Source organism: Caballeronia sordidicola (assembly GCF_001544455.2).
Classification (GTDB): domain Bacteria; phylum Pseudomonadota; class Gammaproteobacteria; order Burkholderiales; family Burkholderiaceae; genus Caballeronia; species Caballeronia sordidicola.
This window is the reverse complement of the sequence record NZ_FCOC02000026.1, coordinates 1-84,868: the sequence shown is the minus strand read 5'-3', so window position 1 is coordinate 84,868 and position 84,868 is coordinate 1. Positions and strand designations below refer to the sequence as shown.

General features: G+C 60.1%; 82 protein-coding genes, 1 tRNA gene and 1 pseudogene. 31 read left to right on the top strand and 53 right to left on the bottom strand.

Annotation, left to right across the window (positions count from 1 at the left end; all coding sequences use genetic code 11):
• The 5 genes from AWB64_RS32075 to AWB64_RS27345 form a co-directional block, all read left to right on the top strand.
• The coding region (locus AWB64_RS32075) for a hypothetical protein (RefSeq protein ID WP_208603324.1) at window positions 1-331 on the top strand (331 nt) is incomplete at its 5' end.
• Between the two features lie 78 nt (window positions 332-409).
• Window positions 410-1,624: a DUF2863 family protein gene (locus tag AWB64_RS27360; RefSeq protein ID WP_060858541.1), complete on the top strand. Its 1,215-nt coding sequence runs from the start codon at window positions 410-412 to the stop codon at window positions 1,622-1,624.
• 613 nt (window positions 1,625-2,237) lie between these two features.
• The gene (locus AWB64_RS27355; RefSeq protein WP_244164221.1) at window positions 2,238-2,909 is read left to right on the top strand and encodes a response regulator transcription factor; all 672 of its coding nucleotides are present in this window, start codon (window positions 2,238-2,240) and stop codon (window positions 2,907-2,909) included.
• 115 nt (window positions 2,910-3,024) lie between these two features.
• The gene (locus AWB64_RS27350) at window positions 3,025-3,699 is read left to right on the top strand and encodes an energy-coupling factor ABC transporter permease (RefSeq protein WP_060858539.1); all 675 of its coding nucleotides are present in this window, start codon (window positions 3,025-3,027) and stop codon (window positions 3,697-3,699) included.
• Window positions 3,700-3,803: 104 nt separating this feature from the next.
• A complete protein-coding gene (locus tag AWB64_RS27345) occupies window positions 3,804-4,412 on the top strand; it encodes a BspC domain-containing protein (RefSeq protein WP_060858538.1) in 609 nt (202 codons plus the stop codon).
• Between the two features lie 81 nt (window positions 4,413-4,493).
• Here the strand turns inward: AWB64_RS27345 and AWB64_RS27340 are convergent, their stop codons facing one another.
• Window positions 4,494-5,681 carry a M14 family metallopeptidase gene (locus AWB64_RS27340; RefSeq protein WP_060858537.1) on the bottom strand — a complete coding sequence of 396 codons (1,188 nt, stop codon included), beginning with the start codon at window positions 5,679-5,681 and terminating at the stop codon, window positions 4,494-4,496.
• 42 nt (window positions 5,682-5,723) lie between these two features.
• Window positions 5,724-6,503, bottom strand: a complete 780-nt coding sequence (yaaA, locus tag AWB64_RS27335) for a peroxide stress protein YaaA (RefSeq protein ID WP_060858536.1) — start codon at window positions 6,501-6,503, stop codon at window positions 5,724-5,726.
• A gap of 56 nt (window positions 6,504-6,559) precedes the next feature.
• Here yaaA and AWB64_RS27330 point away from each other — a divergent pair, with 56 nt between their 5' ends.
• Window positions 6,560-7,051 carry a putative toxin-antitoxin system toxin component, PIN family gene (locus AWB64_RS27330; RefSeq protein WP_060858535.1) on the top strand — a complete coding sequence of 164 codons (492 nt, stop codon included), beginning with the start codon at window positions 6,560-6,562 and terminating at the stop codon, window positions 7,049-7,051.
• Between the two features lie 53 nt (window positions 7,052-7,104).
• Window positions 7,105-8,286: a pyridoxal phosphate-dependent aminotransferase gene (locus AWB64_RS27325; RefSeq protein WP_060858534.1), complete on the top strand. Its 1,182-nt coding sequence runs from the start codon at window positions 7,105-7,107 to the stop codon at window positions 8,284-8,286.
• Window positions 8,287-8,294: 8 nt separating this feature from the next.
• Here AWB64_RS27325 and AWB64_RS27320 read toward each other — a convergent pair whose 3' ends face one another.
• Complete coding sequence (locus AWB64_RS27320; RefSeq protein WP_060858533.1) at window positions 8,295-8,954, bottom strand: glutathione S-transferase family protein; 660 nt, start codon at window positions 8,952-8,954, stop codon at window positions 8,295-8,297.
• Between the two features lie 118 nt (window positions 8,955-9,072).
• Between AWB64_RS27320 and AWB64_RS27315 the strand changes: the two genes are divergently transcribed.
• The 6 genes from AWB64_RS27315 (at window position 9,073) to AWB64_RS27290 (ending at window position 15,283) form a co-directional block, all read left to right on the top strand.
• Window positions 9,073-10,614 (top strand): 3-hydroxyacyl-CoA dehydrogenase, encoded by a 1,542-nt coding sequence (locus tag AWB64_RS27315; protein ID WP_060858532.1) that lies wholly within the window; start codon window positions 9,073-9,075, stop codon window positions 10,612-10,614.
• On the top strand, window positions 10,611-11,399 hold the full coding sequence (locus AWB64_RS27310) for an oxepin-CoA hydrolase, alternative type (RefSeq protein ID WP_060858531.1): 789 nt from the start codon (window positions 10,611-10,613) through the stop codon (window positions 11,397-11,399). The genes AWB64_RS27315 and AWB64_RS27310 overlap by 4 nt, the downstream gene beginning before the upstream one ends.
• A complete protein-coding gene (locus tag AWB64_RS27305; protein ID WP_060858530.1) occupies window positions 11,396-12,124 on the top strand; it encodes a histidine phosphatase family protein in 729 nt (242 codons plus the stop codon). Before AWB64_RS27310 ends, AWB64_RS27305 begins: the two co-directional genes overlap by 4 nt.
• Window positions 12,125-12,206: 82 nt before the next feature.
• Window positions 12,207-13,307 carry a phosphotransferase gene (locus tag AWB64_RS27300; protein WP_060858529.1) on the top strand — a complete coding sequence of 367 codons (1,101 nt, stop codon included), beginning with the start codon at window positions 12,207-12,209 and terminating at the stop codon, window positions 13,305-13,307.
• Window positions 13,308-13,332: 25 nt separating this feature from the next.
• On the top strand, window positions 13,333-14,547 hold the full coding sequence (locus AWB64_RS27295) for an acyl-CoA dehydrogenase family protein (RefSeq protein WP_060858528.1): 1,215 nt from the start codon (window positions 13,333-13,335) through the stop codon (window positions 14,545-14,547).
• Window positions 14,548-14,590: 43 nt separating this feature from the next.
• Window positions 14,591-15,283, top strand: coding sequence for a glutathione binding-like protein (locus AWB64_RS27290; RefSeq protein ID WP_060858527.1), 693 nt, complete (start codon window positions 14,591-14,593; stop codon window positions 15,281-15,283).
• A 17-nt stretch (window positions 15,284-15,300) separates the two neighbouring features.
• Here the strand turns inward: AWB64_RS27290 and AWB64_RS27285 are convergent, their stop codons facing one another.
• From AWB64_RS27285 to AWB64_RS27150, 28 genes are all read right to left on the bottom strand, one after another.
• Window positions 15,301-15,753, bottom strand: a complete 453-nt coding sequence (locus AWB64_RS27285; RefSeq protein WP_060858526.1) for a MaoC family dehydratase — start codon at window positions 15,751-15,753, stop codon at window positions 15,301-15,303.
• Window positions 15,750-16,208, bottom strand: coding sequence for a MaoC family dehydratase (locus AWB64_RS27280; protein WP_060858525.1), 459 nt, complete (start codon window positions 16,206-16,208; stop codon window positions 15,750-15,752). Before AWB64_RS27280 ends, AWB64_RS27285 begins: the two co-directional genes overlap by 4 nt.
• A gap of 31 nt (window positions 16,209-16,239) precedes the next feature.
• Window positions 16,240-17,361, bottom strand: a complete 1,122-nt coding sequence (locus AWB64_RS27275; RefSeq protein ID WP_060858524.1) for an acyl-CoA dehydrogenase family protein — start codon at window positions 17,359-17,361, stop codon at window positions 16,240-16,242.
• A gap of 10 nt (window positions 17,362-17,371) precedes the next feature.
• Entirely contained in the window at window positions 17,372-18,568 is a 1,197-nt protein-coding gene (locus tag AWB64_RS27270; RefSeq protein ID WP_060858523.1) for an acyl-CoA dehydrogenase family protein, read from the bottom strand.
• 69 nt (window positions 18,569-18,637) lie between these two features.
• The gene (locus AWB64_RS27265) at window positions 18,638-19,117 is read right to left on the bottom strand and encodes a DUF1178 family protein (RefSeq protein WP_060858522.1); all 480 of its coding nucleotides are present in this window, start codon (window positions 19,115-19,117) and stop codon (window positions 18,638-18,640) included.
• A 211-nt stretch (window positions 19,118-19,328) separates the two neighbouring features.
• Window positions 19,329-19,967: an NUDIX domain-containing protein gene (locus AWB64_RS27260; protein WP_060858521.1), complete on the bottom strand. Its 639-nt coding sequence runs from the start codon at window positions 19,965-19,967 to the stop codon at window positions 19,329-19,331.
• A gap of 72 nt (window positions 19,968-20,039) precedes the next feature.
• Window positions 20,040-20,336: a DUF2818 family protein gene (locus tag AWB64_RS27255; protein WP_060858520.1), complete on the bottom strand. Its 297-nt coding sequence runs from the start codon at window positions 20,334-20,336 to the stop codon at window positions 20,040-20,042.
• Entirely contained in the window at window positions 20,336-21,814 is a 1,479-nt protein-coding gene (gene nuoN / locus AWB64_RS27250) for an NADH-quinone oxidoreductase subunit NuoN (protein ID WP_060858519.1), read from the bottom strand. The genes AWB64_RS27255 and nuoN overlap by 1 nt, the downstream gene beginning before the upstream one ends.
• 24 nt (window positions 21,815-21,838) lie before the next feature.
• Complete coding sequence (locus AWB64_RS27245; RefSeq protein WP_060858518.1) at window positions 21,839-23,329, bottom strand: NADH-quinone oxidoreductase subunit M; 1,491 nt, start codon at window positions 23,327-23,329, stop codon at window positions 21,839-21,841.
• Between the two features lie 17 nt (window positions 23,330-23,346).
• On the bottom strand, window positions 23,347-25,425 hold the full coding sequence (nuoL, locus tag AWB64_RS27240) for an NADH-quinone oxidoreductase subunit L (protein WP_060858517.1): 2,079 nt from the start codon (window positions 25,423-25,425) through the stop codon (window positions 23,347-23,349).
• Window positions 25,426-25,442: 17 nt separating this feature from the next.
• Window positions 25,443-25,748, bottom strand: coding sequence for an NADH-quinone oxidoreductase subunit NuoK (gene nuoK / locus AWB64_RS27235; RefSeq protein ID WP_031360677.1), 306 nt, complete (start codon window positions 25,746-25,748; stop codon window positions 25,443-25,445).
• A gap of 14 nt (window positions 25,749-25,762) precedes the next feature.
• The gene (locus AWB64_RS27230; RefSeq protein WP_060858516.1) at window positions 25,763-26,464 is read right to left on the bottom strand and encodes an NADH-quinone oxidoreductase subunit J; all 702 of its coding nucleotides are present in this window, start codon (window positions 26,462-26,464) and stop codon (window positions 25,763-25,765) included.
• A gap of 161 nt (window positions 26,465-26,625) precedes the next feature.
• Window positions 26,626-27,114, bottom strand: a complete 489-nt coding sequence (gene nuoI / locus AWB64_RS27225) for an NADH-quinone oxidoreductase subunit NuoI (protein WP_050381450.1) — start codon at window positions 27,112-27,114, stop codon at window positions 26,626-26,628.
• A gap of 18 nt (window positions 27,115-27,132) precedes the next feature.
• On the bottom strand, window positions 27,133-28,197 hold the full coding sequence (nuoH, locus tag AWB64_RS27220; protein WP_060858515.1) for an NADH-quinone oxidoreductase subunit NuoH: 1,065 nt from the start codon (window positions 28,195-28,197) through the stop codon (window positions 27,133-27,135).
• The gene (gene nuoG / locus AWB64_RS27215; protein WP_060858514.1) at window positions 28,198-30,534 is read right to left on the bottom strand and encodes an NADH-quinone oxidoreductase subunit NuoG; all 2,337 of its coding nucleotides are present in this window, start codon (window positions 30,532-30,534) and stop codon (window positions 28,198-28,200) included.
• A 31-nt stretch (window positions 30,535-30,565) separates the two neighbouring features.
• Window positions 30,566-31,891, bottom strand: coding sequence for an NADH-quinone oxidoreductase subunit NuoF (gene nuoF, locus AWB64_RS27210; RefSeq protein ID WP_060858513.1), 1,326 nt, complete (start codon window positions 31,889-31,891; stop codon window positions 30,566-30,568).
• Window positions 31,888-32,373 (bottom strand): NADH-quinone oxidoreductase subunit NuoE, encoded by a 486-nt coding sequence (gene nuoE, locus AWB64_RS27205; protein ID WP_060858512.1) that lies wholly within the window; start codon window positions 32,371-32,373, stop codon window positions 31,888-31,890. The genes nuoF and nuoE overlap by 4 nt, the downstream gene beginning before the upstream one ends.
• A 155-nt stretch (window positions 32,374-32,528) precedes the next feature.
• The gene (locus AWB64_RS27200) at window positions 32,529-33,782 is read right to left on the bottom strand and encodes an NADH-quinone oxidoreductase subunit D (RefSeq protein WP_060858511.1); all 1,254 of its coding nucleotides are present in this window, start codon (window positions 33,780-33,782) and stop codon (window positions 32,529-32,531) included.
• A 9-nt stretch (window positions 33,783-33,791) separates the two neighbouring features.
• Entirely contained in the window at window positions 33,792-34,394 is a 603-nt protein-coding gene (locus AWB64_RS27195; protein ID WP_060858510.1) for an NADH-quinone oxidoreductase subunit C, read from the bottom strand.
• A 115-nt stretch (window positions 34,395-34,509) separates the two neighbouring features.
• Window positions 34,510-34,989, bottom strand: coding sequence for a NuoB/complex I 20 kDa subunit family protein (locus AWB64_RS27190; RefSeq protein ID WP_027819582.1), 480 nt, complete (start codon window positions 34,987-34,989; stop codon window positions 34,510-34,512).
• A gap of 78 nt (window positions 34,990-35,067) precedes the next feature.
• Window positions 35,068-35,427: an NADH-quinone oxidoreductase subunit A gene (locus AWB64_RS27185; RefSeq protein ID WP_060858547.1), complete on the bottom strand. Its 360-nt coding sequence runs from the start codon at window positions 35,425-35,427 to the stop codon at window positions 35,068-35,070.
• A gap of 160 nt (window positions 35,428-35,587) precedes the next feature.
• Window positions 35,588-35,672, bottom strand: a tRNA-Leu gene (locus AWB64_RS27180).
• A 114-nt stretch (window positions 35,673-35,786) separates the two neighbouring features.
• Window positions 35,787-36,164 (bottom strand): preprotein translocase subunit SecG, encoded by a 378-nt coding sequence (gene secG / locus AWB64_RS27175; protein ID WP_060858509.1) that lies wholly within the window; start codon window positions 36,162-36,164, stop codon window positions 35,787-35,789.
• A gap of 87 nt (window positions 36,165-36,251) precedes the next feature.
• Window positions 36,252-37,034, bottom strand: coding sequence for a triose-phosphate isomerase (gene tpiA / locus AWB64_RS27170; protein ID WP_082850646.1), 783 nt, complete (start codon window positions 37,032-37,034; stop codon window positions 36,252-36,254).
• Between the two features lie 173 nt (window positions 37,035-37,207).
• Window positions 37,208-38,224: an NAD(P)H-quinone oxidoreductase gene (locus tag AWB64_RS27165; protein WP_060858507.1), complete on the bottom strand. Its 1,017-nt coding sequence runs from the start codon at window positions 38,222-38,224 to the stop codon at window positions 37,208-37,210.
• A gap of 163 nt (window positions 38,225-38,387) precedes the next feature.
• Window positions 38,388-40,538: a polyribonucleotide nucleotidyltransferase gene (pnp, locus tag AWB64_RS27160; RefSeq protein WP_208603323.1), complete on the bottom strand. Its 2,151-nt coding sequence runs from the start codon at window positions 40,536-40,538 to the stop codon at window positions 38,388-38,390.
• Window positions 40,539-40,915: 377 nt separating this feature from the next.
• The gene (rpsO, locus tag AWB64_RS27155) at window positions 40,916-41,191 is read right to left on the bottom strand and encodes a 30S ribosomal protein S15 (RefSeq protein ID WP_060858505.1); all 276 of its coding nucleotides are present in this window, start codon (window positions 41,189-41,191) and stop codon (window positions 40,916-40,918) included.
• 247 nt (window positions 41,192-41,438) lie between these two features.
• Window positions 41,439-42,746 carry a branched-chain amino acid ABC transporter substrate-binding protein gene (locus AWB64_RS27150; protein ID WP_082850645.1) on the bottom strand — a complete coding sequence of 436 codons (1,308 nt, stop codon included), beginning with the start codon at window positions 42,744-42,746 and terminating at the stop codon, window positions 41,439-41,441.
• A 262-nt stretch (window positions 42,747-43,008) separates the two neighbouring features.
• On the opposite strand from AWB64_RS27150, the gene AWB64_RS27145 reads away from it, so the two are divergent.
• Complete coding sequence (locus tag AWB64_RS27145) at window positions 43,009-43,515, top strand: hypothetical protein (RefSeq protein ID WP_060858504.1); 507 nt, start codon at window positions 43,009-43,011, stop codon at window positions 43,513-43,515.
• Between the two features lie 186 nt (window positions 43,516-43,701).
• On the opposite strand, the gene AWB64_RS27140 is transcribed toward AWB64_RS27145, so the two are convergent.
• From AWB64_RS27140 to AWB64_RS27115, 6 genes are all read right to left on the bottom strand, one after another.
• Window positions 43,702-45,246: a 2-isopropylmalate synthase gene (locus tag AWB64_RS27140; protein ID WP_060858503.1), complete on the bottom strand. Its 1,545-nt coding sequence runs from the start codon at window positions 45,244-45,246 to the stop codon at window positions 43,702-43,704.
• A gap of 334 nt (window positions 45,247-45,580) precedes the next feature.
• Complete coding sequence (gene pssA, locus AWB64_RS27135) at window positions 45,581-46,447, bottom strand: CDP-diacylglycerol--serine O-phosphatidyltransferase (RefSeq protein ID WP_060858502.1); 867 nt, start codon at window positions 46,445-46,447, stop codon at window positions 45,581-45,583.
• A 78-nt stretch (window positions 46,448-46,525) separates the two neighbouring features.
• Window positions 46,526-47,170 carry a phosphatidylserine decarboxylase gene (locus AWB64_RS27130; protein ID WP_060858501.1) on the bottom strand — a complete coding sequence of 215 codons (645 nt, stop codon included), beginning with the start codon at window positions 47,168-47,170 and terminating at the stop codon, window positions 46,526-46,528.
• A 132-nt stretch (window positions 47,171-47,302) separates the two neighbouring features.
• Window positions 47,303-48,319: a ketol-acid reductoisomerase gene (gene ilvC, locus AWB64_RS27125; protein ID WP_060858500.1), complete on the bottom strand. Its 1,017-nt coding sequence runs from the start codon at window positions 48,317-48,319 to the stop codon at window positions 47,303-47,305.
• Between the two features lie 86 nt (window positions 48,320-48,405).
• Window positions 48,406-48,897, bottom strand: coding sequence for an acetolactate synthase small subunit (gene ilvN, locus AWB64_RS27120; protein ID WP_047844600.1), 492 nt, complete (start codon window positions 48,895-48,897; stop codon window positions 48,406-48,408).
• Between the two features lie 114 nt (window positions 48,898-49,011).
• Complete coding sequence (locus tag AWB64_RS27115) at window positions 49,012-50,775, bottom strand: acetolactate synthase 3 catalytic subunit (protein ID WP_060858499.1); 1,764 nt, start codon at window positions 50,773-50,775, stop codon at window positions 49,012-49,014.
• Between the two features lie 386 nt (window positions 50,776-51,161).
• On the opposite strand from AWB64_RS27115, the gene AWB64_RS27110 reads away from it, so the two are divergent.
• From AWB64_RS27110 to AWB64_RS27095, 4 genes are read left to right on the top strand one after another with little or no spacing between them, the layout of a single operon-like run.
• Window positions 51,162-51,725: an RNA polymerase sigma factor gene (locus AWB64_RS27110; protein ID WP_056354030.1), complete on the top strand. Its 564-nt coding sequence runs from the start codon at window positions 51,162-51,164 to the stop codon at window positions 51,723-51,725.
• Window positions 51,722-52,162, top strand: coding sequence for a DUF3619 family protein (locus AWB64_RS27105; RefSeq protein WP_060858498.1), 441 nt, complete (start codon window positions 51,722-51,724; stop codon window positions 52,160-52,162). The genes AWB64_RS27110 and AWB64_RS27105 overlap by 4 nt, the downstream gene beginning before the upstream one ends.
• Before the next feature lie 18 nt (window positions 52,163-52,180).
• Window positions 52,181-52,912, top strand: a complete 732-nt coding sequence (locus AWB64_RS27100; protein WP_060858497.1) for a DUF3106 domain-containing protein — start codon at window positions 52,181-52,183, stop codon at window positions 52,910-52,912.
• A gap of 3 nt (window positions 52,913-52,915) precedes the next feature.
• The gene (locus AWB64_RS27095) at window positions 52,916-53,440 is read left to right on the top strand and encodes an RDD family protein (RefSeq protein ID WP_060858496.1); all 525 of its coding nucleotides are present in this window, start codon (window positions 52,916-52,918) and stop codon (window positions 53,438-53,440) included.
• Between the two features lie 23 nt (window positions 53,441-53,463).
• On the opposite strand, the gene AWB64_RS27090 is transcribed toward AWB64_RS27095, so the two are convergent.
• Window positions 53,464-54,213 (bottom strand): class I SAM-dependent methyltransferase, encoded by a 750-nt coding sequence (locus AWB64_RS27090; protein ID WP_060858495.1) that lies wholly within the window; start codon window positions 54,211-54,213, stop codon window positions 53,464-53,466.
• A gap of 373 nt (window positions 54,214-54,586) precedes the next feature.
• Here AWB64_RS27090 and AWB64_RS27085 point away from each other — a divergent pair.
• The 6 genes and pseudogenes from AWB64_RS27085 to AWB64_RS27060 all read left to right on the top strand — a co-directional run.
• Window positions 54,587-55,378, top strand: a pseudogene (locus tag AWB64_RS27085) (UDP-2,3-diacylglucosamine diphosphatase); the annotation flags it as partial.
• 26 nt (window positions 55,379-55,404) lie between these two features.
• Window positions 55,405-56,436 carry a glycosyltransferase family 4 protein gene (locus tag AWB64_RS27080; protein WP_060858493.1) on the top strand — a complete coding sequence of 344 codons (1,032 nt, stop codon included), beginning with the start codon at window positions 55,405-55,407 and terminating at the stop codon, window positions 56,434-56,436.
• Window positions 56,437-56,559: 123 nt separating this feature from the next.
• Window positions 56,560-57,069: a diacylglycerol kinase gene (locus AWB64_RS27075; RefSeq protein WP_374728652.1), complete on the top strand. Its 510-nt coding sequence runs from the start codon at window positions 56,560-56,562 to the stop codon at window positions 57,067-57,069.
• Between the two features lie 129 nt (window positions 57,070-57,198).
• The gene (locus AWB64_RS27070; RefSeq protein WP_060858491.1) at window positions 57,199-57,915 is read left to right on the top strand and encodes a TetR/AcrR family transcriptional regulator; all 717 of its coding nucleotides are present in this window, start codon (window positions 57,199-57,201) and stop codon (window positions 57,913-57,915) included.
• Window positions 57,915-58,499 carry an LOG family protein gene (locus tag AWB64_RS27065; protein WP_060858490.1) on the top strand — a complete coding sequence of 195 codons (585 nt, stop codon included), beginning with the start codon at window positions 57,915-57,917 and terminating at the stop codon, window positions 58,497-58,499. The genes AWB64_RS27070 and AWB64_RS27065 overlap by 1 nt, the downstream gene beginning before the upstream one ends.
• Window positions 58,500-58,515: 16 nt before the next feature.
• On the top strand, window positions 58,516-59,262 hold the full coding sequence (locus AWB64_RS27060; protein WP_060858489.1) for an SDR family oxidoreductase: 747 nt from the start codon (window positions 58,516-58,518) through the stop codon (window positions 59,260-59,262).
• A gap of 11 nt (window positions 59,263-59,273) precedes the next feature.
• On the opposite strand, the gene AWB64_RS27055 is transcribed toward AWB64_RS27060, so the two are convergent.
• The 4 genes from AWB64_RS27055 to sugE form a co-directional block, all read right to left on the bottom strand.
• On the bottom strand, window positions 59,274-59,684 hold the full coding sequence (locus AWB64_RS27055) for a group II truncated hemoglobin (protein ID WP_060858488.1): 411 nt from the start codon (window positions 59,682-59,684) through the stop codon (window positions 59,274-59,276).
• Window positions 59,685-59,705: 21 nt separating this feature from the next.
• The gene (locus AWB64_RS27050) at window positions 59,706-62,246 is read right to left on the bottom strand and encodes an ABC transporter permease (protein ID WP_082850650.1); all 2,541 of its coding nucleotides are present in this window, start codon (window positions 62,244-62,246) and stop codon (window positions 59,706-59,708) included.
• Between the two features lie 119 nt (window positions 62,247-62,365).
• On the bottom strand, window positions 62,366-63,013 hold the full coding sequence (locus AWB64_RS27045; RefSeq protein ID WP_060858487.1) for a DUF4126 domain-containing protein: 648 nt from the start codon (window positions 63,011-63,013) through the stop codon (window positions 62,366-62,368).
• A gap of 358 nt (window positions 63,014-63,371) precedes the next feature.
• Entirely contained in the window at window positions 63,372-63,692 is a 321-nt protein-coding gene (gene sugE / locus AWB64_RS27040; RefSeq protein ID WP_060858544.1) for a quaternary ammonium compound efflux SMR transporter SugE, read from the bottom strand.
• Between the two features lie 352 nt (window positions 63,693-64,044).
• On the opposite strand from sugE, the gene AWB64_RS27035 reads away from it, so the two are divergent.
• The gene (locus AWB64_RS27035; protein ID WP_060858486.1) at window positions 64,045-65,508 is read left to right on the top strand and encodes a cytochrome ubiquinol oxidase subunit I; all 1,464 of its coding nucleotides are present in this window, start codon (window positions 64,045-64,047) and stop codon (window positions 65,506-65,508) included.
• Window positions 65,505-66,509 carry a cytochrome d ubiquinol oxidase subunit II gene (cydB, locus tag AWB64_RS27030; RefSeq protein WP_208603322.1) on the top strand — a complete coding sequence of 335 codons (1,005 nt, stop codon included), beginning with the start codon at window positions 65,505-65,507 and terminating at the stop codon, window positions 66,507-66,509. The genes AWB64_RS27035 and cydB overlap by 4 nt, the downstream gene beginning before the upstream one ends.
• A gap of 44 nt (window positions 66,510-66,553) precedes the next feature.
• Here the strand turns inward: cydB and AWB64_RS27025 are convergent, their stop codons facing one another.
• The 3 genes from AWB64_RS27025 to AWB64_RS27015 form a co-directional block, all read right to left on the bottom strand.
• Complete coding sequence (locus AWB64_RS27025; protein WP_060858484.1) at window positions 66,554-67,024, bottom strand: hypothetical protein; 471 nt, start codon at window positions 67,022-67,024, stop codon at window positions 66,554-66,556.
• Between the two features lie 26 nt (window positions 67,025-67,050).
• Window positions 67,051-67,614, bottom strand: a complete 564-nt coding sequence (locus AWB64_RS27020) for a peroxiredoxin (RefSeq protein WP_060858483.1) — start codon at window positions 67,612-67,614, stop codon at window positions 67,051-67,053.
• A gap of 79 nt (window positions 67,615-67,693) precedes the next feature.
• Window positions 67,694-69,022 carry an EAL and HDOD domain-containing protein gene (locus AWB64_RS27015; RefSeq protein ID WP_082850649.1) on the bottom strand — a complete coding sequence of 443 codons (1,329 nt, stop codon included), beginning with the start codon at window positions 69,020-69,022 and terminating at the stop codon, window positions 67,694-67,696.
• A 553-nt stretch (window positions 69,023-69,575) separates the two neighbouring features.
• Between AWB64_RS27015 and AWB64_RS27010 the strand changes: the two genes are divergently transcribed.
• Window positions 69,576-71,534 carry a putative bifunctional diguanylate cyclase/phosphodiesterase gene (locus AWB64_RS27010; protein WP_082850643.1) on the top strand — a complete coding sequence of 653 codons (1,959 nt, stop codon included), beginning with the start codon at window positions 69,576-69,578 and terminating at the stop codon, window positions 71,532-71,534.
• 244 nt (window positions 71,535-71,778) lie between these two features.
• Window positions 71,779-73,254 carry an HDOD domain-containing protein gene (locus AWB64_RS27005; protein ID WP_060858482.1) on the top strand — a complete coding sequence of 492 codons (1,476 nt, stop codon included), beginning with the start codon at window positions 71,779-71,781 and terminating at the stop codon, window positions 73,252-73,254.
• A 59-nt stretch (window positions 73,255-73,313) separates the two neighbouring features.
• Here AWB64_RS27005 and AWB64_RS27000 read toward each other — a convergent pair whose 3' ends face one another.
• From AWB64_RS27000 to AWB64_RS32415, 3 genes are all read right to left on the bottom strand, one after another.
• Window positions 73,314-73,646, bottom strand: a complete 333-nt coding sequence (locus AWB64_RS27000; RefSeq protein WP_244164220.1) for a hypothetical protein — start codon at window positions 73,644-73,646, stop codon at window positions 73,314-73,316.
• Window positions 73,647-73,953: 307 nt separating this feature from the next.
• Complete coding sequence (locus AWB64_RS26995; protein WP_060858480.1) at window positions 73,954-75,573, bottom strand: methyl-accepting chemotaxis protein; 1,620 nt, start codon at window positions 75,571-75,573, stop codon at window positions 73,954-73,956.
• Between the two features lie 68 nt (window positions 75,574-75,641).
• Complete coding sequence (locus AWB64_RS32415) at window positions 75,642-76,019, bottom strand: hypothetical protein (protein ID WP_244164224.1); 378 nt, start codon at window positions 76,017-76,019, stop codon at window positions 75,642-75,644.
• On the opposite strand from AWB64_RS32415, the gene AWB64_RS26990 reads away from it, so the two are divergent.
• From AWB64_RS26990 to AWB64_RS26985, 3 genes are all read left to right on the top strand, one after another.
• Window positions 76,018-77,136, top strand: coding sequence for an MFS transporter (locus AWB64_RS26990; RefSeq protein WP_374728651.1), 1,119 nt, complete (start codon window positions 76,018-76,020; stop codon window positions 77,134-77,136). The genes AWB64_RS32415 and AWB64_RS26990 overlap by 2 nt on opposite strands.
• 137 nt (window positions 77,137-77,273) lie before the next feature.
• On the top strand, window positions 77,274-77,579 hold the full coding sequence (locus tag AWB64_RS31180) for a hypothetical protein (RefSeq protein ID WP_075643364.1): 306 nt from the start codon (window positions 77,274-77,276) through the stop codon (window positions 77,577-77,579).
• Window positions 77,558-78,082: a helix-turn-helix transcriptional regulator gene (locus tag AWB64_RS26985; protein WP_060858478.1), complete on the top strand. Its 525-nt coding sequence runs from the start codon at window positions 77,558-77,560 to the stop codon at window positions 78,080-78,082. Before AWB64_RS31180 ends, AWB64_RS26985 begins: the two co-directional genes overlap by 22 nt.
• 87 nt (window positions 78,083-78,169) lie before the next feature.
• On the opposite strand, the gene AWB64_RS26980 is transcribed toward AWB64_RS26985, so the two are convergent.
• The 5 genes from AWB64_RS26980 to AWB64_RS26960 form a co-directional block, all read right to left on the bottom strand.
• Complete coding sequence (locus AWB64_RS26980; protein WP_060858477.1) at window positions 78,170-80,062, bottom strand: propionate--CoA ligase; 1,893 nt, start codon at window positions 80,060-80,062, stop codon at window positions 78,170-78,172.
• Between the two features lie 134 nt (window positions 80,063-80,196).
• Entirely contained in the window at window positions 80,197-80,727 is a 531-nt protein-coding gene (locus AWB64_RS26975) for a hypothetical protein (RefSeq protein WP_244164219.1), read from the bottom strand.
• Entirely contained in the window at window positions 80,724-80,975 is a 252-nt protein-coding gene (locus AWB64_RS26970) for a hypothetical protein (protein WP_060858476.1), read from the bottom strand. Before AWB64_RS26970 ends, AWB64_RS26975 begins: the two co-directional genes overlap by 4 nt.
• 174 nt (window positions 80,976-81,149) lie before the next feature.
• Entirely contained in the window at window positions 81,150-81,914 is a 765-nt protein-coding gene (locus AWB64_RS26965) for a 5'-methylthioadenosine/adenosylhomocysteine nucleosidase (RefSeq protein ID WP_060858475.1), read from the bottom strand.
• A complete protein-coding gene (locus AWB64_RS26960) occupies window positions 81,911-84,280 on the bottom strand; it encodes a UvrD-helicase domain-containing protein (RefSeq protein ID WP_060858474.1) in 2,370 nt (789 codons plus the stop codon). Before AWB64_RS26960 ends, AWB64_RS26965 begins: the two co-directional genes overlap by 4 nt.
• Window positions 84,281-84,868: the final 588 nt, after the last annotated feature.

Here is an 84,868-nt window from a genome sequence, read left to right as displayed (position 1 = left end):
AACACCAGCATTCCAACCCTCGGAACACCGCCGCTTTCGCGTCGCTGCGTTTGCAGCACAGAAACGAGATTATGTAGAACTCTTCGCTTTACGTCAACAGGTTTCTTACTCAACCCCTGACTTCCGATTTTGCTGCAACGCCCGTCCTGCTTGGCTCTGCGGCATCCTCTGTTACGCTGCGGCTCCTGCACTTTCTCGCTTCCCTTCGCCTCGTCGTGAAGCGAAGGAACGGAATTCTAGTGCCCGTTTCAACTCAGCGCAAGTCCTTCAGCAAAAGAATTTTAACGATGCCTGCATCCGTGCTCGCTACGCCGGTGACTCGGCCGGATAAAGCGCTGGGCGCATTACGGCTCAAGTCGACACATAGCGACTACAATCAAAGGTTCTTTGCACCTGATGAATGCCTCCTATGCGCTCGCGAATCGCCAAACGACTCCCCCCTGACGCCGAAAAGCTTGTCGGCCTCTCGCTCTCGCTGTTTGCGTCGGGCAGCCGTATTGAAGACCGGTTTTGGGAAGCACGCCTCGATACGCTTCTCGCAAAAATTGTCCGCAATGGAAACCAGACCGCGCTCGACGCGGCGCTTGACCACCTGCAACTAAAATTTCCCGATGCCTACGGCGCGCTTGCCGACATGGCCGAAACGCAGAGCGAATCGTTCGCCATCGAGATTGACGGCGTTGCCCATGACGCGCTCCTCATCGCAGCGCCAGTACTCGCGTGGACGCGATATTCCATCCCGTCTGGCCCTTTGAAGACCGATGTGGCGGATGCGTTGCGCACCCAGTTGCAGGCCCACGTACTGGCAGATGGCGCCAAGGTTGCGGTGTCGCCGTACCTTTACAGTATCGATCAGTTGCCCCGTCATCATGTGGAAACGTCCCGCGTTGCGCAGCAACTGATCCAGAGCGTGCTCGGCCAGGCACCCGCTCGGGGGAACCTGGCCGATCTGCCGGAGACGTCGCCGATCCTGGCCGACCCGCGCTTTTTGCTTGCAATGGCAATCGTACCTGCCGGCTCGGCGCTCTTCCGCTGGCAAGAGGAGACGAACGGCGTTCGGGTCGAACGCGGCCAATGCCTCGAACATTGGACAACCCAGGGCGGAGCAACTTTCGCGGCCATCTTGCCGGGCTGCGAATTCGAGTGCCTGTTGCCCGACGCTTACTATTCGGCATGCCGCGACGCCGATGAACAGGTTCGTCCACACTCCGTGCGCACCGCCGTTCGCTATCTCTTCGATACGCTCGGGACTGCACCGGACGAGTTGCGCGCGGTCATCGCCGGTTTTGGCGAGCAGCGCATCGACGAATATCGAGTTGGATTTACCCGGCGCGGCAGCAATGACGTGATTTATGGCGTCGTATGGCCGCTCTATGGCCGGGAGAATGGCGAAACCGGACCGGCAGAAGACGCGGCGGAACTCGAAGGCGCGGACGGACCCGTTGAAGCAATTGTTGCGCTGCTGAAACGGTCGGGCGTGACGGATGTCCGGCGACACTCCGGCCGCTTTGAACCTGAATATTGCGAGGACTGCGGCGTACCGTTGTATGCCGATCCACTAGGTGAAATCGTCCATGCAGAAATGCCGGAAGACGCGGAGCCGGCCCAGCCGCATTTTCACTGATTTTGCCCAACGAGACAAAAAATGACGAATCGCTGTCTGTATTAGGGGAAACCGGATAGCTGAAACCAAATCGCTCTCCGGCAAATCGGCAAAATGCCGCTCCAATCAATGTTGGAGCGGCATTTTTTTGTGTGCATTCACCGAATTACGCATAACTGTGCCGAACTGGAATCCGTAAGCCAAAAAATACACATGCCCTTCTGTGACCCGCCGAGTCGCGCAGTTAATCGGATTTATCTCATCCAGTCTTGCTCCATTAGCCTCATTTTAAGAAAAATGCGGTATCACCAGACGATCTTCAGATAAATACGGGACACGTCCGTGTCATTTGCGATTTTATGAGATATGCCTATGCCATTCGATCAGGGCGCATTTTTCGCTGCAATTAGTCATGATGGGTTTTAGCCGCATATCGTCCGTTTATTAATAAAACGGGCATCGCGCCGGATCCATATCATTAGAGGCAGACATGAAATTCACCATAGTTAATTCGGAAGCTGAACGTCGCGAGGGATTGAAGGCGCTGTTGCGACATATAGACCGGCGGGCTCGCTTCAACGAGGCAAAAGACTGGCGGCAAGCTGCCAGTGCGGTCTTGCGACTCGAGCCGGACATGATCGTGATCGACTGGCATAAAGCCATGCGCATGGCAGACCTGCGGATGCTGCTGGAGGCTTTTCCGAAAATTCCATCGGCCATTGTTGTGGATGAAGCATCGACAACTCAGGTCCGCTTGTTTCTCGCCGCTGGAGTGCGAGGCGTAGTGCCACGCAAGCTTGATCCGACGCTGATCGTGCGTGCGCTGGAAATGGTCCTGCTCGGTGGTTACTACGTGCCTGCGAACGCGCTGGATCCCGAACTGGAATCCGTTTCGGATACACGCCGCGAGTCTGAGCCAAAAGAATTCCGAAAGGGATTGAAGCGGTTCAATACGCTGTCTTTGCGCCAGCAACAAATCATGCGGTGCGTCCATATGGGAAGCACGAACAAGATCATCGCAAAGACTTTGGGAATCAGCGAGGGCACGGTGAAAATCCACCTTGGCAGCATCTTCCAGCAACTCGGCGCACCCAATCGCGCGGCTGCTGTAGCAATTTACAACGGCTGGCAGAACCGTCATCTCGAGGTGCTGAAGCGGGAAGCTGACGCTTCGCCGCGGCCGTCGCTTGGCGATGCGGGGGTTATACCGTTGCGAGCGCCAGCATCGACTTATTCACCGCTTCCGCAGATGGAGGAGCATTTGATGCCAATGGCCGCTCAACCGTTACCACCTTTTGGCGACTGAATAATCACAAAGTGAGGCGTGGGCGCAACGCGCAAGTCGGCGCGTTGCGCCCGTGAAACCACGCTGGCACAGTCAATGCACACGTTTTCGGGCGCAAACGAGTAATATGAGATTTATGGGTTTCTTCTACACACCTCTTCCGCTGTGGCTTGCTATAGGTGGCTGGATAGTCACTGCGGGTGTGCTCGCGCTTGGCATTTGGAAGAATCCCTTTCGCCGGTTGCAGGACGGAACGCTTCAGCATGTCTGGCTCGGCATAGTCGTGGCGGTTACGGTGCTATGGGCTTGCAATACATGGTTCGAAGACGGGCCCGCCATTCATCTCCTTGGCGCGACCCTCATGGTCACGCTATTCGACTGGCAGCTCGCCATGGCTGGTATGGCTGTAGCAACGGGGTTGGCGGCCGTCGTGCTCGACGCTGCGTGGCCGGGCATACCGGTGACATTCCTTTTGTTCGGCGCATTGCCGGTCGCCGTGTCCTCGTTGATGCAAAAAGCCATTCAGGCGTGGATTCCCCGAAGCTTGTTTGTCTTTATCCTTGGCCATGGTTTTCTGACATCGGCCGTTGCGGTCGCAGCAGCGTGCGCCTCCGGCTTGCTGCTTCAAATCATTCTCGCCGACGGACGGCTGTTCATACCAGCGGGCTTTACGCTTGCCGCAACCCTGCTCGTTGCCGGCGAGGCGCTCTTCACCGGCCTCTTCACCATTCTCATCACCGTGTATCGGCCCGCCTGGATAACGACTTTCGATGTGCGGCGCTATCGGCTGGATCGTGGGCCACGAGTCTAATGCTGTCTGGTCTAGGCGGTCAGCTAAAGAATTTAATATAAGATGGAACTCCTGTTCACTGTCAGGCCTCTTACGTGCCTGATGTCTCTTTAGTGCCCAACCCGATGGATAGTATTCAAGTACCGCGTCGACTGCTTCGGTTGGTCGGCCGAGTGGTAGCGATTGCATCCGTGGCGACAATTGCGTCAGCCCTCTGCAGCGCCGCCGCGTTTGCCGATACGCTCGACGAACGCAATGAGCTCGTCAATCACTTCGTGACCGATTTCAACGCCAATCCCCTGATGGCGGACTGCGCCGCGCACGGCAGCTTTGTCGCGAGCACGTCGACGGCATTTGACCGCGTCGAGTTTCCAGCCAGTTCTTTCGATGCCGCGCATGGCAGCATTGTCCCGTGGAACGACTCATTCGATGATCACAAGCAACGCATCAAGGTCGATAACGTCGTGACCGTCGAAGGACTTGGCGTGAAGGACGGCGACAGCTCCCCTTCAACGCTCAGGTTCCGGTGCGGTTATGTCGGAAGTCAAATGCTTGCGTTTGGCTGGAATGATCCCGTGCCGGCCGCCCGACCGCGCGCCGAACCAGGGTCGAGCCATGGCGCTCGCGGCAAGCATAGGGTCGTCAAAGGCAAGGGCAAGGCTGCGAGCGGCAAAGCACCGACGTCGACATCGAAGAAATCGTCTTCGGCCAAGTCGGCCAAGAAAAAACACTGACGGCGGGCTAAAACGAAGAAGGGCGAGATCCGCTATAAGCGATTTCGCCCTTTGGCGCTGCGCAAAGCCGGCCCGTTCGTATCAGAACGCCTGCAAATGCCGCAAGATTGCCTGCAACATGGCGGCGCCAAGCGCGGCACTTCGCTCCCCATTCCAGCCCACGCGCTCATCTGGAAGATTCGCATTGTCCTTGAACGGCATTTCGAGCGTCAGGGACAAACACCCGAATTCATTGCCAACATACTTCGACGCCAGCTTCAACGCATCCGTCTGGTATTTGCTCGCTTCGTAACCGTACACATCCTGGAAGTCGGGACTTGCCTGCTTGAAACATTCGATAAACGCCTTCTGCTCCCTCGCCTGCTGTTCCGTGAAGCCGGGCAACATCTCGGAACCCGCCACGAAGATATAGGGCAGCGCTTCGTCGCCGTGGATATCGAAGAACAGATCGCAGCCGATCGCGTGCATGGCGTTGCGTACCACCAGCACTTCGGGGCTTCGCGCGGCGTCCGGCTCCATCCATTCACGATTCAGGTTGGCGCCCGCCGCGTTCGTACGCAGATTGCCGAGGGCACTGCCATCGGGATTCATGTTGGGCACAATGTGAAAAACGGCGTGATCGAAGACCAGGCGCGCCACCGGGTCGCCCGCCCAGTCGCCCCACCCTGCCAGCCGTTTGATCAAACCCTCCACGAACCATTCGGCCATGGTTTCGCCCGGATGCTGACGCGCGATGATCCAGACGTTTTTCTTGGGCTTGGCCGCTTCATCAACATCTGCTTGCGTTTCGTCTTCAGCCTCGTCCTCAAGCAGGCCCAGTGTCAGGAGCGACATCGGGCGGCCTTGCACAGTACGGCCGATTTCAGTCAGCGTCGCGTGCGGCATCTGCTGCACGGCGCCGATAAAACCCGCGTGCCGCTCTTCGCTGTACGGTTCGAAATAGGCGTAATAGATGGCGTCGAAATCCGGCGTGTGCTCAATGGTCATCACCCGGCCGTCGTAGCGCGTCGGCACGCGGAACCAGTTGATCCTGTCGTAGCTCGCGACCGCGCGATAATCGCGCCAGCCTTCGGCGAATGCGCAGTCCGCGGCGTTTTCGAAAGTCATCGTGAGCGCTACGTCGCGCACGTTGCCCATGCGGAAATAGAACCACTGCGCGAAATCGGCGTGACTGTCCGGGCGGATGCGCAGACGGATATCGGCGGGATTATCGGCGGAAACGACGTCAATCGCACCCGCATCGAATTGACTCGTGATTGAGATGCTCATGACGCTTCCTTGATTAATCCGATTAGGTGGCGGCGGCCAACTTCAGGCGCCAATCCGCCGTCTAAACACATAACTCGTTTCGTTCGATGCCTTTTTATCGAAGGCATACCCTTCGCTGCCGAAGTCCTTCAGGCCTTCCGGTTCATCGATTCTATGCTGCACCGCGAAGCGTGCCATCAGCCCGCGCGCCCGTTTTGCGTGAAAGCTGATGATCTTGTACTGGCCGTTCTTCCAGTCCTGAAATACCGGCGTGACAACCGGCGCGTCAAGACACTTTGGCTGGACCGACTTGAAATATTCACCGGATGCGCAATTGACCAGCACCTTCGCGCCGCGCTGCTTCTTCATTTGCGCGTTGAGCGCGGCGGTAATGCGCTCGCCCCAGAAAGCGTAGAGATCCTTGCCGCGCGCGTTGGCGAACTTCGTGCCCATTTCCAGCCGATACGGCTGCAACAAATCGAGTGGCCGCAGCAATCCGTACAAGCCGGACAACACGCGCACATGATTCTGGGCGTAGTCCAGATCGGCTGCATGAAGCGATCTGGCGTCGAACCCTTCGTAGACATCGCCATTGAACGCAAGCACGGCCTGCTTCGAATTCTCAGCGTCGAACGTCGGCGACCAGTCGGCGTAACGCTGGAAATTGAGTCGCGCGAGCGGATCCGAGATATGCATGAGACTGCCGATTTCCTGTGGCGAGAGCTTGCGCAGCGCGTCGATGAGCTCGGCGCAATCCGCGGCGAATTCGGGTAGCGTGTGCTTCGTGACGTGAGGCGGGGTCTCGTAGTCGAGCGATTTGGCCGGCGAGAGAACGATTATCATAGGGGCTCGCCGGCTTGCTTGCCAACGATGAAGACGGAAACCCTCGATTGTATCGAATGAAAAAATCCCCCGCGTGGCGCGCTGTGCTCGATTCCAATGTATGGATCGACATTCTCGTATTCGATGACCCCAATACCCGTCCAATCCGCGCCGCGCTGGAAACCGGCACGCTGGAAGCGTTGATCGATGCCCGGTGCCTCAAGGAACTGACCTATGTGCTGGATTATCCGCAGTTCGTCCGCTTCGCCGTGAACAAGGCCAATGCGCTTGAGACCGTCGCGCGGCTTTCGCACCTGGTGGAACCGGAACCGCTGCCTGAAGACACGCCGCCGTTGCCGAAATGCAAGGACCGCGACGACCAGAAGTTTCTTGAGCTGGCGCACGCCGCCCGGGCGGACTGGCTGGTATCGAAGGACCGGGCGCTGCTGAAGCTGGCGAAACGCACGGCGCGGGATTTCGGGTTTCAAATCGCCCAGCCGGCGCCGTTCGTCACACGCTTTCAGGCGCGGATCGAGACCAATGCGGAAACGAACGCAATCGATATTTAAAATCGACGTTTAAAATAGCAGGCATTCTTCCAGCGCAGCCGATCGAACCCACCATGAACGCCTCGCACGACCTTCCGCATTCAGCCACTGTCCCTGCCATTGCCTCGCGTTTGCCGCACGTGGGCACGACGATCTTCACGGTCATGAGCGCGCTCGCGACACAAAAAGGCGCGGTCAATCTCGGCCAGGGTTTTCCGGATTTCGCGTGCGATCCGCGCATTGTGGATGCGGTGGCCAACGCCATGCGCGAAGGTCACAATCAGTACCCGCCAATGGCCGGCGCCGCGCCGCTGCGCCATGCGATCAGCGAAAAGATCGAGCGGCTGTACGGACGTCAATACGATGCCGAGCGCGAAATCACGGTCACGGCCGGCGCAACGCAGGCAATCCTCACAGCAATCCTGTGCTGCGTGCATCCGGGCGATGAAGTCGTCGTGATCGAACCAATGTACGACTGCTACGTCCCGGCAATTGAACTGGCGGGCGGAAAACCCGTGTTTGTATCGCTGGAAGCACCCGACTATGCGCTGCCCTTCGACAAGATCGCCGCCGCAATCACGCCAAAAACGCGCCTTCTGATCATCAACACGCCGCATAACCCGACGGGCCGCGTCTGGCGCACCGCCGACATGCAAAAGCTCGACGAGATCATGCGCGGCACCAACGTGCTGATTCTCTCCGACGAAGTCTATGAACACATGGTCTTCGACGGCGCGCCGCACGAAAGCGTCTCGCGTTACCCGGATCTGGCCGCGCGCAGCTTCGTGGTATCGAGTTTCGGCAAGACGTTTCACGTGACGGGCTGGAAAGTGGGCTACGTCGCCGCACCCGCCGCGCTCACGGCCGAATTCCGCAAAGTGCATCAATTCAACGTGTTCACTGTGAATACGCCGATGCAAGCCGGCATTGCCGAGTACTTGAAAGACCCTTCGCCGTATCTCGACTTGCCTGCGTTCTACCAGCAAAAACGCGACTTTTTCCGCGCGGGCTTGGCGAATTCGCGCTTCAAGTTGCTGCCGTGCGACGGCACGTATTTCCAATGCGTAGACTATTCGGCCATCAGCGACCTGCCCGAAGCCGAATTCTCGAAATGGCTCACGAGCGAGATTGGCGTGGCGGCAATTCCGGTGTCGGCCTTCTATCACGAGAGCCACGAATCGGGCGTCGTGCGCTTTTGCTTCGCCAAAAAGGAAGAGACGCTGCGCACCGCACTTGAGCGTCTCGCCAGCCTCTGAGCGAAGTCCTAGATCTTCGGCAGTTCTTTCTTCTGCGCATCCATGAACGCCAGCCGGTCGGCCGTCACCTTCTGCGCGGCCGGCCGTTCCCCGACGCGCTTGTTGTGCGCCTTCCAGTCAATACCCGCCTCCAGCAGGAAATCCGTGCCATAAACCGCTTTGGTCGCGAGGCCGACCAGCGGCAAATGCACGAACGCGCTGACATCGGCGATACTGAAGGCCGTGCCGAGCGCATACGGATCGAATTTCGCAATCCGCTTGAATCCCGCAATGCCATGCCGGAGCTTTTTTTCAGCGCGCGTCCTGGTGTACTCGGTCACGGTTCCACCGAAAAACGCCTGCTTATACAGATCGCGCGCGACGAGTTCCAGATGCAACTCGATGAACGTAATCATCTCGCGCTCTTTCGCGGCCGCAAAAGGATCGGCGGAAAAGATCGGTTTGTCCGGATAAGCGCTCGCCAGATATTCGACGATCACTTGCGACTCGCACAGCGATCCCGCCTCGGTCTCGATGTACGGAACCTTGCCAAGCGGCGATCGCGCGAGCGTGGCTTCGTCCTGACCGAAATTGGCGCGCACCTCTTCGAATGCAATGCCGTGTTCGAGCAGCACGAACTTCACCTTGTTCACATAATTGGACAGCGCAAAACCATACAGCTTGAGCATCACCAGTCTCCAGAACGTCTTCGTTTTTTAAGTAATACAGGCAATGGACGGCCTTTTGGGGCCATCTCACTAACAGCACGACCGTGCTAATCTAGCAAAATAAGGAGTGAGACACACCATGAGTTTTCGCGACACAGAGATTCGGACCTTGGGCGTGGTCGGCAGCGGCGCAATGGGACGCGGGATTGCGCAGATTGCGGCGCTCGGCGGCCTGACCGTGCGTCTTTACGACGCCAACAAGGAAGCCATCACGGCTGCTCGCGAGTATCTTGCCGATACCCTGAACAAACTCGCCGCAAAAGGCAAGCTCACCGAGGCGGACGCGCACGATGCGCTGGCGCGCGTTCATGCAGCGGACGCGACAAGCGATCTGGCCGATTGCGACGTGGTCATCGAAGCGATTGTCGAGAAGCTCGACGCAAAGCGCGCGTTGTTCCGCGAGCTGGAAGAGGTTGTGCGCGATGATTGCATCCTGGCGTCGAACACGTCGTCGCTTTCCATTACCGCAATCGCCGCGGGCTGCAAACGGCCGGAGCGCGTGATCGGACTGCACTTTTTCAATCCCGTGCCGCTGATGAAAGTGGTCGAGGTGATCGACGGCTTACGCGGAGACCCCGCAGCCGGCGACGCGCTCATGGCGCTCGGCCGCCAGATGGGCCACACGCCGGTGCGGGCGAAGGACATGCCGGGTTTCATCGTGAATCACGCCGGACGCGGCATGAATACCGAAGGCCTGCGGATCGCCGGCGAAGGCGTGGCGAGTTTTGCGGATATCGACCGGATCATGCGGGAGCAAGCCGGCTTCCGGCTCGGCCCGTTCGAGTTGCTCGACCTGACCGCGCTCGACGTGTCGCATCCGGTGATGGAATCGATCTATCACCAGTTTTATGAAGAGCCGAGATTCACGCCGTCGCCGATCACCGGCACGCGGCTCGCTGGCGGATTGATCGGGCGCAAGGCTGGCGAAGGTTTTTATCAGTATGTCGATGGGAAACAGCAAACGCCCGGCGAAGCGCCTGCGCCGGCTGCGCTGCCGCGTCGCGTCTGGGTGAGCCGGGCGTCCGCCCACGCGCGCGAGGAAGTGTTCAGGCTGATCGCGAAAATGGAAGCGAATGTCACCATCGATACCGGCGGCACGCCGGCGCTGGATTCGCTGATCATCGTCACGCCGCTTGGGCACGATGCCACCACGGCGTGCGTCGCGGAAAAGCTGGATGCGTCGCGCACGGTTGCCATCGACACGCTGTTCCCGCTCGCCGATACCGCCCGCCGCACCATCATGACAACGCCCGCGACCACGGCTGAATTCCGCGACGCCGCGCACGCCCTGTTCGCGTTCGATGGCGTTCCCGTCACCGTGATCCGCGATTCCACGGGTTTTGTCGCGCAACGCGTGGTGGCGACCATCGTGAATATTGGCTGCGATATTGCGCAGCAACGCATCGCCACGCCCGCCGATATCGATCTCGCCGTCACGCTCGGGCTGGGTTATCCGCGCGGCCCGCTCGCACTCGGCGACGCGCTCGGCGCAAGCACCATCCTCACGATCCTGCGCAATATTCAAGGCGTGCTTGGCGATCCGCGATATCGTCCGTCGCCGTGGCTCGCACGTCGCGCGCAACTCGGCCTGTCGCTCACCTTCGACGAGGCCGCGCAATGAGCGCCGAACTGCTCTCCGCCCGGCCGGCCGAAAGCGACACCACGCTGGTCCTCAAGCTGTCCAATCCCGGCGCGCGCAACGCGTTGCATCCGGACATGTACGCCGCCGGAATCGAGGCGATAAACACAGCCGAGCGCGACACGTCGGTGCGCGCAATCGTGCTGACCGGCGCCGATAACTTCTTTTGTGCCGGCGGTAACCTGAACCGCTTGCTCGAAAACCGCGCGAAGGATCGGTCGGTGCAGGCGGCGAGCATCGACATGCTGGGCGAATGGATCGTGGCGCTGAGGTCATCCACGAAGCCGGTGATCGCGGCCGTTGAAGGCGCCGCGGCAGGCGCGGGATTTTCGCTGGCGCTCGCGTGCGACCTGCTCGTCGCCGCCGATGACGCGAAGTTCGTGATGTCATATTCGCGCGTGGGCCTCACGCCCGACGGCGGCGGCTCGTGGTTCCTGACCCGCGCCCTGTCGCGCGCGCTCGCTACCGAAATCCTGCTGGAAGCAAAGCCGATCGGCGCCACGCGCCTGTATGAAACCGGCGTGGTCAATCGCGTAACAAAGCCGGGCGCGGCGCTCGATACCGCCATCGCCTGGGCCGACGAACTCGGCCGCATGGCGCCCAAGGCGTTGGCGCAGATCAAGGCGCTGATCGCACTGGCCGAAACACAGACGCTCGCGGAACAGCTCGACGCCGAGCGCGATAGTTTCGTCGATGCCCTGCATAACGGCAACGCGCTCGAAGGCATCAACGCGTTCCTCGAAAAGCGCCCGCCAATCTACAAATGACGACTCCCGCATACGCACTTCCCAAGCGCCGCCGCATCTTCCTCATGCGTCATGGCGACGTCACGTACTTCGACGCAACGGGCCGCGCCATCGATCCCGTAAACGTGCCGCTGAACGAACGCGGCCGTGACGAAGCGACCGCTGCCGGACGCGAGTTCAAGGCGCAACAGATTCGCTTCGACAAGGTCATTGCGAGCGGTTTGCCCAGGACGCTTGAAACGGCACAGCGCGTGCTGGCTGAGACGGGTCAGCAAATCGATATCGATGTATGGCCGGAGTGGGAAGAGATTCGCGGCGGCCGGCTGAGCAATCTGCCGCCGAAGGATTTCGAGCGCGCGTTTCTCAGCGTGTTCGATGGCATCGTGCCTGAGACAACGGCCTTTCTGGGCGGTGAAACCATCGGCGAATTGCTGGATCGCGTGTTGCCGCCGCTGCAACGCCTGCGTGACGACGCATCCTGGGATACTGCGTTGCTCGTTTTGCACGGTGGCGTCAACCGAGCGTTGTTGTCGCATGCAATCACGGGCGGCGGGCGCATGTTCTTCGGGCATTTATCGCAGACAACAGGTTGCATCAATGCGCTCGATGTCGGCGACAAACCCGGCGACTGGGTCATTCGCGCACTGAATCATTCACCGCCCTCACCGCTTCACGCGAGCGTGCGCAACACCACCATGGAATTGCTCTACGAACAGTTTGTGCGCTTTACGTCGGCATTGAAGTAATCAGGCTCGCGGCGAAAACAGCGCTTTCAGGCGCGACGCTGCCTTTGAACAAGCTCAGGAACGCAATCCGGAGGAGACAACAATGGCGTCAAACGACCTGCCCTTGCCTGAACCGCAGGATTTCTCGGCGTTCGAAGGAACGCGTGCCGTCAACGCGCGGCAACAATTCGACCTCGGCGCATTATCCGCGTGGCTGGAAACACATGTCGATGGATTCGCAGGACCTGTTCGCATCGAACAGTTTGCCGGCGGACAGTCGAATCCCACGTTCAAGCTGATCACGCCCGCGCGCAGTTACGTCATGCGCTCGAAGCCGGGACCGGCGGCGAAGCTGTTGCCATCGGCGCATGCGATCGATCGGGAATATCGCGTGATGCAAGCGCTCGCGGGCACGGACGTTCCCGTCGCGAAGATGCTCGCGCTGTGCGACGACGAAAGCGTGATCGGCTGCGCGTTCTACGTGATGGAGTTCATGGAAGGCCGCGTGCTATGGGATCAGGCGCTGCCCGGCATGACGCCCGCTGAACGCGGCGCCATTTACGACGAAATGAATCGCGTGATCGCCGCGCTGCATTGCGTGGATATCGTGGGAACGGGTCTCGAAACCTACGGCAAGCCTGGCAACTATTTCGAGCGTCAGATTGGCCGATGGAGCAAGCAATACATTGCATCGGAAACCGAATCCATCGAAGCCATGAACAAGCTGATCGAATGGCTGCCGAAGCATATTCCGCGCGGCGGCGAAAGCGTATCGGTGGTTCACGGTGACTTCCGGCTCGACAACCTGATCTTCCATCCGACCGAACCGCGCGTGCTCGCCGTGCTCGACTGGGAGCTTTCCACGCTCGGCGATCCGCTTGCCGACTTCGCTTACCACTGCATGGCATGGCATGTCGATCCGGCGCAGTTTCGCGGTATTGGCGGGCTTGATTGGGCAGCGCTCGGCATTCCCGATGAGCAAGCCTACGTCGCGCGATATCTGGAACGCACCGGCCTGCAGATCCAGGGCGACTGGAATTTCTACCTTGCGTACAACATGTTCCGTATTGCCGCGATCCTGCAGGGAATCATGAAGCGCGTGAGCGACGGCACGGCGGCAAGCGCACAAGCCGTCGATGCAGGCAAACGCGCCAAGCCAATGGCCGAACTCGCGTGGTCGTACGCGCAGAAAGTGACCGGGTAAGTCCCATCGGGAAACAGGAGACGACATGAATTTCGACTACACGCCAAAAGTGCAGGAATTGCGCCACAAGCTGACCGCTTTCTTCGATGAACACATCTATCCGAACGAACACGCATTCAATCAGGAGATCGCCGCGAACCGCGCAAAGGGTGACGCATGGATTCCACTTGCGCTCATCGAGACGCTGAAGCAAAACGCGCGCGACGCGGGTTTGTGGAATCTGTTCCTCCCCGAATCGGAGCGTGGCGCGGGTTTGAGCAATCTGGAATACGCGCCGCTTTGCGAAATCATGGGCCGCGTGCCATGGGCGCCCGAAGTGTTCAATTGCGGCGCGCCCGATACGGGCAACATGGAAACCGTCGAACGTTATGGCAGCGACCAGCAGAAGCAGCAATGGCTCGAACCGCTGCTGCAAGGCGAAATCCGCTCGGCATTCCTGATGACAGAGCCAGACGTGGCTTCGTCGGATGCAACGAATATCCAGTGCAGCATCGTTCGCGATGGCGACAGCTATGTGATCAACGGCCACAAGTGGTGGTCATCGGGCGCGGGCGATCCGCGATGCAAGGTGTATATCGTGATGGGCAAGACCGATCCCGACGCACCCAAGCACCAGCAACAATCGATGATCCTCGTTCCCGCGGATTCATCGGGCATTACGGTGCACCGGCCGCTTTCGGTGTTCGGCTACGACGACGCGCCGCACGGCCACATGGATATCACGCTCGAGAACGTGCGCGTGCCGGTATCGAATGTATTGCTCGGCGAAGGACGCGGCTTCGAAATCGCGCAAGGGCGCCTTGGGCCGGGACGCATTCACCACTGCATGCGCCTGATCGGTTTGGCCGAGCGCGCACTGGAACTCATGTGCAGGCGGACGTCGCAACGCGTTGCTTTCGGCAAGCCGATAGCCGCGCACGGCGTGACGCAGGAGCGCATTGCCGAGGCACGGATCATGATAGAGCAGGCGCGCCTGTTGACGCTGAAAGCCGCGTACATGATGGACACGGTCGGCAACAAAGGTGCACGCGGCGAGATTGCGATGATCAAGGTCGTCGCGCCGAACATTGCGTGCGAGGTCATTGATTGGGCGATTCAGGCGCATGGCGCCGCAGGTGTGTCGGACGACTTTCCGCTCGCCTACGCCTATGCGCATGCACGAACGCTGAGGCTCGCCGATGGGCCCGACGAAGTGCATCGGAATGCGATTGCCAAGCTTGAGCTCGCGCGGTACGCGTAACACGCACAACACGCATAAGTGCCCATCCACACCCGGAGCAAAAATGATCGATGTCTATAGCTGGGCCACGCCGAACGGCCACAAGATTCATATCATGCTGGAAGAACTCGGGCTGGAATACGCCGTGCATCCCATCGATATTGGCGCTGGCGACCAGTTCACGCCCGACTTCCTCGCGATCAGCTCGAACAACAAGATCCCGGCGATCATTGACAGCGATGGTCCCGAAGGCAAGCCGCTCGCACTTTTTGAATCCGGCGCGATCCTGTTTTATCTCGCTGAAAAGACGGGCAAGTTCCTGCCGCTCGATCCAGTTGGCCGATACACCACCATGCAATGGCTGATGTTCCAGATGGGCGGTGTCGGGCCCATGCTCGGTCAGGCGCATCACTTCCGGATCTACGCGCCGGAGAAAATCGAATACGCGATCAATCGATATTCGAACGAAGCGAAGCGTTTGTATGGCGTGATGGACAAGCAGTTGGGCGTGACGAAGTATCTTGCGGGCAATGAATATTCAATCGCGGATATCGCCACGTTTCCGTGGACACGTTCGTGGAAGAATCAGGGCATCGAGCTAGATGAATTTCCCAACGTCAAACGATGGTTCGATGAAATTGCCGCGCGGCCCGCGGTGATTCGCGGGGTTGAAGTGCTGGCCGCGGCTCGCCGGGATCTGACCGGCGACAAGCAACGCGAAGTACTGTTTGGCGCGCAGCAGTATGCGAGGCGGTAGCGCCGAGCAACGCAACGTCAGAAATAATGCCGGGTAATAAACTCGGCAACACACACCGGTTTTTCAGCGCCTTCTTTTTGTACGGTGACGCGCCAGATCACCTGCACGCCGCCCTGCTCCACGTCGGTCACGGTCTCGGCGAAAAACCGGGCTCTCAACTTCGAGCCGACCAGAACCGGCGACATGAACCGCACCTTGTTCGTGCCGTAGTTCACCCCGAGTTTCTGTTGCAGCGGAACGCACTCCTCAAGCCATTTCGGAACCAGCGCCAACGTCAAAAACCCGTGCGCGATCGGACCGCCAAACGGCGACTCTTTCTTCGCCCGTTCTGCGTCGACGTGAATCCATTGATGATCGTCAGTGGCATCGGCGAATCGGTTCACGCGAGGCTGGTCAATTTCAAGCCAATCGCTCACGTATTCCTCGCTGCCTTGCGCCGCTTTCATATCCGCTGCGGAGGCGAGCGTCATTGCGTGTTTTCCGGATGACGAAGCCCGAATATCGCCGATGAATCCACCGTCAATACCAGTTCGCCATTCTGGTTATAGGCCTCCCAGCGCGTACCAACAATCCCGCGATCCGGCTTGCTCGCCGATACCCGCTTGCTCAGTACCCGCACCGTCAACCGCACGCTGTCGTTCACGCGAACGGGTCTGAGCCAGCGGATATTATCGAGGCCAGGAGAACCCCTTGAGGTTGAATCGGCCAGCATATCGCGCACGAGAATGCCCATCATCGCGGAACAGGTGTTCCATCCGCTCGCGACCAAACCGCCGAATGGAGACGCTTCGCCGCCTGCTTCGCTCAAATGAAAAGGCTGCGGATCATAACGCCCGGCAAATTCGATAATCTCGTCTTTCGAAAACGTATGGCTGCTGAGTTCGGCCACGTCCCCGACCTTGAAATCTTCATAGCTGAAAGTCATCTCGATTCTCCTTTCCTGATTCGGCGATCGTTTAAACGGTTGTGTCCGCAAATCCGGGAAGCGACGCAAACCGCTCCAGATGATGATCGACATCGCCCAATGTTGTTTCGATGATCGACAGGCGCTTGAACCAGTGCGCCGCCGCGACTTCATTCGTCACGCCCATGCCGCCGTGCAATTGCACGGCTTGTTGACCGACAAAACGCGCCGCCTGGCCAACGCGCGCTTTCGCGGCAGAGATTGCGCGACGGCGTTCATCGGCGTCATTGCTCGAATAGCGCGCGGCCGCCAGATACGTGATCGAACGTGCCTGCTCGGCATGAATCAGCATCTCGACCATGCGATGCTGCAACGCCTGAAAACGTGCGATGGGCGTGCCGAACTGCTTGCGCTCCTTCGTGTATTCAACCGTCGCGTGATTTAGTGCATCGAGCACGCCTACCGCTTCGGCACACAGCAGGAACGTGGCGTAGTCCGCGATACGTTCGAGCGTCGCCGCGCCGGTTTGCGCGTCGCCCAGACGCCTGGCCGGCGTGCCTGTGAATTTCAAGGTCGCGGCACGCTGACCGTCGATCGTCCGATACTCCGTGATCGTTACGTTAGCTGCATTGCGCTCGATTGCGAACAACGCAATTTCACCGTTCAGCCGCGCGGGCACGATCCATACGTCAGCCTGCGCGCCGTGCAGGACCAGCGACTTCTCGCCGCTCAACGTGATTTGATCGCCCTGAGCCTGAGCGGTGGATTCGATGGAGAACAGGTCGTAGCGCGCACGCGGCTCGTGAAACGCCACCGCGAGCTTGTTCTCGCCTGCGGCCGCACGTTCGAGCCATGCCAGCGCGTCTTGATCACCCGCAAGCCGCAACGCCTCCATACCAACTACGGTCGCCCAATACGGCTCCACGACCAGCGCCCGCCCGAGTTCCTGCATGACGACCAGCATATCTACCGGACCGCCATCGAATCCGCCTTGTGCTTCGGGCGCGGGCAAAGCGGTCAGTCCTAGCTCCGTGAAAGCGGTCCAGTGTTTTGCATCGACTCCTTGTTTCGATGCCACGATTTTCTGCCGTGCATCGAATGTGTATTCGTTGTCGAGATAGCGGCGCAAGGCATCTCGAAACTGCTGCTGTTCGTCGGTGAAATTGAAGTCCATGTGCCGCTCCTCACAAGCCCAGAATCATCTGCGCGATGATGTTTTTTTGAATTTCGTTCGAGCCGCCATAGATCGATGTCTTGCGGAAGTTGAAGTAATACGCGGCGAGCGGCGCGGCTGCGTCGTCACCGGCGAGGCTGTGCTCGCGTTCTCCTTCCAGATAAGCCGGATCGAATGCCGCAGCTTGCGGTCCGGCGGCTTCCACCATCAACTCGGTCAGCGCTTGCTGGACTTCAGTGCCCTTGATCTTCAACATCGATGCTTCCGGCCCGGGTCCGCGACCGTTCGCTTCGCTCGCGACCACGCGCTGCACGGTGACTTCGAGCGCCATGATCTCGATTTCGAGCGCGGCGATTTTTGCGGCGAACACGGGATCCTTGAGTAACGGCGCACCGCCCTTCTTCTGGTCGGCGGCCAGTCGCTTGAGGAACACCAGTTCACGCTTCGATTGTCCGACGCGGGCAATGCCCGTGCGCTCGTGTCCAAGCAAATACTTAGCGTAAGTCCAGCCACGATTCTCGTCACCGACGAGATTTTCCAGCGGCACCTTCACATCCTCGAAGAACACTTCGTTGACTTCGTGATCTTCATCGAGCGTGATGATCGGGCGCACGGTAATACCCGGCGTTTTCATGTCGATAAGCAGGAACGAAATGCCTTCCTGCTTCTTCGCGCCGCTGTCCGTGCGCACGAGGCAGAACATCATGTCGGCGAATTGTCCGAGCGTGGTCCAGGTTTTCTGGCCGTTGACCACGTAGTGATCGCCCTGGCGTTCGGCGCGTGTTCTCAATGAGGCCAGGTCGGAGCCCGATCCCGGTTCGGAATATCCTTGGCACCACCAGTCGGTGCCATCGAGAATGCGCGGCAAATAATGGGCTTTTTGTGCGTCGCTGCCGTATTTCATGAGAACGGGCGCGACCATGGATACCCCGAACGGCAGCACGCCCGGCGCACCAATGCGCGCGCATTCCTCATCCCATATATGGCGCTGCGTCGCGTTCCAGCCGGGGCCGCCAAATTCCTTCGGCCATGCAACGACGGACCAGCCGCGCGTGCCAAGCAGCTTGTGCCAGCTCGCGTAATCGTCGCGGCTCAGACGTTTGTGATCGAGTACCTTGGACCGCAAGGCTTGCGGCAGATTGGCGTCGAGCCAGGCGCAGATGTCGGCGCGAAAAGCGTCGTCGGCGGGGGAATAATTCAGGTCCATACGCTCTCGTCTCCTGTCATGACCCGGGTCGGCCACGAGGAGACGCGCGTCAAGCCAACGTGCGTCAGCTTATTGCAGCGGCTCTTTCAGTGCGGCCGGCACGGGCAGCGGCATCACGTCGATGCCTTCTTCCATCAACGCGTGCGCATCTTCGGGCGTAGCAACGCCGCGAATGTTGCGCGCCGGCGCTTCGTCGTAATGCATGCGCCGCGCTTCTTCGGCAAATCGATCGCCCACGTTCTCGGTTTTCGCCAGGATCTCCCGCATGAAATGAAGCGCGCGGGCTTGCGCCTGCATGGCGTTTTCCGCCGGCTGCTGTGGCTGGGCCGCTTGCACAACGCTCGTGCTGTCACTCGGCTGTTCGGTGCGCCCGGTGCGCGACGTCGACAAATTCAGCCGCGGCGCCGATGGCACGCGGCTTACTTCTGTTGAAGAACACACCGGGCAAGCCACGAGCTTGCGCGACAACTGGGATTCGAACTCGTCGGCCGAAGCAAACCAGCCTTCGAACCGATGGTCGTGCGAACACTTCAAATCGAGAACCTTCATGCTAATCAGGGCTTGCCGGAAAGTTTAATCGCAAAAGCGCGTTTTGTGAACGGTCGTTCGTAAATTTGCGTCTGCGACTATTTGATGAATCGAGAAAACGAATGTTCGATTTTAGCCCGGCGGTAGGCGGCGCGCTTGGTGGCGTTGTTTTTGATGAAGCGCACAAACAAAACAGCGGCCCGCAGGCCGCTGTTTCTTCATTTCAAACCGATCATTCGCTGACAGGATCGCCGAGTTTCCACTCGCCGGACATCACCTTTTCAAGCCAGAAGCTGCCGATGATCGTCTTCACATCGCTGATCTGGCCGCTTCTGATCCACTCGAAAATCTGCGAGCGATCCGCAATGAAAGTCTCCAGGAACTCGCCTTCATCGAGCTTGTTCTCGCCCGCCGTCAAACCACGCGCGAGATACAAATCGATGAACTCGGTGGAATACGAAATCACCGGATGAATCCGCGTCAGGAAAAACCATTCGCGCGCCGTATAACCCGTTTCCTCATGCAACTCGCGCTTCGCGCATGCCAGTTCGCTCTCGTTGGGATCGAGCTTGCCTGCCGGATACTCGAGCAGAACTTTACGAATCGGATACCGGTACTGCCGTTCGAGCAGCACACGGCCATCGTCGAAAAGAGGCAGGATCATCACTGCGCCCGGATGCTCGACAAACTCGCGCGTTGCGTGCTTGCCGTCGGGCAATTCGACCGTATCGAGTTTGAGCGTGAGGAACTTGCCTTGATGCAGCAGCTTGCTTTCGACCGTTTTCTCGATCAGGCCGGCGTCGGAATCGGGAAAAGAATCCGGGGAAGAATCGGATAGATGCTTGGGGTCGAGTGAAGAACTGTCAGCCATCGTGCGCCTTGAAGAAAACGCGTCGGGCGGCAATAGCCAAACGCGTGGATCAAGCCGCGAAGGCCGTGGCCGTCAGCGGCGCTTGACGAGATATTGATAAGCGAAACCGGGAAACGCGAGCACGAGAAAGAGGCTGAACGTCACGGCGTAAAACTGCCAGCCCTGCTCGAAACGGTTTCCGGCGCGCGCTTCAAGCATAAAGCCGAGCGCGCCCACGACAAAATAAAGCACGATCAATTCCGCAATCCGGATCCACGCGCTTTTTTTCGCCGTCTTGATTGGCACGGCAGCGAAAATGCGTTGATTTGCGAACGGAAGGTTGGCGCCCACAAGCGCCAACAACACGATAAACCATCCCGCAGCCGACATTACAACTGGAACGGCAAGGTATGCGTGATAGCGGTCAGGCAGGCCTTCATCAGCGGACCCGGAACAATCCCGAGCACCAGCACCGCAAGGCCGTTGAACGCGAGCAACGCACGCTTGAGGCTATCGGCGACGATAGGCGATGCGTCCGTAGGTGCATCGAAATACATCAGCTTGACGATACGCAGGTAGTAGAACGCGCCCACCAGCGACGACAACACGGCAAGCACCGCAAGCCAAGTCAGGCCGGCGTTCATGGTGGCTTCGAGCACGGCGAGTTTGGCGTAGAACCCGACCATCGGCGGGATGCCGGCGAGCGAGAACATCATGATCATCATCACGAACGCGAACACGGGGCTGCGCTGGTTCAGGCCCTTGAAATCGTCGAGCGTCTCGGCTTCGAAATCCTTGCGTGCCAGCAACATGATCACGCCAAAGGTGCCGAGCGTGGTGATCAGGTAGATGATGCTGTAGAACATGGCCGAGCTGTACGCATCGGCCGCGCTGTCCGCCTTGCCCTCGACCACGCCCGCGAGCAAGCCGAGCAGCACAAAGCCCATGTTCGAGATTGCCGAGTACGCCAGCATCCGCTTGATGTTCTTTTGCACGATACCCGTGACGTTACCCACGATCAGCGACAACGCGGCGAGAATCACCAGCATTTCCTGCCAGTCCACAGCCAGCGGCAGCAGCGCCATCACCAGGAAACGCAGGCCCCAGGCGAACGCCGCGGCTTTCGGACCGCCGCCGGTGATCAATGTCATGGCGGTCGGCGCGCCTTGATAGACGTCGGGCACCCACATGTGGAACGGCACCGCGCCCATCTTGAACGCGATTCCCGCGACCACGAAGATCACGCCGAAGAGCAGCACGGCGTCGTTGATGCGGCCGGTCGCAATCGCCTTCGCCACTTCGTTGAGTTCTAGCGAGCCGGTTGCGCCGTACAGCATCGAGATGCCGTAGAGCAGGAAACCCGAAGCCAGCGCGCCCAGAACGTAGTACTTCATCGCGGATTCGTTGGCTTGCGGCGAGTCCTTGCGCAACGCGATCACCGCGTACAGCGACAACGACATCAGTTCCAGGCCCAGATACAGCGTCAGGAAGTTGTTGCCCGAGATCATCACGCACTGGCCGAGCAGCGAAAACAGGCCGAGCAGGAAGAAATCACCGCGGAACAGATCGCGGTCTTCAAGGTACTTGCGAGAATAGATGATCGATACCGCGAAGCCGAGCGTCACCACCGCTTTCATTGCGCTGGCGAACGGATCGACCACGTACATGCGCGTGAAGAAGTAATGCGGCGTGGGATCGAGTGCCTGGAAGGCGAACCACACGCCGACCACGATCGTGGATATGACGGAAATGAAATACGACGATTGACGGCTCTTCACGCCGAAGATGGTGTCGTTCAACCACACCACGACGACCATCAGCATCAGCAGTCCATCGGGTAACAGGGCACTCATTGGGGCGTTTTGCATGATCTTTTATTTCCTCCGCACGCGTTACTGGGCCAGCGGCAGTTTCGACTGCGCGACGTGGGAGAGGAGATTTTCCACAGATGCGTGCATCACATCGGTGAAAGGCTTCGGGTACAGGCCCATGTACAGCGTAAATACAGCAAGCACGGCCAGCATGAAGAATTCGCGCTTGTTGATGTCTTTCAGCTTCGCGACATGGTCGTTGGCCACCGCGCCGAAGTGCACGCGCTTGTACATCCAGAGCGTGTAGGCCGCGCCGAGAACCAGCGTGAACGTTGCGAGGAAACCGATCCAGAAGTTGAACTTCACAGCCGCCAGAATCACCATGAATTCACCGACGAACCCGGAAGTACCCGGCAAGCCGCAATTGGCCATGGCGAACAGCATGGCGAACGCCGCGAACTTCGGCATGACGTTCACCACGCCGCCGTAGTCCGAGATCCGGCGCGAGTGCATGCGGTCATACAGCACGCCGATACACAGGAACATCGCGCCCGAGACAAAGCCGTGCGAGATCATCTGGATGATCGCGCCTTCCATGCCAAGCGTATTGAAGATGAAGAAACCGAGCGTGACGAAGCCCATGTGCGCAATCGACGAATACGCCACCAGCTTCTTCATGTCTTCCTGCACCAGCGCCACGAAACCGATGTAGATCACCGCAATCAGCGACAGCGTGATCACCACCGGCGCCAGGAAATGGCTGGCATCCGGCGCAATCGGCAGCGAGAAGCGAATGAAACCGTAAGCGCCGAGCTTCAGCATGATCGCGGCCAGCACGACCGAGCCGCCCGTCGGCGCTTCCACGTGGGCGTCAGGCAACCACGTGTGGACCGGCCACATCGGCACCTTCACGGCAAACGCCATGAAGAACGCAATGAACAACAATATCTGCGGCGTGAAACCGATCTTCAATGCCTGCCACGTGGCGATATCGAACGTGTGCGTCTGTGTGTACAGGTACAACAACGCGATCAGCATGAGCAGCGAGCCCATCAGCGTGTACAGGAAGAACTTGAACGCTGCGTAGACGCGATTCGCCCCGCCCCACACGCCGATGATGATGTACATCGGGATCAGCGTGGCTTCGAAGAATACGTAAAACAACATGCCGTCGGCGGTCGAGAACACGCCGATCATGAGGCCCGACAGGATCAGGAACGCAGCCAGGTATTGCGACACGCGCACCGTGATGACTTCCCACGCCGAAATCACCGTGATCACGGTGATCAACGCGGTCAGGACCACAAACCACATTGAAAGACCGTCGACACCCAGGTGATACGAGATGTTGAAACGTTCGATCCAGCTTACGTTCTCTTCGAACTGCAGCGCAGCCGTTGAATTGTCGAAGCCCGTAATCAAGGGAATCGTGACGACCAGCCCGAGAATCGAGCCAATCAGCGCAAGCCAGCGCGCCGGCGCCGGATTGTTGTCGTTGCCTACCGCCAGTACAAGGATACCGACAATGATCGGTAACCAGATCGCGAGACTGAGAATTGGAAAAGAGTGCATAGATAGGTGTCCCCGCCTTATTTGCCGCCGAGCGTTACAAACAGGGTCAAGAGCCCCAACATGCCAATGATCATGGCGAACGCGTAGTGATAGATGTAACCGGATTGAAGGAAGCGAATCACACCGGCAAACCAGCCGACGAACTTCGCGAGACCGTTGACGATACCGTCGATAACGGCGACATCGCCCTCTTTCCAGAGTCCGCGGCCAATGGCGACCGCACCCTTTGCAAATACGACATCGTTGATCTTGTCGAGGTAGTACTTGTTATCGAGCAAGTTGTAGATCGGCAGGAAGCGTTGCTTGATCACGCCCGGCAGATCCGTCCGCTTGAGATACAGGAACCACGACACCACCACGCCCGCGAGTGCGAGCCATACCGGCAGACCCGCGACCGAATGAAGGCCCATTGCGAACCAGCCGTGGAATTCCTCGGCCATTTCGTGCAGCGCCGGATGGTTCTCGCCGATAAAAATCACGCGGTCGAACACAACGCCGTGAGCAAAGAAATCGCCGAACAACATGGGACCGATCGCCAGCGCGCCAATGATCACCGACGGAATCGCCAACAGGATCAGCGGCAGCGTGATTACCCAAGGTGTTTCGTGCGGCACGTGCGGGCCATGACCATGACCATGATCGTCGTGGCCGTGCGAATCATGACCATGCGAATCGTGCGCATGCGCTGCGGCTTCGATCGCCATCGGGCTTTCCGGATGCTTCGGACCGCGGAAACGCTCCTTGCCATGGAAAACCATGAAGTACATACGGAACGAATAGAGCGCGGTAACGAACACGCTTGCAACCACGGCGAAGTACGCGAAACCCGAACCCGGCAGATGCGAAAGCTTCACCGCGTCGATGATCGAATCTTTTGAATAGAAGCCCGAGAAGAACGGCGTACCGATCAAGGCCAGTGAACCGAGCAGTGAAGTGATCCACGTGATTGGCATGTATTTGCGCAGGCCGCCCATGTTGCGCATGTCCTGGTCGTGATGCATGCCGATGATCACCGAACCCGCGCCAAGGAACAGCAGTGCCTTGAAGAACGCGTGCGTTGCAAGGTGGAACACCGCAACCGGATAAGCCGACACGCCAAGCGCGACCGTCATGTAGCCGAGCTGCGACAGCGTGGAATAAGCCACCACACGCTTGATGTCGTTCTGCACCACGCCAAGGAAGCCCATGAACAAGGCCGTGATTGCCCCGATCACCGTGACGAACGACAGCGCCGAATCCGACAATTCGAACAGCGGCGACATGCGCGTGACCATGAAGATACCGGCCGTCACCATGGTCGCCGCGTGAATCAGTGCAGAAATCGGCGTCGGGCCTTCCATGGAATCGGGCAGCCACACGTGCAGCGGGAATTGCGCCGACTTACCCATCGCGCCAATGAACAGGCAGATACACGCGACCGTCAGCAGGCCCCAGTCGGTACCGGGGAATGTCATGCCGGCCAGTTCCGTGCGATGCGCGAAGACATCGCCGTAATTCAGCGATCCGGCAAACGCCAGCAACAAGCCAATGCCAAGCAGGAAGCCAAAGTCGCCCACGCGGTTGACCAGGAACGCCTTCATGTTCGCGTAGATGGCTGTCGGACGCGTGAAGTAGAAACCGATCAGCAGATACGACACGAGACCCACCGCTTCCCAGCCGAAGAACAACTGCAGGAAGTTGTTGCTCATGACGAGCATCAGCATGGAGAACGTGAAGAGCGAGATGTACGAGAAGAAGCGCTCGTAGCCCGTTTCTTCGTCGGCCATGTAGCCGATCGTGTAGATGTGCACCATCAGCGAGACGAAGGTGACGATCACCATCATCATCGCGGTCAGCGAATCGACCAGGAAGCCGATCTCCATCTTGAGCGGGCCGACCGTCATCCATTCGTAGATGGTCGCGTTGAAGCTCGCGCCGTTCATGACGTCGAGGAAGACGAAACACGAAAGCACCAGCGAGATCGCCACACCGAGAATGGTGATGCTGTGCGAGCCGCGGCGGCCGATCTTCCAGCCGAACAGCCCCGCTATCAGCGAACCGGCAAGCGGCGCCAGCGGGATCGCAAGCAGAAGGTTTTCATTGAGTGTCGTGGACATATCTGTCTTGCCTGAAATTAACCTTTGAGCTGATCGAGATCTTCGACGTTGATCGTGTCGAGACTGCGGAACAACGTGACCAGAATGGCGAGACCGATGGCCGCCTCGGCTGCCGCGACGGTCAGCACGAAGAACACGAAAATCTGGCCGTGGATGTCGCCAAGATAGTGCGAGAACGCGACGAAGTTGGTATTCACCGCCAGCAGCATCAGTTCGATCGCCATCAGGATGATGATCACGTTACGCCGGTTCAGGAAAATGCCGACAATGCTGATCGCGAACAGGATCGCGCCGAGCACGAGGTAATGGGCAAGACTCAACATGATTGTTTTTCTCCTCAGCCTTTGTTGTCGACCGTGCCGGCGCCGGCATTGCCGGTAACGGGCGGGTTGGTCGTGGCATCCGGCGCTTCCTGTTCGGACTTCATCTTCACAATCCGCACACGATCCTTGGCTCGCACCTTGACTTGGTCGCTCACGCTCTGGCGCTTGTTGTCCTTCTTCTCGCGAATGGTCAGCGAGATTGCTGCGATGATCGCGACCAGCAGGATCAGGCCTGCGATTTCAAACGCGAAGATGTAGTCGGTGTAGATCACCTTGCCGATCAGGTGCGAGTTCGACATCACTTCGTTCGGACCCACGCCTGCGCCCACGCCGTTGACCAGCATGGCGTCGTGTACCGGCGTCACCGTCGCGCCGTAGCCGTGCCACAGGATCAGGGCCGTTTCGATAATGATGATCGCGCCCACGATACTGGCTATGGGCACGAATCGCTTGAAGTCCCGGTGCAGCACGTCGAGGTTGATGTCGAGCATCATCACCACGAAGAGGAACAGCACCATGACCGCGCCGACATAGACGAGAACCAGCAGAATGGCGAGGAATTCGGCTTCGAGCAGCATCCAGATCGCGGCCGCGTTGAAGAACGCGAGCACGAGGAACAGCGCGGATGACACAGGATTGCGCGAAGTGATCACCTTCAGCGCCGAAACAACCAGCAGTAGCGCGAAGATGTAAAACAGTACGGTCGTGAATTCCATGATTACCGGTTCATCGTTAGGCTTTGTGTTTTGACACAAGCGCGCCGTGTCGCATCGTTTGAAGGACGCAACTTACAACCATGGCGCGCGGGCCGGAACAGCAGGTCAATTCAAATGCAGGAACAGCAAAAGGCGCGATGACTCATGCGCCCCGCTTCGCTTTACCGATAAGGCGCGTCAGCCGCCTTCGCAGCGGCAATCTCCGTTTCATAACGGTCGCCCACTGCGAGCAGCATGTCTTTCGTGAAATACAGGTCGCCGCGTTTCTCGCCGTGATACTCGAGAATGTGCGTTTCGACAATCGAATCGACCGGGCAGCTTTCTTCGCAGAACCCGCAGAAAATGCACTTGGTCAGGTCGATGTCATAACGCGTGGTACGGCGCGTGTTGTCGGCGCGCGTTTCCGATTCGATGGTGATCGCGAGCGCCGGGCACACGGCTTCGCACAACTTGCATGCGATGCAGCGCTCTTCGCCGTTTTCGTATCGGCGCAATGCGTGCAGGCCACGAAAACGCGGGGAGATCGGCGTCTTCTCCTCCGGAAACTGAACCGTCACCTTGCGCTGGAACAGGTAACCACCCGTCAGCGCGAGGCCTTTCAGCAACTCGGTCAGAAAAAACGTCTTGAAGAAATTCTGTAATGCGTTCATGGTTTTTTCATCCGCCCATTATTTCCAGATGTTCAGCGGCGACATGATCCAGAATCCGACCACGACCACCCACACCACCGACACCGGCAGAAAGATTTTCCAGCCAAGGCGCATGATCTGGTCGTAGCGATAACGCGGGAACGTCGCACGGGCCCAGATGAATACGGACAGCAGGAAAAAGATCTTCAGCACGAACCAGAAAATGCCCGGGATGAAGGACAGGAAACCGAACGGCGCGCTCCAGCCACCAAGGAACAAGGTCGATGCAATCGCCGAGATCACGATCATGTTGATGTACTCGGCGAGGAAGAACAGCGCGAACGCCATGCCCGAGTAATCGATCATGTGGCCCGCAACAATTTCCGACTCGCCTTCCACCACGTCGAACGGGTGACGGTTTGTTTCGGCAATGCCCGAGATGAAGTACACGACGAACATGGGCAGAAGCGGCAGCCAGTTCCACGACAGGAAGTTGATGCCCCAGTTCGCGAAGATGCCATGTTCCTGCGAGACCACGATAGCCGACATGTTCAGGCTGCCCGTGACCATCAGCACGACGACGAGCGCGAAGCCCATCGAAATTTCGTACGACACCATTTGCGCCGCGGCGCGCATGGCGCCAAGGAACGCGTATTTCGAGTTCGACGCCCAGCCGGCCAGGATCACGCCATACACGCCAATCGACGAGATCGCCATTACGTAGAGCAGCCCGGCGTTGACGTCGCCCAGCACCGCTTTCGCCTGGAACGGAATCACCGCCCACACCGCGAACGCGGGCACCACGGTCATGATCGGCGCGATCAGGTAAATCCAGCGGCTGGCTTGCGTTGGCTGAATCACTTCCTTCAGCAGCAGCTTCAGCACGTCGGCAATCGGCTGCAACAGCCCGAGCGGACCCACGCGATTCGGGCCGAGACGCACGTGCATCCAGCCGATCAGCTTGCGTTCCCACAGAATCAGGTACGCGACGCACAGCAGGATCACCACCGACACCACGAGAATGCGGATGACCGCCCACACGGTGGGCCAGGCGACACCGAGGATCTGCGTCCCGCCTGCGTTGATCGTATCGAACAAGCCCATTTACGCCTTCTCCACTACCAGTTCACCGAACAGAGCCCCGAGCGCCGCGCCGGCCGGCGTTCCCGCCGACACACGCACCACGCTTTCCGCCAGATTCGCGTCGCGAACCGCCGGCAGGGTTACCGAGAGACCGCCTTGAGCGACGCGCACGGCGTCGCCGTTAGTAAGCCCGAGTTCTTCGAACAGCGACGTCGGCAGCGCAACCACGTTTGCATCGCGCGCGGCAGCCGTCAGGTGCAACGATTCGGCGCGGCGCGACAATGCGTCGGCGTGATAGATCGGCGTGTCGGCAAGGCGCTCGAAGCGGCCTGGATTCGATGCAGCCTTCGTCACCGGCTTGATGGCCGCGCTGCTCTTGTTCGACAGACGCGCGCTCAGGTCGCCCTTGCCCAATGCAGCGTCGCGGACTTCTTCGGCGGTATCGAATTCGAAACCCTTCAGGCCCAGGATGCTGCCAAGCACGCGCAGCACCTTCCAGCCCGGACGCGTTTCACCCAGCGGACGGACCACGCCGTTGAACGTCTGCGCCGTACCTTCGGCGTTGACGAACGTACCCGATGTTTCCGTGAACGGAGCGATCGGCAGCAACACGTCGGCGTAGTCCATGCCGTGCTTGAACGCCGACAACGCAACGACCATTTCAGCCTGTTTCAAGGCGGCGAGCGCTTGAGCAGGGTTGGCGGTATCGAATTCCGGTTCCACGTTGAACAGCACGTAGCCCTTGCGCGGCTGCTCGAACGCTTCGCGTGCATTGAGGCCACCTTCGCCCGGCAATGCATCGACAAGATGCGCGCCAACCGTGTTTGCAGCTTCCGTCAGATAACCCAGCGTTGCGCCCGTTTCGTTCGCGATCCATTGGCACACAGCCAGGATCTGCGCGAACTGCGGATGCTGAACCGCGCTGTTGCCGAGCAGCAGCACGCGCTTGTCACCAGCCGACAGCGACGCAGCAATGTCCTTCGCCGCCGCCGATGCTTCACGCCCAGCGAACGCTTCCGGCGCAGCAACGCCACGCGCTTCGGAGACCGCAACAGCGATACCGCCAAGGTGCTCGAGCCATTCCGAAGGCGCCGCAACCACGCGATGCGCGGCGGGAATCAGCGAGTCGTCATTGGTTGCGTGCAGGAACGTGAGCATCGCGCCGCCCTTCGCTGCTTGCCGCAAGCGGGCCGCGAACAACGGATGATCGCGACGCAGGAACGAGCCGACGATAAACGCCGTATCGATATTCGACAGATCCGCGATCTTCACGCCAAGCCACGGCGCGCCATCCGAAACCGGCGCGGAGAAGTCGCTCTGACGCAGGCGGAAATCGACGTTGGGCGTACCCGCGCCTTCAGCCAACTGCTTGAGCAAATACAGTTCTTCGACTGTGCTGTGCGGCGTGGCCAGGGCAGCGATCTGATTCGCGCCATGGTCGGCCGTAATGCCCTTGATGCCCTTCGCCACGTATTCCAGCGCCGTCTGCCAGTCGGTCTCGATCCACTTGCCGCCTTGCTTCAGCATTGGCTGCGTGAGACGGTCGTCGCTGTTTAGCGATTCGTACGAGAAGCGATCCTTGTCCGAGATCCAGCATTCGTTGATGGACTCGTTTTCCATCGGCAGAACGCGCATCACGCGGTTGTTCTTCACCTGAACAACCAGATTCGCACCGACAGAATCGTGCGGGCTGATCGACTTGCGGCGCGACAGTTCCCACGTACGGGCGCTGTAGCGGAACGGCTTGCTCGTCAACGCGCCGACCGGACACAGGTCGATCATGTTGCCGGACAGTTCCGAGTCCACGGTCTTGCCAACAAACGACGTGATTTCCGAGTGCTCGCCACGACCCAGCATGCCGAGTTCCATCACGCCGGCCACTTCCTGACCAAAGCGGACGCAACGCGTGCAATGAATGCAGCGCGTCATCTCTTCCATGGAGATCAGCGGTCCCACGTTCTTATGGAACACCACGCGCTTTTCTTCGTTGTAGCGCGACTGCGACTTGCCGTAACCCACGGCCAGATCCTGCAACTGGCATTCGCCGCCCTGATCGCAAATCGGGCAGTCGAGCGGGTGATTGATCAGCAGGAATTCCATGACGGACTGCTGCGCCTTCACGGCCTTGTCCGATTTCGTGCGCACGATCATGCCCGCCGACACCGGCGTGGCGCAGGCGGGAACCGCCTTGGGCATCTTTTCCACTTCGACCAGGCACATCCGGCAGTTCGCCGCGATCGACAGCTTCTTGTGATAGCAAAAGTGAGGAATGTATGTATCGACCTTATGCGCAGCCTGGATCACCATGCTGCCTTCAGGCACTTCTACGCTTTTGCCGTCGATTTCTAATTCAACCATGATGGGGAATGGTCCTTGGCCTGATCACTGATCACGCGGTAAGCGCTTCGGACGTGTGCGCATGATGCGCATGTCCGTCGACGAGACAATGTTTGTGCTCGACGTGATATTCGAATTCGTCCCAGAAGTGCTTCAGCATGCCGCGCACCGGCATGGCCGCCGCGTCGCCGAGCGCACAAATGGTGCGGCCCATGATGTTTTCGGCGACCGAGTTCAGCAGATCCAGGTCTTCCTTGCGCCCCAGTCCGTGTTCGATCCGATGCACCACGCGATACAGCCAGCCCGTGCCTTCGCGGCAAGGCGTGCACTGACCGCACGATTCCTCGTAATAGAAGTACGACAGGCGCAAGAGCGAGCGCACCATGCAGCGCGTTTCGTTCATGACAATGACCGCACCCGAGCCCAGCATGGATCCGGCCTTCGCGATCGAGTCGTAGTCCATGTCGGTAGCCAGCATGAGCTCGCCCGGGACAACCGGCGCCGACGATCCACCCGGAATCACCGCCTTCACCGACTTGCCGCGCACGCCGCCGGCCAGTTCGAGCAAGGTCTGAAACGAAGTACCGAGCGGCACTTCGAAGTTGCCCGGACGATTGACGTCGCCCGCAACCGAGAAAATCTTCGTGCCGCCGTTGTTCGGCTTGCCGATCTCCAGATACTTCTGCGGGCCGATAGCCAACAGGAACGGCACGGCTGCGAACGTTTCGGTGTTGTTGATCGTGGTCGGCTTGCCGTACACGCCGAAGCTCGCCGGGAAAGGCGGCTTGAAGCGCGGCTGACCCTTCTTGCCTTCCAGCGACTCGAGCAGCGCCGTCTCTTCGCCGCAGATATACGCGCCATAACCATGGTGCGCATACAGTTCGAACGAGAAGCCCGAGCTAAGAATATTCGCGCCCAGATACCCAGCCGCACGCGCTTCTTCAAGCGCCTGTTCGAAGATCTTGTAGACCTCGAAAATCTCGCCGTGAATATAGTTGTAGCCGACCGTGATGCCCATGGCGTACGCGCCAATGGCCATGCCTTCGATCAACGCATGCGGATTCCAGCGCAGGATGTCACGATCCTTGAACGTGCCCGGTTCGCCTTCGTCCGAATTGCAGACAAGGTACTTCTGCCCCGGAAACTGACGCGGCATGAAGCTCCACTTCAGCCCGGTCGGGAAACCCGCACCGCCGCGTCCACGCAGACCCGACGCCTTGACGTCGGCAATCACCTGCTCCTGCGGAATTTTTTCTTCGAGAATACGGCGCAACTGGGCGTAACCGCCGCGCGCCACATAGTCTTCGAGGTGCCAGTTTTCGCCGTTGAGACCGGCGAGAATCAGGGGCTGGATGTGGCGGTCGTGAAGAGACGTCATTTCGATAGTTCCTCGAGGAGCGTGTCGATCCGCTCGCGACTCATGAAACTGCACATACGATGATTGTTCACGAGCAACACGGGTGCATCGCCGCACGCGCCAAAGCATTCACCTTCTTTCAAGGTGAACTTGCCGTCAGCGGTGGTTTCGCCAAAGTCGATGCCAAGCTTTTGCTTCAGGTATTCCGCAGCGCTCTCAGAACCGCCGTCCGGACCAAGCTGGCACGGCAGGTTCGTACAGAGCGTGATCTTGTGTTTGCCGACCGGCGCAGTCTCGTACATGGTGTAGAACGTCGCGACTTCCTGCACGGCCACAGACGGCATGCTCAAATAGTCGGCCACGAACTGCATGATTTCCGGCGACAGCCAGCCATGCTCTTCCTGAGCGACAGTCAGCGCCGCCATCACCGCGGACTGCTTCTGCTCCACGGGATATTTCGCGATCGCGCGATCAATTTCTTTCAGGCCTTCAGCTGAGATCATTTCAGACACGACTCTTTCAGTTCCTACCGAACGAAAACCCGCCGCGCCCTTCTTTTGCGGCAGACCTGGCGTCCTGCTGTTGTTGGTTTGCAGACCTGTTCAACGCTTTTGCGCGAGCAGGCCGGCATAGTACGGCGGATTTCCGCGATGCCATGTCAGCGGTCGATCTCGCCGAACACGATGTCCTGCGTCCCGATGATCGTCACCGCGTCCGCAATCATGTGGCCGCGCGCCATTTCGTCGAGCGAAGCAAGATGCGCATAGCCCGGCGCACGAATCTTCAATCGATACGGCTTGTTCGCGCCATCCGAAACCAGATAGATGCCGAACTCGCCCTTCGGATGCTCGACCGCCGCATACGTCTCGCCTTCCGGCACGTGAAAACCTTCGGTGAAGAGCTTGAAGTGGTGAATCAGCTCTTCCATGTTGGTCTTCATGCCCACGCGCGAAGGCGGCGCAATCTTGTGATTGTCGATCATCACGGGGCCCGGATTCTTGCGAAGCCACTCAATACATTGTTTCGCAATCCGCGTGGACTGACGCATCTCTTCCACGCGCACGAGGTAACGGTCGTAACAGTCGCCGTTCACGCCCACCGGAATATCGAAATCCAGTTGGTCGTAGACTTCATATGGCTGCTTCTTGCGCAAATCCCATTCAATGCCCGAGCCACGCAGCATCGCGCCGGTCATGCCGAGCTGCAATGCGCGCTCAGGACTGACCACGCCAATACCGACAAGCCGCTGCTTCCAGATACGGTTGTCGGTCAGCAACGTTTCGTACTCGTCCACGCATTTAGGGAAGCGCGTAAAGAAGTCGTCGATAAAATCAAGCAGCGAACCCTGACGCGTCTCGTTCATGCGCGACAACGCCTTCGCATTGCGGATTTTCGACGCCTTGTATTGCGGCATTGCGTCAGGCAGGTCGCGATACACACCGCCCGGACGGTAATACGCCGCGTGCATCCGTGCGCCGGATACCGCTTCGTACACGTCCATCAGGTCTTCACGTTCACGGAACGCATACAGAAAAACCGCCATTGCGCCGACGTCGAGCGCATGCGAGCCAATCCACATCAGGTGGTTCAGCACGCGCGTGATTTCGTCGAAAAGAACCCGGATATATTTCGCGCGCACCGGCACATCGATGCCAAGCAGCTTTTCGATTGCCAGCACATAGCCGTGCTCGTTGACCATCATCGACACATAGTCGAGACGGTCCATGTACGGCACGGACTGAATAAAGGTCTTCGATTCCGCGAGCTTTTCGGTAGCGCGATGCAGGAGGCCGATATGCGGGTCGGCGCGTTGAATCACTTCACCGTCGAGCTCCAGCACGAGGCGCAGCACACCGTGCGCAGCCGGGTGTTGCGGGCCGAAATTGAGCGTGTAGTTCTTGATCTCTGCCATGGCGTTCTCTTAGTGTTTCAGACCGCCATAGCGGTCCTCGCGGATCACTCGCGGCGTGATTTCGCGCGGCTCGATCGTCACGGGCTGGTACACGACGCGCTTTTCTTCCGGGTCGTAACGCATTTCGACATATCCCGACACCGGGAAGTCCTTGCGGAACGGATGGCCGATGAAACCATAGTCGGTGAGAATGCGCCGCAGGTCCGGATGCCCTTCGAACACAATGCCGAACAGGTCGAATGCCTCGCGCTCGTACCAGTTCGCCGACGACCACACGTCCACCACCGAGGCGACGATAGGCACTTCGTCGTCCGGCGCGAAGACGCGCACGCGCAGACGCCAGTTGTTGGCGATCGAAAGAAGATGGAGGACGGCCGCGAAACGCGGACCTTCGTAGGCGCCGTCGCCGTACGTGGAGTAGTCGACGCCACACAGATCGACGAGCTGCTCGAAACCGAGCGAGCGATCGTCGCGCAATTTGAGCGCTACATCGGCGTAGTCTGCCGCCTTGACGACGACAGTCAGTTGCCCGAGCGACTCGGTAATGCTATGCAGGCGGTCGCCGAACGCCGCCTCGAGGTTCGCTTTCAGGGTCTCGAGTTTGCTTGCCATATTTGGGGAGGCTCAGGCCTTGGTGACGCTTAATGGAGCTTAATGGGACTTCTGTGACGCGGACCGGCATGCTGATGGCGTCACGACCTTGTACGGCCACGCTGGTCGACCCCGCTTACTGGCGGGCGATCGTGCTGGTGCGGCGAATCTTCGCCTGCAACTGGATCACGCCGTAGACAAGCGCTTCAGCCGTCGGCGGGCACCCTGGCACGTAGACATCGACCGGAACAATCCGGTCACAGCCACGCACCACGGAATACGAATAGTGATAGTAACCACCGCCGTTGGCGCATGAACCCATGGAGATAACCCAGCGCGGCTCGGCCATCTGGTCATACACCTTGCGCAGCGCGGGCGCCATCTTGTTGCACAGCGTGCCGGCGACGATCATCACGTCCGACTGCCGCGGACTCGGACGAAACACCACGCCAAAACGATCCAGGTCATAGCGGGCAGCGCCCGCATGCATCATCTCGACCGCGCAACACGCAAGACCGAACGTCATGGGCCACAACGAACCCGTGCGCGTCCAATTGATCAGCTTGTCAGCCGTGGTGGTGACAAACCCTTCCTTCAAGACCCCTTCGATACTCATTTGCTTTCACTCCAGATGAGCAGCCAGCCATAGCCGCCCAGCAATCCGGTGATCGGGTGACCCTCGACCCGACGCCCTTCACTCCCAGTTAAGCCCACCCTTTCTCCAGATGTAGGCGAAACCCAGCAGGAATTCGAGCAGAAAAACCATCATTGACAGAAAACCCGGCCAGCCGATGTCGCGCAGGGCCACGCCCCACGGAAACAGGAAGGCGGTTTCAAGGTCGAAAATAATGAACAGAATAGCGACGAGATAATAGCGCACATCGAACTTCATCCGCGCGTCTTCGAAAGCCTCGAAGCCGCACTCGTAAGGCGCGTTTTTTTCAGTGTCAGGCTTGTTGGGACCGAGGATCTTGCCGATGCTGACGAGAGCGATACCCAAACCGGTGCCCACGACGAGGAACAGCAAGACGGGATAATAGGCTGAGAGATTCACGACTATCCTCAAATCGGTTTGATCTGGTGTGCCGGTCAGGACGACTGCCTGACCGATTTTCAACTTAAGGCGCATGATACGTAAGAACCCTTACATATTCACTCGCCAGAAGTGACAATGCCAGCCGAAGCAATGCATGCGGCTGGCATTGGATAACTCTTGGTGCCGACGGCGAGACTCGAACTCGCACAGCTTTCGCCACTACCCCCTCAAGATAGCGTGTCTACCAATTTCACCACGTCGGCACTGTCTTGCAATCCGGTAAAACAACTTCTAATTGCCGGTAATCGCTTCGAGAACAAAATTATAACTGGGTTAAGCAGTTTGTTCAACGCACAAAAGGCGCGGTACGCGAAAATTTATTTCGGGACATCCGAGCCCGGAGCCGACGATGCAATCGGCGCCGAACCACCAGCCGCAGCCGATGCGCCGACGTTCGGATTTGCAGCCGGCGCGGTCACGGCAGCCCCGCCCAGTACGCCTGCGGACGCCGCAGGCTTATAGCTTCCGAGGTAAGTCAGCGTCAGCGTGGAGATGAAAAACACCGCCGCGAGGACAGCCGTCGTACGCGACAGGAAGTTCGCCGAACCGGTCGCGCCGAAGAGACTTCCGGACGCGCCACTGCCAAAAGCAGCGCCCATATCGGCACCCTTGCCGTGTTGCAGCAATACGAGGCCAATAACGCCAAACGCCGACAACAACTGGACGACAATAATCAATGTCTTTAAATACAGCATTTCGTTCACCCGACTTTTTAATGTTCACGCGACACTGTTGCGTCGCGCTTTTAAATACTTACATCTTCGAAAGCTCGAACTCGGCGATTAAGCCGAAACGTTTTGTGCAGCCTGGCAAATCGCAAGAAAATCGTTCGACTTCAGCGCTGCGCCACCAATCAATCCACCATCGATGTCCTGTTCCGCGAATAATTCTTCCGCGTTCTCCGGCTTGACGCTGCCGCCATAAAGTACGGGCACTGTTGCTACCATTGCGCCCTTGGCCGCGAGTTGCGCGCGCAAGAATGCGTGAACTTTCTGGGCCTGCTCCGTCGTCGCGCTTTTGCCCGTACCAATCGCCCAGACCGGTTCGTACGCGACAACGATCTTCGACGCCTGTTCTTCGCTCAACACCAGCAGAACAGCCCCAAGCTGCGTTCCGACAACCTGCTCGGTCGAACCATTCTCGCGCTGTTCCAGCGTCTCGCCCACGCACACGATTGGCGTCAGACCTGCTTCGAGCGCGCGCTGCGCCTTCACCGCCACCAGGTCCGAGTGCTCATGGTGATAGGCGCGCCGTTCTGAATGGCCGACGATCGCGTAGGTTGCATCGAAATCCGCCGCCATGCCAGCTGCGACTTCGCCAGTGTAAGCACCCTGCTTGTGAGCCGATACATCCTGCACGCCCCACGCAACCACCGATCCGGCGAGCAACGCCTGCGCTTGTGCAAGATACGGCATCGGCACGCACACACCCATGCGCACGCCCTTCTGCAAACCCGCGGCGCCGGCGGCAACTGCTTGCAGCAACGCGGCGTTTTCGATGAGCCGGCCGTGCATTTTCCAGTTTCCGACCACCAGCTTTGCGCGTTTGGCTTGTTCTTTCGGCATTTGTCTCGTCGTAGCAGCGAGGCTGCCGATCAGTAGGTGGAAAAATAACCGGAGCCGGAACTTTTGGGCACGCCGCCCCAGTACAACATGCGATTTTACTGTGCGTGGCGGAAAACGGTCAAACGCCGAAATCCTGGTGGCGGCTTTATCTCAGATCTAAATTCAGTTCACAGTCAGGCGACCTTGCTCCAGTCGAGCACGATCTTGCCAATGTGCGTACTGCCTTCCATCAGTTCATGCGCCGCAGCGGCCTGATCGGCGGGGAAAACCTCGTGAATCACCGGTTTGATGCGCCCGGCCTCGACTTCCGGCCACACATGTTCCTTCAACTGCGCCGCGACCTTGCCCTTGAACGCAACTGCACGCGGTCGCAGGGTCGACCCGGTAATCACCAGACGACGGCGCAACACCTCATTCAGGTTGATCTCGGCTTTCGATCCACCCAACGTCGCGATGACGACCACGCGGCCACCGTCGGCCAGCGCTTTCAATTCGCGGGGAAGATAATCGCCCGCAACCATGTCGAGGATCACGTCCACGCCGCGGTCATTCGTCAGCGACTTGACGACATCGACGAAATCTTCCGTCTTGTAGTTGATCGCCCGCTCTGCGCCGAGCTTCTCGCAAGCCTGGCACTTTTCGTCGGATCCGGCCGTCACGAACACGCGATGTCCAAGCGCCTTGGCAATCTGGATGGCCGTCACGCCAATGCCGCTCGACCCGCCCTGAATCAGCAACGTTTCCTCGGCGCCATTTTCGCCTTTGCCCAGGTGCGCCCGCTCGAACACGTTGCTCCACACGGTAAAAAACGTTTCCGGCAGCGACGCCGCTTCGATATCCGTCAACCCCTTCGGCACCGGCAGGCATTGCTCGAGCGGCGCGCAGGCGTACTCGGCGTAACCGCCGCCCGCGAGCAGCGCGCATACACGATCGCCCGCTTTCAGGCCGAACGGATTGTGCTTCGGATCGAAGTAACCGCGCACGATTTCACCCGCCACTTCCAGCCCCGGCAGATCCGACGCACCCGGCGGCGGCGCATAACCGCCCTTGCGCTGAAACACATCCGGACGATTCACACCCGACGCCGCGACCTTGATAAGCACTTCGCCAGCCTTGGGTTCCGGCATGGGACGCTCGCCAAGCTTGAGAACTTCGGGCGCGCCAAATTCGGTGATTTCGATCGCTTTCATCTGCGTATTCCTTCGAGTCGGACTTCGTGAAACAGCGATGTAATTTCATGGCATTGCGGACTCGGGGAACCTAACCCGCAATAACATCGAATCACAATCGAACCGTGACATTCAAAACGGCCGGCACGCGAGCTCCGCGCGCCGGCCATTCCAACTTACCGCATTACTGCGGCTGCGTGGGCTGGATCGGTTGAATCGGCTCGCCGCCTTCAGCCAGCAACGCCTTTGCCGACAAACGCACGCGACCCTTTTCGTCTGTCTGGATGACCTTGACCTTCACGATCTGGCCTTCCTTCAAGTAATCGTTGATGTCCTTGATGCGCTCGTTGACGATTTCCGAGATGTGCAGCAGACCATCCTTGCCCGGCAGGATGTTGATGATCGCGCCGAAGTCCAGCAATTTGAGTACCGGACCTTCGTAGACCTGGCCCACTTCCACTTCGGCCGTGATGTTCTCGATGCGCTTCTTCGCTTCCGCCATGCCTTCGCTGCTCGTGCTCGCGATGGTCACCACGCCGTCATCTGAAATATCGATGGTCGTGTTGGTTTCCTCGGTCAACGCCCGGATCACCGAACCGCCCTTGCCGATCACGTCGCGGATCTTCTCCGGATTGATCTTCATGGTGATCATGCGCGGCGCGTAATCCGACAGGTTCGTGTTCGTGCCCGGAACCGCCGTCGTCATCTTGCCGAGGATATGCATGCGGCCTTCCTTCGCCTGCGCGAGCGCGACCTGCATGATTTCCTTCGTGATGCCCTGGATCTTGATGTCCATCTGCAGCGCCGTCACGCCTTGCGCCGTGCCCGCCACCTTGAAGTCCATGTCGCCCAGGTGATCTTCGTCGCCCAGGATGTCCGTCAGCACCGCGAACTTGTTGCCTTCGAGGATCAGGCCCATCGCGATACCCGCCACGTGCGCCTTCATGGGGACACCGGCGTCCATCAGCGCGAGACAGCCGCCGCAGACCGACGCCATGGACGAGGAACCGTTCGATTCCGTGATTTCCGATACCACGCGGATCGAATAACCGAATTCATCGGCGCTTGGCAGGCAAGCGGCGAGCGCGCGCTTGGCGAGACGGCCGTGACCGATTTCACGGCGCTTCGGCGAACCGACGCGGCCCGTTTCGCCGGTCGCGAACGGAGGCATGTTGTAGTGAAGCATGAAGCGTTCGCGATACTCGCCTTCGAGCGCGTCGATGTTCTGCTCGTCGCCCTTCGTGCCAAGCGTGGCCACGACCAGCGCCTGCGTTTCGCCACGCGTGAACAAGGCTGAACCGTGCGTACGCGGCAGCACGCCGGTACGGATTTCGATCGGGCGGACAGTGCGGGTGTCGCGGCCATCGATACGCGGCTCGCCGTTCAGGATCTGCGTACGGACGATCTTCGCTTCGATGTCGAACAGCACGTTGCCGATGGTCGCCTTGTCAGCCGGCGTTTCGCCGCGGGCAACGGCTTCTTCGGTCAGCTTCGCGGTCGTCGATGCGTACACTTCCTTCAGCTTCGCGCTGCGCGCCGACTTGTCGCGAATCTGATAAACGGACAGCAGTTCGGCTTGCGCCAGTTCGGACACGCGCGCAATCAGCGGCTCGTTTTTCGCAGCCGGCGCCCAGTCCCATTCCGGCTTGCCGCCTTCGGCCACCAGTTCATGGATTGCATCGATAGCGATCTGCATCTGGTCGTGACCGAACACCACGGCGGCGAGCATCACTTCTTCTGTCAGTTGCTGCGCTTCCGATTCCACCATCAGCACCGCGCGTTCCGTACCGGCCACGATCAGGTCGAGCGCCGATTCCTTCATCTGCGGACGCGTCGGGTTCAGCACGAATTCATTGTTGATGTACGCAACGCGCGCAGCGCCCACCGGGCCGTTGAACGGCAGGCCGGAGATGGCCAGAGCCGCCGACGCGCCGATCAGCGCAGGAATGTCCGCGGGCACATCCGGGTTCAGCGACAGCACGTGAATCACGACCTGGACTTCGTTATAGAAGCCTTCCGGGAACAGCGGACGCAACGGACGGTCGATCAAGCGCGAGATCAGCGTCTCGCCTTCGGACGGACGGCCTTCGCGACGGAAGAAACCACCTGGGATCTTGCCGGCTGCGTAGGTCTTTTCCAGATAGTCGACGGTCAGCGGGAAAAAGTCCTGGCCCGGCTTTGCCGTCTTCGCGCCGACAACCGTCGCGAGCACTACGGTATCTTCCACATCAACGATCACGGCGCCGCTTGCCTGGCGCGCGATTTCACCTGTTTCCAGGCGAACGTTGTGTTGTCCCCACTTGAATTCCTTGACGATTTTCTTAAACATTCTCACTCCTTCTTCGTTATGCCCCGCGGCATTCCCACGTGTTGTCGTGCGTTCCGGACCCTCCGGAACCCCCGCACACGCCGATAAACCCCGCGAAGCCAAGCGATGGCCGACAGCCGCGCAAGAGAGGGGTGTATGTCATTCCAACGCAACACGACACGCAATGCGCATGACGCGCTGGAATGACACAAAGCTCTGCGGCGAAGCCCGGCCCTGTAGTCGAATCGGTTTCCGATCCGGTTTGGCTTTAATGCAAGCCTTCGATAATTCCCACTGTTTTTGCTGCTTGCGATGACTACGCGCTGATTGCGAGCGCGCCGTTCAAAAACAAAATGCCTGTATCAGCAAACTGACACAGGCATTTCGTTGTGAACGCTAGCCGCTTACTTGCGCAGGCCCAGCTTTTCGATCAGCGAGCGATAACGGTCAGCGTCTTTGCCCTTGAGGTAATCGAGCAGCTTGCGACGGCGGCTCACCATGCGCAGCAGACCGCGGCGGCTGTGGTGATCCTTCGTGTGAGCCTTGAAGTGAACGGTCAGTTCATTGATACGAGTCGTGAGCAGTGCAACCTGCACTTCAGGCGATCCCGTGTCATTTGCGCCGCGCGCATATTCTGCGACGACGTCGGACTTCTTTGCATGAGCAACTACGGTAGACATTTGATTTTCCTTTGATACGGACAGGCGGTCACGGAAGAAGGGCCGTGCCGTGGGTTTTCTACATCTTTCCCTAGGCCAGTAATACGGCTTTGGATTCCTTGCCGGACGTGTTTCTGCGGGATTTAAAGCCCGGCCCCACATACGGCAAGTCGCGAATTATAGCACAGCGATTTTGCCCGTCGATACGGTCGCGGCGGTCGAACTTGATCGTGCAATAGGCGTGGGCCCAAGCTTTCCCGCGCTTCTTTCAAGGTGCGGGACGTTTCATCTGGCAGGTTGTCGGCATTGACGTGCTGGCCGCCGGGATTTTCAGCAGCGTGCGGAAGCCAAAACCCGAGCCTTCGTTGTCGAAACGCACGCCCGGCGTGCCAACCCGGTCCATCTCCATCACGTAAAGGGGCTGAATCAGTTGATGATCGGCGGCGCGCATTTCCGTTGTCTGGAAGCCGGTATCGAGCTTCATTCCCTCCAGCGCCCGGGCGATAGCGGTCGGATCGGCGCTGCGAGCCTGCTGCATTGCGTTCGCCAGCATCTCGATCATCAGTGGCATGCGCAGGAACAGGTAATCGTCGGCGGGTGCCGGGAAACGGGTCCGGAACGCTGCGTAGTAGGTATCGGACGCCGCTCCGCCTGCGTTCGGATGCCAGTCCGCCACCGCTACCACGTGTTTCACGCCAGCCTCGCCCAGCGCGGCGGGCGCGCCCAGGCTGTTGCCGTAAAAAGTGTAGAAATGCGTGTCGAGACCCTGCTCGCGCGCCGCCTTGACAAGCAGCGTCAAGTCGTTGCCCCAGTTGCCGGTGATTACAGCGTCGGCGCCGCTCGAACGAATTTTCGCGATGTACGGCGCGAAATCCTTCACGCGGCCGGCCGGGATGAATTCATCGGCGACGATTGCGATGTCCGGGCGCCTCTCCTTCAACGCACGCTGTGCTTCGCGGCTGACATCGTGGCCGAAGCTGTAGTCCTGGTTGAACAAATAGACCTTCTTGACCGATTGCTCACGCTGGATAACGTCGGCCAGGGCGTTCATGCGCATGCCCGCGTGGGCATCGAAGCGAAAGTGCCAGAAGCTGCAGTTCTCGTTGGTGAGCGCCGGGTCGTCGGCGGAGTAATTCAGGAATACAACGCGATGTTCAGGGTCGCGGGCGTTCTGCTTGCTGATGGCATCGACGAGCGCGGCGGCCACCGCCGAACTGTTGCCCTGCGCGATGAAGCCGATTCCCTGGTCGATTGCCGCGCGCAACTGGACAAGACTGGCTTCGCTGCTGCCCCGGCCGTCGAGGACGACCAGTTGCAGCGGATGCCGGCCGTCCGGCAATGCCACGCCGCCATTGGCGTTCACGCGTTCGACGCCGAAGCGCAGATTGCGCTCGACCGACGCGCCCGCGTTCGCAAACGGTCCCGACATGCCTTCGATCATCGCGATTCGGATCGGCGCGAGATTGGGCACAGGCGCGGGCGCCGCCGAGATCTGCGAAGCGAAAACAAAACCGCCAAGGCTCAAGGCCGCCGCAAGACGGACGCTCCACGAAATCAACCGGTCGTGCAATTTCATACCGCTCATCCAGGATAAAAACTCGACCGCGGATCATAGGCTGCAGCACATGCCGCGTGCAATATCCACAGCCGCTTCGCCGGAATGCGCGGCGTAGTCCGAGCAATCGACGTAATGGGACGTAATGGAATATCGGTGCATGCCTGCGCGTTTCCTGAACAAGCGAGCGCATCACCCGCAACGCGCTGCGCCCCATGTCAAAATAAGCACCACAGCAAAAACCCCACGATGACCTGTGGACACGCACACGAAGGAGGCTTCAATGTTGATCAATTCGATACGAAAACCAGCCGTCATGGTACTGGCCCTGTTGCTGACTGCGTGTGCGCAGCCGTGGCAGAACTATCAGGCGGGCGCGGATGCGTCCACGGTGACGGCGCGGCTCGGGCCGCCGAAAGAAGTGTACGACCTGCCGAATGGCGGCAAACGCCTGATGTGGCCCACGCAGCCGCTGGGCGAAGTCACGACGGCGGCGGATATCGATGCATCGGGGAAAATCGTGAGCGTGCGTCAGGTTCTCGATGAAAACGAGTTCTACAAGGCGCAGATCGGCACGTGGACCCGCAAGGACGTGCTCCTCAATTTCGGACGGCCCGTGGAGACGTCCTACTTTCCGCTGATGAAGCGCGAAGTCTGGACTTACCGGTATATGGAAGCAGGATACTGGTACATGATGTTCAGCTTCTATTTCGATGACCAGGGCATTGTGCGCCTGACGCAAAAAACGCCGGATCCGCTGCACGATCCCGATCGCAGGAATTTCTTCTGATGCACCGGGAAGACATTCATTGAAATCATGCCGCCGTCAAACGCGGCATTTTTTCGTCGCGGCCCCGAAACCAAACGGACATTTCGTTGATCGCAAACCAATTAAAAAACGGCCCCCGCTTTTGGCGAGAGCCGTTTCAATCAGCAAGGCGACCGGATCAAACGCCTTGCTTTACATCCATCGAAATCAGGAAAGCTGCGGATTGAGCTTCTCGACTTTCGAATGAAGCTTGTTGAGCGCGGCGAGATACGCTTTCGCCGATGCCGCCACGATGTCCGGATCCGTGCCCACGCCATTCACAATCCGGCCGCTCTTTGACAAGCGCACGGTCACTTCGCCCTGAGCCTGCGTACCGGTTGTGATTGCGTTGACCGAGTACAGCACGAGCTCGGCGCCGCTCGTCACCTTCGATTCAATCGCGTGGAGCGTCGCGTCCACCGGACCATTGCCGCGCGCTTCGCCACGCACTTCGGTTCCATCGACGGCGAACACCACGCGTGCGTGCGGCTGCTCACCCGTCTCGGAGTGCTGCGCAAGCGAGACGAAGCGGAACGTTTCCTTTGCCTGAGCCTCGGCCGATTCCTCGGAGACGATCGCCATGATGTCTTCATCGAAGATTTCCGATTTGCGGTCGGCGAGTTCCTTGAAACGCACGAACGCGGCGTTTACGTCCGTTTCCGATTCCAGCGTCACGCCGAGGTCTTCCAGACGCTGCTTGAACGCGTTCCGGCCCGACAACTTGCCGAGCACGATCTTGTTGGTCGACCAGCCCACGTCTTCCGCGCGCATGATTTCGTAGGTATCGCGCGCCTTGAGCACGCCGTCCTGGTGAATGCCGGATGCATGCGCAAACGCGTTCGCGCCGACCACGGCCTTGTTCGGCTGCACGACAAAACCCGTGATCTGCGACACCAGCTTGGAAGTCGGGACAATATGCGTGGTGTCGATCCCGAGTTCCAGCCCGTAGTAATCCTTGCGCGTTTTCATTGCCATCACGACTTCTTCGAGCGCCGTGTTCCCAGCGCGCTCGCCGAGACCATTGATAGTGCACTCGATCTGGCGCGCCCCACCGATATGCACGCCGGCCAGCGAATTGGCGACCGCCATGCCGAGGTCGTCGTGGCAATGCACGGACCAGATCGCCTTGTCCGAATTCGGCACGCGTTCGCGGATGGTCTTGATGAGGTTGCCGTAGCCCTCCGGCACGGCGTAGCCGACGGTATCCGGAATATTGATGATGGTCGCGCCTTCGTCGATCACCGCCTCGAGCACGCGGCACAGGAAGTCGAGATCCGAGCGGCTGCCGTCTTCCGGCGAGAATTCCACGTCATCGGTGAACTTGCGCGCGAAACGCGTGGCAAGACGCGCCTGCTCGTAGACCTGATCGGCGCTCATGCGCAGCTTCTTTTCCATATGCAGCGCGGAGGTCGCGATGAACGTATGAATCCGGAAGTGATCGGCAGGCTTGAGCGCGTCGGCGGCGCGCTGGATGTCCTTGTCGTTGGCGCGGGCGAGCGAGCAGATCGTGCTGTCCTTGATCAGGCCCGCAATCGTATGGATCGCGTCGAAATCACCGTTCGAACTGGCGGCGAAACCGGCTTCGATGACATCGACCTTCATCCTTTCGAGTGCTTTTGCGATCCGGATCTTCTCGTCTTTTGTCATCGACGCGCCCGGGGATTGCTCGCCATCGCGAAGCGTCGTGTCGAAAATGATGAGTTTGTCTGCCATGTTCGGGCTCCAGTAGGGACTTTTAGATTTAAGAAAACGGTGGAGAAAAGCGATACGGAATTCGGGTGTTCGCGCCACCGCTGGCGTCGAAAACCACGAACGAGCAGACGGGAGGCGGGAAGCTTAGCGCGGCAGGCGCGCCAGTAGCGGTAGCGCGCGTAGCGGCGCACCGGCTAGGGACAACGAGAGGAGATGGGCGAAAAAATTCATTCGCAGACTATAACGGCATTTTTGAGAGCGTGCAATTGGGCTTTCCGATCAGGGTGATTGGGGTTTTGTAATCGCGCAGCCACAAAAAAAGCGCATCGGCCGTAAAAACCGATGCGCGTCATATTCAATGCGCTTTTTCCGATGAGCGTGCCGGATTCGGCCGTCCTCTCAAACTCATATATCCCCACCAGGCATAGCCCGAGAAGCCATAAAGCACAAAAAGTCCAAACAACATCAGCGGCGGATCGGACGACACGAGCACAAACGCCACCACCACCAGCAACACCCCGGCGAACGGCACGCGAAAACGGACGTCGAGCGCCTTGCCGCTGTAGAACGGCGCGTTCGACACCATGGTCACGCCCGCATAGATGGTCAGTGCAAACGCCACCCACGGCAGCCATACCAGCTTGAGCGGCACGCGGTTATCGGTGGCGAGCCACACGAAACCCGCGATCAGCGCTGCCGCTGCCGGACTCGGCAGGCCCTGGAAATAGCGTTTATCGACCACGCCCACGTTCGTATTGAAGCGCGCAAGCCGCAACGCCGCGCCCGAGCAATAGACGAAAGCCGCGAGCCAGCCCCAGCGGCCGAGATCCTTCAGGATCCATTCATACATCACCAGCGCGGGCGCGACGCCGAACGACACCATGTCCGAGAGACTGTCGAACTGCTCGCCAAACGCGCTTTGCGTATGCGTCATGCGCGCGACACGGCCGTCCATGCCGTCGAGCACCATGGCCACGAAGATCGCGATAGCCGCAATCTCGAAGCGCACGTTCATGGCCTGCACGACCGCGAAAAAGCCGCAGAACAACGCCGCCGTGGTGAATGCGTTGGGCAGCAAATAGATGCCGCGCTTCCTCAAAAACTGTTGCCGCTTCGCACGCCTCGTTTCGAGCACGCCAATATCTTGCGTCGACTTGTTGCGGCGAAACGCCCGCGGTGGTGTTGCGGTGCTTCGCGTCCGGCGCGGTTTGAGTGCCGCCATCGAGTCCTCCGTTGTGCAGCCTGGTTTTACCGCTTGTTTAAACTGTTTGTTTCAGCTCGATTAGCTGGACGAGCTCGATTACTCGGCGAACTCGGCAAGAATCGTGGACGACGCCGATACTTTCTCGCCAATCGCCACACGCGGACGGCTTCCCACCGGTAAATACACGTCAACGCGCGATCCAAAGCGGATAAAACCATAACGCTGGCCACGATTGAGCGGCTCGCCCACGTGGACATAGCACAAAATGCGCCGCGCAATCAGCCCCGCGATCTGCACCGACGTGACCGTGTGCCCCGCCGCGGTCTGGATCACGATGGCATTGCGCTCATTCTCGGTCGATGCCTTGTCGACGGCGGCGTTCAGGTACGAACCCGGGAAATACTCGACCTTGCTGATCGCGCCATCGACTGGCGAGCGCTGCGAGTGCACATTGAACACGTTCATGAACACGCTGATCTTCAGGGCTTCGCGATTCGCGTAAGGGTCGTGAGCCGTTTCCACAGCGACGATCCGGCCATCGGCGGGACACAGCACGGCGTTGGCCTGAACGGGAATCGGGCGGGCGGGATCGCGGAAAAACTGCACGACGAAAATCGCGAGCAGCCAGAACGGCCAGGCAAAACCAAAGCCGCCGATGGCCTGGATCAACACGGCAATGACAACCGCAATGGCAATAAACGGCCAGCCTTCGCGCGCGATGATCGGATGTGGATAGTTCATGAACAGGTTCTGTATTTTTAGTAAAACCGTAGGATAGCAAAAGCCGTCCGGAGCCCAACGACCCCGGACGGCTTTCGGTCTTCACTATGACCGGCAAACAACGCCGGTCGTTCAAGCAAAATCAGGCGATATTTAGTTCTTCGACTGATCCACCAGCTTGTTGGCGGCAATCCACGGCATCATTGCGCGCAGCTTGGCGCCAACCGTTTCGATCTGGTGCTCGGCCGTAAGCCGGCGGCGCGATTGCAGCGTCGGCGCACCCGCACGGTTTTCAATGATGAAGCTCTTCGCGTACTCGCCGGTCTGGATGTCCGTGAGAACCTGCTTCATCGCCTTCTTCGTTTCAGCCGTCACGATCTTCGGACCCGTCACGTACTCGCCATATTCGGCGTTGTTCGAGATCGAGTAGTTCATGTTGGCGATACCGCCTTCATAAATCAGGTCGACGATCAGCTTCAGTTCATGCAGGCATTCGAAGTAAGCCATTTCCGGCGCGTAACCCGCTTCCACCAGCGTTTCGAAGCCGGCCTTGATCAGGTCGACCGTACCGCCGCACAGAACAGCCTGCTCGCCGAACAAGTCCGTTTCGGTTTCTTCACGGAAATTCGTTTCAATAATGCCGGCACGGCCGCCGCCGTTCGCCGCTGCATACGACAAAGCCACGTCTCGCGCCGAGCCCGACTTGTCCTGCGCGACCGCGATCAGGTGCGGAACGCCGCCGCCTTGTGCGTACGTGCCGCGCACGGTGTGACCCGGCGCCTTCGGGGCGATCATGATCACGTCGAGGTCGGTGCGCGGGATGACCTGGCCGTAATGCACGTTGAAACCGTGCGCGAATGCCAATGCAGCGCCTTCCTTGGCGTTGTCGTGCACTTCGTTCTTGTAGACTTCGGCGATCTGCTCGTCCGGCAGCAGCATCATGACCACATCTGCGCCCTTCACGGCTTCGGCCACTTCCTTGACCTTCAGTCCGGCCTTCTCAGCCTTGCTCCACGATGCGCCGTTCTTGCGCAGGCCGACCGTCACGTTCACGCCGCTGTCCTTCAGGTTCAGTGCGTGTGCATGGCCTTGCGAGCCATAGCCGATGATCGTGACCTGCTTGCCCTTGATGAGGGAGAGATCGGCGTCTTTGTCGTAGAAAACTTTCATGTCGGTTCCTTTGCCTTAAGTTGAATTCGTTGATTCGATGATGCGTTGAAGTGGATGCCAATAATACGGGTTCTTTACAGCGGTTCTCAAACCTTCAGGATGCGCTCGCCCCGGCCAATGCCGGAACTTCCCGTGCGCACGGTTTCCAGAATCGCCGTCGCATCGAGCCCCTGAATAAAGGCATCGAGCTTGTCGGAAGCGCCCGTCAGTTCCATCGTGTAGCTTTTTTCGGTGACATCGATAATGCGGCCGCGGAAGATATCCGCCATCCGCTTCATCTCTTCCCGTTCCTTGCCGACCGCCCTTACCTTGATCAGCATCAGCTCGCGCTCGATGTGGGCGCCCTCTGTCAGGTCGACCACTTTCACCACCTCGATCAGGCGGTTCAGGTGCTTCGTGATCTGTTCGATCACGTCGTCCGAGCCAATGGAAACGATGGTGAGCCGCGACAGCGAGCTGTCTTCGGTCGGCGCCACCGTCAAGGTCTCAATGTTGTAGCCACGCGCCGAAAAGAGCCCGACGACACGCGATAACGCGCCCGGTTCGTTTTCCAGCAGCACGGAAATGATGTGTCTCATGATGTTTGCGTTCCCGATTAATCCAGTTAGATAGCGCGTTTTCGCGAGATCCGTGCGCGGGCCGGCGTCTTTTGTGAAGACGGGCGCGCGCGAATCCGCACGAGAAAACAGCCGTTATAGATCTTCCGATCCGAGCAGCATTTCCGTGATGCCCTTGCCTGCCTGGACCATCGGAAAGACGTTTTCGGTGGGATCTGTCTGGAAGTCGAGAAACACCGTGCGATCCTTCAGGCGCAGCGCTTCCTTCAGCGCCGGTTCGACGTCGCGCGTGTGCTCGATGCGCATGCCCACATGGCCATATGCCTCCGCGAGCTTCACGAAATCAGGCAGCGCGTCCATATACGAACTGGAGTAGCGCTTCTTGTATTCGATCTGCTGCCACTGGCGAACCATGCCGAGATAGCGGTTGTTCAGCGAGATGATCTTGACCGGCGTGTTGTACTGCTTGCACGTCGACAATTCCTGGATGCACATCTGGATCGAGCCTTCGCCCGTGATGCACAGCACTTCGTCGTCCGGATGCGCCATCTTCACGCCCATGGCGGCCGGCAGGCCAAAGCCCATGGTGCCGAGACCGCCCGAATTGATCCAGCGGCGCGGGTGGTTGAACTTGTAGAACTGCGCGGCCCACATCTGGTGCTGGCCCACGTCCGAGCAGACGAATGCTTCGCCGCCGGTGAGTTCCCAGGCCTTTTCGACCACGTATTGCGGCTTGATGATTTCGCTTTCGCGATCGAACTTGAGGCAGTCCTTCGAGCGCCACGCCTCAATATCCTTCCACCAGTCGGCGAGCGCCGCGGTATCCGGTCCATGTTCGGCTGTCTGCAACTGCTCGATCAGTTCCTTCAGCACTTCCTTCACGTCGCCGACAATGGGGATATCGACTTTCACGCGCTTGGAGATGGACGACGGATCAATGTCGATGTGAATGATCTTCTTCGCGTGCGACGCAAAATGTTCCGGATCGCCGATCACGCGGTCGTCGAAACGCGCGCCGATTGCAATCAGCACGTCGCAGTGCTGCATGGCCATGTTGGCTTCGTACGTGCCATGCATGCCGAGCATGCCGAGAAACTGCTTCTTGTCCGCGCGATAGCCGCCCAGGCCCATCAGCGTATTCGTGACCGGATAACCGAGCAGGTCGGCAAACTGGTTCAGCTCGCGCGCAGCGTTCGCCAGGATGATGCCGCCGCCGGTATAGATATACGGACGCTTCGCCGAGAGCAAAAGCTGCACGGCCTTGCGGATCTGGCCCGAATGGCCCTTGGTGACCGGGTTGTAGGAACGCAGCGAGACGGATTTGATCGGCTCGTATTTGCAAGGCGTCTTCGACACGTCCTTCGGAATGTCGATCAGCACCGGGCCGGGACGGCCTGTGCGCGCGATGAAAAATGCTTTCTTGATGGTGGCGGCAAGTTCGCGCACGTCCTTCACGAGGAAGTTGTGCTTCACGCATGGACGCGTGATGCCGACCGTGTCGCACTCCTGGAACGCATCCTGGCCGATCGCGGCAGTTGGAACCTGACCGCTGATGATCACGAGCGGGATGGAATCCATGTAAGCCGTGGCGATACCGGTCACCGCATTGGTGACGCCGGGGCCGGATGTCACAAGGCACACACCGACATTGCCCGTTGAGCGCGCATAGGCGTCGGCGGCATGAACCGCGGCCTGTTCGTGGCGCACGAGGATGTGCTGAATCTGGTCCTGCTTGTACAGCTCGTCGTAGATATAAAGTACCGAGCCGCCGGGATAGCCCCAGATAAACTCGACGTTCTCGTCGGCCAGCGCGCGCATGAGCACGGTGCCGCCAATGGATTGCGCTTCGAGTGGAGGAGTCGTATCCGACGTGGAGAATTCCGCGCTGGGCATATTCATACATTCACCTTTCGAATTTTCGGCAAAAAATTGATTGGGTGCTCTCTGCCGGGCTTGTGGCTCGGGTTCAAGCGGCGCGTCTAAATGGGAAGCGGGCTTCTTGGGCTCGCCTCAAAGAGACAGTTCACTTTATGATGCGAGTCGGAAACGATAGCCCGAGGCAATAAAGTCCGTCAAGCAAAAATTTCCCGGACTTGCCGCTGGAACAGACCGGATTCGCGGTTGAAAGGCTCAGAATTCTCTGAAATTCCGTAGAAAAGTCTGTTATTCATCGTCCGGCGATGGTGCAATTCCTCGCTGTTCACCCAAAAGTTTGCTAGCATCCGCAGGTTTTTAACCTCTCACCAACCCTTATCGACGCACACTCGTTGCGCCGGGCCTCACGGATGGCATCAGACAAGGAACTCGCCGATTTTCTGGCGGGCGTCGAAAGGCGCGCGTTCAAGCAGACGGTGTACACCGTACGTGACGACGACGCGGCGCTCGACATCGTTCAGGATGCGATGATCAAGCTCGCCGAAAAATACGGCGACCGCCCTCCGGCCGAATTGCCGCTTTTGTTTCAGCGTATCCTGCAGAATGCAACGCACGACTATTTCCGGCGCCAGAAGGTCAGGAATACGTGGGTGAGCCTGTTTTCATCGTTTGGCAACGCCGACGACGACGAATTCGACCCCCTCGAAACCTTCGAATCGCAGGATGGCACGGTCGGTGCGGAGAGCAGCGAAAGCCGGCTTGAGCGCGAACAGGTGCTCAATCTGATCGACGCGGAAATCCAGAAACTGCCAGCACGTCAACGGGAAGCGTTTCTCATGCGTTACTGGGAGGATATGGATGTCGCCGAAACCGCCGCTGCAATGGGCTGCTCTGAGGGCAGCGTAAAAACGCATTGCTCGCGGGCCACGCATGCGCTGGCACACGCGCTGAAGGCGAAAGGAATCACGCTATGAGCAACGCTCTCGATCAGAAAGAAGCCGAATTCGCGCTGAAGGTACGCCGCGCGCTTGACGAAAGTATTACAACGCTGCCCGCCGCGTCGCTCGACAAGCTCGCGGCGGCGCGCCGGACGGCGCTCGCGCGCAAGAAACCGGAGAAAGTCGCGGCGCCGGTCTTTGCGCCTGCACTCGCTGGCGCAGGCATGGCGCCCGGCTTTGGCGCCGCAGGCGCTGGTCCTCGCTCCGCCGGCAAACGCGGCCGCTTTTCGCGCCTGACGCTTGCTTGGCCGCTGCTCGCGCTTGTGATCGGGCTGGCCGGCATCGCTTACTGGGAAGATCAGCAGCGCACCGCCGAACTCGCCGATATCGACGCCGCCATGCTGAGCGACAATCTTCCGCTCGACGCGTATCTCGACCACGGTTTCAACGCGTACCTGACGCGCAATCATTAAGTCTGCAGGAGTTATCGGGTGAGTTACAAGCGCGGCCTCGCGATTGTCTTTGGATGCGCAATTGCGGGGCTCGTCGCGTTTGCCGCCACCTATCCGCGTTTCTACCCGGCCGCTTCCGCCGTTACTGTCGCGTCCGCGCCCACGGGCGCAAGCGCGGGTGAGGTGCTGGCTCCGCTCTCCTCGCTTTCTCCCGATAGCCCTCTCGCCTGGAGCCGGCTCACCGAAGCTCAGCGGACCGCACTTGCGCCTTTCGCCACGCAATGGGATCAGTTCAGCGAAGAACGAAAGCTCAAATGGATGAAGATTGCGTCGCGGTATCACAAGCTTTCGCCCGACGGACAAAAGCGATTGCACGAACGCATGGCGGAATGGGCGCGCATGACGCCGGACCAGCGCAAGGTCGCGCGGGAAAATTACCAGGTTTCCAAATCCGTTCCCGTTGAAAAGCGCGAGCGCGCCTGGGACGCGTATCAAAAGCTTCCTGAAGAGCAGAAGAAAAAGCTTGCGGCGACCGAAAAACCGCGCCGGCCGACGGTTGTCAGCGCGCCGCCCTCTGGAAAAACCGAAGTCAAGGACATTAACCGGCTGATTACCAGCCGGGAGCATCCGCACGCGTCCGAGCCAACGCAAGCGCAACCTACGGCGCCCGCGCCCGTTTCCCCGGCCATTCCGAGTGCGGCGAGCTTTGTTCCCGCCACGCCGATTCCCGTATCGCCTCAACAGGCGCCCTCGATCTTCAACGGTTCCTGAACCATGGAGAGTGCTTCCTCAGAATCGCTCGCGCGGGCCCCATTGGTCGCGCCCAAGCTTCGGCGGCGCCTCGCCACGATGGTCTATGAAGGCGTGATCCTTTTTGGGATCGTGTTTATTGCCGGATATCTGTTCAGCACGCTCACCCAGCAACGTAACGGACTGACCCATCACAACCTGTTGATGACGTGGATCGGGATCGTGCTGGCGGTCTATTTCGTGTACTTCTGGACCCACGGCGGCCAGACGCTGCCGATGAAAACCTGGCGCCTGAAAGTAGTCGATGCACGCGGAGCCAAAGTTTCCACAGCGCGCGCCGTCTTGCGGTTCGCGCTTGCGTGGCTGTGGTTCCTGCCGCCGCTCGCGTTGCATCCGCTGCTTGGCCTGACCATCCCCGTCACGCTGGGTCTGTGCGCCGGCTGGATCGTAGTATGGGCAGCCGCTGTCTGGCTCGATCCCTCCCGGCAATTCCTGCACGACCGCCTGGCCGGAACGCGCGTGGTGGCCGTCTCGCCAGCCGCCGCTTGAGCGACTGACAAACCGCTTGCGTTCTAGCTCAGCCAGTCTGGATCGTGGTTCAACGCCATGTGCAGGTTGTTGTTGAAATGATGCACGCGATACCCCTCCCCCTCGAATAGCGTCAACAAGGCGCGGCGCGTGTAAAGCGTGATGTGGCCATTGCGCGGCGCGATGTACCAGTTGTCCATGCCGCGTGCGGGCACGTGATCGATGGTCAATGTCGAAAACACCAGCACGCCGCGCGGACTCAGCATGCCCAAAGCCTCCCGGACCGTCGCCACGGGTTCCGGCGTATGTTCGAGCACTTCGAAAGCGCTGATAAAATCGAAGGGACCGGAAGGCGACGGTGAGCCGGCTGCGTCCATCGGGTCCCAACTGTGGGCGTCTACTCCGGCTTCCTGTAACAATCGCGCCAGCGTTCCATTGCCGCCGCCATAGTCCAGGCACTTCAGGTCTCGCCCCTTCTTGATGAAATCTCGAATGAATCCTGCATTCGACGCCGGCCGTACATCGATGTAATCCGGGTCGATCAGCACATAGTCTTCGTTGTAGATGTGCTGCGCATAGTCGGCCTTGGTCCAGTCATCGAATGCGCGCGTGAAAACAAGGCCGCAGTGATTGCATCGATGGTAATAAACCGGCACGCCAACGAGCGGCAGGTAGCGTCCGCGCGCTTCTTCACAACTTTTGTTGAAATCGGCAACACCGTAAAGAGGCGCTTGAGAATTGCAGATCTTGCACGTCGAAACGTGCACGACTGGACGTACCGTTACATTGTCCATTTGCTTAGGATTCCACTGGAAACCGGGGAGTATAGGGGCAAAATCAGCGCTGAAAGTTGACCTTGCGCGTGCTTCATTTATCGCGATAAGTTTCGGCTCGATTGCCGCGACCCAACCACCTCTCGCCAATAAGAAGTTTTTGTGACTGTCATGGCACCGTCATGCGCGCGTGGCGCAATGAGCTCACTGCAACCCGTTGCGCGCGCCCATGGCCACCAAATCGTCTGCGAGTAACCTGAGTGATCTGTTAGGCATTACCCTGCGCGATGCGGAAGCCATCGCGTTTCGCACCGACGTCGCACCGCCCGCCCCGCCAGAAAGTACCAGCGCCAACCTCATCCCCCAGCCGGCTTTCCGCCCCGCTAGCGGCCCCGACGACAACCCCGCCGACCACCGATACCGCACCATCTGGCTCTCCGACATCCACCTGGGTTCCGGCGGCTGCCAGGCGAACTATCTGCTCGATTTTCTTCGCCACAATGATTCGGAATACTTGTATCTGGTGGGCGACATCATCGACGGATGGCAGCTTCGCAAAGGCTGGTTCTGGCCGCAGGCGCACAACGACGTGATCCAGAAGATCCTGCGCAAGGCCCGCAAGGGCACGCAGGTGGTGTACATCCCCGGCAATCACGACGAAGCCGCGCGCCAGTTCTGCGACCTCGCATTCGGCGACATCCACGTACGCCAGGAAGCGTTTCACACCACGCTTGGCGGCAAGCGCTTGTGGATTGTCCACGGCGATCTCTTCGACGGCGTTATTCAGCACGCCAAATGGCTCGCCTATCTCGGCGACACGCTCTACACGCTCATTCTGCTGCTCAACCGCTGGTTCAATCGCGTGCGCAGCCGCTTTGGCCTGAACTACTGGTCGCTCTCGCAATACCTCAAGCATCAGGTCAAGAACGCAGTCAACTTCATCTCGAAGTTCGAGTCCGTGATGACCGACGAAGCGCGCCGGCGCGGCTGCGATGGCGTGGTCTGCGGCCACATTCACAAAGCGGAGATCCGCGACATCGACGGCGTTCTCTACTGCAATGACGGCGACTGGGTCGAAAGCCTGTCAGCGCTCGTCGAGACCTTCGAAGGCGAACTCAAGATCGTGTACTGGACGGTACTGCGCTCGCCGGAACACCACGCACAAAAGGCCGGGGCAACCGCCTGAGCGCTTAACAACCGAGAGGCCATCGAATGAAAATCATGATCGTGACCGACGCATGGGAACCTCAAGTCAACGGCGTCGTGCGGACATTGAAAAGCACGAGCCGCGAACTGACGGCGCTGGGACATCGCGTGGAATTGCTGACGCCGCTCGAGTTCAAGACCATACCGTGCCCGACGTATCCCGAGATCCGGCTTTCGCTGTTGCCGCGAAGCCGCGTGGCGCAGCGCATTGAAGAATTCGCGCCTGATGCATTGCACATTGCAACGGAAGGCCCGCTTGGCATGGCGGCGCGTTCATTTGCCATCCGCCACAAGCTGCCGTTCACGACCGCTTATCACACACGATTTCCCGAGTACGTTCAGGCCCGTTTTGGCATTCCGCTCGCCGCGACGTACAAGTTCCTGCACTGGTTTCACAAGCCGTCACAAGCGGTGATGGCGCCAACGCCGGTTGTAAAAACCGACCTGGAAAAGTTCGGTTTCACGAACGTGGTGCTGTGGACACGCGGCGTGGATCTGGATATCTTTCAACCGATGGACTCGAAGGTTCTCAACACCACGCGGCCGATCTTTTTGTACGTTGGACGGGTTGCTGTCGAAAAGAATGTCGAGGCTTTTTTGAAGCTGGATCTGCCCGGTTCGAAGTGGGTGGCGGGCGAAGGTCCGGCGCTTGCGGAACTGAAATCGCGCTATACGAACGTGAACTATCTCGGCGTGTTGTCGCAAGCCGAGCTTGCAAAAGTGTATGCAGCCGCCGATGTTTTCGTGTTCCCGAGCCGCACGGACACCTTCGGGCTGGTGCTGCTCGAAGCCATGGCATGCGGCACGCCGGTGGCGGCTTATCCGGTGACCGGTCCTATCGACGTGCTGGGAACGGACGGACCCGGCGCGCTCGATGAAGACCTGCAGGAAGCCTGTCTGCGCGCGCTCAAGATCGAACGTGCCGATGCGCGCGCGTGGGCAGAAAAGTTTTCGTGGCGCGCGGCATCGGAGCAATTTGCCTCGCATCTGAAGCCGCTCGGCGCGCACGGCGCAACTCAGAAGCAGGCCGCGGCGTAGAAGCGGCGCCTGCTGTGCAGCCGCTCCTCACGGCAGGCATACTGTGCCTGCAAAAAACCGTGAATCAATGCATTCCCACCGACCCGCAATGTGAAAGCCAAACCTTCAGTGCAAGCGGACTCGTTGCTTTATGTTCACCGTGAGCCCTTCGATCATGAAGAGGTGAACGCTGGCATCGACGCTCCGCCGCACGCCCACGAACCCCTAAGTCCCGACGATACGCCCGGCTCCCTGCCCTTCAATCCGTACAAGGGCAATCGCGGCCTGACACGCGCCTGGCACGCGATGAAAAACTCGCTGAACGGCTTTCGCGTGGCAATCCGCGAGGAAAGCGCGTTCCGTCAGGAACTCACGCTCGCGGCCATCCTCCTGCCTTGCGGAATTTTCGTGCCGGTCTCGCCGGTGGAGCGCGCGGTGCTGATTGCGTCGGTGCTGCTCGTCTTGATGGTGGAACTGCTCAATTCGAGCGTGGAAGCGGCTATCGACCGGATTTCGCTCGAGCGCCACGAGCTTTCCAAGCGCGCGAAAGACTTTGGCAGCGCGGCGGTAATGGTCGCGTTGCTGGTGTGCGTGCTGACGTGGGGACTGATCGTAGGTCCGCTTCTCTGGCGATGGACGCTCTCGCTGTTCTGAGGCGAGCCCACCCCGCGAACCACCCGTTTATAATCGTCCGATATTCAAGACAGCCTCCGGTTCCCAAGGCTCGACGCGCCGCCGCCCAGACGGCGCTCGCGGGGAGCCGGTCAACCAGGTCCGGACGATATGGAAGCAAAACCTCCCCGCCGCACCCGTGAACGGATTCTCGAACTGGCGCTGAAGCTCTTCAACGACATCGGGGAACCGAACGTCACGACAACGACCATCGCGGAAGAGATGGAGATCAGTCCAGGCAATCTGTACTACCACTTCCGCAACAAAGACGACATCATCAACAGCATCTTCGCCCAGTTCGAGCAACTGATCGAAAAGCGGCTGCGGTTTCCGGACGACCACCGGCCGACTATCGACGAAATGTGGTCTTACTTGCAGTACATGGCGGATTTCCTCTGGCAATACCGCTTTTTGTACCGCGACCTGAATGACCTGCTTGCCCGCAACCGCACACTGGAAACGCACTTCAAGCAGATCATCACGCACAAGGTGAACTTCGCGCAGCAGCTCTGCGACGCGCTTGTCGCCGACGGAGAAATGGTCGCGACGCCCGCGGAGATCAAGGTGATCGCGACCAACATGGGGATTATCGCGACGTACTGGCTGTCGTATCAGTTCGTCATGAACCCGCGCAAATACAACGAGCAGGACACGATTCGCGCGGAATTGCATCAGGCAAGCCTGAATATCATCTCGGTGATGGCGCCGTATTTGCGCGGCCGTTCGCGGCAGATTTTCGATGACCTCGCGTCGGGGAAAATGCCTGAACGCGTCTTTGCCGACTATCGCGCGCCAAAGGAAGACGGCGCGCCCAAGGAACCTATCTAATGAAAGCAGTTTGCGTATATTGCGGCTCCTCGAACGGAGCCCGGCCGGTCTATGCCGAAGCGGCCAAGGCGTTCGGACGCGCGCTGGTCGAAGCGGATCTCGCGCTGGTCTATGGCGGCGGAAGCGTCGGCTTGATGGGCACGATCGCCGACGAAGTGCTGGCGCACGGCGGCCGCGCCATCGGCGTGATTCCCGAGTTGCTAATGAACAAGGAAGTCGGCCACAAAGGCTTGACGGAACTGCACGTCGTACCCGACATGCATCAGCGCAAGAAAAAAATGGCCGATTTCTCGGATGCGTTTGTATCGATGCCAGGCGGTGTTGGCACATTCGAAGAGCTATTCGAGGTTTATACGTGGGCGCAGCTTCGATACCACGAGAAGCCCGTTGCACTGCTGAACATCGACCATTACTACGATCCGCTTCTCGACATGCTGCGTCATACGGTCGAGGAAGGTTTCATGCGCGCGCCGTTCCTCGACATGCTTCAGGTCGAATCCGATCCGGTGAAACTGATCGGCGCGCTCAAGGCTTACGCACCGCCGGCTATCGATCGCTGGCCCGAGAAACGCGACGCTGTCTGAACCAGGAACGTTGAAGATGCCAAAGATCGTCTTGATCACGGGCGGGAGCCGCGGCATTGGGCGCTCGGCCGCCTTGTTGTGCGCGGCGCGCGGCTGGTCGGTCGGCGTGAACTACGCGACGAACCGCGCCGCCGCCGATGAAACCGTCGCCCGAGTGGAGGCTGCGGGCGGGCGCGCTATCGCAATCCAGGGCGACGTCAGCCAGGAAGCGGACGTGGTCGCCCTGTTCAACGCCATTGAGAAGGCTTTCGGCCCGATCGATGGCTTCGTGAACAACGCGGGCATTGTCGCGCCGGGTTCGCCGCTGGCCGACATGGACGTGGCGCGCATGAAACGCGTCTTCGATACCAACGTCCTCGGCGCCTATCTCGGCGCGCGCGAAGCGGCGCGGCGCATGTCGACGAAGCGCGGCGGTGTCGGCGGGTCGATCGTGAATATTTCATCTGCGGCGGCGCGGCTGGGCTCACCCAACGAGTACGTGGATTACGCCGGTTCCAAAGGCGCCGTCGATACGCTGACCATCGGGCTTGCCAAGGAACTCGGACCAGAAGGCGTGCGCGTGAATGCCGTGCGGCCCGGACTGATCGATACCGAGATTCACGCGAGCGGCGGCAAGCCGGATCGCGCGGCGCAATTGGGCGCGCTGGCCCCGCTCGGCCGGCCCGGAACCGCTAATGAAGTCGCGGAATCGATTGTGTGGCTTTTGTCGGACGCGTCGTCTTATGTGACGGGCGCGTTGCTCGATGTTGCCGGCGGACGATAGGTTTTTACCGCTCAGCCGGGACGATTGCGCATCCAGTCGGCGGTATCGAAGAAGGACGTGAGCAGGCGTTCACGCATGGGCTCGGCGAGCCCGATGTCTTCCATTGCCCACGCCATGCAGCGCAGCCATTGATCGCGCTCCGGCGATGCAATCGCGAACGGCAGATGCCGCGCGCGCAAGCGCGGATGGCCAAATTTGCTGATGTAGTAATCGGGGCCGCCCATCCAGCCGCACAGGAACCAGAAGAATTTGTCGCGGGAATTGTCGAGCGTAGGCGGATGCAAGCCGCGCAGTACCGCAAATTCGGGTTCCAGATCCATCAAGTCATAGAACCGGTCGACGAGCGCACGGACACGCTCCTCGCCGCCGATCAATTCGAATGCCGTAGCTTGCTGCGTTTCCTGGGATGTTGCGTCGGTCATGCTTGATTATCAAAAAATATCTCAGGCGTCCCGCAGCGACTGCAATGCGGGACGCGACAGCACGCGGCGCAGGCTCATCCAGCCGCCCAGCCCCGAACAGACGACACCCGCCGCAATGCCAGCCGGCACGAGCCACGGATTGAAGTCGATGTGAAACTCGAACACGCGCGTCGCCAGCAAAAAGCCTATGCCTTGCGCGCCAAGCGCCGCCATCAGGCCGCTTAGTGCGCCAACCGCGATGAATTCCGCCGTCTGCACCGAGCGCACCTGCTTGTGCGACGCGCCGAGCGCGCGCAGCAGCGCGGACTCGCGCATGCGTTCGTCACGCGTGCCGGCAAGCGCGGCGTACAACACGAGCACGCCAGCTGCCAGCGTGAAGATGAAGAGGAACTGCACGGCGCCGATCACCTGTTCCAGCACGCGCTGGATTTGCGCGAGGATCGGCGCGGTATCGATGGCGGTCACGTTCGGATACTGGCCGACCAGTCCGTCGATCAATCCCTGCTGCCCCGGCGGCAAATGAAAGCTCGTGATGAACGTGGCAGGCAGGTCGCTGATGGACGGCGGCGGCATCAGCACGAAGAAGTTCACCTTGAACGAATTCCAGTCGACCTTGCGCAAGCTCGTGACCGGCCCCTCGACTTGCATGCCGGCGACGTCGAAGCGCAGCGTGTCGCCCAGTTTCACGCCGATGGTCTTGGCGAGCCCTTGTTCTATGGATACCTGCGGCTTGCCGTCCGTGCCGTACCAGTCGCCGCCGACCAGGCGGTTGTCGCTCGGCAGTTCCGTGGTGTACGAGAGGTTGAATTCACGGTCGACCAGCCGTTTGGCGTCGGCTTTCTCGTAATTGTCCGGGCTGACAGCCTTGCCGTTGACCGCGACAAGACGGCCGCGAACCATGGGCGACAACGCCGCGTCGGCCTGTCCATGCTGCTTCAGATACGTGGTGACGCCGGCGCGCTGGTCGGGCTGGATATCGATCAGAAACTGATTGGGCGCATCGGGCGGCGTGGACTGCCGCCAGCCGGCGATCAAATCGCTGCGCGTCATGGCGATCAGCAACAGGCACATCAAACCGATACCCAAGGCCGTGATCTGCAACGCGCTAGCCCCGCTGCGCCGTTCTAGCGACGCCAGCGCATAACGCCAGCCCACGCCTGCGCCCACGCGCTCGCTGCGCACAAACCGCGCGGCCGCCCAGAGCCCCACACGCGCAATCCCGCCGAACACGAGCAGGCCGCCCGCGAAACCACCCGCCACGATCCCGCCGAGCTTCCATTCGCCCGCCGCGATCACGAGCAGGCCGGCGAACAGCAGCACGCCGGCCGCGTAGGCGACCCAGGCGATCCGGCCTGCGTCGCCGAGTTCACGGCGAATCACGCGCACCGGCGGCACGCGCGTGAGCGGCAACAACGGTGGAACGGCAAAACCGAGCAGAAGCACAAGTCCGGTTGCCACGCCCTGCAACGCCGGCCAGATGCTCGGCGACGGCAATTCGACATCGACAAGCGTTCCTAGCCAGCTGAGCAACACCAGATGGCCGCCGAAACCAAGCACGACGCCAACCACACTGCCCAGCACCCCCACCAGCAAGAACTCGCCGATAAACAACGACCGCAACGTCGTCTGACTCACGCCGAGACAGCGCATGGCGGCGCAACCATCGAGATGACGGCGCGCGAAGCGATGCGACGCCATCGCAATCGCGACCGCGGCAAGCAACGCGGTCAGCAACGAAACGAGGGTGAGAAAGTGGCTCGCCCGGTCGATGGTCTGACGCACCTGCGGCTGGCCGTCCTGCAGCGATTCGAGCGCAACCCCGCGAAGCTTGCCGCCTTGCGCCGCTGCGCCACCTGACGCGCCATTCGCTTTTCCATCGACCTTGTCGCGTGCGAACTCGGCGAACTGCTTGACCTGCGCATCCGGCCCGGCCACCAATAGCCGATACGTCACGCGGCTGCCAAAGGTCACGAGGCCGGTGGAGGCGAGTTCGTCGTCGCGCATCATCAGGCGCGGCGAAAAGCTCACGAACGAAAAACCGCGATCCAGTTCGCGCGTGATGATGGCTGCGACCTTGAACGTACGCGTACCCACGCGAACCATTCCGCCGACAGGCACTTTCAGCGCGTCGAGCAAGGCGGCATCGGCCCAGACAGTGCCAGGCGCGGGAATGGACGTGGCAGGCGCATCGGGCTGACCGGCCGCTGGCGCAATGCGCAACGCGCCGCGCAGCGGATAACCGGGCGAAACCGCCTTGAGTGCCGACAGACGCGCCACGGGCGCGGAAGCAGCGCCGGGAACGCCGGCGCTGATCATGCTGGGGAAAATCGCGGTGGTCGCCGTCCTGAGCTTGAGTTGCGCCGCTTCGGCGGCAAACGCGGGATCGACTGGATGATCGGCGCGCACGACAAAATCCGCCGCGATCATCTGCCGCGCATCGCGCTCCAGCCCCTGCCGCATCCGGTCGCCGAGAAAACCGACACTCGCCAGCGCGGCAACCGCCAGAACGAGCGCGAGAATGAGCATTGTCAGTTCGCCCGCGCGCCAGTCGCGCGCCGTCATGCGCCACGACTGACGTGCGATCTGCACGATCCCCAGCCCACGTCGATGCAAATCCCGTTTCGAATCCTGCTTCAAGGCCTGCTTCGAATCCGAACTGCCGCTATTCAGGGTACCAATGCTCAATCGTGCTTGCTCCTGAACGGTCCGACACTGGAATTCACCCGCGCACTGACGCTTGGAACGGGCAGCATGTGTTTGGCCATCCGGCCGAATCCCCCGCGCACGCCTCTCACGAGCCGCGGTAGCGCCCATCCGGCGCACAGCAGGAACGCGATGATCAGCACCAGGCACAACAGCGGCACGAACAACGCGAGGGTGATGCCGAGCAGTGCACCGAAGTCTTCCGTGGCGGAAGCAACCCAGTTCGACACCGGTTCCGGCGATAAATTGATCAGCGCGCGTGTCCCGGCTTTCGCCAGGTGCGCCGCGCCTGCGAGCGTGCCGCCGGCGAGCGCCGCGACGGTGAGCAACGCCGGATCGGCATGTCCGAATGCGCCAACGGCCAGCACGGCGCCGGCCGGAATGCGGATAAACGTGTGAATGGCGTCCCAGAGCGAGTCGAAGGCGGGGATTTTATCGGCGAAAAATTCCACGATGGTCAGCACCGCAGCCGCGCCGATCACCCATGGAGACGCCAGCACCGAGAGCGTTTCAGGCAGATGTATCAGGCCCAGCCGTTCGAACAGTCCCGCCACGAACACGGTCAGATACAGCCGTAGCCCGCTCGCCCAGGAGAGTCCCGCCGCCAGCGAAAGTGCTTCAAGCATCACCGCCTCCTTGCGCGCTGCTCACCCCGCGCCAGGCACCAGGACCGTCGCGGCGTTCCTGACTTGAGTGTTTTACCCGTTGCTCATCGACGAACAACAGGGTGGGGATAATGGACAAAACGTAAGACATTCAGCGGGACGCTTTTCCGAACACTTTGATTCACGCCCGCCGAAAACGACTGAATATTCAAGGTCATTATAGCCACGGCCCGCCTGCCGATGCATCGCGCCGTGCATTGGCGTGTCGAGCACCCAACGTTCCTGGCCCGACGCGGCGAACTGAATAGACTGTTTAACGGCCGTTTTAGTGATTGTTTGAGCCGCCACTACCGCAAAAACATCGTGAAGATCGCCGCGATCAATGCCCCGACGACAATTTCAGTCCAATCAGCCCGATCACGATCAACGCGGCGCTCGCGACTCTCGCCGCAGTAAGCGCCTCGCCCATCATTACAATGCCAAAGATAAAAGCGCCGACCGCGCCAATGCCCGTCCAGACCGCGTAAGCGGTGCCGAGCGGCAACTGGCGCATGGCCAGCGCCAGCAGCACGAAGCTGCCGGTAGCCGTCACGACCGTAAAGACCGACGGCCACAGCCGGGTAAAACCTTCGGAAGTCTTGAGACCGGCCGCCCATGCAACTTCGAGCAATCCGGCGATAAACAACAGGAACCACGACATGGACATTCCCCGTCAATTAAATGGGGCCGTCCCCGGTGTGACAGATGCGCACGTGGTCGTCCACGCAGCATGTAATGAGAGCGTAATTATATCAATGACAAACAAATCGCGGCCATGACGCGCTTATCGCGGTGGTTATCGGTGAATGTTTATCTATATAACGTTTGGCAAATAAAATCGTCGTTTAACAAAAACCTGGTTTAATCTAAACCGGTAAGCCGACATCGCTGCATTGACGCTATATCTAGATCAAGGTCAAGAAAGAAACACGGAAAGCGCCGGTCCTGCATGGTGACAAAAGTGCGAGCGTTGTCCGGTCGAGTCCATATGAAGCTTCTCAAGCGGAGTGTTCATGGAATTAGATGCCGTTTTGCTGTCCCGTTTTCAGTTCGCGTGGGTGATCGCCTTTCATATCCTGCTACCCGCCTTCACGGTCGGGCTTTCGTGTTTTATCGCGACGCTCGAAGTGCTCTGGTGGATTACCAAACGCGACGTCTACCGGCGGCTTTCGGCATTCTGGCTGAAGATATTCGCGGTTTCCTTCGGCATGGGCGTGGTGTCCGGAATCGTGATGCCGTTCCAGTTCGGCACCAACTGGAGCCGCTTTACCGATGCCACCGCGAGCGTCATCGGCCCGTTGATGGGTTATGAAGTCCTCACGGCCTTTTTCCTCGAAGCCGCGTTTCTCGGCGTGCTGCTGTTCGGCCGCAAGCTCGTGCCGCAATGGGCGCACGTGCTGGCCGCCTTTTTCGTGGCGTCGGGAACGGTCATTTCGTCGTTCTGGATTCTCGCGGTCAATAGCTGGATGCAAACGCCGCGCGGCTACAAGATCCTTCCCGACGGCCGCTTCGAAGTCACCAGTTTCTTCGACGCCATCTTCACGCCCTCCTTCCCGTACCGCCTCGGCCACACGGTCAGCGCTTTCCTCGTCACGGCCGCGTTCGTGATCCTGGGCGTGGGCGCGACGTACCTGAGGCAACGCCGGTCGCTCGAAGAAAGCCGCGTGATGACGAAGATGGCGCTGATTTTCCTGTTGATCATGGTGCCGGTGCAGATGGTTATCGGCGATATGCATGGTCTCAATACGCGAGAACATCAGCCCGCCAAACTCGCCGCAATGGAAGGCCTGTGGGAAACAGGCGCGCGCGTGCCCGCCGCGATCTTCGCGATTCCGGACCAGGACAATGAGCGTAACCGGTTCGAGATTTCCATACCTGTGCTTGGCAGCATCTATCTCACGCACGATCCGAACGGCGTCGTGCAGGGTCTGAAGGATTTCCCGCGCGAGGATCGGCCGAATGTCGCGGTCGTGTTCTTCGCGTTCCGGATCATGGTCGGCATTGCCGTGCTGATGTTCGTGCTCGTACTCTCGGGCATCGTCCTGTTCGCGCGCGGCAGGCTCGAGACCAGTCCGCGCTGGCTGCGTTGCGCGACCTACGGCATGCCGCTCGGGTTTATTGCGGTGCTGGCGGGATGGACCACGACCGAAAGCGGCCGTCAGCCCTGGACCGTGTACGGATTGATGCGAACCAGCGATTCGGTCACGCCATCGCTCAAGGCCGGCGATGTCGGACTATCGTGGCTGCTCTACGTGCTCGCGTACATCGTTATTTTCGGGTCGGGGTTCATCCTGCTGCGCCGCCTCGTGCGCACGGGTCCCGCCGACGAACACGCCGATACCGACCACGACCTGCTGCAACCGGAGACGCGGGCGGCGCGGCCTTTGTCGGCAGCGTCGGCAAGCGCGGCGCGCAGCACCGGCGCGGCGAAGGCAGTCAGCGCCGACGACGTCGTTCCACCGGCCAGGAGGCCATGATGCTCGACCTCGTGCCAATGTGGGCCGCCATCCTGGCGCTCGCCGTATTCATGTACGTGCTGCTGGACGGCTTCGATCTCGGCGTAGGGATGGTGTTCCTGCTGCGCCGCGACCCGGTCGAACGGCAGTTGATGATCAACTCGGTCGCGCCCGTCTGGGACTTCAACGAAACCTGGCTGATCCTGGGCGGCGGCGGATTGCTCGCCGTGTTTCCGCTGGCGTTTTCGATCATCGTGCCGGCGGTGTATTTTCCGATCCTGCTGATGCTGCTCGGCTTGATCTTTCGTGGCGTCGCGTTCGAATTCCGCGAGGTGATCGGCGCGCGCAAATGGATCTGGGACGGTGCGTTCGGCTATGGATCGCTGATTGCGACGTTTTCGCAGGGCGTGGTGCTCGGCATGTTCATCCAGGGCTTTCCCATACACGGCCGCGTTTTCGCCGGCACGAGCTGGGACTGGATCGCGCCGTTTCCGCTTCTGACCGGCATCGGGCTGATCTTCGGATATGCATTGCAGGGCACGACGTGGCTCGTCCTCAAGACCGAGGGCGAACTGCAGGAATGGGCGCGCGGCATGGCGAGGAAGGTGCTGTTCGGCGTCATCGCGTTTATCTTGCTGATCAGCATCTGGACGCCGCTCAAGGATGCGCGGATTTCAGAGCGCTGGTTCAGCTTTCCCGCGAGCTTTGTGTTCGCGCCAGTGCCGGTGCTGACCGTGCTGCTTGTCTGGACGTTGTGGTCGGCGTTGGGCAAGCGCCGCGAAGTGGTCCCTTTCATGTGTTCGATCGGGCTGTTTTTTCTGGCGTTCACCGGGCTGGTGATCAGCTTGTGGCCGCTCATTGCGCCACCTTCGGTGACCTTGTGGGATGCGTCTACAACGCCGCTTTCACAGCAGTTTCTGATTATCGGGACAATGTTCCTGCTGCCTGTGATCGTGCTCTACGTAGTTTGGTCGTATTGGGTTTTTCGAGGGAAAGTACGCGGCGATATGGGATATCACTAGTTTTCCCCGCTCGCGCCCGAGTAGCAATGCAAAGCGCACAAAGGTCACAGCTTCTGGTCCGTGGCCTTTTGCAGAATCCGGCTCCACTTGTGCGCCTCGCGCCGGTCGCCCATGGGCAGGATCCACTTGGGCTGCGCAGCGTCATCCACATCCAGCGCAACCTGCCACGGGCGCCTGGCGGACCCCGCTTCCATGCGCGCGCCGCGCAAATCGGCAAAGATATACATGCCGGTGCGCTCACCCAGGCGCACCTCGCACAAGCGCTTGCCCGCGGCGACCCGTATGCCGCCCCAATCGCCTTTGGTCTCGTGCGTCCAGTCGCCATCGCGGGCGTTGGGTGCGACTTCTTTCCACCGGAACCAGAAATACGCCGCAATGGCCACCACGATCAACCCCGCCACGATCGCGGCGCCCACTGCAATTGCCACGCCAAACGCCGCCGATATTGCATGAAACGACCAGAACGCGCCGTAGATCACGGCCACGAGAACAACGAGTGCAACGATAATCGGCATCGGCAAGTCACCTTGAATGCAAAGAACTACTGCGTCTTGTGCTTCGCGTTCCAGTCCTTCAACGCCTGCAACGTGTTCGCCACGTGCTGATCCGGCGACAAGCTCGTGTACTCGTAAATCACCTTGCCGTCGGGCGCGATCACGTACGAAACGCGATTCGCCATTGAGTTGACGAGCGGCATGGACGCGTCGTATTGCTTGATGATCTTCGAGTCGGCGTCGGCGGCAACCGGGAACTTGCTGCGGCACTCGCTCACCGAGAACTTCTTCAACGTGTCGATATTGTCATGCGACACACCGATCACAGTCGCGCCCTGCGCCTTGTATTCATCGACGGCATCGGCGAATTCATGCGCCTCGATCGTGCAACCCTTCGTGAACGCAGCCGGATAGAAGTACAGGACGACAGGCCCCTTCTTCAACGCGCTCGCGAGCGAATAGTCGAAGACGTTGCCGCCCATGGATGCCTGCGTGGTGAAAACCGGCGCCTGGTCGCCGGGCTTCAAGGTCGCGTAGGCAACCAGGGCATACGCGGCAAACACAGTACCCAGCGATAAACCCAGCAACTTACCCGCAAATTTTCGCTTCATGAGACTCCCTTCGTTTTTGATTGGGTCTTTCATTTGAGCCGCAAAAATGCACACAAGCAGGCCATCCCGCCAGCCTACCTTACTCCATCCGGTGCGCGCTGAACCACGTGGCGGCCTCGAACTGCAACTGGGCGAGCACAGCCGGCGTCAGCACGCCGAACTCCGCGTCCGAGCCCACACTCGAATCCAGCTCGGGCGCATCGCCCCGCTCGGCTGCCTGCGCGATCCGCAACAACGCGCCGAGCGCGCCGCTGCCATCGACGATTGCGTCGCATATCTCTTTCGACAGCTTCAATAACTGCATGATCTCGACAGGCGGCAAATCCACCACCACATGCACGAGTGAAAATATGCCGGTCATGAAAGCGGCATCGGCGAATTCTTCTTTCGATGGCCGCAAGGCGCGCGCCGCAAGCTCCATGAACCGCGCCCGCGTGCCGACAAGCTGCACGAGCGGGTCCGAACGCCACGGCAAATGACGGCCGTCGGCGTATAGCAGCAACTGGGTCCAGCGCGATATCTGCCGCGTACCGGTCGCAACGATCGCTTCGCGCAGCGACGAAACCGGCCGCGCCAGCTTGAACGCACTCGAGTTGGCGAGGCGCAGCAACTGGACGACCACATTCGGATTGCGCTTCAGTTCGGCTTCGAGTTCCGCGATGCCGGGTTCGCCGGAAAGCACGCCGAGCAGGCGCAGCAGCGCGGTGCGCGAAGGATTGGAACGGCGCGTGACCAGCACTTGCGGGCGCGCGAAGAAGTAACCCTGGAACAGGTCGAAACCGAGCTTTCTGGCTTCATCGAAATCCTGATGGGTCTCGATCTTTTCTGCAATCAACGTCTTGCCAAGACGCTTGAGCGTGGCCGCGAGTTCCGGAATACCCGCGCGATCGGCGGCGAGAAAATCGACCTTGACGTAATCCACGTAAGGCAGCGCTTCGCGCAACGACTCGGTCAACGCAACCACGTCGTCGAGGGCGAACTGAAAGCCTGCCTCGCGCAATTGCTCGCAGCGCTTGAACAGCCCGGCATCGAAGGTGACGGTTTCGAGGATTTCAAGCACAAAGCGCTCGGGCGGCATGATATGGACAATGTCATCGAACAACAGGTCGCGATTCATGTTCACGAACCCGCGATGGTCGCCCAGCACCGCCGCCAGGCCGATCTCGCCCACCGTCCGGGCCACCACATGGGCGGTGGCCTGGACGTCGTCGAAAATGCGCGCGCGATTGTCGGGGCTGTCGCGAAAAAGCAGTTCGTAAGCATGCAGCGCGCCCTTGCGATCGATGATCGGCTGGCGGCCCAGATACACGCTTTCCGGTTCCAGCAGCGCGGACAAGCCGGCCGGGTCGCCTGTTGCAGCGGCGCCTTGCGGGCTGTCTTGCGGCGGATTGTGATCAACCGGCGGCATTGAACGATCCGATAACTTCATCCGGCATCGCCCGCTCGCAGCGCCATCCGAAGCCTCCTCGGGCGCGCGCCGCGAACTGGCGCGTCACGGTGCTGGGGCAGGCGGTGCCGGGATTGTGCTCCGGCTGTGACAATCGGCTTGGGGACACGGTCATGGCGTACGGCAAATGGAACGGTAGCAACTGAATGACAGTGAATAATGATGAAAGATGCTCGAGCCGGTGAAAAAAATCGCTCGAAAGAGCGCGTATCCGACCCGCTGACTCACACCTGTCCAAGCCGCACTCTACCGCAAATCGGGATAGCGACAAATGGCGTGAAACCCGCCGGGGTGAAGGCTTGCGGGCGCGCGGGCATTCTTCTAAAGAAATTGGCGACCTAACCGTTAACTTGCAAAGAACACGTCCGATTCGCGGCCGCTGGAACGTCTGGCGGCTTGTGTCAGCATCGCCAGTCATCCTTGCGGCACTTCGATGCGGCGCGCTCGCCGGACAACGCGCGCCGCGCTTTTCACATGCCGTGCGTGCGTTCCTGACAGGCCAAACCCAAACAACATGCAAGTAAAACGGATCCGCACTCAGCGCTTTAACGCATGGCTCGCCGTCGCTGGCCAGACCCGCGCCTCCGTGCGCCGGATCGCCGCAACGCTGGTCGCAGCCACGCAAGGTATTTGCAATCCCAAACTCGCCACCGTCGATGCAGCGCCGCTCGACGCACGCAACACACTGCCGGAGTCTCTCCCGCACGCACCGCACAACGCGGCGCGGCTCACTCAGGTCGTTGCAACGCGCGGCGAGCAAGCCCGGCCGTCGGTTGCGTCGGACGCTCCCGCTGAGGCCACGCTCGGCGCCGTCGACTTTCTCGCGCAAGTGGACGCGTCGCTGCGGGTCACCTATGTGTCGGAGAGAAGCGTCGAGTTCCTCGGTTATCACCACGACTATCTGAGCTCGCTGACGCTGCACGAACTCGTGCCGTCGGAGGAAATCGACGAACTCGATGCGCTTGTCGCCCGCGCCCGGCAAAGCGGCAGACTCGAGATCGCAACGCTGCATCTGCTGAAGTCGCTGACAACGCCGATCTTCGTGGAACTGCGGGTTCTGTCGACGCCCGCGCCCAGCCGCGGCACCGCAGGCTTTGCGGTCGCCGCATTCGAGATGTCGCGATGGCGCGACACCGAAGCCACATTACGGCATGCACTCAATCACGATCCGCTGACCGGGCTGGAAAACCTGACTGCCCTTCAGGCAGCGCTCGACGCAGCCCAGGCCGAAGCCGTTCATACGCAAACCCACGCGGCGCTGCTGCGCGTGGATATCGATGATTTCCAGCGCATCAACCGCGCACTCGGCTACGACGCCGGCGACGACATGCTGCGCGAAACCGCGCGCCGTCTGCAGCATGCGGCACGCGCGGGCGAGCGCGTGGCGCGCGTGGCGAGCGACGAGTTTGCCGTGGTGCTGTCGGCCGGCACGGCGGCCGAAGCAGTTGCGGCGGCCGAAGACCTTGGCCGGCGGCTGCTGAGCGCGGTGGCGCAGCCGTATCTTTATCGTGGACAGCACACGCATTTGTCGGCGAGCATTGGAGCAGCCATTTTCCCCGATGCCGTCGAGCATACCGGCAACAACCTGTTGCGCATGGCCGATCATGCGCTGGCCCAGGCCAAGCGCTCCGGCGGCAACATCGTCGTGTTTCACGCGCCCGACAACGATCCGCGCAACGCCGAGCGTCTGAACCTGGAAGCCGATCTGTACGAAGGCGTGCGCAACGGCGAATTCGCGCTGCATTTCCAGCCGATCACCGAAAGCCGTCACGGCGGCGTGGTCGGCGTGGAAGCCCTGATCCGCTGGCAACATCCGGTGCATGGCCTCGTGCCGCCGGCTGCCTTTATCCCGCTCGCGGAATCGATCGGCCTGATCAACTATCTCGGCAACTGGGTGCTCAAGGCGGCCTGCATGCAACTGGTGCAATGGGACAAGGACGGGATCGCTCTCGATTACGTCTCGGTGAATGTGTCGCCGCAGCAATTTCGCGACAAGCGTTTTACGCAAAACGTGAAGGATGCGCTCGAACTGACGGGACTCGATCCGCACCGGCTGGTATTCGAGATCACCGAAAGCCTCCTCATGCACGATCCCGAAGAAGCCACGCTGCTGCTGGAAACGCTGGCGGCGCTCGGCATTCACTTTGCCGTCGATGATTTCGGCACGGGTTATTCAAGCCTCTCCTACCTGCAGCGTTTCCCGCTTTCGAAGCTCAAGATTGACCGGAGCTTCATCGAAAACCTGCTGACTTCGCGCAATAACCGGGCGATCGTCACGGCGGTGGTCGGACTGGCCAAGTCCCTCGGCCTGGAACTGGTTGCAGAAGGCGTGGAAACGCAAGCCCAGCGTAATCTGCTGATTGACATGGGATGTGATCAAATACAGGGCTGGCTGATCAGCAAGGCGCTTCCCGCCGCCGAACTGAAGCGTTGCTTTGAAGACAAATCGCTCTTTCTCCAGGCTGCTTTATGAGATACCGTCACGTCCTGTGGCAAGTGGCGCGTTTGCTGTAAAGCTTGTGTGCCAATACGCCGTTAAACGACTGATGGACGGCATTTAAAACGGGATTTACGCACGAGACTTACATTCGCTTTTTTCCGCGCATTACACTTCGGCTGAGTTGAAGGCGCGTCGCTGGCCTGATCACCGGCTACGCGCGTAACCCAATCTGGCTCAGCCAACCGGACTGGAACCTGCAAGGCATTAAACCAATCGCATGGCAAGCAATACCAAAGCCGAACTACTGGACAAACTATGGGCGCGAATGAGCGAGCGCGGGGATTTCCCCATGCTCTCGCAGGCCTTGCGCACCACGGTATCCGCGATGAGCGACGACGACCTGGACTTCACCGCCCTCGTCCAGGTTGTTCTGTCCGACTTCGGCCTGACGCAGAAGGTGTTGAGGCTCGCCAATTCCGCGATGTACATCTCGTTCGGCGGCAACATCACGACCGTCACGCGGGCGCTGATGGTCCTCGGCATGGACGCGGTCGGCCATCTCGTGGTCGGGCTCAAGCTCGTCGACCATTTTCATCACAGCGCGCCGCGCCGCATCGACGCCAAGCTTGAACTGAACCGCACGCTGCTCTCCGGCGCGGTCGCGCGGCAAGTGACCGAGCGCAGCGAATTCCGGGCATCGGAGGAAGCGGTGGTCTGTACGCTGATGCGGCAGATCGGCAAGCTGCTGGTGGCGTTTTATCTCGAGACCGAATGGGATCAGTTGCGCCGCAAGGCTGCTGCCGAGAAGATCAGCGACAACCTCGCGTGCAGCGCGCTCCTTGGTGTCACGTTCGAGGAAATCGGCATCGAGGCAGCGGACCGCTGGCGCTTGCCGGAGACCATCCGCACGGGAATGCTGACGCGCGATCCGCTTCTGCCCATCGATGAAAAAACGCCGCGCCACGTGCGCTGGCTGCAAGCGGTCACCAACTACTCCACCGAAGTCGCCGATGCACTCACGGCGCAACATGTCGACGAGTCTCATCGCGAGCATTCGCTGATCGACATTGCGAACCGCTATAGCCGCGCGCTGGCGACAGACGCCGCCACGCTCGCCGAAATGAGCCTTGCGCTCGCGAACGAAGACACGAACGACGGCGTGATGCGCGAGATTGTCGAACTGCGCGCGGATGCCGACGCGATTGCGCGCGCGGGGTTATCGGCGGAAGCACGGATTGCGGCGAGTCTTGACGACTTGCGCTCGCTGCCTTCCAGGAACGCATTGGCTCCGGTGCTTTCGCTCGCGGCCGAAGCCGTGCTTGCGGGGCTTTCGTTTTCGCGCACGGTGGTGTTCGTGCGCCAGGTCAATGAAGAATTCCATGCGCGGCTCGGAATGGGTCCTGGCGTGGAATCGCTATTGCCATCGCTTAGTTTTCCAGCCGCTTTCGAGCCGGACGTCTTCCATCTGGCGATCTCGAATCCAGTGGGAATTTTCATCGAAAATGCGCGCGACCCGCGTATCGATGCACGTCTGCCGCGCTGGTTCAAATCGTCTTTCGGCGACGCCCACGCGTTTGTCCTGCTGCCGGTGAAAGCAAACGGATCGACGGTGGCGATGCTTTACGGCGACTGGACGCAAGCGCAGCAGGTGCGAAAAATCACGTCGATGGAAATGGCGGCGTTAAACGAGCTAATGCGTGAGTTAAGCCGTTTTTTTAGTAACGCCGACTGGAAAGAAATGGAATTGATCTAGTCGGCGCGCTCAGGACAGAACTGCCACGAAGCGCGCCGATTTTCCCTTAGCCTGACCACTCACTCGCGCCAGAGAATCGCCACCGCCTGATCGCCGTACTCCACGATATACCCGCCATGCTCGCGCTGCCACGCACGTCCTTCGGCGGCGCTTGCGAACCAGACCTTCTCGTAGTCGCCGAACGCGCCGGCATCGAACCGGTATCTGTCGATGACAGCCGGCGCCTGCGTGTCCACCACGGCTTTGCAAGCGTCCCAGCCGAAATGTCCGAGTTCGACGGCCAGCATGTTCAACACATGCTTGAGCTGAATCCCCGCACGGTTCTCGTGCAATTGCGTCAGCGTTTCATCGCGGATCACGCCTGCGGCGAGCAGGCGCCGAAGGACCGGCATCGCGGCGCTCGTGCTCTCCGCGCGAGCGAGCCGAAGCAGCCGGCGCGCGTGGCGCCGAAGGAATCCAGTGTTGGTGATTTCAAAAAGACCAGCGCGGGGACAGGATGTTGACCACATGACGTTTCTCCTTAATGCGCCGTTCTCGCTGCGGCTAAAGGTTCGACGTTGCGGTTTATCCAGATGAGAGATAACGCGTGACAGGTGCTTTCACTTTCGCGAGACCGGGCGCCCTGCCGCGCCCGCCGCGAATTCTAGAACGAAGGCGTGCGTTCAGGCAAGCCCGCGTTCTTTCGATGGATGCAAACCCTCACTTGAGCTGAAACTTTCCGACCAGTTGTTTCAGTGCATGTGCCTGATCGTCGAGCGATTGCGCCGCGGCCGCGGCCTGCTCGACCAGCGCGGCGTTTTGCTGCGTGCCGGCGTCCATTTGCGTAACGGCGTGATTGATCTCTTCAATGCCGCTGCTTTGCTCGGCGGACGCCGCCGATATCTCGCCCATGATGTCCGTCACGCGCTTCACGGCCCTGACGACTTCGTCCATGGTCGCGCCGGCTTCGTGCGCGAACGTGGAGCCATCCGAGACGCGCGAGACCGACGTATGGATCAAGCCCTTGATCTCCTTCGCCGCCGCTGACGACCGTTGTGCGAGATTGCGCACTTCGCCCGCTACAACGGCGAAACCGCGCCCTTCTTCGCCCGCCCGCGCCGCTTCCACGGCTGCATTGAGCGCAAGAATATTCGTCTGGAACGCGATGCCTTCAATCACGCCAATGATGTCGCCAATGCTCTTCGCGCTGGCGTTGATCTGTTCCATGGTCGCGACCACGCGGCCGACGACTTCGCCGCCTTTCTCCGCGATCTCCGACGCGTTGTGCGCAAGCGAACTCGCCTGCTTCGCGTTCTCGGCGTTCTGCCGCACCGTGGACGTCAACTGCTCCATGCTGGACGCGGTCTTCTCCAGCGCGACGGCCTGCTGCTCGGTGCGCTGCGACAGGTCCACGTTGCCTTGCGAGATTTCGCCCGACGCCGACGCAATCGCTTCCGCGCTGGCCGCGATTTCGCCAACGGTCGTCGATAAACCCGACTGCATGCCGGAAAGCGCGTACAGCATGCTGGTGTTGTCGCGTCTCGCGATGGTGATGCGGTTCGACAGATCGCCCGCGGCGATGCGGCTTGCGATCTGCATGGCGTAGACGGGTTCGCCGCCGAGTTGCCTGGACAGCCGCCGCACGACCCATTCGCTCACGAAGAAAGCCAGTACGATCAGCGCCAGCGTCAGCACCGCGACCATCACGAACGACGCGTGATAGATGGACGAAGCCGTATCGATGGTCGCTTTCGCCGCCGCCCCGCGCTGCGCGATCAGCACGTTGACGAGTTTCTCCAGCTTGCCCGTTGCCACCAGCAGCGAGACGTCCTGCATGCCGACCTGCCAGTTCATCTGCGACAGATCGAGCGGCTGCTCCTTCATGAGTTTCACGAACGCGCGCAGGTCGTGGCTCCACGCGCCCACCGCGGTTGCGAGCTTCTTCTGGTCGCCCGTCGGATCGGCGAAACCCTGCAACTGGTTTTGCTCGCCGCTGATATCCGCCAATGCATGTTCGACGTCCGCGCCGAGTTCGTCGCGCTCCTTTGCCGTCGTCGCGGTCAGCAGCATCTTCTGCGAGCGGCTCGCGCGCAGGACGGCGGCGCGCAATTCCTCGGCGGCACGGCTCGCCACATACCCTTCACGATAAATCGAGTCAGTCGAGCCGTTGAGCCGGCTGATCTGCGTGAGCGCAATCACGCCGATCGCCAGCGTGCCGATCAGCACCAGCGCGAAAGCGAGCCGCAGCGACGCCTTCACGGAAAGCGAGCGGCGGCTCGCTTTCGCGTCGGCTTTGACAGTAGAACGAGCGGCGGTTGCGCGCAGCGAGAACAATTTCATCGATTGAATTCCCAAGTGTCGATTGGCATCGCGCGGTCGACGCCTTTTGAGCGGCGAGCGCGAGTACATCAATGGTCTACGGCGCGAACCCGCGCTTCTTTAGGGAAGTTTTCCGCATTTGTTACAAAACGATGTTTGATGAGCAAAATGCATGGAAAACCCTCAGATCGAGGGGGTTCGGTGTCCGGATCGCGACAAAACTTGGCCGGACAATGCATAAAGGACACTTTAAAATCACGAAAACGGGTTATCCACCAGCCATCAAGGTAGATAACGAATGCAACGCGAGACTTCTCCCAGCCTTTCACCATGCAGACGAGTATCGATAAAAGCGCGCTCGGCGCGGCGCCCTCATTGGGTTCCGCCAGTCCGACAATCGCGGCGGCGCCCCGCACCGTATTTTCGGTTTTGGGCGCAATCAGTTTTGCGCATTTACTCAATGACATGATCCAGTCGCTGATCCTCGCCATTTACCCGATGTTCAAGAGCGAGTTCTCTCTCTCGTTCGGACAGATCGGCCTGATCACGCTGACGTATCAGATCACGGCGTCGTTATTGCAACCGCTCGTCGGGCTCTACACCGACAAACATCCGAAACCGTATTCCTTGCCAATCGGCATGGGATTCACGCTGTGCGGCCTGTTGTTGATGTCGATGGCGGGAAGCTTTCCGGTCTTGCTGATCGCGGCGGCGCTCGTTGGCTGCGGATCGTCGATATTCCACCCCGAATCGTCGCGCGTGGCGCGCATGGCGTCGGGCGGCCGGCACGGGCTCGCGCAATCCGTGTTTCAGGTCGGCGGCAATGCGGGTAGCTCGCTCGGACCATTGCTGGCGGCATTGATCATCATGCCCCACGGGCAACGCAGCATTGCGTGGTTTTCGGCGGCGGCGCTGCTCGCCATTATTGTGCTGTTCAATATCGGACGGTGGTATCAGCGGCATCCCGCAGTGAAGAAAGCGCGTAGCAGCACGGTCGTGTCTTCCTTGCCCCGCAACAAGGTGATGATCGCCATGACGGTCCTGATGCTGCTCACGTTTTCGAAGTACTTCTATCTCGCGAGCATCAGCAGCTACTTCACGTTCTATCTGATCAGCAAATTCCATTTGCCCGTGGAAACGGCGCAGGTCCATCTCTTCTGGTTTCTTGCGGCAGTCGCCGTGGGCACGATCGTAGGCGGTCCTGTTGGCGACAAGATTGGCCGCAAGGTCGTGATCTGGGTGTCCATCCTGGGCGTTGCGCCCTTCACCCTGATGCTGCCCTTCGCCAACCTCTTCTGGACCGGCGTGCTGTCTGTTGTGATCGGCCTGATCCTGGCGTCGGCTTTCTCGGCCATCCTGGTGTATGCAACGGAACTGGTTCCCGGCAAGGTCGGCATGGTCGCTGGCCTGTTCTTTGGCTTTGCGTTCGGCATGGGCGGGATTGGCGCGGCGGTCCTTGGCCATCTGGCTGACGCGACGAGCATCGACTATGTCTATAAGGTTTGTTCTTTCCTGCCGCTGATCGGAGTCCTGACCATCCTGCTGCCCAATACCCGGGAGAAACCGGTTTCGGCACGCGCGTGACGTTCACGGTCATGTGAGCAGGCAAGCACGCGACCGGCGAAAGCACGACTCAAAACGAGTTTTTGTTTCGACGTTCCAGCGCCACCCAAGGTTGTCACTTGACAACTTTGGGTGGCGCTTCTACTATGGAGCTAAGGATGACTCGTTCAAAGCATCAGAAAAAGGAAATTGAAGAAGCACTGCAACACGCTGAAACACACGGGTGGCGCGTTGAACAAGGCGGGAGCCACGCTTGGGGACGGATTTATTGTCCATTCAATGAAGCCGCTTGCCGCTGCGGCGAGTTTTGTATAACCAGTGTGTGGAGCACACCCAAAAATGCGGTCAACCATGCACGCGCCATCAAACGCGTTGTGGACAACTGCGCGTTTCACGCCGAAAAGGTTTCCCAACAATCAGCGGTCTTAATTAAATTGATGCCATGGAATACACGTTCACATTGAAGTACCGGCTCTCGGAAAGTGACTGCGATCACGAGGAATTGATCGGCCGTCTCGGCGCCGCCGGGTGCGACGACGCGCTGATCGGCGTGGGACAACCTGGCCGCATTGCGCTCGCATTCACGCGGGAAGCAGACAGCGCGGAAGCCGCATTAATGAGTGCATTGAAGGACGTCAAGTCAGCCATTCCGACGGCTGCGCTGGTGGAAGCATCACCAGATTTTGTTGGCCTGACAGACGTCGCCGATACTATTGGCGTCACGCGCCAGAACATGCGCAAGCTGATGCTCGCGAACCCTTCCACCTTTCCCGCACCGGTTCACGAAGGCAGCGCGGCGGTCTGGCATCTGGCGGAAATACTGGACTGGCTTGACGCCCGGGGAACGTATCAACTCGAGCAGGCGGTGCACGAAGTTGCTGCTACAACCATGCAAATCAACTTGGCTAAAGAGGCGGTGCACGGATTGCCGAAGACACAGTCGGCGCTGCAAAAGCTGGTTCGCTGACCGACCTTGCGCGATCCGGGGCGGCGCACCCGGATCCCGCCATTGAAGTGTTCATGCAGTAAGTTGCTGTTTGCCAGAACCGATCAATCAACGCGTCAACGCCTCTTTCACCTGCGCCAGCGCCCCAGCGTCTTCAATCATTGGAAGATCGCCCGGATCGCGTCCTTCAGCCAGCGCGGCAATCGCACGGCGCAGCAGTTTGCCCGAACGCGTCTTGGGCAGCATCGCAAGGAAATGCACGCGGGCAGGACGGGCAATCGCTCCCAACTGCGAATCCACGCTGCGCGCGAGTTCCGCTTCCAGTGCTTCGCGCGCGCCCGCGTCGTCAAGCGCCTGTGCATCGCGCAATACAACAAACGCCAGCGCAACCTGGCCCTTGACCGGATCGGAGACACCGACCACAGCCACCTCGGCCACCGCCCGATGACTGCTGATCGCTTCCTCTATTTCGCGCGTACCCAGCCTGTGTCCCGCCACGTTGATCACGTCGTCCGTGCGCCCGAGAATGGAGACGTAACCGTCTTCATCCGCAACGCCCCAGTCGAAGGTCGAATACAACTGATGTCCGGGAATGCTCTGCCAGTATGTCTTGATAAACCGCGAATCGTCGCCCCAGACGGTCTGCATGCAGCCCGGCGGCAACGGATAATCAAGCGCGATCACGCCCTTCTCGCCCGCGGCGCAAATCTCGCCGGTTGCTTCGTTGCGCACGGTCAGGGCAAATCCCATCGAGGGCACGCCGGGCGAGCCCAGCTTGGGCGGCAACGGTTCAATGCCGCGGGGGATGGCGATCATCGGCCAGCCGGTTTCGGTTTGCCAGTAATTATCGACGACCGGCTTTTTCAGCGCGCCCTGGATCCATTGCGCGGTGGGTTCGTCCAGCGGTTCGCCGGCCAGAAAGAGCGTACGCAAACTCGACAGATCCGCCTGCTCCATCAGCTTCGGATCCTGTTTCTTGAGCACGCGCAGCGCGGTCGGCGCGGTGAACATCAGGTTGATCCTGTGCTGTTCGATGATGCGCCACCAGATGCCGCCGTCGGGACGAATGGGCGTGCCTTCGTACATGACCGTGGTCAGCCCGGCAATCAGCGGCGCATAGATGATGTAGCTGTGCCCGACCACCCAGCCCACGTCGGACGCGGTCCACATGGTGTCGCCGGGTTTGCCCTGGAAGATGTGTTCCATCGAAGCCGCCAGCGCCACCGCATATCCGCCAACATCGCGTTGCACGCCTTTCGGCTTGCCGGTCGTACCCGAGGTATACAGCACATAAGAAGGCTCATTCGATTCGAGCCAGACGCATGGAACGTGCGCCGCGAAAAATTGTTCGCGCAACGGCTCGTAGTCGACCAGATACGGCGCCTGCAAGCGCTCGGGCGCAAGTTGACGGTCGATCAGCAGCACGTTCGCCACCTTGTGCGCAGCGCGCGCGAGTGCTTCATCCACGAGCGGCGTGTAGTCGATCACCCTGCCGGCCCGCGCGCCGGCGTCGGCGGTGACGATCAGGACAGGCGCGGCGTCATCGATGCGCGCCGCCAGGCTCGGCGCCGCAAAGCCGCCGAACACGACCGAGTGGACCGCGCCGAGCCGCGCGCACGCGAGCATGGAGAACAGGGCTTCGGGGATCATCGGCAAGTAGATCAGCACGCGCTCGCCCTGTTTCACGCCGAGGGAGCGCATCACGGCGGCCATGCGATTCACTTCGGCGTGCAGTTCGGCGTACGTATAGCGCCGCTCGATGCCCGTTTCCGTCGATACATACACCAGCGCGTTCTGCTGCGCACGCAAGGCGAGATGACGGTCGACGGCGTTGTAGCAGAGATTGGTCTTGCCGCCCACAAACCAGCGCGCGAACGGCGGATTGCTGCGATCGAGCACCTGGACGAACGGCGTTTCCCAATGGATACGTTGCGCCTGTTCGCCCCAGAACGATTCCGGATCTTCGATCGACCGGCGATGAGCTTCACGATAAGTCGGCATTCGAACCTCTGTCGGGTAGCGGAATCATCGCGTCCGGATCGTTCGAGAACGACCCGGACGCAGCGAATTGCTCCTGAGCATAGTTCAGCCTGTGGGGCCGTGCTAGAGGGGGACGGCCCTGATTTGCCCCGGCCTCAAGGCATCTGCCGACGGGATTCACTGATGGAAGACGGCTTGGAAAGGTCCGTGCCGGAGTGCTTGAGCAGCACGGGCGCAAGTTCGTTGGCCACGCGCATGCCGGAGACCACGACCATGCGCACACCGCTGCCTTCGCACATACCGCGCACGGCTTCCCGTGTCGATGCCCGCGCTTCAATGCGCGGCTCGATCACGATCAGGCCACGGCAATACGCCGCGAGGGCCACCCGGTTCGATCGCAGCCAGGCGGAGCGAACGCGCAGGTCGTCGGCGGGTTCGTCCGCGCTGTAGTGCGCGACGATCACGAACGGCGCCTTCAGCGCGAGCAGGCGCTGCATTTCCGCGCCCCACGCAAAGGCGTAGCCGGGTTGCACCGCGCGCGTGCGCAGGCGTACTAGTGGGAAACGGCTGGCGTCGTGCATGCGCTGCTTGGGGACATCGGAAGGAATAAGCGTTTCCGTTGCCGGTGCGCGTGCCGGTGCTGCGGGTAGTGCCAATGAAGCGGATTGGGATTGGATGGCGATCACAGCGGTCTCGTGCTCCAGAAGTTCATGACTAAAGCCAGATTGGCCACCATCGGCCGGCGCGGAAATTTGGGCCGGCGGGCTTGCTTGGCAGGATCTGCAATCTGCAGCGTTGCGTTGCCGAGCCACGCACGGCGGGTTGTCTCGATCACGCGCGCGGCGTTCGTGGATACGGCCTGCTGTGCCCGGGCTGAATCAGAAGACACGTCAGGCAGCAAGCCGGGCGATTGATTGGGCGTCGTTTGGGTCAAAGTGGACCTCCTCTCGTCCGGCTTATTGTAATTGCGAATCATTCTCACTTACAAGCAGGATTTTTGGGGCAGGACCGGACAGAAGTGATGTAGGGATTTATTGCTGAAAAGCGGGTAGGAGGCACGGAAGGTCGAGCCGTGGCCGCAAAGCAAAAATAGGATTCGCCGCAGCGATCACGCTTTCGCAGCTAAAAACCGCCGTAATATTCCTGACGAATACGCGCCGCCCAGCGCGTGCAGAAACTCGAGGAACGATTCGGGCGCTTCGGCGTCGGCGGTGTCGGAGACGGTGCGCACCACCGCGCACGGCACCTCGTGCTCGTAGCAAATCTGAGCGATTGCGGCGCCTTCCATTTCGACCGCAAGCGCCTCGGGCAATGCGGCGCGCAGCGCATTCACTTCCGCGTGACTCGATACAAACCGATCGCCGCTCACAATCATCCCGCGATGCAAACGCGGCGGATGAACGCCGAAACGCGCTTCCAGCGCCGCGTGTTCATCGGCGAGAAAAGCAGTGCAGGCGTTGGCGAGCGCTTCGCTCAAGGCGGCATTCGCGGCAAACCGCGCCATGCCGAGCAACGGCACTTCGAAGCGCGGAAAGAGCGGTGATGCATCCAGGTCGTGCTGCATCAGCGTGTCGCCGATCACGATATCGCCCACGCGCACGTCTTTCCGGACGCCGCCCGCAACCCCGGTAAAGACGATTGCCTCGACACCGAACACGTGGATCAGCGCGCTCGCCGTGGCGGCCGCCGCGACCTTGCCCACGCGCGCGAGTGTTGCCACGCAAGGCACGCCATGCGCGGTGCCGACATGATATTCACGCCGGCCGATGGTCTCGGTGCGCACGTTCCCGGCAAGGCGCATTGCATCGACAAGATCGCCCAGTTCCTGCGGCAACGCGGCCATGATGCCGAGCAGGCCCACGCCCAACGTCATTCAACCGCCTGCAATTTCGCGACCGCCAGCGCGAGCCATTTTTCGCCGTGACGTTTGAAGCGGACTTGAGCCTTCGCGTCCGTGCCCGCTCCTTCCAGCGCGATCACCGTCCCTTCGCCGAACTTGTTGTGAAACACCGGCTGGCCGATCTTGAAACCGGTATCGGCGGCGCGCTGGTTGTTGGCGAACGCGGGCAACGGCTTGCCTGCATCCGGGTCTGTATAGGCCGCACGTTCGCCGCGCTCCTGCCCGGGGCGCGCAAACCAGTCGCGGCCCCAGCCGGCGTTATCGGCCCGGCCGCCCCAGCGCGCGCCCGCCTCCACTTTGGGTGTGAGCCATTTGAGCGATTCTTCCGGAAGTTCATCGAAGAAACGGGAGCGGATGTTGTAGCGCGTCTGGCCGTGCAGCATCCGGCTCTGCGCGAACGAGAGATACAAGCGCTCCTTCGCCCGCGTGATCGCCACGTATGCGAGACGCCGCTCCTCTTCCAGTCCGTCGCTTTCCTGCGCGCTGTTTTCGTGCGGAAACAATCCCTCTTCCAGCCCTGTGATGAACACGGCCATGAACTCGAGCCCCTTTGCCGCATGCACCGTCATCAATTGCACGGCGTCCTGGCCGGCCTGCGCCTGATTGTCGCCGGCCTCAAGCGAAGCGTGCGACAGGAAACCCGCCAGCGGCGTCATGGTGTCGGGGTTTTGCGCGGGATCGGCGGGACTTTCGGGATCGAGTACATCGACGGCCGGATCGTCCGTCGCCACACCGATTTCGGGCGCGTTTGTCGCGCCCGGACGCAGCGGGATGGAACGCGCCGGGGTATCGAGCCCATAGCCTTCCTCCTGCACGAACGCGGCCGCCGCGTTCACGACTTCCTGCAGGTTTTCGAGCCGGTCCTGGCCTTCGCGTTCGTTCTCGTAGTGCGTCGCGAGACCGCTTGCGCGCACCACGTATTCGACCGTCTCGGGCAGGCTCATATGCTGCGTTTCCGCGCGCATCTTGCCGATCAACTGCGCGAAATTCGCGAGGCTCGAACCAGCCTTGCCGGCCACATAAGGCACGGCGGCGGCCATTGAACAGTTGTAGAGGCGCGCAGCATCGGCGAGTTGCTCAATCGATCTTGCACCGATCCCGCGCGTCGGGAAATTCACGACGCGGGAGAACGCGGTGTCGTCGTTGGGGTTATCGATCAGGCGCAGGTACGCGAGCGCGTGCTTCACTTCCTGGCGTTCGAAGAACCGCAAGCCGCCGTACACGCGATACGCAATGCCCGCGTTCACCAGCGTATGTTCGATGGTCCGCGACTGCGCGTTGCTTCTGTACAGGATCGCGATTTCGCCGCGCGCCGCGCCCGCATGAATCAGCGCCTTGATCTCCTCGACAATCCAGCCGGCCTCCTGCGTATCGGTCGCGGCTTCGTACACGCGCACGGGTTCGCCGTGGCCGGCGTCGGTGCGCAGGTTCTTGCCGAGGCGTCGAGAATTCTTCGCGATCAGGAAGTTGGCGGTATCGAGAATATGGCCGTGCGAGCGATAGTTCTGCTCCAGCTTGATCATGTTGCGTACGTGGAACTCGCGCTCGAAGTCGTGCATGTTGCCGACGTTCGCGCCACGGAATGCGTAGATGGACTGGTCGTCGTCGCCCACGGCGAAGATGGCGTTGTGCTCGCCCGCGAGGATCTTGAGCCACGCGTATTGCAGCTTGTTCGTGTCCTGGAACTCGTCCACGAGGATGTTGCGAAAGCGCGCCTGGTAATGCGCGCGCAGCGGCGGATTATGGGCGAGGAGTTCGTAGCAGCGCAGCAGGAGTTCGGGAAAATCCACGACGCCTTCGCGCTGGCATTGCTGCTCGTACGCCGCGTAGAGTTCGACGAACTTCATGTTGAAGGCATCGGTGGCGTCGACGTCTTTCGGGCGCAGCCCTTGTTCCTTTGCGTTGTTGATGAAGTACTGGAGATTTTTGGCCGGATATTTTTCGTCGTCGATGTTCAGGCCCTTCATCAGCCGCTTGATGGCCGAGAGCTGGTCTGCTGTATCGAGGATCTGGAATGCTTGAGGCAGGCCGGCGTCGCGGAAATGTGCGCGCAGCATGCGGTTGCACAGGCCGTGGAAGGTGCCGATCCACATGCCGCGGGTATCGATGGGCATCATGGCCGTCAGCCGCGCCATCATCTCTTTTGCAGCCTTGTTCGTGAAGGTGACGGCGAGGATGGTTTGAGGGGATGCATAGCCCTGCTGGATCAGCCACGCGATGCGCGTGATCAGGACGCGCGTCTTGCCGCTGCCCGCGCCCGCCAGGATGAGCGCCGGTTCGTTGGGCAGCGTGACGGCGGCGAGTTGTTCGGGGTTTAGATTGGCAAGCAGATCAGGCATGGGCGAGGGGTTCCGGTAGGACGGGTATTATACGATTTAGAGGGGGTGGGCGTTGGCACTTGGGGGTTGGGGGCCTGCTATTTGCGCCTGCGCGCGTTCCCTGTTCGTTGGTCCTCTTTAGCACTGTTGGCCACTGTCCGTGGCGGGACTTCATTTCTTTTTCCAACGGCGAAAAAGAAACGAAGCAAAGAAAACGCCTTCCAACCGCTAATTCTTAAGGAGCCCGAGCGTGCACGTATATCTGCTTGGGACTTCAAAAGAACGCCCAGCGTAAAACCCCGGACACTTGAAACCTCCCGCTCCGTTCACAGATACCCACACGCTTCGCCACCAGTGTGAGTAGCCGTTAAACAGAAAAGCGCGGCGCACGTCGCGCGCCGGTTTGCGTGCTTGCACGCAAACGCGGTGTTTGGCCGTGGCGGTTCTTGTGGAGTTGTGTGCTTGCCCGAGAGCGCTAGTGGCGAAGCGTGTGGATGTAGGGGTTCGGAGGGGGAGGGTTTCAGGTGTTGTTGGTTATGGCGTCGAGGGTTCTTTTGAAGTCCCAAGCAGATCTGCGTGCACGCTTGGTCTCCTTAAGAATTAGCGGTT

Bases quoted from the DNA above. Each gene is read 5' to 3' on its own strand.
- AWB64_RS27360 (WP_060858541.1), top strand. From the start codon at position 410: ATGCGCTCGCGAATCGCCAAACGACTCCCCCCTGACGCCGAAAAGCTT.
- AWB64_RS27355 (WP_244164221.1), top strand. From the start codon at position 2,238: ATGATCGTGATCGACTGGCATAAAGCCATGCGCATGGCAGACCTGCGG.
- AWB64_RS27350 (WP_060858539.1), top strand. From the start codon at position 3,025: ATGGGTTTCTTCTACACACCTCTTCCGCTGTGGCTTGCTATAGGTGGC.
- AWB64_RS27345 (WP_060858538.1), top strand. From the start codon at position 3,804: ATGGATAGTATTCAAGTACCGCGTCGACTGCTTCGGTTGGTCGGCCGA.
- AWB64_RS27340 (WP_060858537.1), bottom strand. From the start codon at position 5,681: ATGAGCATCTCAATCACGAGTCAATTCGATGCGGGTGCGATTGACGTC.
- yaaA (WP_060858536.1), bottom strand. From the start codon at position 6,503: ATGATAATCGTTCTCTCGCCGGCCAAATCGCTCGACTACGAGACCCCG.
- AWB64_RS27330 (WP_060858535.1), top strand. From the start codon at position 6,560: ATGAAAAAATCCCCCGCGTGGCGCGCTGTGCTCGATTCCAATGTATGG.
- AWB64_RS27325 (WP_060858534.1), top strand. From the start codon at position 7,105: ATGAACGCCTCGCACGACCTTCCGCATTCAGCCACTGTCCCTGCCATT.
- AWB64_RS27320 (WP_060858533.1), bottom strand. From the start codon at position 8,954: ATGCTCAAGCTGTATGGTTTTGCGCTGTCCAATTATGTGAACAAGGTG.
- AWB64_RS27315 (WP_060858532.1), top strand. From the start codon at position 9,073: ATGAGTTTTCGCGACACAGAGATTCGGACCTTGGGCGTGGTCGGCAGC.
- AWB64_RS27310 (WP_060858531.1), top strand. From the start codon at position 10,611: ATGAGCGCCGAACTGCTCTCCGCCCGGCCGGCCGAAAGCGACACCACG.
- AWB64_RS27305 (WP_060858530.1), top strand. From the start codon at position 11,396: ATGACGACTCCCGCATACGCACTTCCCAAGCGCCGCCGCATCTTCCTC.
- AWB64_RS27300 (WP_060858529.1), top strand. From the start codon at position 12,207: ATGGCGTCAAACGACCTGCCCTTGCCTGAACCGCAGGATTTCTCGGCG.
- AWB64_RS27295 (WP_060858528.1), top strand. From the start codon at position 13,333: ATGAATTTCGACTACACGCCAAAAGTGCAGGAATTGCGCCACAAGCTG.
- AWB64_RS27290 (WP_060858527.1), top strand. From the start codon at position 14,591: ATGATCGATGTCTATAGCTGGGCCACGCCGAACGGCCACAAGATTCAT.
- AWB64_RS27285 (WP_060858526.1), bottom strand. From the start codon at position 15,753: ATGACGCTCGCCTCCGCAGCGGATATGAAAGCGGCGCAAGGCAGCGAG.
- AWB64_RS27280 (WP_060858525.1), bottom strand. From the start codon at position 16,208: ATGACTTTCAGCTATGAAGATTTCAAGGTCGGGGACGTGGCCGAACTC.
- AWB64_RS27275 (WP_060858524.1), bottom strand. From the start codon at position 17,361: ATGGACTTCAATTTCACCGACGAACAGCAGCAGTTTCGAGATGCCTTG.
- AWB64_RS27270 (WP_060858523.1), bottom strand. From the start codon at position 18,568: ATGGACCTGAATTATTCCCCCGCCGACGACGCTTTTCGCGCCGACATC.
- AWB64_RS27265 (WP_060858522.1), bottom strand. From the start codon at position 19,117: ATGAAGGTTCTCGATTTGAAGTGTTCGCACGACCATCGGTTCGAAGGC.
- AWB64_RS27260 (WP_060858521.1), bottom strand. From the start codon at position 19,967: ATGGCTGACAGTTCTTCACTCGACCCCAAGCATCTATCCGATTCTTCC.
- AWB64_RS27255 (WP_060858520.1), bottom strand. From the start codon at position 20,336: ATGTCGGCTGCGGGATGGTTTATCGTGTTGTTGGCGCTTGTGGGCGCC.
- nuoN (WP_060858519.1), bottom strand. From the start codon at position 21,814: ATGCAAAACGCCCCAATGAGTGCCCTGTTACCCGATGGACTGCTGATG.
- AWB64_RS27245 (WP_060858518.1), bottom strand. From the start codon at position 23,329: ATGCACTCTTTTCCAATTCTCAGTCTCGCGATCTGGTTACCGATCATT.
- nuoL (WP_060858517.1), bottom strand. From the start codon at position 25,425: ATGTCCACGACACTCAATGAAAACCTTCTGCTTGCGATCCCGCTGGCG.
- nuoK (WP_031360677.1), bottom strand. From the start codon at position 25,748: ATGTTGAGTCTTGCCCATTACCTCGTGCTCGGCGCGATCCTGTTCGCG.
- AWB64_RS27230 (WP_060858516.1), bottom strand. From the start codon at position 26,464: ATGGAATTCACGACCGTACTGTTTTACATCTTCGCGCTACTGCTGGTT.
- nuoI (WP_050381450.1), bottom strand. From the start codon at position 27,114: ATGAACGCATTACAGAATTTCTTCAAGACGTTTTTTCTGACCGAGTTG.
- nuoH (WP_060858515.1), bottom strand. From the start codon at position 28,197: ATGGGCTTGTTCGATACGATCAACGCAGGCGGGACGCAGATCCTCGGT.
- nuoG (WP_060858514.1), bottom strand. From the start codon at position 30,534: ATGGTTGAATTAGAAATCGACGGCAAAAGCGTAGAAGTGCCTGAAGGC.
- nuoF (WP_060858513.1), bottom strand. From the start codon at position 31,891: ATGACGTCTCTTCACGACCGCCACATCCAGCCCCTGATTCTCGCCGGT.
- nuoE (WP_060858512.1), bottom strand. From the start codon at position 32,373: ATGATCTCAGCTGAAGGCCTGAAAGAAATTGATCGCGCGATCGCGAAA.
- AWB64_RS27200 (WP_060858511.1), bottom strand. From the start codon at position 33,782: ATGGCAGAGATCAAGAACTACACGCTCAATTTCGGCCCGCAACACCCG.
- AWB64_RS27195 (WP_060858510.1), bottom strand. From the start codon at position 34,394: ATGGCAAGCAAACTCGAGACCCTGAAAGCGAACCTCGAGGCGGCGTTC.
- AWB64_RS27190 (WP_027819582.1), bottom strand. From the start codon at position 34,989: ATGAGTATCGAAGGGGTCTTGAAGGAAGGGTTTGTCACCACCACGGCT.
- secG (WP_060858509.1), bottom strand. From the start codon at position 36,164: ATGCTGTATTTAAAGACATTGATTATTGTCGTCCAGTTGTTGTCGGCG.
- tpiA (WP_082850646.1), bottom strand. From the start codon at position 37,034: ATGCCGAAAGAACAAGCCAAACGCGCAAAGCTGGTGGTCGGAAACTGG.
- AWB64_RS27165 (WP_060858507.1), bottom strand. From the start codon at position 38,224: ATGAAAGCGATCGAAATCACCGAATTTGGCGCGCCCGAAGTTCTCAAG.
- rpsO (WP_060858505.1), bottom strand. From the start codon at position 41,191: ATGTCTACCGTAGTTGCTCATGCAAAGAAGTCCGACGTCGTCGCAGAA.
- AWB64_RS27150 (WP_082850645.1), bottom strand. From the start codon at position 42,746: ATGAAATTGCACGACCGGTTGATTTCGTGGAGCGTCCGTCTTGCGGCG.
- AWB64_RS27145 (WP_060858504.1), top strand. From the start codon at position 43,009: ATGTTGATCAATTCGATACGAAAACCAGCCGTCATGGTACTGGCCCTG.
- AWB64_RS27140 (WP_060858503.1), bottom strand. From the start codon at position 45,246: ATGGCAGACAAACTCATCATTTTCGACACGACGCTTCGCGATGGCGAG.
- pssA (WP_060858502.1), bottom strand. From the start codon at position 46,447: ATGGCGGCACTCAAACCGCGCCGGACGCGAAGCACCGCAACACCACCG.
- AWB64_RS27130 (WP_060858501.1), bottom strand. From the start codon at position 47,170: ATGAACTATCCACATCCGATCATCGCGCGCGAAGGCTGGCCGTTTATT.
- ilvC (WP_060858500.1), bottom strand. From the start codon at position 48,319: ATGAAAGTTTTCTACGACAAAGACGCCGATCTCTCCCTCATCAAGGGC.
- ilvN (WP_047844600.1), bottom strand. From the start codon at position 48,897: ATGAGACACATCATTTCCGTGCTGCTGGAAAACGAACCGGGCGCGTTA.
- AWB64_RS27115 (WP_060858499.1), bottom strand. From the start codon at position 50,775: ATGAATATGCCCAGCGCGGAATTCTCCACGTCGGATACGACTCCTCCA.
- AWB64_RS27110 (WP_056354030.1), top strand. From the start codon at position 51,162: ATGGCATCAGACAAGGAACTCGCCGATTTTCTGGCGGGCGTCGAAAGG.
- AWB64_RS27105 (WP_060858498.1), top strand. From the start codon at position 51,722: ATGAGCAACGCTCTCGATCAGAAAGAAGCCGAATTCGCGCTGAAGGTA.
- AWB64_RS27095 (WP_060858496.1), top strand. From the start codon at position 52,916: ATGGAGAGTGCTTCCTCAGAATCGCTCGCGCGGGCCCCATTGGTCGCG.
- AWB64_RS27090 (WP_060858495.1), bottom strand. From the start codon at position 54,213: ATGGACAATGTAACGGTACGTCCAGTCGTGCACGTTTCGACGTGCAAG.
- AWB64_RS27080 (WP_060858493.1), top strand. From the start codon at position 55,405: ATGAAAATCATGATCGTGACCGACGCATGGGAACCTCAAGTCAACGGC.
- AWB64_RS27070 (WP_060858491.1), top strand. From the start codon at position 57,199: ATGGAAGCAAAACCTCCCCGCCGCACCCGTGAACGGATTCTCGAACTG.
- AWB64_RS27065 (WP_060858490.1), top strand. From the start codon at position 57,915: ATGAAAGCAGTTTGCGTATATTGCGGCTCCTCGAACGGAGCCCGGCCG.
- AWB64_RS27060 (WP_060858489.1), top strand. From the start codon at position 58,516: ATGCCAAAGATCGTCTTGATCACGGGCGGGAGCCGCGGCATTGGGCGC.
- AWB64_RS27055 (WP_060858488.1), bottom strand. From the start codon at position 59,684: ATGACCGACGCAACATCCCAGGAAACGCAGCAAGCTACGGCATTCGAA.
- AWB64_RS27050 (WP_082850650.1), bottom strand. From the start codon at position 62,246: ATGACGGCGCGCGACTGGCGCGCGGGCGAACTGACAATGCTCATTCTC.
- AWB64_RS27045 (WP_060858487.1), bottom strand. From the start codon at position 63,013: ATGCTTGAAGCACTTTCGCTGGCGGCGGGACTCTCCTGGGCGAGCGGG.
- sugE (WP_060858544.1), bottom strand. From the start codon at position 63,692: ATGTCGTGGTTCCTGTTGTTTATCGCCGGATTGCTCGAAGTTGCATGG.
- AWB64_RS27035 (WP_060858486.1), top strand. From the start codon at position 64,045: ATGGAATTAGATGCCGTTTTGCTGTCCCGTTTTCAGTTCGCGTGGGTG.
- cydB (WP_208603322.1), top strand. From the start codon at position 65,505: ATGATGCTCGACCTCGTGCCAATGTGGGCCGCCATCCTGGCGCTCGCC.
- AWB64_RS27025 (WP_060858484.1), bottom strand. From the start codon at position 67,024: ATGCCGATTATCGTTGCACTCGTTGTTCTCGTGGCCGTGATCTACGGC.
- AWB64_RS27020 (WP_060858483.1), bottom strand. From the start codon at position 67,614: ATGAAGCGAAAATTTGCGGGTAAGTTGCTGGGTTTATCGCTGGGTACT.
- AWB64_RS27015 (WP_082850649.1), bottom strand. From the start codon at position 69,022: ATGCCGCCGGTTGATCACAATCCGCCGCAAGACAGCCCGCAAGGCGCC.
- AWB64_RS27010 (WP_082850643.1), top strand. From the start codon at position 69,576: ATGCAAGTAAAACGGATCCGCACTCAGCGCTTTAACGCATGGCTCGCC.
- AWB64_RS27005 (WP_060858482.1), top strand. From the start codon at position 71,779: ATGGCAAGCAATACCAAAGCCGAACTACTGGACAAACTATGGGCGCGA.
- AWB64_RS27000 (WP_244164220.1), bottom strand. From the start codon at position 73,646: ATGCCGGTCCTTCGGCGCCTGCTCGCCGCAGGCGTGATCCGCGATGAA.
- AWB64_RS26995 (WP_060858480.1), bottom strand. From the start codon at position 75,573: ATGAAATTGTTCTCGCTGCGCGCAACCGCCGCTCGTTCTACTGTCAAA.
- AWB64_RS26990 (WP_374728651.1), top strand. From the start codon at position 76,018: ATGATCCAGTCGCTGATCCTCGCCATTTACCCGATGTTCAAGAGCGAG.
- AWB64_RS32415 (WP_244164224.1), bottom strand. From the start codon at position 76,019: ATGTCATTGAGTAAATGCGCAAAACTGATTGCGCCCAAAACCGAAAAT.
- AWB64_RS31180 (WP_075643364.1), top strand. From the start codon at position 77,274: ATGACTCGTTCAAAGCATCAGAAAAAGGAAATTGAAGAAGCACTGCAA.
- AWB64_RS26985 (WP_060858478.1), top strand. From the start codon at position 77,558: ATGGAATACACGTTCACATTGAAGTACCGGCTCTCGGAAAGTGACTGC.
- AWB64_RS26980 (WP_060858477.1), bottom strand. From the start codon at position 80,062: ATGCCGACTTATCGTGAAGCTCATCGCCGGTCGATCGAAGATCCGGAA.
- AWB64_RS26965 (WP_060858475.1), bottom strand. From the start codon at position 81,914: ATGACGTTGGGCGTGGGCCTGCTCGGCATCATGGCCGCGTTGCCGCAG.
- AWB64_RS26960 (WP_060858474.1), bottom strand. From the start codon at position 84,280: ATGCCTGATCTGCTTGCCAATCTAAACCCCGAACAACTCGCCGCCGTC.